Genomic DNA, 115343 nt, shown 5'->3' with positions numbered 1-115343 from the left:
TCGGCGCCTTCGAGATCGGCAAGATGCGCACCATTGCGATAGAGCGCCAGCGGTTTCGGAAAGCCCTGGTCCATCGCCACGTCGCGCATACCCATGCCGCAGATCGCCAGCTGCGGCTCCGGCCGCGACAGCACCTCGGCCCAGACCCGCAGCGCCGGACGGAAACCCGCAGCCGCCGAAATCATCTCGCCGCCGATGCGCAAGCCGCCGCGTGCATCGAGGCCGGCAAGGCCGCGCTCGTAGATGCCGTGATCGTGGAAGAAGATCGCGCCGCTGCGCAGCACCAGCCGGCAGGCGGGATCGGCCGCAACGGTGGCTGAAAGCCTGGCAACCACAAGGTCGAAAAAGACCGAGCCGCCTGATGTGACGAGGAGCGGCCGCTCGTCGCCGATGCGGGCGCGCAGCTTCGGCAGAAAATCGGATGTCACCGCCATCAGCGAGTCGATGCGACGCATCGTCTCTTCCGCATCGGCGGTGGCCGCCGCGCCCTCATAGGCGGCGATGCCGGTCAGCCGGAAGGTCGGAGTCTCCACGGCAAGGATCGCCTCGAGAATTGCCTCGGCGGCGGCGGCGCTGCGGGCACCGGCGCGGCCGGCGCCGAATTCCACCAGCAGACCAAGCGGCGGCAGATCGGCACGCTCCTGCCATGCAGCGCAAAGAGCCTCGACGAGCGCCGTCGAATCCACGAAAATATGCAGTTCCGCATCGGGATATTGGCCGAGCAGGGCCGCGAGCCGGCGGGCGGCGGCAGCTCCGCCGATCTCGTTGGCGAGGATCAGCCGGCGCTGTCCCGCCTTGAGCAACACGGCCGCCTGACGGATATCGGCGACCGTCGTGCCCCAGGCGCCTGCCGCCAAGAGCGCGTCCGACAGGGCTGTCGACATCGGCGTCTTGGCGTGCGGGGCGATTTCGGCGCCATGGCTCTTCACATAGATCATCATCAGTTCGGCATTGTCGGAGAAAGCCTGCCGGTCGAGCGAGATCAGCGGCAGGGCCATCCTGCCGTCATAGGGCTTCCATCCCTGCCTGCCGATGGCATCCAGCGGCAGCGGCGGATTGCCTGGCGGAAAGCCGCGCACCCGCTCGTCGATCAGTAGGTTTTCGGTCGTGGTATGAAGGTCAGACATGGCAGTCCCTGATCTCGGCCGGATCGGCGATGCCGAGGCGATAGGTGTCATTGGCGGTGGCAAAGAACAAAGCGCGCTGCTCGTCGTAAGAGAGCTGCGCGGCGACCGTGCGGAAAACCTGATAGACCTCGTCGAAAGAGGCGTGCAGACCGGCGACCGGAAAGTCGCTTGCGAACATGGCGCGCGCCGGGCCGAAACAATCGAGACAATGCTCGATCACCGGCCGCAGGCTTTCGAGCGTCCATTGGTTGTCGTAGGCGACGAGGTCGGAGATCTTCAGGTGCACGTTCGGCTCGCTGCCGAGCGCCCGCAGGCCACCGCGCCAGAGCGTCATGCCATCAGCCGTCCGGTCGGTGGGGCTACCGCCGTGGTTGAGCACGAAAAGCGTTTGCGGAAAGGCGCGCACCAGATCGAGCGCCTCGCTCATCTGCCAAGGATAGAGCATCAGGTCGAAGACCAGCCCGAGCCGCGTGGCGTGCGCCAGGCCCGCCCGCCAGGCGGGATCGCTCATGCGGTTGGCGCGCGACGCAAAACTCTTCGCCACATCGGGATGCCAGCTCAAAATATCGCGGATGCCGACGACGTTGGGATTTGCCGCTTCCGCCTCGAGCAGGCGCATGGCGTCCGGCCCGTCGAGGGGAACGCGCGCGATATAACGGTGCGCCACGCCGGAGCTGCGGTCGAGGCCATCCAGCCAGCGGCTCTCTTCCAGCGGATACGCAACGGACCAGCCGGCCTCGACATGCACCGTGGCAACCACATTCTGGCGGGCAGCATCGGCGCGATAATCGTCGATGCCGTAGTCGCGCAGGATCGGCGCCAGGCTTCCGAAAACCATCTCTTCGCCTGATGCCCGCGCCTTCTGAAGCCAGGGATGGCGTTCCAGCCTAAGGTCCCAGAGGTGATGGTGCGGGTCGATCACCGGCCCGTCATAGAGTTCCGTCATCGGCGCGCCTCCCGGCCGGAAACCAGCAGAAGGGCGAGGATCAACGTGCCGAACATGATCGACCGCCAGCCGGGCGAGGCATTGACGACCGTGATCAGCGCCGTCGTCGTCACAAGCAGGATCGCCCCCGGAACGGTCCCGGCATAGGTGCCGCGGCCGCCGAGGATGGAGGTGCCGCCGAGCACGACGGCGGCGATCGAGGTCAAGAGATAGGGGTCGCCGATGCCGACATAGCCCTGCCGGTTCATGCCGAGGACGAGAATGCCGGCAAGACCGGCGAAAAAGCCCGACAGGGTATGGGCGACCAGCGTGTTGCGGGTGGCGCAGACGCCGGAAAGCCGGGCCGCCAGCGGGTTCGCCCCGAGCGCCAGGAAACGGGCGCCGATCGGCATGCGGTGGACGAGCAGCAGGACGACGATCGAAACGACGAGCCACAGGATGATGCCCGAGGGGATGCCGAGCGGCCGCGCCTGCCCGAGCAGGATGACCGCCGGATTGCTGACAGTGACGGCGCTGCCGCCGGCGACGATGACGAGCAGGCCCTGCAGGAAGGTCGCCATGGCAAGCGTCATGATGATCGGCGGCACGCGAAGATAGGCAGCACCGGCGCCGTTCATCAGGCCGATGCCGGTGGCGATGGCAAGGGCCGCCACGATGCCGGCAAGGCCGGTCGGGTCCCAGGCCGGCGAAATCAGCGGCAGCAGGATCGCCGTGACGGTGATGACCGCTCCGACGGAGAGATCGATGCCGCCCATCAGGATGACGAGCGTCTGCCCGGCGGCGGCAATGCCGATCACCGCGGCGAGTTCGAGCAGGTAGCGCAGGTGGCCATAGGCGCCGAAACCACGCAGCGAGAGGCTTGCGACGATCCAGACGAGTGCGACCAGAAGCAGGGTCAGGAGCGGCGGATTGCGGAACGCGGATCGGATCATGTTCATCGCCTTGCCCTCCATACCCCAAGAAGTTCCGGAACAGCGACCGCCCCAACGATGATCAGCCCTTGCGCAACATATTGCGCGACCGGCGGGAAACCCAGGAAGAACATGACGTTGATCATGACCGAGAGCAGCAGGCTGCCGCAGATCGCGCCGCGCATCGTGCCCTTGCCGCCGAGGAAACCGACGCCGCCGAGCACGGCGGCGGCGATCGAATTCAGCGTGAAGGGCGTGCCAATCACCGGATCACCCGAACCGGTCTGCGCGGCGACGAACAAACCGGTCAGCGTTGCAAGCAGACCGGACAGCGCGAAGGCTGCGACCTTCACCCGTTCGACCGGGACGCCGGAGCGGAATGCGCCGACCGGATTGTCGCCGGCCGCGTAGATGCCGAGGCCGAGCGGCGTTGCGAGAATGACCTTCCAGAGCATGAGGATGACGACGAGCAGCAGGAAGGCGACAGGCGTGTGGCCTGCCAGCATCGTCGACAGCCAGTCGGGAATGAACCCGCCCGGCCGCGGCAGCAGGATGAGTGCCACCCCGCCGATGATGAAGGAGCCGGCAAGCGTGACGATGATTGCAGGCAGCCGCAGATACGTCACGATGGCGCCGATGGCGGCACCGATCGAAAGACCGGCAAGCGAGACCGCAAGGATGCCGCCCGGAACGCCGAGCGCCCCTTCCATCGTCGTCGCGGCGATCACCGCTCCAAGGCTGACGAGCGGGCCGATCGCCAGCGTGATGCCGCCGTTCAGCATCAGCAGCGCCTGTGCCATGGTGACGAGCGCCAGCGGGAACCAGTTCTGCGTGAACTTGGAGAAACCGCCGATGGAAAGGATGCCGGGAAAGAGCAGCGCATAGAGGATGAGAAAGGCGGCGACGACCAGATAGAGACCGGCAAGGCCGCGGTTGCGGCGGAGCTGGATCGAGCCGTAGAGCCGGGAGGACGAAATTGTGCTCATGCCGCCTCTCCCTGTGCCGTAGCGCTAATGCCCATGGCTGCGCCGACCATCGCCCCTTCGCTGATCGCATCCTGCGACAGCACTGCCGCGACGCGCCCCTCGCGCAGAACCACGACACGGTCGCAGAGATGCACGAGTTCCGGCGTATCGGAACTGGCCAGGATGACGAGCCGCCCTTCGGCGGCGAAAGCACGGAGCATGAGGTAGATTTCCCGCTTGGTCTCGATGTCGACGCCGCGCGTTGGATCGTTGAGCAGCAGAACGGAAGGATCGAGCGGCAGCCATTTGGCGAGCGCCACCTTCTGCTGGTTGCCGCCGGAAAGCGCCTGCACCGGGCGGGCCGTGTCGCCCTTGATCGTCAGCCGGCGCGCGAGATCGGCGACCAGGCCGTTTTCCGCCGGCCGGTCGCGTAAGCCGTTGCGGGCGAGCCGTCCGAGCGAGGGCAGGATGAGATTGGCTGCGATGGAGTGGGGCAGCACCAGCCCCTCATGTTTGCGGTCGGCCGGGACATAGACGATGCCCGCCGCATTCGCCTCGCCGACATCGGCGGGCAGGGCGGGTTTACCCGATACCTCGGCCCGACCGGCCGAGGCTGGAATCGCGCCGTAAAGGCCGAGCAGCAAGTCTTCCTGTCCTTGTCCCACGAGCCCGCCGATGCCGACGATCTCGCCGGCGCGGGCGGAGAAGCCGATGTCCCGCACCATGCCGGCGGAGAAGCCTTCGACGTTGATGCGCATGGCGCCGGGCGCTGTGGCTGAGCGCGGCGGGAACAGGTCGCCGGTCTCACGGCCGACCATCAGACGCACCAGACCCTCGCCGTCGATGCCGGAAAGCGACTGGTCGGCGGTGACCAGACCGTCCTTCAGCACCGTGACATGCGAGCAGAGCGCCTGCACCTCGTTGAGGCGGTGGGAAATATAAAGAAGTGCCGTGCCGCGGTCCTTGAGCGTCTCGATCAGGCGGGCAAGGATGCCGGCTTCGTGGGCGGAGAGCGACGAGGTCGGCTCGTCCAGGATCAGCACGCGCGGCTTTCGGAACAGCGCCTTGGCGATCTCCACCATCTGACGGCGGCCGAGCGCGAGATCGGCGACCGGCATGTCGAGCGGTTCGGTGAGCCCGACCATGTCGCAGACATCCGACACGCCGCGATGAAGCGCTTTGTAGTCGATCAGACCAAACCGACGTGGAAACGCGCCGAGCCCGATGTTTTCGGCAATCGACAGACTGGCCGTCAGGCTCAGCTCCTGCTGAACGACGGCAATTCCTGCCGCGCGCGCCGCCGCCGGGCTGAAACGCCCGACGGGCTTGCCGTCGACGAGGATGGAGCCGCTGTCCGGCTGCAGAGCACCGGACAGGAGGTTGATCAATGTGGACTTGCCGGCGCCATTTTCGCCGAGCAGGGCGTGAACCCTGCCCGGCAGAAGAGCGATATCGACGCCCTTCAAAACGGGATTGCCGAAAAATCCCCTGAACACCTGCCGAGCTTCCAGCAGGGGTCGTTCTTCCGTCATGACGGCTTTCCTCAATCCGAGTTACATGGTCGGATTATTTGGGTGGATTACTTGGCGAGCAGCTTGTCGAAGAGCGCCTGATCGTAATCGGAGTAGATATAGCCGTCAGCCGGGAACTTGTCGGCCCGGGCGAGGTAGCTGCCGATCGTGCTGTCGTCGATGACGGGCAGCGGCACCTTGACGAAGGCCGGAACGTCCTTGCCTTGCAGCGCCTGCACGGCGGTATAGACGGAAAGCGCGCCGAGCCAGTTGGGCTGCATGGTCGCCCATCCCTTCAGGCCCTTCTCCTTCCAGAGTTCCAGGAACTGCCGGGCGTTTTCGCCGGTCGTCGGCACCTGCTCGCGGCCCTGACGCTCGAAGGCGAGGACCGAGCCGGCCGACAGCGCGCCACCGAGCGACAGCACGCCGTCGATTTCGGGATTGGCAAAGAGCAGGCTGGTCATCGCTTCCTGTGCCGGGGCGACGTTATATTCCGTGTTGGTCTCAGTGATCACCTGGAGACCCGGATTGGCATCGAGGACCGGCTGGGCGCCCTTGCGGCGGTCGTCGCTCACCGAAATGCCGGCCGGGCCGTTCATGATGATGATCTTGCCCTTGCCGCCGAGCTGGCTGACCATCCACTTGGCAGCGGTTGCGCCCCATTCGTTGGAATCGGTGTTGATCTTGGCGGTCACTTTGTCGGTGTTGACAAGGCTGTCGAAATTCACGACGGCGATGCCCTTGTCGCAGGCATCCGATATGACGCGGTCGAGCGCATTGGAGGAACCGGCGATCACGACGATGGCGTCGACATTGGCGTCGATCATCGACTGGATATGCTGGATCTGCGTCTGGGCGTTGCCCTGCGCGTCCGTGATCATCAGGTCCTTGACGAGGCCCGCCTTCTTCAGCTCCTCCACTTCAGCCGTGATGGTGCCTTCGGTCTGCTTCATCCAGGTCGGCACCGAATAGATGTTCGCCCAGCCGATCGTATAGGGCGCCTTCCGGTCACCCTTGATGCAATTGGCGGCGGCCGAGGCCGTGCCGGCCGAAAAGACGACGAGGGCGGCCGCAGCGGCAGCACCCGCGAGAAGGCGGCGGCGCAGAGAAGCGGAAATGCCGTTTTCAAGATTCTTCATGTCGATCCCCTTTTTTGTGTGCGGCAGCGTTGACGGCTTGCCATCTATGTCCAATATAATGTACATGTGATCTATATACCGGACGAGGCGATCTTATGCCGATTTTTCTGCCTCGCAAGAGGGGTGCAAAAATTTCATTCGCAAGGAATGACGGGATCGATTGACAGATGCGGCAGAGGGCTTGAAAAGCTTGGCCGGGTAAAAAAGGGATCGACAGCGATGGATGCAGTTCAGGACGAAGCAGCCGGCAAACGCGCCCGAGGGCTCGACCGCGCCTTCGAGATCCTCGATTTCCTGCGCCAGAAGCGGCAGGCCTTGAAGCCGAACGAAATCGCCGCGCAGATCGGCGCGCCGCGTTCATCGGTTTACGAACTCGTCAACCTGCTGCTGAGCAACGGCATTCTGGAATTCACCGGCGGCGAGGGGCGTGTCTATCTCGGCCGCAAGCTCTATTTCCTCGGCGCAGCCTATGAGAACCATTTCGATTTCACCCGCGAATGCGAGGCCGCACTGGAACAGCTTGCCGACGAGACGCGGGAAACGGCGCAGTTCTGCATGCTGGATGGAAACAGATATACGGTCGTGCGCATGCGCGAAGGCGCACGCCCCTTCCGCATTTCGACGGATGTCGGCCAATCGGTGCCGATCCCGTGGACGGCGTCAGGCCGCTTGCTCGTCGCGCATCTGTCCGATCAGGACATTCTGAACTTCATTCCGCCGCAGGATTTCCGCCTGCCGAACGGCGAATGGCTGGAGCCGCAAACCTTCATCGCCGAAGTGCGCCAAGCCGAGCGTGAAGGTCTCTTCACCTTCAACAGCATCGTCGACAGCTTCACCCATTGTTTTGCCGTGCCGGTGCGCGGCGAAGAAGGCCATGCCGCCGCAACGCTCTGCCTCGTCACCCCGCGCGACGACGGCATCGCCAACCGCGACCGCTACCTCGACTGCCTGAAGAAGGCCGCCGCCGGACTGGATCATGCTCCGACCCGGCCCAAACGAGGCTGAAGCCTGAGCAAATCAGGATATTGATATCCGGCGGCACGGACATTCGTGCGAGGGAACGCCGGATGATCTCCTTATCACCGCCCCAGGCGGCTCTTTGTCACGCCTGTAGAATGCCGCCTGTCGGCCTGCCCCTATAATTCGAGGGGCGGCGGCCTCGATCGTTCAATTTCGAGTTTCAAGCCGATCCCGGAAATCTATTCACGCTTCCTCCGAAACTATGAAATTAAGTTTCTCTATAAAATTTATGGAGAACGTATCTTAGTGGTCCAACAGCGCATTTATACTTGGCCTTGGGGAAGGCCAGACTGTTGACGGCAACCGGAGAGGACGCGACATGACACGGAAAATCAGGCTTGGGGCATTTCTTCCCGGTGGCGGACAGCATGTTGCCTCATGGCGGCATCCCGACCAGCCGGCCGACGGCGCGACCAGTTTCGAGTTCCACAAACGCCTCGCTTTGACGGCCGAGCGCGGGCTCTTCGATGCCTATTTCCTCGCCGACGGACTGGCCGTCGGTTTCGGCGGGGCGCGTGAAGGCGGCAATGCCCGCGTCGCCGGCTTCGAACCGGTGACCCTGTTTTCCGCCCTTGCGCCTTTCACCACCCATCTCGGCTTTATCGCCACGTCCTCGACCACCTACGAGGAGCCTTACACGACCGCCCGCAAATTCGCCTCGCTGGATCTGATCTCGGATGGCCGCGCCGGCTGGAACGTCGTCACCACGACGGGCGACCTGACGGCGCAGAACTTCAACCGCGACACCCAGCTTCCGCATGCCGACCGATATCGCCGTGCCGCCGAGCATGTCGACGTCGTCCGCAAACTCTGGGAAAGCTTCGAAGACGACGCCTTCATCCGGGACAAGGATACCGGCGTATTCTTCGACCCGTCGAAGCTGCACGACACCGACCACCGCGGCGAACATTTCAGCGTGCGCGGTCCGCTCAACGTCTCGCGGTCGCCGCAGGGGCATCCCGTCATCGTCCAGGCCGGCCAATCCGAAGACGGACGCGGACTCGCCGCGGCAACGGCCGAGGTCATCTTCACCGCCCACCAGCATATCGAAACCGCCCAGGAGTTCTACCGGGACATCAAGGCCCGCGCCCGCGGTCTCGGCCGAAACCCGGATCACATCCTGGTCATGCCCGGCGTATCCGCTTTCGTCGGCAGGACCGAGGCGGAGGCACGCGAGAAATACGACCGCCTGACCTCGCTCATCGTCGAAGAGGACGGGATCGGCCTCCTCAATGGCCTGACCGGCGGCACGCTCGATCTGCACGGTTATGACCTCGACGGGCCTCTGCCGCCGGCGCCGCCGACCGAAGGCATGAAGAGCCGCCAGGCGCTCATCCGCCAGATCGCCGATGAAAACAACTTCACCATTCGCCAGCTCTATCAGTGGATCGCATCCGCCCGCGGTCACTACACCATCGTCGGAACGCCCGAGCAGATCGCCGATACGCTGCAGAACTGGTTCGAGAACGAAGCCGCCGACGGCTTCAACATTCTGCCGCCCTGGCTGCCGACGGCGCTCGACGATTTCGTCGATCTGGTCATCCCGGAACTGCAGCGCCGCGGCCTGTTCCGCACCGCCTATGAGGGCAAGACGCTGCGGGAGAACCTCGGCCTGCCTTTCCCGACCAATCGGTGGACTGCAGGACATGCAGCTCTCCAGGCGGCAGAGTGAGGAGCGGCCATGACCTATGAAATCAACCAGACTCTCCCGAGAAGCTTTGGCCGCCTGAAAAACAGCGAAAGCCATATTTCCATTCTCGCCTCCCGCCTGCGCGGAGTGCTCGCATCGCTTTTGCCGCGCTACGGCCTTCTCATCGGCTTCCTCCTGTTCTGGCAGGTGTCGAGCACCAGGGGCTGGGTCAATCCCGCCGTCTTCCCGCCCTTGAACGTGATCCTGTCGGCCCTTTGGGCCAATCTGGCCAACGGCGCGCTGCTCGATGACATCGCCATCAGTCTGCAGCGATCGGGAACCGCTTTTGCCTTTGCCGTCGCAATCGGCATTCCGCTCGGCCTGTTCATGGGCCAGTTTCGCTTGGTCGAACAGGCGCTCGATCCGATCCTGCAGCTCTTCCGCCAGACCTCGGCGCTGGCGCTCTACCCGGTCTTCATCCTGCTGCTCGGCCTCGGCGAAACATCGAAGATCTTCGTGATCTTCTGGGCGACGCTGTTTCCGGTCCTGCTCGCCACGATCGGCGGCGTCAAGGAAGTGGACAAGAAGCTGATCGAGATGGCGCGGACCTACGGCGCCGGGCCGCTGACCATCTTCCGCCGCGTCATCCTGCCGGCCTCGGTGCCTGCAATCTTCGTCGGCCTGCGCCTTTCGGCGACGACTGCGCTTCTGCTGCTGATTGCCGCCGAGATGATCGGCGCCAACAAGGGCATCGGTTTCCAGGTCATGAACGCCCAGTACAATTTCCAGATTCCGCTGATGTTTGCGGCGATCCTTCTGCTCGCCTTCCTCGGGCTTGCCGCCAATGCCTTGCTCGTTCTCCTGCAGCGCCGCCTCTGCCGCTGGTCTCAGCCGGGCCGTTGACTGCTTCCACCGATTTTCCTCTTCCGAAAAGGACCACCACATGACATTCCATCCCCGCAACCTCCTTCTGCCGGCCGTGATCGCTCTCGGCCTTGCCACACCGGCCGCAGCCACCGACACGGTGAAGCTGCGCTACCTCGCCAGCCAGGGCGGCCTTGCCGCCCATGAACTCGCCGCCGAACTCGGCTATTTCGAAGGCACGGGCATCACGCTGGAAAATGTCGGCTATGCCCAGGGCGGCCCGGCCTCCCTCATCGCTCTGGCATCCGGTGACGTCGAGATCGGCAGCGCTGCAACCTCCGCCGTCCTGAACTCGATCATCGGCGGCAATGATTTCGTCGCCGCCTATCCTTCGAACGGCATCAACGACGAGGTGCAGTCGACCTTCTACGTGCTGGAAGACAGCCCGATCAAAGGCATCAAGGACATTGCCGGCAAGAGCATTGCGGTCAATACGCTCGGCGCGCATCTCGACTATACCATCCGCGAGGCCTTGCATTCCGTCGACCTGCCGACCGACGTCGCCAATCAGGTCGTCGTCCCCGGGCCGCAGCTCGAGCAGGTGCTGCGTTCCAAGCAGGTCGATATCGCCGCCTTCGGCTATTGGCAGACGACCTTCGAGGGTGCAGCGCTGAAGAACGGCGGTCTGCGGGCGATTTTCGACGATACCGACGTGCTTGGAGACATTGCCGGCGGCTTTGTGGTACTGCGCCGCGATTTCATTCAGCAGCATCCGGAGGCTTCGAAGATTTTCGTCGAGCAGTCGGCCCGCGCCCTCGACTATGCCCGCGAGCATCCTGAGGAAACCAAGAAGATCCTGGCCAAGGCGCTCAGCGAGCGTGGCGAGAACGCGGATATCGCACAGTATTTCCGCGGCTACGGCGTGCGCGCCGGCGGCCTGCCGGTCGAGCGCGACATCCAGTTCTGGATCGACGTCCTGGTTCGCGAAGGCAAGCTGAAGCAAGGCCAGCTGGCGGCCAAGGACATCCTCTTTACCGCCGACGCCAAGCCGGCAAGCAACTGAGGAACCGTGATGAGCATCGCTGAGGACACGAGCCGCGGAGAGGTAACGATCCGTCACCTCTCCAAATCCTACAAGTTGAACGGGACACAGCTACAGGTTCTCAAGGATATCAACCTCCACATCCGCTCCGGCGAAAGCCTCGCCATCGTCGGCGCCAGCGGCTCGGGCAAGACGACCCTGCTCAGGGTTCTGGCAGGTCTTGAGGATTCCGACACGGGAGAGGTTCTCGTCGACGGCAAGGCGGTGCGCGGCGTCGGCGCGGAGCGCGCCGTCATCTTCCAGGAACCGCGGCTGCTTCCCTGGCTTGATGTGCTCGACAATGTCTCCTTCGGGCTGGAAACAAGAGGTCTGTCACGTGAGCAGGCGAGGGCGCGGGCGCGCCATTATGTCAAGCTCGTCGGCCTGCAGCAATTCGAGGCGGCCTATCCCCGGCAGCTCTCCGGCGGCATGGCCCAACGCGTCGGGATCGCCCGGGCGCTTGCCGTCCAGCCGGAGATCCTGCTGCTCGACGAACCGCTCGGCGCGCTCGACGCAATGACCAAGATCGGCATGCAGCAGGAGCTAGCACGGATCTGGCGCGATGAGGATGTCACCACCATTCTCGTGACCCACGATCTCGAGGAAGCGATTTATCTCGCCGACCGGATCCTGATCCTGCCACGGGAAAAAGGCAGCGAGCCGCGCCTGATCGAAATCGATCTGCCCCGTCCTCGCGACCGCAGCGCCCCGGAATTCGTCCGACACCGCGAAGAGCTGCTGAACCTGTTCGGACTGCACTGACATCTTCAGTCGTCAGCGCGCGCCACATGGAACCTGTTCCATGTGGCCGCAGTAGCAGGAGCGAGGCAGAGAACATCAGCGGACCGCTATTGCGCCCTGCTCTTTGAGCCGGCGGTGAGATACGGCCGCCGATCCAGTTCCGCCGACCGGTAGGAACTGCGCAGCCGCAGGAGATCCTTGCGGGCGATCAGGCCGCACAATTTCCCTGAGGTCGGATCGACGATCGGAATGCGTCCGTCGCCGGTCGACAGCATCAGGTCGGCGATGAATGCAACCGTATCATCCGGATGCCCGACAGGAACGGACGCGTCTGTCACATTTTCCGCAAGCGTCTGTCCGGCGAGGTCCAAATTCCCCTGCCAGAGCAGGGCGTCAGCCCTCGATACGATGCCTGCCAATTTGTCTCCTGCATCGACCACCGGATAGATCCGGTGCGTTTTCTCCAGCGAGGCAAAGAAGTCGCACGCCTCTCCCACCGTCATGGTGACCGGAAGCGTATCGACATTGGTGATCATGATCTCCCTTGCCCGCGATAGCTCGAACGGATCGACGCCATATTCGCGGGTGATATGCTGGCCGCGGCGTGCGATCTTCTCGGTGAGGATCGAGCGGCGCAGCAGCAAAACCGTGACGGCATAGGCCGTAACCGTTGCGGCGAGCAGCGGAACGAGCGTGCTGATGTCGCCGGTGATCTCCATCGCGAAGAAGGTTCCCGTCAGCGGCGCGCGCATGGTTCCGCCCATCATCGCCGCCATGCCGAGCAGCGCCCAGAAGCCGGGATCGTTGCCCGGCATAACAAGCCCGACCAGCCATCCGAGAGCGCCGCCGAAAATCAGAAGCGGTGCAAGCACGCCGCCCGAGGTGCCCGACGACAGGGCAAACAGCCAGATGACCGTCTTCACCAGCAGGATCGACATCACAGCCGGCGCGAGCAGCCGGTTGTTGAGCAAGCCGTCGATGATGTCGTAGCCGACGCCCATTGCTCGCGGTTCGATCAGGCCGCCGAGGCCGATGACGAGACCGCCGAGCATCGGCCACCACATCCAGTGGATCGGCAAGGCCTCGAACAGATCCTCGATCCGGTAGAGCAGTGTCGTCAGCAATCCCGATTGCAGGCCTGAGATGATGCCCATCGCCGCACAGGCGAAAATCCCCCACCAGGGCAAGTCTAGCTGAAAGTGGGTCGGGAACAGCGGACCGGTACCGAACAGCAGCGGACGCCAGCAGATCGATACGCAAGCGGCGACGGCGACCGGAATGAAGCTGCGCGGCTTCCATTCGAACAATAAGAGTTCGACCGCCAGCATGACCGCGGCGATCGGCGAGCCGAAGATCGCCGTCATGCCTGCGGCGGCACCCGCGACGAGCAGCGTCTTCCGCTCTGCCGCACTCATGTGGAAGAATTGGGCGAACAGCGAGCCGATCGCACCGCCGGTCATGATGATCGGCCCCTCGGCGCCGAACGGACCGCCGGTTCCGATGGAGATCGCTGATGACAGCGGCTTGAGGATCGCGACCTTCGGCGACATCCGGCTGCCGCCGATCAGGATGGCCTCGATCGCCTCCGGAATGCCGTGGCCGCGTATCTTCTCCGACCCGAAGCGGGCCATGAGCCCGATGACCAGCCCGCCGAGCGGCGGAACGAGCACCACCCATAGCGAGCGCGGCACGGCAGCCAGAGAGGCGGGCCGGATGCCGATCTGCCCGAACCAGATGGCATTCGTCACCAGCGCGATGAGGCTGACGAGACACCAGGCGGCAAACGCGCCTGCCGTGCCGACAATGATGGACATGCCAACCAGCAGGAGGACCCGCCGGTCGGTGGTGAAATCTCCGGCCTCGCGCCGGGAAAGACCGCCGGTGAAATCGTGCGGCCGGTTGCTTGGTTGATGCTGCGCCATGGAAGCCTCTGCTACACGGAAACGGATACGCTTGAGGGGCGTCAATATATCGTGATACGATATAAATCAAGGGACGAAAACATGAAGACGATCATGTCTCATAAGATGCCTCCCTTGACCGGCTGGCGACTGCCCCTCTATTCGAGATGGCCGAATGGCTTCCAACCTGGGCAGCCGCTGCGGCAAAGGAGAATGGCTTTGAAGAAGACCGCGCCGCCGCTCAGACAGGAAGATTACCAGGCTCTCGCCGACCTCCGGTTCGCGCTTCGCCAGTTCATGGACTTCAGCGCCTCCGCCGCCCAGTCGGAAGGGCTGCCGACGCAACAGCATCAGGCGCTGCTGGCGATCAAGGGACAACGCGGCGGTGCCGTAACCATCGGCATGCTGGCCGAGCGGCTGATCATCGCGCCGCATACGGCGACCGAACTTGTCGGGCGGCTGTCGGATGCCGGATTGGTCGAACGTCATGCCGATCCGGCCGACAGGCGCCGCCAGACGATTCTGCTGACCGACAAGGCGGACGCGCTGCTGACGCGGCTGAGCGCCGTCCATCTTTCAGAAATAAGGGAGATGGCGCCGAAGCTGATCAAGCTCCTCCTCGAGCTGCAGAAAACGGCGCCGAAAGCTGAATAACAGTTGCCGCGGCGCAGCCCACGTGCCGCGTCAACCCAAAAGCGTCTTCTTGAGCCGATGGATATGGGCGGCGCCGATCCCGCAGCAGCCGCCGATGATCGTCGCGCCGGCTTCGGCCCAGGAGCAGGCGTAACGCGAATAGGCATCGTCATTCAGATCGTTGCGCGTTTCATGCAGCCCTTCATTGGCAGCCGCTTCGCCTGTTTCCCCTTCGAAGGCGTTGGCATAGACGCCGATCTCGATGGAAGCGTCCATTGTCCGGAAGATGCGCGCCGCCGTCTCCACGGCCGCCTGCATGACCTCGGGTTTGCTGCAATTGAACAGGAAGGCTTCAGCGCCCGATGACACCGCCCAGGACGCCGCGTCAGCGACGGTTTCGCCGGAGCGAAGCTTCGGTTCGCCGCCTCCGATGGCTGCCTCGTCATCCGCCAATGTGAAGGAAATCCAGAACGGCTTGCCTGATGCCGCCACCGCCTTGCGGACGGCCTCCGCCTCGGCGATCAGGCTCAGCGTCTCGCCGAGCCATATATCGACGAAGGGGCCGAGGTTTTCGACGAGCACCTCGAGATAGTCCTGCACCCGCGACGGCTGAAAGTTCTGTGGCTCGTATGAGCCGAAGATCGGCGGCAGCGAGCCGGCGACCAGCACCTTGCGATGCGAGACGGCATCTGCCGCCTCGCGCGCTAACCGACCGGCGAGACGGATCAACGCCGGCCCTTCCTTCCAAAACCGATCCTCGCCGATGTGAAAGGGCACCAGCGCATAGCTGTTCGTCGTCACGACCTCGGAGCCGGCGGCAATGAATTCCTGGTGGACCTTGCGAACGATATCAGGCGCGTTGATCAGCGCCAATGCCGACCATTCCGGCTGTTTCAGTTCGGCGCCCAGCCGCAGCAGCTCGCGGCTCATGCCGCCATCAAGAATTCGCGTCGTGCTCATGAAGAGGTCTCCATTCAGGCCGTCGCGCCGTGGCCGGCGGCGGGCTTTTCATAACAAAGTGGGCGAGATGCACGTGGTTCGTGCGCGAGGTAGTTCATGGGCCAGTCCCTTTCCGTCCGCCTAGCGGCGAACCGGCACCTGCGCTTCGAGACCTCGGAAGACGCGGGCGACCACTGCGGTCAAGGCGAGATAAAAGAGGGTGACGACCAGCAGCGGTTCATAGACGAGCAGCGTGTCCTGCCGGACCTTGTTCGCCACGGCATAGAGATCCATCACTGTCACCGTAAAGGCGAGCGGCGTCGCCTTGAGCTGCATGACGATCTCTCCGGCAATGGTCGGCAGGGCGATGCGAATGGCGCGCGGCAGCCAGATGCGGCGGGTCAGCATCCAGGGCGACAGGCCGAAGGCCCGGCCGGCTTCGAGCTCACCCTTGGGAACGGCGAGCAGCGCGCCGCGCAATACCTCCGCCTCATAGGCCGCATAGTTCAGGGTGAAACTGACGGCGGCGAAGAAGAAGCCCTCGCGCAGGATCGGCCAGAACAGGCTCTGGCGGATACCGGGGATCATCGGCAGCAGCGATCCCACCCCATAGTAGAGAAGCCACAGCTGTATCAGCAGCGGCGTGCCGCGGAAGAAGGTGCAGTAGCCCCGCGCCAGTAGCCGCGTCAGCCTGCCGCCGCTGACTTGCGCGAAGGCGAGGCCGATGGCGAGGGCAAAGCCGAACACCACAGAGATCACCAGCAGGCAAATGGTCTGCCAGGCGCCCGTCAGAAGCAGCGGCCAATAGGAAGAGATCCAGGTGAAACTCATGGGGCGCTTTCTTCAGGCAAGGCGCGGCTGCCCCCGCCGTACCCGCCCCTCGATCAGTTTGAAGACGAGGTTGGAAACGAGCGTGATAGCGAGGTAGAGAAGGGCCGAAGCAAGGAAAAAGACGAAGTAGTGTTTTGTGCTTGCCCCGGCAAGACGGGTGGCGAGCGCCAATTCCTGATAGCCGACGACGGCGACCAGCGCGCTGTCCTTGGTGACCGACATCCACAGATTGGCAAGACCCGGCAGGGCGTTCGGCAAGAGCGCCGGCAGCAGGACGCGGCGAAACCGCAGCACCGGCCCCATGCCGAAGGCCTTGGCAGCTTCGATCTGGCCGACGGGAATGGCGAGGATCGCGCCGCGCAGCACCTCCGTCATGTAGGCGCCCTGCACGAAGCCCAGCACCGCAACGGCCGCGACGAAACCATTCACATTGACCGGCGGCAGGTCGAACACGGCGAGCAGCCGGTTGAGGCCGTCGGTGCCGGCATAATAGAGCCCGACGATCAGGATCAGTTCGGGAACGGCGCGGATCAGCGTGGTATAGAGATCGAGCAGCAGGCGGAGCAGGCGATTGCCCGAAAGCTTCCCCAGCGCGCCGCCCGTGCCGAGCAGGAGGCCGATCGCGAAAGCGCAAGCCGAGATGGCGACCGTGGAGACCGCACCTGCCAAGAGAACGCCGCCCCATCCCGGAGGATAGGGAGACAGCAGGTCCAGAATACCTTGTTGCGCGGTCGCCATTATCGGGATTGCTTACTTCGCGCCGTAGATGTCGAAATCGAAGTATTTCTTGGTGATGGCGTCATACTGGCCGTTGGCACGGACTGCAGCGATGGCCGCGTTCAGCTTGGCCTTCAGCTCCGTGTCTTCCTTGCGCAGGCCGCCCGAAACGCCGGCGCCGAGGATCTCCTTGTCGTCGGCGACGTCGCCCGCCTTTGCGCAGCAATCCTTGCCGCCATCGCTTTTCAGGAAAGCGTCAAGCGCCAGTGAATCGCCGAAGACATAGTCGATACGGCCGGAGGCGAGGTCCTGAAAAGCCTCGTCGAGCGTCTGGTAGGTCTTTTCCTCGGCAGCGCCGGCGAAATACTTCTTGTAATATTCCGACTGGATCGTCGACACCTGGATGCCGATGGTCTTGCCCTTCACGTCCTCGGCGGTGGCGCCCGGCTTCTGGTCCTTGGGACCGATCAGGGTGCTTGGCGTGTTGTAATATTTGTCGGTGAAGTCGATCACCTTCGAGCGTTCCGCGGTGTTCGACATCGACGACCAGATCACGTCGAACTTCTTGCTCTGGAGCGCCGGAATGAGACCGTCCCAGGAAATGTCGACGATCGAGCATTTCTCCTTCATCTCTTCGCAGACGGCATTCATCAGGTCGATTTCCCATCCCTGCCATTGGCCCGACGCGTCCTTGGCGAAGAAGGGCGGATAGGATTCGTTCATGACGCCGAAGCGGACTTCGGCCTGTGCGGTGACGGCGGAAAGCACGAGTGCCGCGCCGGCGAAAAGCGTGGGGAGCAGTTTCATTCGCAGGATTCTCCTGGTTTGTGTTGTCGATGAGAGAGCGGTCGGCATCAGTGGGCGCTGAGACCGGTGAATTCCCGGCAGCGGGCGCTGACCGGCGCCCCGAATATCTGCTCCGGCGGACCTTCCTCCTCGATCCGTCCTTGATGCAGGAAGAGAACACGGCTCGAGACATCGCGGGCAAAGCGCATTTCATGCGTGACGATCAGCATGGTCCGGCCTTCTTCCGCGAGATCGCGGATGACTTTCAGGACCTCGCCGACCAGCTCCGGATCAAGCGCCGATGTCGGTTCGTCGAACAGCATGACATCGGGATCGACGCAGAGGGCTCTGGCAATCGCCGCGCGCTGCTGCTGGCCGCCCGAGAGGAAAGCCGGATAGGCGTGACGCTTGTCGAAGAGCCCGACCTTGTGGAGCAGGGCCTCGGCTTTTTCGACGGCCTCGCGCCGGGAAATGCCCATCACGTGCACCGGCGCCTCGATGACGTTTTCCAGCACCGTCCGATGAGCCCAGAGATTGAAGCTCTGGAAGACCATTCCGAGCCCGGTCCGGAGCCGTTCGATCTGCCGCCAGCTGCGCGGCTGCAGCCGGCCGTCCCGCCCCATCTTCAGCGCGATCTCCTCGCCGTTCACGGCGATGCGGCCACGATCCGGCGTTTCCAGGAAATTAATGCATCGGAGAAAGGTGCTCTTGCCGGAGCCCGACGAGCCGATGATCGAAATCACATCAGACTTGTGGGCTTGCGCCGAAATACCCTTGAGAACCTCTTGCGAGCCGAAGCTTTTATGAAGATCTTCGACGCGAAGAGCAGGAAAGGGTTGATCCGACATGCATGGTTCCGGCTGGACTGGATTTGCGAAGGATAATGATAAAATAACGCGGTTTTTTCGCGCAATTTTTGTCTCTTCTGCATAATTTGTGCAAAATAATCTTCCTCACGCGGCGAATGCGGCAGAAACCGCGAAGTGCCGCAGCGAGAATTGGACTGAACAATGGAACAACTGGATCGTTTTGACCGTGACATTCTCGATATCGTTCAGCGCGACTGCCAGCTGAAAGCCGAAACGATCGCCGAACGGATCGGGCTGTCGGTCTCGGCCGTGCAAAGACGGTTGAAGCGGCTGCGCGAGGAGGGGATCATCAAGGCGGAGGTGGCCGTCGTCGACCGCAAGGCGACGGGAACGGCGATGGTGTTCATCGTCGGGATGGAGATCGAGCGGGACAATTACGACGCGCTGGCGAAGTTCCGCCTGTGGGCGGAGAAGCAGGATCACATACAGCAGGTCTATTACGTCACGGGCGCGGTCGATCTGATCGCGATCGTCACCGCCCGCGACGTCGAACATTATGACGATATCGCTGCGCTGATCATGGCAGACAATCCGCAGATCCGCCGCATGCACACGAATGTCGTGCTGCGCGACGTCAAGCTCGGTCTGTTCGTGCCGCTGGAATAGCGCTGGCGCGGCCGCGCGGACAAGCCGCTGGACTCGCATTCGGCAAAGGGCATAATTCCGGGCACACATTCTCGGGAGGAATGATCGTTGACGCTACGACACCAGATCATCGCATTGGCGATCGTCCCGCTCGTCATTTCGATCCTTGCGATCACCACCTTCATCACATGGCAATCGGCAAACCTCGCCAAGAACAGCATCGATACGTTCGAGCAGAACATGCTGAAGACCAAGGAAGCCGAAATCCTCAATCTGACCAACCTTGCCCTGTCCGCCATCCAGACGATCTACGACAAGGCCGGCGCCGACGACGAGGCTGCCAAGCAGCAGGTGGCGGCGATTCTGACCTCGCTCGACTACGGCAAGGATGGATATTTCTTCGTCTACGACTATGACGGCAACAATATCGTCCATCCGCGCCAGACGTTCCGGCACGGGCACAATTGGCTCGACCTGACCGATCCGGATGGCGACAAGGTCATTGCCGAACTGATCGCCACGGCAAAAGCGGGCGGCGGCCTGCATCAGTACAAATGGCAGAAACCATCGACCGGACAGATCGCCGACAAGCTCTCCTTCGTCGTCAGTCTCGACAAGTGGCACTGGGTGGTCGGCACCGGCGTTTACCTCGACGATGTCTTTGCCCAGAGTGCCGCCGCCAATGCCGACATGCGCGCCAACATCAGACGGACCTTCATCATCGTCGCGCTGATCGCCGTGCCTTCGGTGCTCGTCGTTTTCACCACCTGCATGCTGCTGACTTTCCACGAGCGCCGCATGGCCGACAGCCGGCTCAAGGCGCTGACGCAGCGGGTCATCGACACCCAGGAAGAAGAGCGCGCGCGGCTTGCGCGCGAGCTGCATGACGGCATTTCCCAGAATCTCGTCGGCGTGCGCTATGCGATGGACCTTGCCGGCCGCAAGGTCAGGACCAATGTCGACGATGCCGCTCTTACCATCGACCGCGGCGTCGAGGCGCTGAACGGCGCCATCAAGGAGATCAGGCGGCTGTCGCACGATCTGCGGCCGCGTGTGCTCGACGATCTCGGCCTGACGGCGGCGTTAGAGGCGCTGTGTTATCATTTCGCCGAGCGGACGGGGATCGAGACGAAGATCGATGCTTCGGGCTTCACCGACACGCTGAAGGCCGAGGCGAGCACCGCGCTCTATCGCGTCGCCCAGGAAGCCTTCAACAATGTCGAACGCCACTCGGGCGCCTCCAAACTCTCGGTCAAGCTCTGGAGCGACGGCGGCCGCGCCCGCATGACCGTCACCGACAACGGCACCGGCTTCGACGGCGCCAGGGGCGACTTATCCGGCAGATCGGGTCTTGGCCTGCGCAACATGCAGGAACGGATGGCCCACTTCCGCGGTCTGTTGCTGATCAACAGCAGCGAGACCGGCACGACGCTGACGGCGATGCTGCCGAAATCGGCCAATCGTCCCGCCGATCGGCAGGCGGAAGCCGCATGACGGAACGCCTGAAAATCAGGGTGCTGTTGATCGACAACCACCCGCTGGTGCTGGACGGGTTGAAGGCAGTGCTCGAAACATTCGACCATATCGAAGTCGCCGGCACGGCGGGGCTCGCACAAACGGGGCTCGACATCGGCCGGCAGGTTCTGCCGCAGGTCGTGCTGATGGACATCAACATGCCGAAGCTGAGCGGCATCGATGCGATCGAATTGTTCCGGAACGAACTGCCCCAGGCGCGGGTGGTGATGCTCTCCATGCATGACAGCCGCGAATATATTTCCTCCTCGGTCATGCATGGCGCAGCCGGCTATATCCTGAAGGACGTTTCTACCGACGAGATCGTCTCGGCCATCGAGACCGTCGCAGGCGGTGGCACCTATTTCTCCTCCGGCGTCTTCGACGCGCTGATGGGCGAGCGGGTGGAGGAGGGGAGCGATCCCCTGACACCGCGCGAACGCGACATTCTCGGGCTGATCGTTGCCGGCAGGAGCAACCGGGAGATCGCCGAGGCGCTCGGGATAAGCTCCGCCACGGCGGAAACCCATCGCAAGAATCTCAAGAAAAAGCTCGGCATCGCAACCACGGCGGGCCTCATCCGCTATGCGCTCGACCACGGCATCGTTGCAAAAGTCGACGTGAATTCGCGCCTACCCACTTCTGGGTAGGCCCCGGCATTTCACCCTTGCACCCATCTTGTGGGGATGAAACCAGCGTCCTAGGACTCCCCTCACGGCTGGCCGAGTGCGAGCCGTTGGGAGGAATTCACATGCGTTACATCAGCTTCCGATCGACCGGAAAACCGCAAGCGACCCGAATCGGGCCTGCCGCGGCCGCCGGCTGACAGACCTGCCTTCCACGCCGACAACTGGAACATGGCGACCGCCGCCCGCGGCGCCTGAAAGGGATCCCGACATGGAAAAACCACGTAGCAAGGCAGCGCTCTGGCTGCTTGTCATTCCGTTTATAGGTCTGCTCTGGCCGCCATTCTACAATCTCCGCGAGCCGGCTCTTTTCGGCTTTCCGTTCTTCTACTGGTATCAGCTTCTCTGGGTGCCGATCACCGCGACGCTGACCTGGATCGCCTATCGGAGCACCCGCCATGACGACTGACATCAACGGCACGGCGCTTGCCGTCTTCATCTTCTTTTTCGCGCTCGTCACCGTCATGGGCTTCGTCGCCAGCCGCTGGCGCAAGCCGGAGACACTCGCCCATATCGATGAATGGGGCCTTGGCGGACGCAACTTCGGCACCTGGATCACCTGGTTCCTCGTCGGCGGTGATTTCTATACCGCCTACACCGTGATCGCCGTCCCGGCGCTGGTCTATACCGTCGGCGCCTACGGCTTCTTCGCGCTGCCCTATACCATCGTCGTCTATCCCTTCGTCTTCATGGTCATGCCGGTTTTGTGGAAACGCGCCAAGGATTTCGGTTATGTGACGGCGGCCGACGTCGTCCACGGTCAATACGGATCGCGCAGTCTCGAACTCGCGGTGGCGGCAACCGGCGTCATCGCCACCATGCCCTACATCGCCCTGCAGCTCGTCGGCATGACGGCGGTGCTGAAGGCACTCGGGCTGCATGGCGAACTGCCGCTGGCGATCGCCTTCATCGTGCTGGCGCTCTACACCTATTCAGCGGGTCTGCGCGCGCCGGCTCTGATCGCCTTCGTCAAGGACATCATGATCTATATCGTCGTGATCGCAGCCGTCGCATTGATCCCGTCGAAGCTCGGAGGCTACGCCAATGTCTTTGCCTCGGCTGACGCGGCCTTCCAGGCCAAGGGTTCCGGCAGCCTGCTGCTCGGCGGCAACCAGTATGTCGCCTATGCCACGCTCGCCTTGGGTTCGGCGCTCGCGGCTTTCATGTATCCGCATACGCTGACGGGCATCTTTGCCTCCAACAGCGGCAAGACGATCCGCAAGAATGCGATCATGCTGCCCGCCTATACGCTGCTGCTCGGCCTTCTGGCGCTGCTCGGCTATATGGGCCACGCCGCCAACCTGAAGCTCGACAGCGCCAATGACGTCGTTCCCACGCTGTTCAAGACGCTGTTTTCGGGCTGGTTCTCCGGCTTCGCCTTTGCGGCGATCGCCATCGGCGCGCTGGTGCCGGCAGCGGTGATGAGCATCGGCGCCGCCAATCTGTTCACCCGCAATTTCTGGAAAGCCTATGTCGATCCCAAAGTCAGCGATGCGGGTGAGGCCAAGGTCGCCAAGGTGACGTCGCTGGTGGTGAAGGTCGGCGCGCTTCTCGTCATCATCTTCCTGCCGACGCAATTCGCCCTCGACCTGCAGCTGCTCGGCGGCATCTGGATCCTGCAGACACTTCCGGCCCTGGTGTTCGGTCTCTATACCAACTGGTTCCGCGCACCCGGCCTGCTTGCCGGCTGGTTCGTCGGCTTCTGCGGCGGCACCTTCCTCGTCTGGGATGCCGGTTGGAAACCTCTGCACCTGATCAGCCTCGGCGGCGAACCCTTCACCGTCTACACGGGACTGCTGGCGCTTGCGGCAAACATCGGTGTTGCGGTCGTGGTCAACGCCCTGCTTCCGGCCAAGGTTCCGGCTCGGGCCTAGGATGAAAATACGAAGGGCAGCAAACGCTGCCCTTCGTAACCATTTGCTTTCCAGCACAAGCTGGAGGGGGATCAGCTCGACTTAAAACTCTTCCCAATCGCCGGCCAGCGCCGCATTGCCATTCGCCTGGAGCGACTTGCCCACCTTGGCAATCATCTGGCGCGCCGGCGAGGCCACCGGTTGAGCATGCTGTGCCACGGCGGCGGGCTGCGATATGCGCTTTGGTGCCACCGCTCCGCCGATGTTGAACTGGCCCAGCAACTGGAACAGCGCGTCGGCTTCCTTGGCGAGGCTATGGGCGGCGGCTGTCGCTTCTTCCACCATGGCGGCGTTCTGCTGGGTGCCCTGATCCATCTTGTTGACGGCGGCATTGATCTCCTTCAACCCCGTCGCCTGCTCCTGCGAAGCGCCGACGATCGCCACGACATTGCCGTCGACCTGCTGTACCTGCACTGCAATTTCCTGCAGGGCTTTTCCGGTCTCGCCAACCAGGGCGACACCGCTTTTCACATGGCCATTCGACGCGTTGATCAGTTCCTTGATTTCCTTGGCCGCCTTGGCCGAACGCTGCGCCAACTCGCGCACTTCCTGGGCGACGACGGCAAAGCCCTTGCCTGCTTCGCCGGCGCGCGCCGCTTCGACGCCGGCATTCAGCGCCAGCAGGTTCGTCTGGAAGGCGATTTCATCGATGACGCCGATGATGCTGCCGATTTCGGTGGCGGAGGATTCGATCTTGCCCATGGCGTCGACCGCATCGCGAACGACGCTGCCCGAGCGTTCCGCATTTTCCTTCGTCTTACGAACGAGCTGGCCGGCTTCCTGAGCCCGGTTGCTCGAGTCGGCGACGGTGGTGGTGATCTCCTCCAGCGCAGCCGCCGTTTCCTCGACGGATGCAGCCTGCTGTTCGGTCCGCTTGGCGAGATCATCCGAGGCGGAGCGGATCTCCTGCGCGCCGCCGGCGATGGCGCTGGCGTTCTGGGCAACCTTCTGCATGGCGGCGCGGAGCTTTTCGACCGCGGAATTGAAGTCGGCTCTGAGCTTTTCCAGAGACGGAATGAACGGCGTGTCGATCTGCTGCGTGAGGTCACCGTCGGCCAGCGCCTGCAATGCGGTGCCCAGCCGGCCGACAGCCTGGTCCGTCTGCTCGGCCAGGGTGCGGCGTTCGCCGGCATCCTGCTCGAGCCGGTGCCGTTCCGCTACCGACCTCTTGGCTTCCGCATCGGCTTCCCGTTCGGCCTTTGCCGAAATGGCGTCGCGCAAGCCGGCCACGGCCCGTGCGAGCCTGCCGATCTCGTCGCCACGCGCTTCGAGGCGACGGTCGCCGTCGAGATTGCCCTCGGCCATAGCCTTCAGCGAAAGCTGAAGTTTTGCCAGCGGGCCGACGATCGTGCGTGCGGTGATGGCAGCGGCAATGATGGACAGAACAGCCGCAATGCCGAGCGCAGTCATCGCTATCGGCTTGAAGCCGCTCGCCGCGCTGCGAACCTCGCCGCCGATCGATTTGTTCAGCGCTTCCTGATAGTCGATGAATTTGTTGATGGCGCCAAGCCAGGCAACGAAGGCCGGCCTCGCCTGTTCGAGCAGGATCTTGCGGGCTGCCTCGCCGTCGCCCTTCTCCTGCAGCGCAATGATCTGGGCGACCAGCGGATTGGTCTTCGCCTGGATGTCGGCGATTTCGCTGAGAATGGTCTTTTCCTGTTCCGTCGCACCTGCCGGCGATGCAACCATCTCCGCCATGCGCTTTTCATTCTCGGCGTAAGACGCGGCCAGCTTTTCGATCAATGCCTCGGCAGTCTTCCGCTCATCGGCAGAGGTCACCAGAGTGACGTCACGGATCGCGATCGCCCGATCGTGCACGCTGCCGCGGTAGTTGATGGCAAAGCGCTGCTTGACGCTGTTGACGTCGTTGATCGTTTCAAGATTGTCGTTGATCTCAGCGACCTTGACCGCCGAATAGATGGTCAGGCCGGCCATCAGCAGAACCAGGAAGCTGAAGCCAAGGGTGAGACGCACCGCGATCCCGAAACTCTTAATGCTCTTCATTCGCACTCTCCATCGTGTGGGCGAGGTTTGTTGAAACGTGTCTGGTCGCCAGGGTCGCGCGTGATATCTCGTTCAAATGCGAGGCCCTCGATCTGTCCCCGAATGCGCCGAAAGGCGCGTTTGCGCGCCGGAACGATGCCATTTGCATGCCCTTGCGCGTTTACCCTGTGAGTGCGCGGAGCCATCGCGCCCAAGATGCGAGGCGGTGTGTCAAAGTAACAACGTCGATATTATGCGAGATTTCGGGGCCTGGTGCGCCATCATGGCATAGGTGACGATCCTGAGACCGTCGCTCCGACATCAAAAAATTTAGGCGAATATATTTTATAGAGTGTAAACGGAGCCGACAGGGCGCCATTCTGCAGCGCTTTTCGTATATTTTCGCGGAAATTTGCGCATTCGCTGGGCATATGCCCGCATCAAGAGAATATGATAAGTTGTCCGGCAGAATTTGCACAGATCTTATGTTGTAAGATTAGACCGTAGCACTTTTCTTGCGCCCGATTCGAGCGACGATCTCGGCGAATGACCAACAATAATTACGAGTCTTTCCGGTTGTATTAGGACAGCGAGTCGATGCCGATCAGCGGAGTTCGCCGGTTGTTAAGCCCAACACTTTGAGAATTGTTAGAGGTTCTCATGGACGATGCGGCGTGGAAAGAAATGGGGCGGAGGTGGCACGCCGGGCTTCTTCCGAGTCAAAGCATGACGAGAACCCGGCAGCGAGCTGGCGGGAACTGCTCGACAGCGCCGTGCGCCTGGATTGGGAATGCCGCACTCGGACTGGGTCGGTTCCAGCCTGACCCATGCCGCCCTGTTATCGGTCGACATCGACCATTTCAAAAGCATCAACGACATCTTTTCATTCCATCGGCGATATCGTTCTGCGCCACGTTGCCGGCTTGCTGGGCGATGCCGGGAGGGAAGGTAGCCTGGCAATCCGCATGGGCGGCGAGGAATTCCTGCTTCTGCCTCAGCCGCGTAGCAGCGGCAGGAGCTGATCGCCCTGCCGCCTGATCTCGGAGAGATAGGGCGTGTCGGACAGCACGAAGTGGGTGATGCCGAGATCCTGGTATTTGCGCAGCGAGCGGGCGACATCCGCCGCCGAGCCGACCAGCCAGGTGGTGCCGGCACCGCCGCCGCCGAACTTGCCCGGCGCCGTATAGAGGTTGTCGTCGAGCACGTCGCCGCGCTCATGCAGCTCGAGAAGCCGCTGCTGGCCGACGGCGAGCACACGCTGGTGATCGTGCCAGCCGGTACCTTTGTTTCTCGCCATCTCGGCGACCTTCGCCTCGGCGTCGGCCCAGGCCTGTTCCGTGGTGTCGCGGACCAGCGTAGTGATCCGCAGGCCGAATTCCAGCGGCGGGAGGTCGCGGCCCAGCTCCCGGCTCAGCGCCTTGAGCCGGTCGATCCGCTCGCGGACACCATCCAACGGCTCACCCCAGAAAAGCTGGACATCGGCCTCGGCCGCGGCCACCCGCTCGGCCGCCTCCGAGGCGCCGCCGAAATAGAACTTGGGGTGCCGACGGTCGCCACGAACCTCTATACGTGGCGCGACGGTGGATTCGGCGACCCGGAAGTGCTCGCCCGCCGAGGTGACGTTTTCTTCCGTCCACAATCGGCGGACCAGACGCATGAACTCCCTGGTCCTGCTATAACGATGCGCCTGATCGCCCTCGCTGTCGCCGTAGGCGGCTAAGTTGTCCTTGCCCGACACAATGTTGATCCGCACGCGGCCGCCTGTGAGGTGGTCCAGTGTCGCCGCCGCGGATGCGAAATTCGCCGGTCGCCAATAGCCAGGGCGGATCGCGATGAGCGGTTCGAAGGTGGTGGTCCGTGCGGCGAGCGAGGCCGCGACGGTGAACGTGTCGGGGCGGCCCCAACCGGTGCCAATGAGCGCCCCCTTCCAGCCATGCTCTTCGAGCGCCCGCGCATGGCTGGTCAGCGTATCCAGGCTGTTGTGGTTCTCGACGGCGGAATCGCCGCGATGACCGGGTCTGACGTCGTTGGGAATATACCAGAGAAATTCGGAATGATTGCTCATGCGATGCTGCAGTTCTGTCGGTGATCGGAACACGGAAACCGGGAAGCCCCCGGGAGATCATACGGCGGCCTGCGCCTTTTGCTGCTGCACCTGAAGTGCGAAGCCATTCGGCGGGCGCTGGAGGCCGAGGTTCTCCCGCAGCGTCGTGCCTTCATATTCGTGCCGGAACAGGCCGCGCTTGCGCAGGATGGGGACGACCTGATCGACGAAATCGGTCAGCGCCGTGGGCAGCACCGGCGGCATGATGTTGAAGGCGTCGGCGGCTCCGTTCTCGAACCATGTCTGCATCGCATCGGCGATCTGCTCGGGTGTTCCGACAACCGTCCGGTGGCCGCGAGCGGTGGCGACCGCCAGATAGAACTGGCGCAGTGTCAGATTGTTGCGCGACACCAGGTCGGAAACCAGCTTGAGGCGGCTTTTGTTAAGTTCGGTATTATCGGGCAGGGGCGGGGCGGGGTCGTCAAGCGAGTAGCCGGAAAGATCGACGCCCCTGTAGTGGCGGGCGAGGATATTCCAGGCAATGGAGGGATGAACCAGGGATTGGATATAGTCGTAATTCGCCTGGGCTTCGGCTTCCGTGCCGCCGAGAACGGGGAATATCCCGGGACTGATCAGCAGTTCGTCCGGCCGGCGGCCGTAGCGGGCGAGCCGGCCTTTGACGTCGGAGTAGAATTCCTGCGCATCCTCGAGAGTCTGGTTGGCGGTAAAGATCATCTCGGCCGTGCGGGCGGCAAGCTCGCGTCCCGGTTCGGATGCGCCGGCCTGCACGATGACAGGATAGCCCTGAACCGGACGGCCGACGTTGAGCGGACCGGCCACCGAGAAGAACTTGCCCTTGTGATCGACGAGATGCACCTTGTCGGGATCGAGATAGACGCCGCTCTCCTTATCGCGGATGAAGGCGTCGTCTTCATAGGAATCCCACAGGCCCTTCACCAGGTCGACGAATTCCTCGGCCCGCTCATAACGATCGGCATGGGCGGGATGGCCGGCGATCGAAAAATTCTTCGAAACATCCGCGCCCGTCGTGACGACGTTCCAGGCCGCACGGCCCTTGGAGATGTAGTCCAGCGACGCAAACCTGCGGGCGAGAAGATAGGGATCCTCATAGGTCGTCGATGCGGTCGCGACGAAGCCGATATGCTTGGTGACCTGCGAGAGGGCGGCCCAGAGGGTCAGGGGCTCGAAATGCGCGCCCTGGGCGGTGCGACGAAGCGCTTCCGGGTCCTTGGCGCGGTCCCATCCCGCAGGACTATCGGCGACGAAGACGAGATCGAACTTGCCGCGCTCGGCGGTTTGGGCGAGCTCCCGGTAGTGATCGATATTGAGGCCGGCATCGGCCTGCGCCTCCGGATGGCGCCAGGCGGCGATATGATGGCCGGTCGCCATGATGAACGCGCCAAGCCGCATTTGCCGTTTCGATGTGCTCATTGGCTTATCTCCAGATCAAATTGAGCTGCTGCCCGTTTCAGGCAGCCTTGCGGCCCGGGAGGTCGACCCCGAGCCGGCTGAGGAGGTGGGCGCGGAATTGTGCAAAGCGCGGATCGCCATGATCGCGCGGCGTCGGCAGATCGATCTTGAGATCCTCGATGAGACGGCCTTCGTCGAGGACCAGTATCCGGTCGGCCAGCGAAATCGCCTCGTCGACATCGTGGGTGACGAGCAGCACCGCAGGACGGTGCCTTGCACACAATTCCCGCAGCAGATCGTGCATCTTCAGCCGGGTCAGCGCGTCGAGCGCGCCGAACGGCTCATCGGCGAGAAGTAGGGCCGGCTCCCGCACCAGCGAACGGGCAAGGGCGACCCTCTGCTGCTCGCCGCCCGAAAGCTGGTTCGGCCACGCCGTTTCCCGCCCTTCAAGTCCCACTTCCGCCAAAGCCTTCCTTCCGGCTTCCTGACCGGTGGTGCCGGCCAGGCCGAGCGTGACGTTTTGGATCACGCTGCGCCACGGCAGCAGGCGGGCATCCTGGAAAACCACCGAAAGGCTTTCCGGCGTCTCGAGGGTGCCGGTGCCCTCGACATCGTGATCGAGACCGGCAAGAGCCCTCAAAAACGTGCTTTTGCCGGAGCCGCTTCGGCCGAGCAGGGCGACGAATTCGCCTTCCTCGATGTCGAGATCGACGCCGTCAAGGATGGTCTTTTTCGCAAACCGGCGTACGAGGTTCCGCACGTGGACGGCCTTGGTCGCGGGCTTCAGTTTGCCAGGGTGCGGCGCCATGAGAGGACCCTCCGTTCGAGCAGACGGACGAGACCGTCCGAAATGAGACCCAGCAGCACATAGACCACCAGGCCGACGAGAATGACGTCGGTCTGCCCGTAATTGCGGGCAAGATCGATCATGTAGCCGAGCCCGCTGGTGGCGTTGATCTGCTCGACCACGACGAGAGAGACCCAGCAGAGGGTAACGGCAAACCGCAGGCCTAAGAGGAAACCCGGCAAGGCGCCCGGCAGCACCACCTGAAGGATGAAGTCCTTCTGGCTCATGCGCAGCGTCTCGGCCAGTTCGACATAACGGCTGTCGATGCTGCGGAGCGCATTATGGGTGTGGATGTAAATCGGCACGATGACGGCAAGCACGATGGTGGTGACCTTCATGCCCTCGCCGATGCCGAACCACAGGATCAGCAAGGGGATCAGGGCCAGCGTCGGTATCGCGCGTTTGATCTGGACCGGACCATCGATCAGGGCTTCGCCGATCCGGGACAGGCCGGCGACAACCGCCAGGAGCGTACCGATCAGCAATCCGATGCTCAGGCCGAGCAGGGCGCGCGTCGCCGACGTCACGAAATTGTCCTGCAGGCGGCCCTGCTCTATCAGCCTTGCGAAAGCCTCGATGACCGTCCACGGCGCCGACAGGATGCGCGGGTCGATCCATCCGAGCGCCGAGCCGACGACCCAGGTCAGGACAAGCAATGCCGGCCCGATCTGCAGCCCGAAAGGGATTGCGGGTCCTGGACCCAGCCTACGACGGGCGCGAGGGCCGGCGGAGCCAGTCGAGCCGGCCGGCCTTGCCGTTCGTGAAACTCGATGCGCAACTCTCCCGCCTGATGTCAGGGATAGTTTCGCCTCATCTGCATCCCAAGTGGTTGCCATGCTTCAGGTCTCCTCTCCGAAGGGACGTCGAACGTTACTGGCTCTTGGCGAGAGCCGCGGCACCGAGCTTTTCGAAACGGTTGTCGAAAATCGTTTCCACATCGAAAGATTGGTAGCCGAGCTCGTCCGCCAGCAGGTTGATGGTTTCCTGGTGGCGCTTCTTCACTTCGCTCCAATCGGCGGGAACGATCTGTTCGCCGGTCAGCTTGACGAGAAATTCCCCATCCTCCTGGCTGAGGCCCTGCTGACCGACATAATATTCCTTGATCCAGAGGTCCGGATTGCGGTTCACCCATTCGGTGGCGCGTGCCCACAGGCCAACATATTCGGAGAGAGCTGCCGCCTTGGCGGGATCATCGAGAACCCATTGCGGCGCATAAAGATGGCTCGGATCGTCCCGCAGGCCATGCTCCACGAGGGTCGCTCCGTCCGATCCATATTGGCTGATGTACCGCCTGATATAGACACCGCCGAGCGGCGCGATATCGACTTGCTTGCTCGCCAATGCCTTCGGATAGACGTCGCCGGTGCTCGGCAGTTCCACCAGGGTGACGTCGCTGCTCTTCAGACCTGCCGCATGCAGCGCCCGAAGGACGAGCGTGCCCTGGGCCTGGCCCGGGCTGAAGGCGATGCGTTTGCCGCGGAAATCGGCCAGCGTCTTGACGGCTGCGCCGGGTGCGATACCGAAGCGGTAGATGGGATTGGCGATTGGGTCACGACGTTCGCGATAGGCGATATTGCGGACGGGCAGGTTGTTCCAGTTGGCGAAGATCGAGGGGATCTCGGCCACCGATCCGACATCAAGCGCATGGGCGCGAAAAGCTTCCGACGTCTGCGGCCCGCCGCTGATATTGGCCCATTTCACTTCAAAACTGAGCTCTTTGTCGAGGCCGGACACTTCGAGAGCTTTCTGGGTGACCGGATCGCCGATCGTCAGCACCGTGCCTGGCGGCACTTTGGCAAGCAGGGGGGCATCTGCCTGGGCCGCCGCCGGACCATGAACGGCACTGAGACCAAGCAGACTGAACAACGCAATTTTGAATGTCTTTGCCAATGTCATCGTCGATCTTCCCGTTTCGGATTGTTGTTTGCAGGAACGATGCACGGTAAAATGGCGGATAATCTACTAAATCGGTAGACTATTTAGTTTAATAAAAGCGTCGCTGGTGGAAAATTGTCCCCAAAAGTCGAGCATCCGGAACGATCGCATCCGGCACCTTCGCAGGATGATCGGGGTGAGCAGGCGTAAAAAAAGCGCCTGGGACATCGTCCGCGGCGCTTAATAGGTCTCTTCTGTTGATAAGAGCAGGCGACGGCCGGAGTAATCGACCTTCGCCCGAACCGGCGTCGACGTCAAACTCGCCTGATGTCAGGCCGGTGCGTATTCGTTGGCCGAGAATACGTGGTGATGCACCTTGCCGGTGAAGAGTTGCAGGAGTTCGCCGGTGACTTCGCGGCTCTCGGACCGCACACCGGAAAGCAGTGCCGCCTTCACCGCATCCATATCGGGATAACGAATGGCGAGCGCCATGGCATAGATCGGGGCGCCTTCGTCTCGTTCCATTCCGTCCAGTACCCGGATTTCCTCGGCGCCCGGAAACTTCGTCCAGAGAGGGACGAGCCGCTGCCGCACGAATGCGCGGAATTCCGCTTCTCTGCCGGGATGGATTTCGCCTTCAAACAAAGCATAACGAATGATCATAGGGTCTCTTTTCCAAAACTCGCCGGAGCTGGATCGATGGTGGTGTGTTGTCGGAATATCAGGGCGTATCGGTCGATACGCCCTGACTGAAAGGCTTATTTGCCCCAGATTTTCTTGTATTGATCGCGGTAACCGTTGTCGGGATCGAAGCTGTTCTTCGGTCCGCCGTCAAACTCGACGTTTGCGCTCGTTACCACATGCAGCGGCGAGACGTAGCCCGACCAGGGAGCGCCGGCAAAGGCGCGGTTCAATTCGTCGACGAGTTGCCAGCCCTGAAGGTTGAGCGGCTCGGCGACCGTGACGGCCTGAAACTGCTTGGCGCGGATCCGCTGATAGGCGCTCTCCGAACCGTCGCCGGCGGCGACGTTCACCGGTTTTCCGTCGCCTGCAATACCGGCTGAGGCGAGCGAAGGTCCCATGAAGTCGTAGTAGAGGTCGTTGATCGCCAGGGAATGCGTCCACTTCGCGCCATATTTCTGCAGAAGCGAGGTGGTGAGCTGCGGCATGCGCTGAGAGGTTTCGGCAATCGGCGTGTCGACATATTCGAGCACCGTGCCGCCGAGATCCTCGATCTCCTTCTTCATGCGATCGGCCTTGGCGATCGCGATCGCATAGGTGGAGTCGGTGAAGATGATGACGCCGGGCTTGCCGCCGGCATCGGCAAAGGCCCAATCCGCCGCGGACTTCGACACTTCCATCGCATCGGTGGTGACGTTTGCGAAGACACCGACTTCGGGAACCGGACCGACAGCCGACGCCGCATGCCAGGAAACCATCGGAATGCCGGCAGCCTTGGCCGCTTCCATCGCCGGCTTCTGCTCGACCGCGTCGAAGCCGTTGATGATGATGCCATCCGGCTTCAGCGCCATGGCCTGGCCGAAGGCGGCGGTCCGCCCGCCGATCGAACCGGCGCCGTCGAGCGCCTTCACCGTCCAGCCCAGCGCGCCTGCCGCTTCCTGAACGCCATTGACCACGCCGAGGATGCCGCCGTTCTTCATATCGGCGGCAAGAATGACGATGTTCTTTCCGGTCGCGCCCTTGGGGCCGCTCGTCGGGCCATCCCAGGCGCTTACCTTGGAAGCATACTTGTCGACCACGGCCTTGGCGTCGGCCATGGAATCGGCCAATGCCGGGATGCTCAGCATAACGGCGACGGTTGCGACCGTTGCCTGCAATAACATTCTGCGCTTCATGTTCACTCCTCCATTTTGTTTGTTGTGAAATGCCGGGATGAGCCGGCATCCTCATTTGGATGCGGGTGTGATCCTCCTCACAGCTCCGCGTTTGCGCTGGGCGTAACCTGCTATGCCGATGGCAATCAGCAGGGTGACGCCGTTGAACAGCGGTTCGACGAAGAACGATCCGCCGAATTGCTGAATTCCGGAAATTCCGACCGCCAGGATGATGACGCCGATCAAGGTGCCCCAGACGTTCACCCGTCCGGGCTTGATCGTCGTCGATCCGAGAAATGCGCCAACAAGCGCCGGCAGCAGATATTCGAGGCCGACGCTTGCCTGGCCGATCCGCAGCTTCGAGGCGAGCAGGACCCCGGTCAGGGCCGCCAGCAGCCCCGAGGTGACGAAGGCGCCGATCACGAATTTGCGGACCGGAATGCCATTGAGGGCGGCGGCCTTCGGATTGGCGCCGATGGCGTAGAGATACCGGCCGATCGGCAGGTATTCGAGCACGATCCACATGCAGATGGCGATCAGCAGCACGTAGAAGCCGGTGATCGGCAGGCCGAACAGCATGGTGCCGTTCAGCGCATAGAAACCTTCCGGCAGGACGCCGACCACCTGTCGCCCACCGGTGTGCCAGAGGGCAAGCGCGTAAAGAACCGTTCCTGTGCCGAGCGTCGCGATGAAGCTGTCGATCTTCGCGACCTCCACCAGCAGGCCGTTTATGAAGCCGGTGAAGACGCCGAGTGCGAGAACGATGAGGACTGCGACCGGCCAGGGCAGGCCGTAGGCCGTCTGCAGGCTGATGGCGAGAATGTGCCAGAGCACGATGCCATAACCGACGGTGAGATCGATGCGGCCCGACGCCATCGGGATCATCGCGGCGAGCGACAGAAGCGCAATGATTGCCTTGTCGGAAACGATCGAGCGGATGTTCAACACGGTCGGGAACGTATCGGGCAGCAGGATCGAGAAGATCACGATCAGGCCGACGGTCAGGATCACCAGCCCGTAAACCGGGATCAGGCGTCCGATCTTCTGGCCTGTGGACAGGCCGGCCATTTCGCTCTTGGTCGGCTCCAACGCCGTGGATTCAATGGATTGCATGGCTGTTCTCCCGATGGCTCAAGCGGCTTCCGATGCGGATGCGGCTGTGATGACCGCCTCCGTCGTCAGGGCGCTTCCAATCAGTTCACTGACGATTTTGCCGCGCGAGAAGACCAGCGCGCGGTGGCAGATATGGGCGATTTCCTCGAAATCCGTCGACACCACGACAACCGCGAGACCGGCCTCGAGTGCCTGCGTGATCAGACGGTAGATCTCCGCACGCGCGCCGATGTCGACGCCGGCGGTCGGATCTTCGGCAATCAGCAGCTTGCGGCCGGTCGCCAGCCAGCGGCCGACGACCACCTTCTGCTGGTTGCCGCCCGACAGGGCCTCCACCGGCAAATCCGGGTCGTTCGGCCGCAGGCCGACGGAATGGCCGATCTTATGGGCAAGATCGGCTTCGCCGCGCGGCGACAGGAAGGACAAAAGCCCACGTCCGACGGCGCCCGGATTGAGATAGGTATTTTCCCGAATGGAAAGCGACAGCGCCACGGATTCCTCCGTCCGGTCACGGGCAATCAAGCCGATGCCCGACGCCATGGCCCGCAGCGGGCTCGAAAGGTCCGGGGCCTCGCCATGCAGCAGAACCGAGCCGTTGAAGGGCTCGCAACCGAACAGCGCGCGGCCGATCCTTTCCTGCCCGGCGCCACGCAATCCAGCAAGGCCCAGAAGCTCGCCCTCTCTTATATCGAAGGATATCGGGCTCGTGCCGGCGCAAACGAGATCGCGAACCTCGACGATTGCCTTGCCGGGCCTGATCTCCGTCTTGGAAAAGAGGCTGTCGCCGCTGCGGCCGATGATCATCGTCACCAGGTCGTCGGGTGTCGTCTGGCTGACGGGCTTCTGTCCCACCATACAGCCGTCGCGCAGAACGGCGACCCGATCGGCGATGCGGAAAATCTCGTCGAGCCTGTGGGAGACGTAGATCATGCCGACGCCGCGGTCCTTCAGCGGGCGGATCGCATTGAACAGCCGATCGACTTCATCGGCGGGAAGGCTCGCCGTCGGCTCGTCGAGCACCAGAACGTCGGCTTCGACGGCAAGCGCACGGGCAATGGCGACAAGCGATTTTTCGGTGCGCGACAGCGCCGAGACCCGCGTGGTGGGATCAAAATCGCAGCCGACCAGTTTCAAGGCTTCCTTGGCACGCGCCTGCGTCCTGTTCCAATCGATCAGGCCGCGACGCATCGAGAAGCCCTGCGACAGGCCCATGTTCTCGCCGACCGTCATCCACTCGATCAGACCGAGATCCTGGTGGATGAAGGCAACCGGCTGCCGCTCGTTCGGCTTCGGAGGGCGGTGATGATAGCTCTGGCCGCGAAACAGGATGTCGCCGCTATCAGGCTTGTAGATGCCGGCAAGTGTCTTGATGAGCGTCGATTTGCCGGCGCCGTTTTCTCCCAGCAGCGCGAGGATTTCGCCCTCGCGCAGGTCGATCGAGACGTCCCGCAGCGCCTGCGTGCCGCCGAAGCTCTTGGTGATCGACTGGAACTCCAGCAGTCTCTTGGCTTCCACTGTGGCTCCTCCCAAAGCTGCAGTTGTCATTGACTGTATGTTATCGATAACATTTACGGATGGTCAAGCGGAAAGATGACGATCGCGAATTTCTCGAGGAATTGACGTCAGCCGGCCTGAAATCCGTCGAGAAGCCGCATCATCTCGGCCGAGTCCTTCGGCCCGAGGCCGGCAGAGCAGAGCAGGCGGTGGATCTCGACCACCGCGCCGGTCATCGGCAATGGCGTCTTCGTCTTCAGCGCAAAGGCCTGAAGCGAATCCAAGTCCTTCAACATATTGTCTATCCTGCCTGTTGGCGAGAAATCCCGGGCGGCGAATTTCGCCATGAATTCCTGCAATATGCGACTATCCGCCCTGCCGCCGGCAAGGGCTGCCGGAATGGCAGCCGGATCGACGCCGCCGGCTTCAGCGAGCTTGACCGCCTCGGCGACGGCCTGGAACAGAACGGCGCAAAACAGCTGATTGATCAGCTTCGTGGTCTGCCCGGCGCCCGATGCGCCCATCAGCGTGTAATTGGCGGCAAGATGCCGCATCACCACGCGCGCCCGCTCGAAATCCTCGGGGCTGCCGCCGGCCATGATCGTCAGGCGTCCGCTCAGCGCACCCGGCACGCCGCCGGACAATGGGCAATCCACCCATGCCATGCCGGTTTCCCGGCGCAACCGTGTCGCCATGTCGGCCGTTTCGGCCGGGTCGATCGAGGACATGTCGATCAGCACCTTGTCGGCATTGGCAGCCGCCGAAACACCTTTTTCGCCGAAGACGACGGCCCGGACGATATTTGCGTGATTGAGGCTGAGCACACAAAACGCCGACCGTGAGACCGCATCCTCCACGGAGCCTGCCGCATAGGCACCCTTGGCCTGCAAAGCCGCGACTTTTTCGGCGTCCAGGTCGAAGACCGAGACCTTGTGCCCGGTTTCGATCAATCGGCTGACGATTGCCGTTCCCATGATGCCGGCGCCGATGACGGCGACATCTGCCCTGTGATCATCCTGCATGCTAATCTCCTCCCTTGACGGCCATGCCGCTCAATCCCTTGCAAGCCAGCGCTACAATATCATCCAAGGCATTATCGATCGCCACCGTCACCACACCAGGCTCACCGGCCGGCGGCTCCAGCGTCTGCAACTGGCTGTCGAGGAGGGACGCCGGCATGAAGTGGCCTTGACGCGCCTGCATCCGCGACAGCAGCAGATCGCGGGACCCCTCCAGGAAAACAAAGGCCAGGCGCCCGCCCGCCGCCTGCCGCAACCTGTCCCGATAGCTTCTCTTCAACGCCGAACAGGAAATCACCAATCCTTGCGATGCGTCCAGCGCGGTGCTGATTTCCGCGCCGATCCGGTCGAGCCAGGGCAGGCGGTCGTCGTCGGTCAGCGGTATGCCCTGCGCCATCTTCTCGACGTTTTGAGGCGGGTGGAGCTGGTCGCCCTCTAGAAACGCCATGCCGTTTTGGGCAGCAATGCGTTCTCCGACCGAGGATTTGCCGCAGCCGCTGACGCCCATGACGACAACGGCCAGAGGCGGTGCCATTTTCTCGCGCTTCATCGTCCCGTCTCTGTCAGAGGCAGGTCGTGATGCCGCCGTCGACATAAAGCGTGTGCCCGTTGATGAAGGACGAGCCGCGGCCCGAGAGGAAGACGGCAGCGCCGACCAGTTCCTCGACATTGCCCCATCGTCCGGCCGGCGTCCGCTTCTCGAGCCATGAAGAGAATTCCGGATTGTCGACGAGCGCCTGGTTGAGCGGCGTCTTGAAATAGCCCGGCGCAATCGCGTTGATCTGCAGGCCGTACTTGGCCCAGTCGGCGCACATGCCGCGGGTCAGATTGCGCACCGCGCCCTTGGTCGCCGTGTAGGGAGCAATGCCGGGGCGCGCCAGTTCGCTTTGCACGGAGGCAATGTTGATGATCTTGCCCTGGCCGCGGGCGATCATGGGTTTGGCCGCCGCCTGGCCGACGTAAAACACGCTCGAAATATTGGTGGTCAGCAGCAGCTCCCATTTGTCCGCCGGGAAGTCTTCCAGCGGCGTGCGAAACTGCATGCCGGCATTGTTGATCAGGATGTCGAGCGGCCCGATATCGGCTTCGATCGCATCTATGCCTTCTTTGGCGGCGTCCTTGCTGGTGACGTCGAAGATCGCAGCATGGGCCGACAGGCCTTGATCCTTGAGGCTCGCGACCGCGCGTTTGACGCTTTCGGGCGTGCGGCCGTTGATGATGACCTCGGCGCCATGCTGCGCCAGCCCTTCGGCCAGGGCATAACCGATCCCCTGGCTCGAGCCGGTGATCAGGGCAAGGCGTCCGGTAAGATCAAACAAGTTCTTCATCTCATAACTCCTCCGGTCTCGCCGCGGGCGACGGCTGACGCTGCCGCTGGCGGTGAAACTCACTTGACATCCCTTTTTCGAATTATATGTTATCGATAACATAATCAACTGTCAAAATGCGGGATGGAAACGGAATGCCTGAGATGGAAATCTTGATGGCCGGAGCTTATCCGGAATGGGACATGGTGGATCTGGAGGCGAACTACCGCATCCATCGCCTGTGGGAAGCAACCGACCGGCAGGAACTGATTGCAAGAGTCGGCAAGGATATCCGCGCCATAGCGACGCGCGGCGAACTCGGCGCGTCCGCAGAGCTGATGGCGCAATTGCCGAAGCTGGAGATCGTCTCCTGTTATGGCGTCGGCACCGACGCTATCGACCTGTCCTATGCCCGCGCCAACGGCATTCGCGTCACCAACACGCCTGACGTGCTGACCGAAGATGTCGCCGATATCGCCATCGGACTGCTGATTGCCACGGCAAGGCAGATCCCGCAGGCCGACGTTCTCGTCCGCTCCGGCCAGTGGGGCAGCGTCGCCATGCCGCTGGTGACGAGGGTCTCCGGCAAGAAAGTCGGGGTCGCCGGCATGGGGCGGATCGGCAAGGCGATCGCCAAGCGGGCCGCCGCTTTCGGCTGTGAGATCTCCTACTTCGCCCGCAACGAGCACAAGGATGTTGCCCATGCCTACCAGCCGGACTTGGTCGCACTTGCCGATTGGGCCGATTTTCTGATCGTCATCGTCCCCGGCGGGCAGGCGACCATGAAGATCATCAACGCCGATGTGCTCAAAGCGCTCGGTCCCAACGGCATGTTGATCAATGTTTCGCGCGGAACGACCGTCGACGAAGAGGCGCTGATCGCAGCCCTTCGGGATGGCACGATCAAGGCCGCCGGCCTTGATGTCTTCCTGAACGAACCGAAGATCGACGCGCGTTTCCTGACGCTCCCAAACGTGGTGTTGCAGCCCCATCATGGCTCCGGTACCGTCGAGACGCGTAAGGCCATGGGCCAGTTGGTCAGAGACAATCTCGCCGCGCATTTTGCCGGCAACCCGCTTCCAACTCCCGTCGTGTGAGGGTCCCGATATGAAAGCCATCGTCATCCATGCCGCCAAGGATCTGAGGATCGAGGAGCGCGAGCCGGAGGTTGCGGGCGCCGGGCAGGTGGAGATCGCCATCGAAGCCGGCGGTATCTGCGGTTCCGATTTGCATTATTACAATCATGGCGGTTTCGGCACCGTGCGCCTGCGCGAACCGATGATCCTCGGCCATGAGATCGCCGGCACGGTCAAGGCGCTGGGCGCCGGCGTCGCCGACCTTGCCGTCGGAGACCGCGTTGCGGTTTCGCCGAGCCGGCCGTGCAACCATTGCCAATATTGCCTGAAGGGACAGCAGAATCACTGCCTCAACATGCGGTTTTACGGCAGTGCCATGCCGATGCCGCATATTCAGGGCGGCTTTCGCCAGCGGCTGGTGGCGGAACGTTGGCAATGCCACAAGGTCGCCGATGGCATTTCCATCCACGAGGCCGCCTTTGCCGAACCCTTTGCCGTGACGCTGCATGCGGCAAACCGCGCCGGATCGCTGCTGGGCAAACGGGTGCTCGTCACCGGATGCGGCCCCATCGGCATGCTGGCGATCGTTGCAGCCCGCGTTCTCGGCGCCCGCGAGATCGTCGCGACCGACGTGACCGACAGCGTTCTGGCGATTGCCCGCACCAGCGGCGCCGACAGAACGATCAACGTTGCCACGCATGCCGCCGACCTCGCCGCTTATAGCGCCGACAAGGGATATTTCGACGTCATGTTCGAGGCGTCAGGCAATGAACGGGCGGTGCGCGCGGGCCTGGAGACGCTCAGGCCCGGCGCCGTTCTCGTTCAGCTCGGCCTTGGCGGCGATGTCTCGATTCCGCAGAACATGATCGTTGCGAAAGAGATCGAGATGCGCGGGACATTCCGTTTTCACGAGGAATTTGCGCTCGCCGTCGAACTGATCAACGCGCGTCGCGTCGATCTGAAGCCGCTGCTGACAGGTGTCTTCGGAATCGACGAGGCCGTCGCCGCTTTCGAATTGGCCGGCGATCGCAGCAAGTCGATGAAAGTCCAGATCGCCTTCTGAACCTGCTGGATCATTCCTTAAATCGGAATCGATTCAGAAATAGATGTTCAAAAATTCAAACTGTTGCAACGCCGCGCATCTGAAAGACGCGCGGCGTTGTGGTGCTCAAGCTGTCGGCGTGCCGTTCCTGTCCGTGCTTTCGCGCAGGACAACCCTATAGCCGGTCAATGTGATCTCATCGCCGGTCGACTCGCCACTTTGCAGGGCGTGCAGCAGGCGACCGGCCGCCTGGCGACCGATGCCATAACAGTCCACATTGATGGTGGTGATGCGCGGATGACAGATGGAGGAGATCTCATAATCGCCGAAACCGGCAACGGCGATGTCCCGAGGAACCTTCATTCCCCTGCGCGTGCATTCCATGATGGCGCCGAAGGCGGAGAGGTCGGAAACGCAGAGAACCACTTCCGTGTCCGGCCAGCGCTCCAGCAGGCTGACGATTGCCTGGCCACCCTGTTCCATGGTGATGGGCGGAACGCCGAAGGAAATCATCCGTCCCGGTCCGAGGCCGAGTTCTTCAACCGTCTTCTGGAAACCGCTGCGCCGCTGGCTGCCGCGCGTATCGCGCGCCGTCGTTCCGCCGATATAACCGAACTTCCGATATCCCTGGCCGGCAAGCGTCCGCACCAGCAAGGACATCGCCTCGCTGTTGGAGAAGCCGACGACCTGATTGATCGGATCTTCCGGAAGTTCCCACGTCTCGACAACGGGAATGCCGGCTTTTGCGAGCATCCGCCGTGCGCGCGCCGTGTGCGAACCACCGGTCAGGATGATGCCTTCCGGGCGGCGGCGCAGCATCGCTTCGATCAGCTCTTCTTCTTTCTCCGCCGAATAGTCGGTATAGCCGAGAAGAAGCTGAAGGCCGGTATTTTCCAGCGCATCGGTAATGCCGCGTGCGGTGTCGGAAAAATTCGAATTGTTGATCGACGGCACCAGGGCGGCGATGAAGCCGCTGCGCCGCGACGAAAGGCTGCCGGCCGACAGATCGAGCACGTAGCCGAGCGCATCGACGGCTTCCATGATGCGCTTGCGGGTCTCCTCGGAAACGCTCGCATCCTGGCGAAAGGCACGCGAAACGGTCATGGCGGAGACGCCGACATATTTGGCGACCTCCGCCATCGTCAGCTTTTGAGCCTCTCCCGGCTTGAGACGCTTGTCTTTCGGCACATCCTCGTTTGTCACTGGTCTCCGCTTTCACAAAGCTTCCGAGTTGGGCAATTCAACACAGGATAAAGTTATCGCTATCATCGCACAATCGATTTTATTGCAGTGATGCACGGTTCCGCAGTCGAAAAACCAGGATTCTCGGCGCATCGATACCTGTACGACAGCTTCAAAACACGACAATATGGTATCGATAACAATTGATGAAACGGAGGAGCATCATGTTCGGGCAAATTGACGGTACGGGGTTCGAGGTTCTCGACCCGCGTTTCGAAAGCTGCTTCGTGGGCCACGCCCGCGTCGAGCGGCTTTGGACGGGCGGGCGCTGGCTGGAGGGACCGGCCTGGTTTGCCGCCGGGCGGTATCTGGTTTTCTCGGATATCCCCAACAACCGGATGATGCGCTACGACGATACCAGCGGGCATACGTCGGTCTTCCGCGCGCCCAGCAACAACTCGAACGGCAACACGGTCGACAATCAGGGCCGGCTCATCACCTGCGAGCACCTGACGCGCCGTGTCACCCGCACCGAATTCGACGGCAGGATTAGCGTTCTGGCCGATCGAATTGCAGGCAAACGGCTGAATTCCCCGAACGACGTCGCCGTCAAATCCGATGGGACCGTTTGGTTCACCGACCCGAGCTACGGTATTCTTCACGACTACGAGGGCGACTACGGCGAGGAGGAAATCGGCGGATGCCACGTCTACCGGCATGACCCGGCAACAGGCACGACCGATCAGGTCACTTCCGATTTCGTCAAGCCGAACGGACTGGCTTTTTCCCCGGATGAGAGCGTGCTCTACGTCGCCGATACCGGGGCAACGCACCGGCCCGGCGGCCCGCGTCACATCCGGACGCTCGCAGTCTCGAATGAGGGACGACTGAGCGATCTCGGCGTTTTCGCGGAATGTACCTCAGGCCTGTTCGATGGTTTTCGCGTGGACCGGAAAGGCCGGATATGGACGAGCGCCGGCGATGGCGTCCACGCCTATGACGCGGATGGAACGTTGATCGGCAAGATCCATATTCCCGAGGGCGTCTCCAACGTCACCTTCGGCGGAGAGAAATTGAACCGTCTCTTCATCACCGCAAGCACGTCCCTTTATGCTGTCTATCTCGCTGCCAACGGGTCGAGACCGGGGTAATCACTAAGCCGAGGCCGCCCTTTTGGGACGGCCTCTCGTTTGGGACGGCATTTACGTCTTACCTCACCGCTGGCTGAGGCCGTCCGCCAGCCGGACCAGGCCGAGGAAATCCGACCTGTAGCCGAAGCTATCCGTTCCCCGCGATGCCGCGGCGAGATCGGCAATCGCCTGATAGGAATAGGAATCGAGGGCGGCGATGCGGCTCAGTTTCTGGCCGAAGGCGGCGACGGCCACGGAGAAACGGACATCCTGCGGCGCGGCATCGACGGCGGCGACCGCGTTGCTGTCATTGACAGGCGTGGTGATGAGAGCACTCTTGTCCTCGCCCGGCCTTTTGTAGCGCATCTTGACGAAGGCAAGCTCGTCTTGACGCGCGGCATCGGCGGTCTCAGCCGGCGCCTTGTCGCCATAACGCAGGTCGTCATTCATGACCGCGGGGCTTCCCTTGGGCGTAATTTCGTAAATCGCCGTGACGCTGTGGCCGGAGCCGATATCGCCGGCATCGACACGATCGTTGTTGAAATCTTCGCGGTTCAGTGCCCGCGTCTCGTAGCCGATCAAGCGGTATTCGGCGATCCTTTCCGGGTTGAATTCGACCTGGAACTTGACGTCGCTGGCGATCGGAAACAGCGTCGATCCGGCCTCTTCGACCAGCGCCTTCTGTGCCTCCGCCAAGGTGTCGATATAGGCCGCACTGCCATTGCCGTTCTGGGCCAGCGTTTGCATCAGGGAATCGTTGAGATTGCCCCGCCCGAAGCCGAGAACGGTCAGGAAGATGCCGTCCTTGCGCTTCTCTTGGATGATGCGCTTCAAGTCCTCGTCGCTCGACGGGCCGACATTGAAATCGCCGTCCGTCGCCAGCATCACCCGGTTGACGCCGTCCTTGACGAAGGCCCGTTTGGCAAGGTCATAGGCGGCCTCGATACCTTCGGCGCCGCCGGTCGAGCCGCCGGGCTCCAGTCCGTCGATCGCCGACAGGATCTTCGATTTCTCCGCCACCCGCGTCGGCGCCAGCACGGTGCCGGCATTGCCGGCATAGGTGACGATCGAGACCGTGTCGTCGGCCTTCAGCCGGTTGACCAGAAGACGGAAAGCGCTCTTGAGAAGCGGCAGCTTGTCCGGCTCGTCCATCGAGCCCGAGACGTCGATCAGGAAGACCAGATTGGCATGCGGCGTGGTTGCCGGTGCGATGTCATAGCCCTTGATCGCCACATGCATCAATTCCGTGTCGTGGTTCCACGGGGTCGGCATGACAGTCACCGTCGCCTTGAACGGCTGGTCGGCATTGTCGGGACCCGGCCAGTCATAGGGGAAATAATTGATCATCTCCTCGACGCGAACCGATTGCGGATCGGGCATCGCCCCACCCGTCAACGACCGGCGGACGAAGGAATAGGAGGCGCTGTCGACATCGGCGGAGAAGGTCGAAACCGGATCCGTCGCGACGCTCTTGATCGGATTTGCCGCGGCATTGGCAAACCGCTCGGGGCCGGGATCGCGCTGGATCTGGATAGGTCCGTCCGCCGGCGGCGCAGGCGAGGGGGCGACGGCCATCGGTTCGGCCAGCTGCTGTTGGGGGGCGATGCCGGGTGCGGCCGGCGCGGAGCGTTTGGCTGCCCCGAGGGCCGCGGCAGAACTCTCCGACTTGTTCGTAAGGGCAGCGATGTCGTCGGCATCGAATTCGGACGTCCGTCCCGCATCGGGCTTTGCGAGGATTTGAGACTCCTTGTCCTGCGGGCCTTGCGCGTCAGCGACAGATTGCTCAGTCAGGGGGCCGTTCTCGGCCGGTGCTTGCGGCGGAATCTCCGGCGTGACCGTGACGGGTTGGCCCGCAGTTGCGACCGGTTGTTTCGACGCCTCACCTCGCGACAGGTTGCCGGCGATCTCGGTCTGGTCGACGATCGGCGATCCGTTGCGGGTCAGCTCGATCGTGAGATAACCGGCAGCCGGAATGACGAGCAGCGTCGCAAGGGCTGAACCGGCGAGGAATTTCTTGTTCATGGCAGGGCTCCATATCCAGTTGATGATGGAGCTTTGACGCCAGCCTTTCGCATTTCCTTGGGGCGCCTGCGCATTATTTTCGGCGGTGTCGAAGGCCTGCATCGCTGCGGCAAGCGCACGCGCGCGCGCCTCCGGATCGGGTGCCGGCGGCGTAAGGCGGGAGAGCTTTTCCAGTTCCTTGTCCACGGTCATACCTCTTCCTTGCCGAGCACTGTTTTCAGCCTCTTACGCGCCTCGTGGACCTGCCAGGACACGGTCGCCTCCGAGCAGCCCATGACATCGGCGGCAGCAGAATGGCTGAGGCCTTCGCCATAGACGAGCAGCACCGCGTCGCATTGCCTTTCCGGCAAGGCGCGCACGGCGGCCCATAATTCGCCCGATAGCTCGTCGTCATTTCCATCAGGCGCATCCGGCTGCGGTTCGGCGGCATAAGCGCGGAATGTCTGCTCCTCTCGGGCAAGCTTGCGTCGGTGGTCGCGGGCGGCGTTCAGCGTCAGCGTATAGAGCCAGGTCCTGAAGCGACTGGCGCCGCGAAAGCTGCGGATGGCCGCGCCGAGCTTGACGCAGACCTCCTGTGCGATGTCGTCGGCATCCGTGGAACTGCCCGACCAGCGCCACGCCGTCGCGTGGACGAAATCATAATGACGCGAGACCAGTTGCCCGAAGGCCTCCCGGTCGCCGCCCTGCGCTCGTTCTATGAGCTCCGCATCCAATTCCGCACCTACCCCAAACCGACCAGCAAGATGCTATTTCGAGATTGAGACGTTTCTCGGATGGCTTTCCTTGGGTCGGCGCTGAAAAAATTATCGCAAATTTTGAAAGTCGCGACATTCATGGGTCGCGGCCAGACAGATCGGCTCCGTCACAAAGGCGCATGATGAGGATAAAGTCGGCCAGGGACATGATCTGTCATGCCCCAAATCGCGAAAGGACCTCCATGTCCGCTCAACCGCCTGCCCCCACCGAAAAGGGTATCCTGCAGTTTCTGGCGATTTGCGATTCCTTCTATCCGCCGGACGCCGTTCAAGCATCGATCGAGCAGCAGCGCCATTGGTATGATGCTCTTTGCGCGCGTTTCGACCGGCCGCTACCCCCTGAGATGATCTTTGCCGACGGCATGCTGCAGCGCATACCGATCCGGCGCTACCGTCCGCGCAAAATCAGCACGCGCACCATTCTACTCTATCTTCATGGCGGCGGCTTCGTCGTCGGTTCGCTCGAAAGCCATCATGCCATCTGCGCCGAGATCGCCGATTTCGCCGGAGCGGAACTCGTTTCCGTCGATTACCGGCTGGCGCCTGAGTATCGCTGGCCGGCACAGACGGATGACGGCTTTGCAGTGTTGAAGCATCTGCTGTCCGCCAACAGCAAGGTCGTGCTGATCGGGGACAGCGCCGGCGCCAATCTTGCCGCCGGTCTTGCATTGCGGGCGCGCGACGAGGGCCTGTCCGGTGTCGTCGGCCAGGTCCTGATCTACCCGGCGCTCGGTGGCGATCTTGCCGCAGGCTCCTATGTCGAAATGGCCGCAGCCCCCGGCCTGACGACGGCGGATGTCGCCTATTACCGCGAGATCCTGCAGGCGCCGGCAGGCAATGAGATCGCCGAGCCGCTGCAGGCAGCTTCGCTTGCAGGGCTGCCGCCGGCCTTCATCACGGTCGCGCATTTCGATCCGCTTCGGGACGACGGCCGGCACTATGCCGCCCGGCTCACCGAAGAGGGCGTCGACGTCTGGTTCCGGGAGGAGCCGCAGATGGTGCATGCATGGCTGCGCGCCCGCCACATGAGCGATGGCGCCCGCGACGGCTTCCGTGCCGTCTGCGAGGCCACAAGGCGTTTTGCGCAGACCTGACGATCACATCAGGTCACGCGCGATCCGCTTTTCCGCAAAGACCTTTTCGAAGACCTGTACGTCGTCCTCGAACGCGGTGACGACGGCGCTGATGATCCACTCGGTCCGGGTGCAGGCAATATGCGCGGTCGCGACCGTGCGGACGAACCAGCCGGGGCGGCGCATGTCGCAGGTCCAGGTCGACATCCCGGTCATCGACTGGGGATTATCGGGTGAAATCGACCAGACTTCCTCCCGCAGTTGCCGGGTCGAGAGACCTGTCCCCGGGTGTTCGGTGAGCCCGGTATCCTCGTGGATGTGATACTCCGTCCGGTTGGCCGAGAGATCGCGGACGACCTGCCGCTTCGTCGCGGCCGCCGCGTGCTCGATGTATTTCGGCAGCGGATCGGGATTGGCCGGTTCCTTGATGTCGATCCTCTGATGCTCGCCGAGCATCGGCAACCCCAGACCGAGTGCCGCGATGTCGACCTCGATGCCCTCGTCACCAGGCGGCGGCAGGATCATCGGCCAATAGGCGGTGGAAAGCGAAAGGCGGATGCGATGTCCCTTGCGGAAGCGATAACCGCAGGCATCGAGCACGAGCCGGATCGACACCCTTTCGCCTGGCACCAGCGGCTTGGGATCTGCATTGCCGTCGCGGTGGGTGAGGTTGACGACGCCGAAGGCGACACGCGTCGCCGTGCCATCCGGATGGACATCGACGAGCCGGGCGCAGAGATTTCCGCCCGTCGCCCGGGAGCGCAGTGCAAGCGTCAGCACGGGCCGGCCGAGATAGTCGCAATCGCCGGCAAGCGGCATCGTATCGAAGACCAGCGAGCCGGCATCGTCCGAACGCTGATCGATCGCCATTTCGGCGTCGGGTTTCAGCGTAAAATATTCGCCGGATGCCGTCCCGGTGTCGAGCGGAGAGCGGAGATAGACGGGATGCTCGGGCGCGTGCGGGATCGGCATGCCTTCCGTCAGCTTGCCGAATTGCTCGACATAAAAACACTGCATCCGCGGCGGCGACCAGACGTCCTTGGCAACCCAGAAACCCGGATCGCTATCACGTCGCGGGGCAGGGCGGATGGCATCGAGAATATAGGCGCGGGCCTGCGGCAGCCCGTCGATCCCGTTATCGTCGCCGCGCAGCCATTTGTTCCACCAGCCAATCGCCTCGCCGTGGAAATCCGTGCGCGGCTTCGGCCAGGCGAAATGCGGATATTTGTGCACCCACGGCCCGATCAGCGCCTTCGCTTTGCGGCCCAAACCTTCAATCGCCATCAGAGGCGTATTGCGGTAGCCGTCCGCCCAGCCGGCGATGACAAGTGCCGGAATCTCCACGCTCGAAAAATCCTCTGAGATCGAGCCGTGACGCCAGAAATCGTCGCGCCGCTGGTGGGCCAGCCACGCCTCCATGAAGAAGGGTTCGCCTGCCAGGCGTTCCAGCCACATCTGCTTCCAGCGCTCGCCGACCAGTGCCGGATCGGGCGGGCGCGACTGGTAGCCGAGCATCGTCGCCGCCCATGAGAGCTGGGCGGAGAGATGGCAACCGTTCTTGTAATGGATGTCGTCATTGTAGCGGTCGACGGTCGAGGCGATCGATATGACGGCCTTCAGCGCCGGCGGACGCAATGCCGCGACCTGCAGGCTGTTGAAGCCGCCCCAGGAGATGCCCATCATGCCGACCGCGCCGTTCGACCATGGCTGCGCGGCAATCCAGGCAATCAGCTCGCAGGCATTGGCAAGCTCGCATTCTGTATATTCGCCATCGATGACACCATCGGATTCGCCGGAGCCGCGGATATCGACGCGCACGCCAGCAATACCGGCCGCAGCAAAGACCGGGTAGGTCGACTCGTCCCTGAGGCAGGTTCCGTCCCGCTTGCGGTAGGGCAGGAATTCGAAGACGGCGGGAACGGGATCTTCGTCCGCGCCGTCCGGCATCCAGATGCGCGCGGCAAGCCGCGTCCCATCCTTCAGCATGATCCATTCATTCTCGATGGTGGTAAAGCCGCGCGAGGTCATGCTCATTCCTTGATGCACATTGCATGCGACGAGGGTTCCGCCCCTCGTCAAGTCACCTAGTCAACTCAGTTACCGGCGCTCTCCATGCGACGCGTGGCGAGCACCCGTTCCAGCCAGCCGATTTCCATTTCCGGTACGGATTTCAACAGCAGATCGGTGTAATCGTCAAAGGGCGGCGACAGCGCCGTCGATTTCGGGCCGAACCGCACCAGCTTGCCGCGATGCATCACCGCCACGCTGTCGGCGATCGCCCGGACGATCGCGATATCGTGGGTGATGAAGACATAGGACAACTGCTCTTCTTCCTGCAGGCGCAGGAGCAGCTTGAGGATACCCTCCGCCACCAGCGGATCGAGCGCCGAGGTCGGCTCGTCGCAGAGGATGAGTTCGGGCTTGGCGGCCAGCGCTCTGGCGATCGCCACGCGTTGCTTCTGGCCGCCGGAGAGTTCGGCGGGGTAGCGATCGACGAAGCCCTTGCCCATTTCGATCTGGTCGAGCAGTTCCTTGACCCGGGCGGTCTTCTCGGCACCTCTGAGGCCATAATAGAAGGTCAGCGGCCGGCCGATGATGTCGCGGACCGTCTGCCGCGGGTTCATCGCCGTATCGGCCATCTGGTAGATCAGCTGGATGCGCCTCAGGTCGTCGTTCGGCCGGCTCTTGAGGCCTGGCATCAGCGGTTTGCCGTCAAAGACGATGCGTCCGCTGCTCGGCGGCAACAGGCCGGTGATGACGCGCGCCAGGGTCGACTTGCCCGAGCCGGACTCGCCGACGACCGCGAGTGTCTGGCCCTTCGGCACGTGCAGCGAGACATCGTGCAGCACCTTGAAGCCGTTGGAATATTCGGCGCTGACATTTTCCACCTTGAGGAGTGCCGTGGACTGATCGGCGGCTTCCTCGCGATAGGCCTGTCTGACATTGACGAGGGCGCGCGTATAATCCTCCCGCGGTGCCTCGATGATCTGCTGGACGCTGCCATATTCCACTTGCTTGCCATAGCGCAGAACCATGATGTCGTCCGAGATCTGGGCGACGACGGCGAGATCGTGGGTGATGTAGAGGGCGGCGGTATGCGTTTCCTCGATCGCATGCTTGATCGCCGCCAGCACGTCGATCTGCGTGGTGACGTCGAGCGCCGTGGTCGGCTCGTCGAAGACGATCAGTTCGGGGTTGGAGCAGAGCGCCATCGCCGTCATCGCCCGCTGCAACTGGCCGCCGGAGACCTGATGGGGAAAGCGCTCGCCGAAGGTTTGGGGATTGGGCAGGCCGAGAACCCCGAACAGATAAAGCGCACGCTTGCGCGCCTCGTCCTTCGTCATCAAACCATGCTTGACAGAGGCTTCAATCACCTGGTCGCCGAGCCGATGGGCGGGATTGAAGGCAGCGGCCGCAGACTGCGCCACATAGCAGACCCGCGCCCCGCGGATTTGACGGATGCCGTTCTTGCCGAGCGCCAGGATATTGGCACCGTCGAGCAAGACCTCGCCTCCGGTGATTTCCGCGCCACCCCGGCCATAGGCGAGTGCGGAAAGGCCGATCGTCGACTTGCCGGCGCCCGATTCCCCGATGAGGCCGAGAACCTTGCCCTTTTGCAGATCGAAGGAAACGCCGTCGACGATCGTCACCCGCCTGGGCGGTTCGCCCGGCGGGTAGCTGGTTGCTTCGATCTTCAGATTGCGAACGGAAAGAAGCTCAGGCATCGCCGCGCCCTCCCTTGAGGCTGGATGTGCGTTTCAGGAGCCAGTCGACGACGAGGTTGACACAGACGGCAAGCACGGCGATCGCCGTGCCCGGCACCAATGCTGCCGATATGCCGAAGATGATGCCGTCCTTGTTGTCCTTGACCATGCCGCCCCAATCGGCCGCCGGCGGCTGAATGCCGAGGCCGAGGAAGGAAAGCGTCGAGAGGAACAGGATCGAGAAGGCGAAGCGCAACCCGAACTCGGCCAGCAGCGGCGACAGCGTGTTCGGCAGAATTTCGCGGAAGATGATCCAGAGCTTGCCTTCGCCGCGCAGCTTGGCCGCCTCGACGAATTCCATCACCGCGACATCGAGCGCCACAGCGCGGCCGAGACGGTAGACGCGGGTGGAATCGAGGATCGCCATGACAAGGATCAGCACGACGATATTTTGCGGCAGGACCGCCAGAACGACCAGCGCGAAGATCAGCGTCGGGATCGACATCATCAGATCGTTGAAGCGGGAAAACACCGTGTCGATGATGCCGCGCGAGACGGCAGCGGTGAAGCTCAGGATAATGCCGAGCGAGAAGGAGATGACGGTGGCGGCGGACGAGACCAGCAGCGTCGTGCGCGCGCCGTAGATCAGGCGCGAGAGGATATCGCGGCCTAGATTGTCGAGGCCGAAGATATATTGATTATCCGGCAGCTGCCAGACGTCGCCGACGACCTGCGTCTCGCCATAGGGGGCGAGCCAGGGTGCAAAGATAGCGAAGATGAAGGCGATGGCGATACCGGCCATGCCGATCCAGGCGGTGATGGGGATGTCTCTCAATCTCATCGCGGATGCCTCAGCCGGGGATTGGCGATAATCGCAAGGATATCGGCCGTCATGTTGAGGAAGATGTAGACGGCCGCGAAGATCAGGCCGCAGGCCTGCACGACGGGCATATCGCGCACGGTGACCGCATCGACCATATATTGCCCCATGCCGGGATAGACGAAGACCACTTCGACAACGACGACGCCGACCACGAGATAGGCAAGGTTCAGCGCGATGACATTGATGATCGGGGCGAGCGCATTGGGAGCGGCGTGCTTGACGATCGCGCGGAAGGCGCTGAGGCCCTTCAGCTCTGCCGTCTCCATATAGGCCGACGACATGACGGAGAGGATCGCCGCCCGCGTCATGCGCATCATGTGCGCAAGCACGACGAGCACGAGCGTCGCCGTCGGCAGCGCGATCGCCTTCAACCGCTCGCCGAAACCCATGCTGTCATAGACCGTCGCCGGGAAGGTCGCCATGCCAAGGTTCACCGCGAAGAAGAGGATCAGCAGGTAGCCGATGAAGAATTCCGGCAGCGAGATCGCCGCAAGCGAGATCACGTTGATGATCTTATCCGGTAGCCGATTGCGGAAATGCACCGACAGCATGCCAAGGCCGACGGCGAGCGGCACCGAGATCACCGCTGCGAAACCCGCCAGGAAAAGCGAATTGCCAAGGCGTTTGCCGATCTGCTCGCTCACCGAATTCTTGCTGGCCCAGGAGGTGCCGAAGTCTCCCTGGACGGCATTGCCGAGCCACTCGACGTAGCGCGTCGTGACCGGACGGTTCAGCCCGAGATCCTGACGAATATTGGCAACCGCCTGCGGCGTCGCCGACTGGCCGAGATAGGTGGTGGCAAAATCGCCGGGCAGGGCTTCCAGGCCGCCGAAGATCAGGATGGAAACGGCAAAAAGCAGGACGAGACTGAGCACGAAGCGCTCGAGGATGAGGGCCAGCAGCGGAAAACGCTGCCGCAACCCGAGGCCGGGCAAGATGCTGGGGGCAGGATTGGTCATGGCGAGGACCTCGCGCTAAAACGGCGGGAGGACCGCGGGTTTCATCCCACGGTCCCGGCTTCGTTGGAGATCGGAGGGGGCAAACGCCCCTTTATCCTCAGGCGTCCAGCCAGACGCGGGTTGCGACGTAGCCGTTCGACATGTCGTTGCCGATGTCGTGGACATAACCCTTCACCTGCTTGGTGGAGGCGTTCACGAAATCGTTGAACATCGGCAGGATCACCCCGCCCTCGTCGCGCACCATCATCGCCATGGTGCGGTACATGTCCTTGCGCTTGGCTTCGTCCAATTCGGAGCGGGCCTGCAGCAGCAGCTTGTCGAAGTCAGGACGCTTGAACTTGGTGTCGTTCCAATCCGCCGTCGAGAGATAGGCGGTGGAATACATCTGGTCCTGCGTCGGACGGCCACCCCAATAGGAGGTCGAGAAGGGCTGGACGTTCCAGACGTTGGTCCAGTAGCCGTCGCCCGGCTCGCGCTTGACCTCGATCTCGATGCCGGCCTTCTTGCAGCTTTCCTGATAGAGGACGGCCGCGTCGACGGCGCCGGGGAAGGCGACTTCGGAGGTGCGCAGGAGGACCGAGCCGCTATGGCCGGACTTCTTGTAGTGGAAGGCGGCCTTGTCGGGATCGTAAACGCGCTGCTCGATGCCCTCGGGGAACAGCGCATAGGTGCTGTTGATCGGGAAGTCGTTGCCGACCTTGCCGTAGCCGCCGAGGATCTTCTGCACCATGGTCTCGCGGTCCATGGCGTATTTGAGAGCCAGGCGCAGGTCGTTATTATCGAATGGCGCCTTGTCGCAATGCATGATGAAGACGTAGTGCCCACGGCCGGCGGTCGAGAGGATCTCGACATTCGGCGCACGCTTCAGCAGGTTGACGGTCTTCGGGTCGACGCGGTTGATGTAGTGCACCTGACCGGACGAAAGCGCCGCGATGCGGGCAGTGGCATCGTTCATGCCGATGATTTCGATCGAATCGACATAGCCCCGGTCGGTGCGCCAGTCGTCCTTGTTCCTTTCGAAGGTGGCGCGGACGCCGGGCTCGAAGCTCGTCATCTTGTAGGGGCCGGTGCCGATCGAGGCCAGCGGATCGTCGACGCCGCCGTTCGGCTGGATGACCAGGTGGTAGTCCGACAGCAGAAGCGGCATGTCGGCATTGCCTTCGCTGAGCGTCAGCACGAGATTGCCGCCGTCGGCCTTGATCTCCTTGATCGAGCCGAGAACACCGAGCGCACCGGATTCCGACTTTGCGTCGGTGTGGCGCTTCAGCGTCGCAACGACGTCGTCGATCGTCAGTTCCTTGCCATCGTGGAACTTGACACCCTTGCGGATCTTGAAGGTCCAGGTGACAGCGTCCTTCGAGGGCTCCCAGGATTCGGCAAGCGAGGGCACGGCGGCACCCGTCAGCGGGTCGGACTCGACCAGCATGTCGCCCCAGCAGCGGCCGATACAGAACATGACCTGCGACAGGAACTTTGCCGGATCCTTCGAATCGGTGGCGGCACCTCCTTCGAGGCCGAGCTTCAAGTGGCCACCGCGTTTCGGTTCGGCGGCTTGCGCACTTTCGGTGAAGAGCTTGTCGGCGACGGCAAGTGTGATGCCCGCCGCCATGGCGCGTCCCATGAATTCGCGGCGGCTGAGCCCGCCGGCGGTGACACGGCTTGCGAGATATTTGGTGTAGTCGTTCATTCCCCAGTTCCTTCTTTATGGTGCGTTGACAGAACTTCCGGGCAGATCCGCAGGCGGTTTCCTCTCCACCTCCGTCGCCCGCATCATGCGGGAAAATAGTGCGGTTGCTGCCGCCTGGTCATTTTCCTTTCCAAATGGGGCTTCGCTTCTCGGCGAAGGCCCGCGCGCCTTCCAATTGGTCCTCGCTCGAATAGAGTTTGTCGACCGTCGCAAACTGCCGCTTGGTGACCTTGTTCATGGCAGTCTGGAATGTCGAACCCTCCGCTTCGCGCACGATTTCCTTGATGGCGGCATAGACGAGCGGCGGCCCGCTTTCGAGCAGCCGGGCAAGCTCCCATGCTCTCTCCATCAGTCTGTCGGCCGGCAGGACCTCGTTGACGAAACCCCAGCGATGCGCCTCGTGAACGTCGAGCCAGCGCCCCGTCAAAAGCATGTCCATGGCGATGTGGTAGGGGATGCGCTTCGGCAGCTTGATCGAAGCCGCATCGGCAACCGTGCCCGAGCGGATTTCCGGCAGAGCGAAGGTCGCATGCTCGGCGGCGATGATCAGGTCGGCAGAAAGCGCGATCTCCAGTCCGCCGCCGCAACAGATGCCGTTGACCGCACAAATGACCGGCTTGTTGAGGTCGCGCAGTTCCTGCAGCCCACCGAAGCCGCCGACACCGTAATCCCCGTCGACTGCATCGCCTGATGCCGCCGCCTTGAGATCCCATCCGGCACAGAAAAACTTCTCGCCGGCACCCGAGACGATGGCGACACGCAATGCCGGATCGTCGCGGAAATCCCGGAAGATCAAGCCCAGGGCACGGCTGGTCGAAAGGTCGATGGCGTTCGCCTTCGGCCGGTCGATGACGACTTCGAGGACTCCGCCGTCCTGTCGTGTGCGAATGGGATCGCTCAACCTATGCTACCTCCTCCGCCGTATCAGGGCATCGACTGCGACAACGCCGTCCCCTTCGGGAAGAACCATCAACGGATTAATGTCCAGTTCCTCCAGGCGTGCCGCGTTCATTACGACATAATCTGCCGCTGCTGAGACAGCATCGACGACGGCCTCGAGGTCGCCTTTTGGTCTCCCGCGATAGCCATAGATCAATTTTGCAAGTTTAAGCCGTGAAATCGCCGCGTGAATGTCGGTTTTTGTCGCCGGAAGCGGCAAAAGGATAGAATCTTCAAGCAATTCAACGAAGATTCCGCCCGCTCCAAGCGTAAGTGACAATCCGAAGACGGGGTCGCGGATGGCGCCGACAATGAGCTCGGCAACCGGCGGATTGATCATCTTCTCGACGAGATAACCTGAATTCGGCGGCATGGCCGCCGCCGCATCCGACACTGCCTCACTATTCCTAAGGTTGAGTGCGACAGCGCCGGCCTCGGTCTTGTGGGCAATGCCGAGAGCTTTCAGCACGACGGGGAAACCGAGCCGCTCGGCCTGCTCGGCAGCTTCCCGGGACGAAAAAGCCTGCAGCCCCCGAGGAACAGGGAGGCCGCAGGCAGCAAGTTCCGTCTTTGCATCGGCTTCCGTCAGCGTCTCGATCTCGCCGCCCATGGACGGCACGTCGAGCAGCGGCAAGGGAGGCGGCGCTTTCCAGGCTTGGCCGATGCCGGCGGCGACTTCCGCTGCAATGATGGTTTCGTCGATGCCGCAGAAGGCGACGATGCCATTCGCCATCAGCCGATCTGCGATCGGCTCGGGCATGTTTTCCGGAAGGGTCGCCAGCACGCCGGCCAGCGCACCGGTTGCGGCGGCGGCCGCAATGACCGCATCCGCCGTCATCGCCCATTCGGAGGCATCGCAGCGGTCGCCACGCGGGAAGTCGAGCACGACGAGATTGAGGGCATAGCCGCCTTCGAACATGGCGCCGAAGGCTTCGGTCTGGCGTGCGAGATCGCCCCAGACGAAGGTGTGGTAGTCGAGCGGATTGGAAAGCGTCACCATCTCGCCCAGCACCCGCCGCAGACGCGGTAGCTGTTGCGGCTGCAGCGCCGGGAATTCCACCTTGCGACCGACGGCGGCATCCGCCATCAGCGAGGCTTCGCCCCCCGAGCAGCTCATCGACGAGATCGAATGGCTTGCAAGCGGGCCGGCGACATGCAGCAGCTTCAGGGTTTCGAGCAGTGCCGGCAAGGTCTGGACACGGCCAAGGCCGAGACGGGCCAGTACGGCATCGGCGACGGCATCGCTGCCGGCAAGCGAGGCGGTGTGTGATACGGCCGCACGTTTTGCCTGTTCCGATCTGCCGACCTTCAGCACGACGACCGGCTTCCTCGACCACCGGGCGATGGCGGCCAGGCGTTCGAGAGCAGCGAGATCGCCGAAGCCTTCGACATGAAGGCCGACCGCTGTAACGCGTGGGTCGTCGATCAATGCGCAGGCGACATCGGCAAGCGATGTCTGCGCCTGGTTGCCGGCCGTGACCACATAGGCGATCGGCAGCCCACGGGTCTGCATGGTCAGGTTGATGGCGATATTGGAGGACTGCGTGAGAATCGCGACGCCACGTTCGATGCGCTGCATGCCATGCTGATCGGGCCAGAGCAGCGCGCCGTCCAGACCGTTGATCAGCCCGTAGCAATTCGGCCCGAGGATCGGCATATCGCCCGCTGCCTCCAGCAGGGCCCGCTGCAGCTCGGCGCCATCCTCAAGTTCACCCGTCGCCTCGCTGAAACCCGATGCATAACAGACCGCCCCGCCGGCACCGGCTTCAGAAAGGCTGCGGACGATCTCGACGGTCAGCGTCCTGTTGACGCCGACGAAGGCGGCATCCGGCGCTGACGGCAGATCCGAGACCGAGCGATAGCAGCGCCGTCCGAGCACCTCGTCGAGCTTCGGATGGACAGGCCAGATCTCGCCGGCAAAACCCATACGATCACACTGCTCGATCACCCTGCGCGCCTCGCGGCCACCGAAGACGGCGATCGTTTGCGGTCTGAGCAGGCGGTCGAGCGGGCGAGATGTCATCGGCTCACGCTCCCAAAGGTCTAAGCAGGTCGCGGCTGATGATATGCCGCTGGATTTCGGAGGTGCCATCCCAGATGCGCTCGACGCGCGCATCGCGCCAGAAGCGGGCGAGCGGCAGGTCGTCCATCAGGCCCATGCCGCCGAAGATCTGGATCGCCTCATCGGTGACCCGGGCGAGCATTTCCGAGGAGTAAAGCTTGGCCGAGGCGATCTGCCGGTCTGCAGGCAGCCCGGCATCAAGCCGCCAGGCGGCGGCAAGTGTCAGCCAATCGGCTGCGTCGATCTCGGTGATCATATCGGCGAGCTTGAACGACACCCCCTGATTGGCGCCGATCGGCTTGCCGAACTGCTTGCGCTCGGCGGCATAGGGCAGCGTCATGTCGAAGACGCGCCGTGCCCGGCCGACGCAGGTGGCGGCAACCGTCAGCCGCGTGCCGTAGAGCCATTGATTGGCTATGTCGAAGCCGCGATGCACCTCGCCCAGCACCTGGGCTTCGGGTATCCGGCAATCTTCGAAGCTGAGCGTCGAGTTGTGGTAGCCACGATGCGAAACGGAATCATAGCCCTTGCGGATTTCGAAGCCCGGCGTGCCGCGATCCACCAGGAAGGCGGTGATCTTCTTCTTGATGCCTTTCGGCGTTTCTTCCTCACCCGTCGCGGCAAAGACAATGACGAAATCGGCGACATCGGCATGCGAAATAAAGTGTTTCGTGCCATTGAGGACGAAGTCGCCGCCGTCGCGGCGGGCGGCGCATTTCATCCCGCGCATATCGGAACCGGCGTCCGGTTCGGTGATCGCAAGCGCGTCGATCTTCTCGCCGCGCACGGCGGGCAGGAGGTAGCGCTCTCGCTGCTCGCCCTCGCAGGCCATCAGGATGCCGGAGGGCCGGCCGAAGAAAACCGTCAGCCCGAGGGAACCGCGCCCGAGCTCCCGCTCGACCAGCGTGAAGGTGACGTGATCGAGGCCGGCGCCGCCGACCTCCTCCGGGAAATTGCAGGCGTAGAAGCCGAGATCGATGCATTTGCGCCGGATCTCGTCTCCGAGCTCCGGCGGGACGATGCCTGTGCGCTCGACCTCGTTTTCGTGCGGATAAATTTCGGTCTCGACGAAGGCGCGGACCGTCTCGACGATCATTTCCTGTTCTTCGCTCAATCCGAAATCCATGCCGATCCTCCTACCGTTTCTGGCCGACGTGACGGCCGACGCCTTCAGGCGCGGCCAAATTCGCCTGCGCTTCGGCGATCGCCTTGACCTTGTCGAGAATGACGGCCGGCGCCGGCGTGGCCTTGCCGGCCTTGCTGTCGACATGCAGCAACATGTGCTCGGCGGTGGCAATGGCCTCGCCCGTCGCCGTATCGTGCAACGTATGGAAGACATGCAGCCGCTTGTCGTCGACGGAGAGGACCCGGCAGGTCGAATGGATCGTCTGGCCGAGCTTTGCCTCGCCGAGATGGCGGATGTGGGTTTCCACCGTATAGTAGCTGTGCCCCGCCTCGACATAGGCGACATCGACGCCGATGAGGCGCAGCAGCGCATCCGAGGTATCGCCGAAAACCTGAAGGTAGCGGTGTTCGGTCATATGGCCGTTATAGTCGACCCAGGCAGGGCTGACTTTCGTCTCGACGAGCCTCAGCGGTTTCGACGGGTCGACAGACGCAGTCGTCCCGCCGCCTTGTGCCCAGAGCGATTGCTCGAAGTACTTCAAGAGCTTGCCGGCGCCCCAGCCCTTGCCGCCATCGCCGCCCTTGAGGGCCTGCAGGATGCCGACGAGGTTTTCGTCACGGATGCGTTCAAGCTCGCGGATCGACACGCCGGCCGCCTGTTCGTCGGATTGCCGGCCGATCTTTTCGATCAGCGCATCGTCGAGATCGACGACATCGGTGAGCTTGGTCCAGGGCCAGGCGAGGCAGGGACCGAACTGGGCGAGGAAGTGGCGCATGCCGGCCTCGCCGCCGGCGATGCGGTAGGTCTGGAACAGGCCCATCTGCGCCCAACGCAGGCCGAAAGAGTAGCGGATGACGTCATCGAGCGTCTCGACGGTGCAGATATCGTCATGGATCAGCCACAGAGCCTCGCGCCACAGAGCTTCGAGCAGCCGGTCGCCGACGAAGGCCTCGATCTCCTTGGCGATGTGGACGCCCTTCATGCCGATCGGCGCCAGTCTTTCCATCGCCGCCTGGATGGTCGCCGCCGAGGTCTTTTCACCGCCGACGATTTCGACGAGCGGCAAGAGATAGACGGGGTTATAGGGATGGGCGACGAAGAGGCGCTCGGGATGCTTCATGTCGCGCTGCAGATCGGACGGCAGCAGGCCCGAAGTGGAAGAGCCGATCAGGGCGTCCGGGCGCGCCGCGGCATCGATCTCGGTCAGGACGCCGCGCTTGAGGTCGAGCCGTTCCGGCACGCTTTCCTGAATCCAGTCGGCGCCAGCGACGGCTTCCGCGAGCGTCGTGCAGAAGGTCAGCCTGCCGCGCGGCGGCAGGGGCGCGCCGGTCAGCATGGCATAGGCTTTTTCGGCGTTGGCGAGCACCTCGCCGACGATGCGGTTCGCCTCCGGATGCGGGTCGAACACATCGACGTCGATGCCGGCCAGCAGGAAACGCGCGATCCATCCGCCGCCGATGACGCCGCCGCCGATACAGGCCGCCTTGTTGATCCGTGTCATGCCGTCCTCAGCGCTTCGTCAGTTTGAGTTTCTTGCGAACGTCTTCCGGACCGATGATCCGGGCACCCATGCCTTCGACCACCTGCACCGCCTTTTCCACGAGCTGCGCATTGGTGGCGAGCTGGCCCTTGCCGACGAAAAGGTTGTCCTCCAGGCCGACGCGCACGTTGCCGCCGGCGAGAACCGCGGCCGCCGGATAGGCCATGGCGTTACGGCCGATCGAAAAGGCTGAGAAGGTCCAACTCTGCGGAACGTTGTTGACCATCGCCATGAAGGTATTGAGATCGTCCGGCGCGCCCCAGGGAATGCCCATGCAGAGCTGGATCAGCACCGGGTCTTCGATCAGGCCTTCCTCGGCAAGCTGCTTGGCAAACCAGAGATGGCCGGTGTCGAAGGCCTCGATCTCCGGCCGCACGCCGAGATCAGTCATCTTCTTCGCCATCGCCCGCAGCATGGCCGGCGTGTTGGTCATGACATAGTCGCCGAGGTTGAAGTTCATCGTGCCGCAGTCGAGCGTGCAGATCTCAGGCAGGCATTCGGCGACATGGCTGACGCGCTCGGTGGCGCCGGCCATATCGGTGCCCTTCGGATTGAGGGGAAGGGGGCTTTCGACATCGCCGAAGATCAGGTCCCCGCCCATGCCGGCGGTGAGATTGAGCACGACGTCGATATCGGCCGAGCGGATGCGGTCGGTGACTTCCCTGTAGAGGTCGTTGCGGCGGCTGGCGGCACCCGTGTCCGGATCCCGGACATGGCAGTGGACCACCGCAGCCCCGGCCTTTGCCGCGTCGATGGCGGACTCGGCGATCTGCTTGGGCGTGATCGGCACGTGGCTGGATTTGGAAACCGTATCGCCGGCGCCGGTGACGGCACAGGTGATGAAAACATCGCGGTTCATCGCAAGAGGCATGTTCTTGTTCTCCCTCGTCTTGTCAGCATTACGCGACAGGATGGATGGCGATGCGTTGCACTTTCGGAAGTAATCGATACATTATCGGAACTCGACGGAGGCGACCTTGCTGCAGCGATCGACGGAACGGCTCGACATTGACCTTCTCGTCCTGCCGGACGCGAATTTGATCCTGATCGCCTCGGTCATCGAGCCGCTGCGCGGCGCCAACCGCATTTCCGGCAGCGAGCTCTATCGCTGGCGGCTGCTGACGCCGGATGGAGCACCGGTCCCGACCACCAGCGATATTGCCGTGCCCGCCCAAGGCGCTTTCAAGGCGACGACCGAGGATACGCCGCTTTTCGTGCTTGCCAGCTACAACTGGCGCCGAAGTGCTACGCCGGCGCTGAAGATGCAGCTCTCCCAGGCTGCCCGCTACCGTACGGTGATTGCCGGCATCGAATCCGGCACATGGCTGCTGGCGGAAGCAAGCCTGCTCGACGGACTGCCGGCGACCGTTCATTGGGAGGACTACGAGGATTTTGCGCTGGCCTATCCGCAAGTGCGAGCGGTCAAGGATCGCTTTGTCATCGACGGCAAGCGGCTGACGACCTCAGGTTCGCTTCCGACCGTCGACCTGATGCTGGAGGTGATCCGGCAGCGGCAGGGTTATTCGCTGGCGCTCGAAGTCAGCCGGCTGTTTCGCTACGAGCAGCCGTCCTTCCATGCCGATGAGCCGCTTTCGGCAGCCTCGGCGGGATTGCGCATGCACGATCCCCGCGTGGCGCAGGCAGTAAAGCTCATGGAGGAGCATATCGAGCAGCCTCTGATTCTCACGCGGCTCGCCCGCAGGGTGGGCATCAGCGCCCGGCATCTGCAGGATCTCTTCCAGCAGAACATCGGCGCGCCGCCGCATGTGCATTATCTCGCGCTGCGCCTGAACGCGGCGCGCCGCAAGGTGATCGAGACGACCGCCTCCTTCGCCGACATCGCGGCGGCGACCGGCTTCAACTCGGCCTCGGCATTTGCGAGAAGCTACCGCGCGAGTTTTTCAGAAAGCCCGTCCGAGACCCGGCGCCGTCTGCGCCGCCGCATCACACCGACGTAGGCTGGAAGGCGTCTCGTAACATATCCGCGAGTTCGCGAACTGCCTCACTGGATCGGTAGGGATTGCGCCGGAGCACGACTTTCGAGGAATCGACCGGTGGGAAGCCGTCTTCGGCAGTCAACTCGCGGCAGCCGGGCGGAATGTTGCTGCGACACAGCGTGGTGACGGCAAGGCCCGCGGTCACGGCATTCTTCAGCCCCGAGCCGGTATCGGCGATGAAGGCGATCCGGTAATGGCGGCCGATCTGCTCCAGCGACCGGAGCGCATAATCGCGCGACCAGGTGGAGTTACGATAGGTCGCAATCGGCAGGGGATCGATATCGTGCAGCCGGTGAACCATGGATGTGACCCAGACGGTCGGGTCGATACAGAGGACCTCGCCTTTCGTCTGGTCGCTCCAGTCGAAGACCACGGCCAGATCGAGTTCGTCCCGCTCGAGGGCGGCGAGGTTGCGGACGGTATAGTCACAGGACACCGTGACCTCGACGGCCGGATGGCGTACGGCGAAAGCCGCAAGGGCCGCCGGCAGCACCGTCTGGCTGTATTCCTCGGGAATTCCGATGCGCACCGGCCCATCCAGCGGTTTGCTGCGGATCGTCGCGGCGGCCTCGCTTAGGAGGTCGATGATCCGGCGGGCATAGGGCACGAGTTGTATGCCCTGGCGTGTAAGCAGCACACCGCGGGCGCCGCGCTCGAACAGAGCTTCGCCGATCGTCTGCTCGAGCCTCTTGATCTGGGTGCTGACAGCCGACTGCGTCCGCCCGATGCGCTGGGCAGCCGCGGAGAAATTCGAGGTCTCGGCGACGACAAGAAAGGTCCTCAGCAGGTCGCTCTCAATCGGCTCGTGCATGGGAATAGCCATAGAAAAAATCGATGATAGCTATCTCTACTATTCGTTTGTCTAATGTCAATTCTTGAGGCAGAAAAGAGCCGCGTTCGACTTCCTTCTTTGAGAATATCCGCGTGACCCTTGAAAATCCGGCCAGACACCTCGCAGGCAGCGAGCACGAGAAGGGTGTGCTTCTCATCATTGCCGCGACGCTTGCCTGGAGCGCGAGCGGCGTCTATTCGCGGCTGCTCACCACTGACGTATGGACGGCGATCGCCTGGCGGTCGTTGTTCGGCGGCCTGTTCCTGCTGATCCCCTGCCTTTTCCTCGAGGGGGGTATTTCACGGCAGCAATGGCGTTCCGTCTTCCATCCGTCCGGACTTGCGATGATCGCATGCCAGACCTTCAGTCAGGGATGCTTCATCGGGTCGCTTTACATGACCACCGTCGCCAATGTGACGATGATCTATGCGACCGCGCCCTTCATCGCGGCACTGCTCGGCTGGCTCATCCTCAAGGAGAGGGTCGCCAGGCGGACGCTGATTGCCGGCGGCGTCTCGCTCCTCGGCGTCGCGGTCATCGTCGCCTCGTCGATCGGGGGCGGGACGGGGTGGGGCGATCTGCTGGCGCTCGGCATGACGGCGTCCTTCGCGCTCGTCATCATCATTCCGCGCATCAGTCCGCAGGTGCCGAGCCTGCCGCCGACCGTGGTCAGCGCTTTCCTGACCCTCGTTCTCTTCGCGCCGTTCGGTTCGGTCGGCTCGCTCGACCTGCACAACTGGATCGTCCTTGCCGCCTTCGGCGCGACCAATTTTTCCCTGGCGCTGGTGCTCTTTCTTGCCGGGGCAAAGCGGATGCCGCCGGCGGAGGCGGCGCTGATCGGCACGATGGAAATCGTGCTCACGCCCTTCTGGGTCTGGCTGCTGTTTTCCGAACAGCCGCCCGTCGCCACCTTTTTCGGCGGTGCGATCATCCTCGGCGCCGTGCTCTGGCATACGGCCATCGACGTCAACCGCAGCCGGCGGCCACATCGCGCCTAAGTCTCCCATATCAAATCGTCCCCGACGATCCGAAAAACCGCCGTATTCGCGGGATCAATTATTTCCGCTACGCAGCGAGCCATTGCGACCTTGCCGACTGTCGTCTTTGAGTTGCGCCCATGTCGTTTTCTTGATCGCTGTTTTCCGTCAGTCGTGGTTTGCTTGTGGTGTTCAAAGCGCTATCTCGCAAACTGGCGAAATGGACCTTGGGACACCGGCCTGACGCCGGCGCTGTTCCGCAGCGGTAGAAGAACTGAAATCCTCAAGGAAATCGCCGGATAGAGATCCGGAGAGATATCGAGACGGATCGAAAGGAGATTCTGGAGCCGGAAACCAGCTCTTGGCACAGCAAATCGACGGATTGCGGCGGGCGATCGCGAGCAGAACGACAGGCAAAACCCGGGCGTTCACTTCTCTTCTCCATCCAATCTGTTTTTGCAAAATCCGAATATCGCCCGATGCGGCGGTATCCTGTGTTGTAGACCGGGCTGCAGAGGAGGCAGGCCGGAGGGAAGGTTGCCATCGGCTGCATCGGTTGCAGATCGAGGCATTCAAACAAGTGGGAGGAATCCATGAGCAAGAATAGAGGCGTCGTCTATCTCCGGCCGGGCAAGGTCGAAGTTCGCGACATCGACGACCCGAAGCTGGAAGCGCCCGACGGCCGCCGCATCGAGCACGGTGTGATCCTGAAGGTGATCTCGACCAATATCTGCGGCTCCGACCAGCACATGGTCCGCGGCCGCACGACGGCGATGCCGGGCTTGGTCCTCGGTCATGAAATCACCGGCGAAATCATCGAGAAAGGCATCGACGTCGAGATGCTCGACGTCGGCGATATCGTCTCGGTGCCGTTCAATGTCGCCTGCGGCCGTTGCCGCTGCTGCAAGTCTCAAGACACCGGTGTCTGCCTGACGGTGAACCCGGCCCGCGCCGGCGGTGCTTACGGTTATGTCGACATGGGCGGCTGGATCGGCGGGCAGGCACGCTACGTCACCATTCCCTATGCGGATTTCAACCTGCTGAAAATCCCCGATCGGGACAAGGCGATGGCGAAGATCCGCGATCTCACCATGCTCTCCGACATTCTGCCCACCGGCTTCCATGGCGCCGTGCGGGCAGGCGTCGGTGTCGGCTCGACCGTCTATGTGGCAGGCGCCGGCCCTGTCGGCCTTGCGGCTGCAGCTTCGGCTCGCATTCTCGGCGCTGCTGTCGTGATGATCGGCGATTTCAACAAGGATCGTCTGGCGCATGCGGCCAAGGTCGGCTTCGAGCCGATCGACCTGTCGAAGAGCGACCGTCTTGGCGATATGATCGCGCAGGTCGTCGGCACCAACGAGGTGGACAGCGCCATTGATGCGGTCGGCTTCGAGGCCCGCGGCCACTCGGGCGGCGAACAGCCGGCGATCGTGCTCAACCAGATGATGGAGATTACCCGCGCCGCAGGTTCGATCGGTATTCCCGGCCTCTATGTCACCGAAGACCCGGGCGCCGTCGACAATGCCGCCAAACACGGCAATCTGTCGCTGCGTTTCGGTCTCGGATGGGCCAAGGCGCAGTCGTTCCACACCGGCCAGACCCCGGTGCTCAAATACAATCGCCAGCTCATGCAGGCGATCCTCCATGACCGGCTGCCGATTGCGGATATCGTCAACGCCAAGGTCATCCCGCTCGACGATGCCGCCAGTGGATATGAGAGCTTCGACCAGGGCGCGGCGACGAAATATGTCCTCGATCCGCACGGCGAGGTCGCGAAAGCCGCCTAGCGATTGCGACCGAGGAACTTTACCTGACAGGGATGGCCGGCGGAAAACCGGCCATTCCGCATTTGTCACATGACAATTTGAGTGACGAACTACTGAATGCTGAACGGAAAATATTTTGCGTTGATCATGTCGTAGGTCCCGTCCGCCTTGATGCTCTTCAACGCTTCGTTCAGGCGCGCAAGGCGCTCCTTGTCATCGAGGCGCAGCGCGATCCCGGCACCTTCGCCAAAATAGGTGATATCGACCAGATCCGGCCCCTTGAACTCGCAGCAGCTTCCCGCCTTCGTGTTCGCAATCCAGTCGTAGATGGCGAGTTTATCCTCGAGAATAATGTCCACGCTCCCATCCGCCAGGCCTTTGTATAATTCCGGCGAAGACCGAAACACCGTCTTTTTCATGTCCGGATAAAGATGGTTGGCATAGGATTCCTGCGCCGTCGACGACGTCACGCCAAGAATTTTGTCGCTGAGAGCGGCGGGGCTGACATCGCTGATTGCGGAATCCTTCCGGGCAATAAATACCGACGGACTGTTGTAGTATTTTTCAGTGAAGGCAACCTTTTGACGCCGCTCAAGGCTCATCGACATGGATGAGATGATCGAGTCGTATTTCCCGGCAACGAGATTGGGAATGATGTCGTCCCACTTCTCGATGATGAATTCGCATTCGAACTTGCCGACCTCGCAGAGGGCATTGGCTATATCGATGTCGAAGCCTTGCAGCTTGTTATTCGCATCGAGATAATTGAAGGGCGGAAATGCACCTTCGACGGCAATTCTCATCGGCATGCGATCTTGCGCAGCCACCTCGAGCGGCGAGATCGCCAGAAAGACACCCACCGCGCCCGTCATCAGCGCGCCGCGCACGATAGTCTGAATGGATATGCGCATCGTCGGGAGCTCCTTGGGGCGTATCGATCTCGCCCATAGTGCGCCGCAGCTTTTAATTCTACGTGAACGCTTCTTTGTTAGCCTCGGCCAATGCGCCCGTGTCGTGGTGTTCAGGGGTCCAGGCTTGCACATCGTTCTTCCTTCCAGCTCCAACACGTTTCAGCAGTCCTGGATTGCTTCGGGGAGAATTCTGTTTCTGATTGCCGTCAGCGGGCTTGGAGCGATCGGACTGGTCGTGCTGTCGGCACTGTGGGCGGGAACCGAGAGCGATGCTGCCGCCCTTGATCGACAGCGCCACCTTGTCAATGCCCGCTTGCGCGAACAGGTCGATCAAGTCGCGCATGTCATCGGCCAGTTCGGCAACGGCTATCTCACCCGTGTTTATCCCGCCGCCCGTTCGGCCGGAGGTTCCTCCAGCCTCGACGCGGTTCTGACGGCGGCGGCCGGGAGTGCGATCAGCCAGACCGCAATGTCCGCCTTCGGCTACGATCAGGCCTTCGTCGTCGACGAGAAGGCGCAGTTGCTCATGCTGGCGGACGCCCAAACGGAAAAGCGTTATCGCTGGATGAAGCCTCTGTTTTTGCCGCTGCTTCAGGATGCCCGCCTTGGGTTGAGACAAGGCACGGTTTCCAACGAGAGAACACCGTCCTCAATGGAAAGCCGCCTTGCAAGCACTGGCAGCTCCAACCCAGCGCTCGCCAATCTGATGCGGCTGGAAGGTCGGCCGACGATCGTCGGCGTGGTCGCCATCAACGAACCCGATGAGGGGCAACGGCAGACGATGCGGCAATTCCTGATCGTCGTGCGGTTTATCGACGGTGCGGCGCTGGACGAATTGAGCCGGCAACAGGGCCTCAACGGCGCGCGCTTCGCGCGCACGGCCGACGCAGACGAAAACGAAGTTGCCTTCCAGATCGACGCCACGGCAAACGGCGAGCCGATCGGCTTCATCGTGTGGCGGCCCGATCTTCCGGGTTCGAGGGTGATCGGCCGGTTGATGCCGGCGCTTTCGATTGCCGCCCTGGTGATCGCGATCCTGTTCTCGGTCCTGCTGGTGCGCCTGCGAAGCAGTCTCGGCGAGTTGAAGAAAAGCGAGCTGCACGCAAGGCAGCTCGCCTTGCATGATGTGCTGACCAACCTTCCCAATCGCGCCTTGTTCGCGATGCGGTTTGAGGAGTGCCTGGCCGAGACGCAGAATTCGACCGAGCGCTCGGCGGTCGCACTTCTCGACCTCGACCGCTTCAAGGCCGTGAACGACACGTTCGGCCATGCCGCCGGCGATGAACTCATCAGGATGGCTGCGGAACGGATTCGCGCCCTGCTTCGTCCGGGCGACACGCTTGCCCGGCTCGGAGGGGACGAGTTCGCCCTGCTTCTGCGTGATATCAAGGATGATGATCAGGTTTTGCCGGCAATATGCGACGCGATCGTTGCCGAACTCGGCAAGCCCTTCCCGCTTTTGCGGGGCGAGGCCGTCGCACGGGTCGGCGGCTCGATCGGCGTGACCGTCGTACCGGACGCCGGACGGAATGCCGATGACATCATGCGCTACGCCGATGTCGCGCTATACGAGGCAAAGATGGGCGGGAGAGGCCAGTGGCGCATCTATTCCCCATCCATGGACGGCGGCAGGAATGCGCGCGACATTCTCAAGAACGAATTGCGGGACGTTCTGGCCAAAAGTGCGGCCTCCTGCGCGGACGGTTCACCATCCGAACCGCTTGCGAACAGGCCGGACTACGGATCGCTCGAGGTCTACTACCAGACGGTACATCGTGCAGAGCCGGGATATACGGGGTCTGGCGCGGAGGCTCTGGTGCGCTGGCGTCACAGTCAGCGCGGATTGTTGACGCCTGCGAGCTTCATCCCAGTCGCCGAGGAAGGCGGCCTCATCGACGCTCTCGGTTTCTGGGTATTGCGCGAAGCCTGCAGGGCTGCCCGCAAATGGCCGGAAGGCACATTTGTTGCGGTCAACGTGTCTCCCGCCCAGTTGAGAAGGCCGAATTTTGCCGAGGAAGTCTTCGCCGTGCTGCAGGAGAGCGGCCTGCCGCCGTCCCAGCTCGAGTTGGAGCTCACCGAGTCCTCGCTCATCGAGGATAATTCGGATGTCTATACCGTGCTGAGGTCGCTGCGCAGCCGAGGTGTTCAGATTTCGCTGGATGATTTCGGAACCGGCTTTTCCTGCCTCAGCCATCTGGTGCGTTTCGATATCGACCGTATCAAGATCGACCGATCCTTCGTCTCGCAACTCGGGACAAAAGCCAACGGAGCGGCCATCATCGGCGCCATCGTCGCGCTCAGCCGCAACCTCGGGATCTCGACGACGGCGGAAGGCGTCGAAACCGAATATCAACGCGACTTTCTGGCCGCCCTCGGCTGCACCGATCTCCAAGGCTATTTCTTCTCCAAACCGGTTCCTGTTGGCGACCTCGATTGTTTTCGCAAAGCCGCGAGCGCCGTCGCCTGAGAGGCTTTTGATCTTCCGCCAGGAACTTTCGCCGGGCACGGCGGTTGACGCCCGAAGACCGGATGGAGGATCTGATGGGCGAGGACGGGGAGTGGCGGCACCTTTGCGTCGACATGCAGCGGATGTTTGCCGAGGACACGCCGTGGCACGTTCCCTGGATGGTGCGGATCTCTCCGCAGATCGAAGAACTGGCCGGGCGGCATCCGTCCCGAACGATCTTCACCCGCTTCCTGCCACCCGAGCGCGCCGACGACATGCCGGGGAAATGGCGAGATTATTACCGCAAATGGTGGATGATGACGGGCGAACATCTTCCCCGCGGCTTCATCGATCTGGCCTCGTCGCTGGCAGCACTGGTTCCGCCGGCAAGGCACTTCGACAAACGCACCTATTCCCCTTGGATCGACGGCCGCCTGCATCCGATCCTTCAATCGGAGCGGGTCGACACGCTTGTCATAACAGGCGGTGAAACCGATGTCTGCGTGCTGGCCACGACGCTCGGTGCAATCGATCTCGCCTATCGCGTCATCGTGCTGAAGGATGCCGTCTGCAGCGGCGCCGACGATACGCATGATGCGTCACTGGAACTTCTGCACGATCGATTTTCCGTGCAGCTCGAACTCATGGAGACCGAAGAATTTTTGAGGGTCTTTACGTAGGGCGCTCTGCGGTTGCCCGGCGATGCTGCTCGCCGGGCTTGATGTCTTGGAGGAATCAGCCGTTCACTTCGGCGTCACGTCGAAGCCGAACCACTTTTCCGACAGCGTCTTGATCGTGCCGTCGGCCTTTGCCGCGGCAATCGCGTCGTTGAACATCGCCTTCAGCTTGGTGTCGTCCTTGCGCAGGCCGACGGAGCTGCCGCGGCCGAGGAAACCACCCTGGAAGCGCGGACCGGCCGTCGTCATGTCTTCATTGCCCGGCTTCTGCGAAGCGGTGATGAGATAGGCCATGGATGCCATCACCAGATCGACGCGGCCGGCCTTGAGGTCGAGGTCGTGCTCCTCGGTCGTCTTGTATTCGCGCACCTCAAGCACACCCTTGAGATATTTATCGACGAAGGCGGCGCCGGTGGAGGCGTTCTGCACGCCGATCGTCTTGCCCTGCAGCATCGGCTTGATCTTGTCGATCTCGGCGATCGCCCCGGCTTCGTTGCTGCCAAGCGAAAAGACCTCGCCCTTTTCCGGCAGGTTGACGAGGTCGCTTTCCCTGGAGGTTGCGAAGGCCTGGCCGGTGGAGCCGTAGGAATCGCTGAAGGCGATCACTTCCTCGCGCTTGGCCGTTGCCGACATGCCGGAGATGATGGCATCGAACTTGCCGGCATTGAGCGCCGGGATCATGCCGTCGAAGTTCTGCACGACGATCTTGCACTCGACCTTCATATGGTCGCAAAGATATTTCGTCAGCTCGATCTCGTAGCCGTCCAGCGTGCCATCCGGCTTGGTGAAGTTGTAGGGCTTGAAGGCGCCTTCGGTGGCGATCGTCACCGTCTTCCAGGTCTTGTCTTCCGCATGCGCCGTGCCTGACAGGGCCAGTACCGCGGTAGCCGACAGGGCGGTCAGAACCCGTGAAATGAATGTCATGTTTTGTTCCCCTTTTCTTCGTTTGAGCTGATGGAATTATTGGCTGATGAACTGCCGGAAACGATCCGACTGCGAATGGGCGAAGACATCCTGCGGCCTGCCGTCTTCTTCGACGACGCCCTTGTGCAGAAAGACGACGCGGCTGGAGACATCGCGGGCAAAGCCCATTTCATGGGTGACGACCAGCATGGTGCGGCCTTCTTCTGCCAGCGCGCGCATGACCCGCAGCACTTCGCCGACGAGCTCCGGATCCAGCGCCGAGGTCGGTTCGTCGAACAGCATCACCTTCGGCCGCATCGCCAGGGCGCGGGCGATTGCAGCGCGCTGTTGCTGGCCGCCGGAAAGATGCGAGGGATAGAAATTGCGCTTCTCGGCAATGCCCACCTTGGCAAGCAGGGCTTCCGCCTCTTCGATGCATTCGCTCCGGGAGCGGCCGAGCACATGAACCGGCGCCTCGACGACATTTTCGAGCACGGTCTTGTGGGACCAGAGATTGAAGCTCTGGAAGACCATGCCGAGCTGCGAACGGATGCGGTCCACCTGCCTGCGGTCGGCTGGCCGACTGCCGCCTCTCGCGTCGGGAAGCATGCGGATCGTTTCACCGGCGACGGTGACTTCCCCGGAATTCGGTGTCTCCAGCAGGTTGATGCAGCGCAGGAAAGTGGATTTTCCCGAACCCGAGGAGCCGAGGATCGACACCACATCGCCTTCACGAGCGTCGAGCGAGATGCCCTTGAGGACTTCGACCGGGCCGAAGCTCTTGTGCAGATCCTTGACGCTGAGCGCGATCGGGGAAGGGGAAGCATTCGCCGCTGTCATCGGGCGTTTCCTTCAAGTGGAGATACGGATGTCGCAACCGGATGGTATGGAGCAGGCTGGCGCAAATGCGGGCTTAGCCAATATTCGGCGAGATGGACGAGACGCGTCAGCAGGAAATTGATCGTGAGATAGATGGCGCCAGCGACGATGAACACTTCGATCGCCCGATAGCTTTCCGAAATGATCCTGGCGGCAACGCCGGTGACTTCCATCAGCGTGATGATCGAGGCGAGCGAGGTGGCCTTTACCATGGCGATCATTTCGTTGCTGTAGCCTGGCAGTGCCTGGCGGATGGCAAGCGGCAGGACGATGCGCCGGAACTGCATCAATCGTGGCATGCCGCAGGCGCGCGCGGCTTCGATCTGGCCGAAGGGCACCGACAAAAGCCCGCCGCGGATGATCTCGCCGGCATAGGCGGCGGTATTCAGGGTGAGCGCCAGGACCGCGCACCAGTAGGGCTCGCGCAGGAATGGCCAGAGGAAACTGTGGCGCACCTCCGGAAACTGGCCAAGGCCGTAATAGATCAGGAAGATCTGGACGAGCAGCGGCGTTCCGCGGAACACGAAGACATAGGCACGGGCGAACCATTCGAGCACGATGATGCCGGAAAGCCGGCAGAGGGCGAGGCTAAGCGCCAGAACGGCGCCGAGCGCAATCGAGGTGGCGGCAAGTTCCAGCGTCAGCGGAATGGCGGAGATGAGGCTTACGAAGGTTTCGAACAGGAATTGCCAGTCCATCAGCCCCTCCTGACGCCGCGCGAGAAGTGCCTTTCGGCGCCCCTGAGAAAGAGGCCGGAACCGGTGGAGATCATCAGATAGATCGCCCCGGCAATGACGTAGAAGTCGAAGGGAAGGCCCGTCGAGCCGGCCGCCACCTGCGTCTGCCGCAGCAGCTCGGCAACGCCGGTGATCGAGACGAGGGCGGATTCCTTCAGCACCACCTGCCAGACATTGCCCATCCCCGGCAGTGCGTGGCGAAGCGTCAACGGCGCAATGATGCGACGAAAGCGCAGCAACCGGCCCATGCCGCAGGCAATCGCCGCCTCGATCTCACCCGCATGCACGGCCTTGAAGGCGCCGCGAAAGATTTCGGTGAACTGCGCGCCCGAGGTGACGCCGACGGCGAGCGACCCGGCAAGAAAACCCGGAAAACCGAGAAAACCCTCGGCGCCCAACAGCCGGCCGACAGCCGTGACGACGGCGCTGCCGCCGAAATAGAAGAGGTAGATGACCAGGAGATCGGGGATGCCGCGCAGTACCGTCGTATAGGCGTCGGCGGCGATCCGAAGGCTGCGACCGCCCGAAATTTTCGCCCAGGCGCCGAATGAGCCGATCACGGCGCCGATCGTATAGCCGGCCAGAGCAATCAGTATCGTCATCCACGCGCCGGCAAGCAGCGCCTTGCCCCAACCATCGGAGCCGAAGCTGATGAGCTCGAGGATGCCGGGCTGGCTCATGGCGCCTGCCTTTCCGGCAGCGGCGGTTGGACATCGTCCGGGATCGGGTTGACGAAGGGCATGCCGTCGAGGCGCTCCTTGAGATCGGCCTTGGCGGCCTCGATGAGACCGGGATTGCAAATCAGCTCTATGGCCGTGCTTGCCATGACCTTGGCCGCATGTTCGGTGCCCTTGTGCGCCGCCGGAAGTTTGCCCTGGGCAACCAGCTGCCAGGAGTGGCCGGAGGTGCCGATGGCATAGGTCGCGCCACGCATCTGCACGGTCGGCACGACCCAGCTGACGCTGCCGACATCGGTCGAGCCTACGATCGTGCTGTCACCGGCATAGAGCGGGAAGATCTCTTCGCAGAGCGGTTGATCCTTCTTCCGCCTCAGGCCGAAGCGCGCATAGGAAGAGGCGATGTCTTCAGCGCTCATCGTCGCCTGAAACTGGCGGGCGGTGGCGCGGTCGGCGTCGTCGAAAACAGGGGGGCCGAGGCGCTGAAGGTTGGCAAACATCAGTTCTTCGAGCGGTGCGTTGCCGACCAGATTTGCATCGCCGCTGATGACTTCGCTGCGCACTGACGTCTCGGTCATCAGCGCAGCGCCTTCGGCGACCTTCTTCACGCGGGCAACGAGCGACAGCAATTCCGGCAGGTTGCGCGCACGGATGAGATACCGGACGGTGGCGCGCGCCTGCACGACATTCGGCGCCGAACCGCCGGTGTCGGTGACGGCATAGTGGATGCGGGCGGTCGACGGCATATGCTCGCGCATATAGTTCACGCCGACATTCATCAGTTCGACGGCATCGAGCGCGCTGCGGCCAAGATGAGGTGTCGCCGAAGCATGCGAGGCGCGCCCGGTGAAATGGAAATTGAGCTCGTTGCAGGCGAGCGAAACCGGATTGTTGACGCCGGCAAAGGCCGCCGGATGCCAGGAAATGGCAATGTCGACATCGTCGAAAACGCCTGATCGAACCATGAAGCCCTTCGAGGAGCCGCCTTCTTCCGCCGGGCAACCGTAATAACGAATGCGGCCCTTCAGGCCGTTTGCTGCCAGGAAATCCTTGACCGCGGCTGCCGCCAGCATCGAGCCGGCGCCGAGCATATTGTGTCCGCAGCCATGGCCATTGCCATTCGCCGTGACTTCGCGCTTTTCCGCGACACCCGCCTCCTGGCTCAAGCCCGGCAGGGCATCGAATTCCCCGAGGATGGCGATAACAGGACCGCCTTCGCCGGCTTCACCCATGACGGCGGTCGGCAGGCCGGCAATACCGCGCTCGACGCGAAAACCTTCGGCTTCGAGCTGGCGCGCATGCTCCGCGACGGAGCGATATTCCTCGTAATTCGTCTCCGGCATGTCCCAGATCCGATCGCTCAGCGCAAAGAAGGCCTCGCGCTTTGCCTCGACGATATCCCAGACGGCTTCGGTGTTTTTCATGGCTTTCAAAACGACTTCGATTCACATAGTATCCAAAATTGGCGCCAATTTAGGCTACAAAATTTTTCTGCGCAATCCGTATGCATGAATAAATTTTGGACATTTTTCTAAGGCGTTCGACAGCCTACAGAAATTCGATCGGGCGTGTTAACGGTATGCGAAACAGGGGATTTGGAATGGCAGACGTCGTGATGGACCAGCAGCAGGCGGCTTCCGACACGCGCGATGTGACGGACCTTGTCCTTCAGGACATTCTGGCCGGCGTGCTGTTGCCGGGAACCTGGCTGAAGCAGATCGATCTGGAGCGGCGCTACAAATGCACCCGCCCGGAAGTGCGCCGCGCGCTCGATCGCCTCGCACAAAAGCGGCTGGTCGAACATGTGCCGAACCGTGGCTACCATGTCTACGAGCCGGATGGCCGCCGCGCCCGCGAGGTCAGCGAGATCCGCATCATCCTCGAAACGGCCATTGCCGGAACGATCGTGCAGAATGCCTTGCCCGAGGACATCGACACGCTCAGGACGCTTGCCGAGCATTTCGACCAGATGGTGCTGAACGGCACGATGTTGGAGCTCTACGAGGCAAACCTCGCCTTCCACCGCCACCTGCTTGTCCTCGGCGGCAATCTGGAACTGGTCGACCTGATCACCGAAATCCGCCAGCGCACCTCCTCTGCCCCGGTATCCCAATGGCGCACCCGCGCCCGCATCGAGCAATCCGGCCGCCAACATCACATGATGATCGACGCCATCGCCGCCGGCGAAGCCGAGCGGTTGCAGGAACTCGTCCGGCAACATATCCTTCAGCATTGAAAGGGCTTTTCTGACTGCTGCAGAGAACGGTTTACCGGGGTCGAAAATCGACGCCGTGGTACACAATGGGCCTCCCTCCCTTACGCCCCGCGCTACCAAAGATCGCTATTGCAACTGGGTAGCTTCTTATTTATAGTACCTAAGGGTTCTGTAATGCGTTCACACCTCCCTTATCCATCATAGAGGAGCGCCCGTGATCACAAGCACGTCAACATCCGCCGCCACGTCATATCTTTGGTCGTCCATCTCATTTCGTCTTGAACACCGGATCGAGGGCGGAAGCTGCAGCGTGAACGCCATAATGGCAAACGTAACGCCTGCAATTTCATTCTGATCGACCCGATGGCCAATCTGACTGTCGGCGCCGCTATGATCGATCTTTCCCTGTGTCGAACGGAAAATATTCGTTGGCAGGCGCTTGAGGTTAGCCGCAAGTCGCGTGCGGCCCTGCTGAATCAGCGACCGGCCGTCGTTTGGCTTACCGGGCTTTCAGGATCCGGCAAGTCGACCATTGCCAATAGTGTCGAGAAGCTGCTCCACGGCAAAGGGCGCTCGACTTATGTGCTGGATGGCGACAATATTCGCCACGGTCTCAACCGCGACCTTGGCTTCACCAATGAGGACCGTATCGAAAACATCCGCCGCGTTGCGGAAGTGGCCAAGCTGATGGCCGATGCAGGCCTCATTGTGCTCGTCTCCTTCATCTCGCCGTTCCGTGCAGAACGGCAGCTTGCCCGCGAGATGATGGAAAAAGGCGAGTTCTTCGAAGTGTTCATCGACACACCGATAGAGGAATGCGCCAAGCGCGATCCGAAGGGACTCTACAAGCGCGCGATCGCCGGCGAGATCAGGCACTTCACCGGAATCAGCTCCCCCTATGAGCCGCCAGAGAATCCGGAGCTCTGTCTTCGCACGGTGGGTTCCGATCCCGATCAGCTTGCCATCCAGATCGAGACATTGCTCGACGCCCGCCCTCAGCGGAGCGATTGCACAGGAGATGCTTTTTGAACAATTTATTAGCAAGGCATATTGCTGAAGCTCGAAGCGCCCTTGCATCCCGACGGAGTTTCAACAAGGTATTCGGGATAGGCGGTCACAAGACCGGGACGACGACTCTGGCCGACGTTTTTACGCTCTGCGGCCTGAGAGTCGGAAATCAGGTTGAGGGCGAGTTGACAAGCTACTCTGCTCGCCGGGGAGATTACAGTAAGCTCATTGCTTATGTGCAAAATGCCGATGCTTTTCAGGACAGTCCGTTTGCCGAAAGCGAAGTTTTCATCGCCCTCGACGCGCTCTTCCCCAATTCGCGTTTCATCCTGACGGTCCGAGATCCGGAAGACTGGTTTCGCTCCCAAATGCGGTTTACGGCCAAGCGTTTTGGCCTCGCCGACGGCAACCAGATAACCAAGGAACATATTCAGCAAGACCAATATATTTTTAGGGGCTACTGTGCGGAAGCTCATGCCTACGCCTTCCTGATGCGTACGCCGGACTACAAGTTTCATTCATCATTCGACGTCGGCGAGGATGCGATTGAATGGGAAAAACTCTTCAATAAAGACGAATATATCCGGGCCTATTTGACCAGAAACGAGTCGATCAGACGGTTTTTTCGCGGCCGGCCACATCAACTGCTTGAAATTGACATGACCACGGCCGAGACCATCGAAAATATTGCCGAGTTCCTGGGGCTTCCGGAAAGTCTGTCCAAGGTGCCGATGCCACATGCAAACAAGACGTGACATTCCCGAGATGTAAACGCTGCGTGGCAGAGAGGAAGCGGCGACACGTTTTGATGTGCGTTGTGGGGCAAATGCCAGGCAAATGACTGACAAAGCCCTGCCTCGCCGACCGCTATTCGTTCCTTTGTCGTTCACGGCGTCGCCAACTGCGCCACTGCAAGCAGCGTGTCGGCGCTGATTGTCGAGGAGATCGGTAAGGATTGATGTCGACAGATAGGTGTTCGGAACGCCGAGCGTGCGCATTAAAGCCGCTTGACAAAAGATGTCCGCTGCCACTATTGGGTAATCGATCACCCAAGGAGGATGGTGAGGATCGTGGCAGTATCGCTTTCTGACATCGCGGAACGTGCGGGCGTCTCGGTGAAGACGGTTTCCGGCGCATTGCACGGCGGCTCCGCCCGCATGTCGGACGATACGCGCCAGAAGATCAAGGCCATCGCGGAAGAACTCGGCTACGTGACCAACTTTGCGGCGCGTGGCGTGCGTCAGGGCTGGCTGCCGCTGGTCGGCGTCGTCTCCGACGGCCTCATCACTTCGCCCTTCGCCACCGAGATCGTGCGCGGCCTCGACGGAGCGGCCCGCGGCGCCGGCATGGCGGTCTTTGCAGTCAACCACAGCAGCGGCCAGTCTATCGGCTCGGTGCTCGACGAGGTGCAGCAGTTTCGGCCGCGCGCCATTGCTTATGCCGCCATGTACCACAAGGAGGTGGCGCTGTCGGACAGGTTGGCGGGCACGGTCGGCGTCATGATCAACTGCCGCGAGGCGGCCGGCCGCGTCACCGCGCTGGTGCCGGACGAAGAGGGCGGCGCGCGGGAGATCGTGCGTTATCTCCTCGTCGCCGGCCGACGGCGCATCGCCTTCATCAACCTGCCGGGCATTCTCGCCGGCACGCTGCGCGAGATGGGGTTTCGCGCGGCGCTTGAGGAGGGGGGCATCGACCCCGTCGGCGTGTTGCCGGCAGTGCGCCGCAGCGTCTACAGCGACCGCGCGCCCAGCCTTGTTGCCTCTCATGTGGAGGCGCTTCTGAAATCCGGTCAACGGCCTGATGCCATCCTGTGCGGCAATGACCGCGTGGCGATGGAAGTCTATGCGGCGCTTGCCCGCGCCGGCCTTCGCATTCCGGATGATATCGCGGTGGCAAGCTTCGACAACCAGGTCGAGCTTGCCTCGCGGCTGGACCCGCCATTGACGACGATGGCCCTGCCGCACCGCGCCATGGGCCGTCTTGCCATGGAGATCCTCCTGGCCGAGCAGCCCGAACCGCCGCATCTGCGGAAACTGCCGTTCCATCTGGTCGAACGGGCATCCGTCTGAACATCGAATAGTGTCTAACAGGAGGAGAATATCAATGAAGACTTCGATGGGTAATCGTTTACTTTCCGCGCTCTTCGCGTCCGCCGCGCTGGTCGCAACCGCCGGTTTTGCCGAGGCGAAGACCGTCATCCACGTTATGCACCAGGGCGATCCCGGCTGGGTGAAGGCCTATGGCGACGTTGCCGCCCGCTTCGAGGCCGCCAATCCCGATGTCGACATCGAGATGATCTACGCGCCGCATGATGCCTATAACGAAAAGTTCAGCGCCGCCGTCATGGCCAAGCAGCTGCCCGATATCATGGAGCTCGATGCTCCGTTCCTCGCCAACTATGTCTGGTCCGGCTATCTGCAGCCCGTCAAGCCGCTCATTGACAAGGATCTGCTCGATGACATGACGGATTCGAATATCGCCCAGGGCACCTATCCGATCGACAAGGACCTCTATGCGCTCGGCCTCACCGACTCCTCGGTCGTGCTCTACGGCAACAAGAAATATCTAGAAGCCATTGGCGCCCGCATTCCGAAATCGGTCGACGATGCCTGGACCCGCCAGGAGTTCGAAGGCTATCTCGAGAAGCTTTCCAAGCTCGAAGGCGTGAAGTGGCCGATCGACACCTTCCGGGGTTACGGCATCAAGACCGAGTGGATCACCTATGCTTACGGCCCCCTGCTCGAAAGCGCCGGCTGCGACCTGATCGACCGCAAGACCTGGAAGGCCAGCGGCACGCTCGATGGCGAGGCCTGCGTCAAGGCGCTGACGATGATGCAGGACTGGGTGAAGAAGGGCTGGGTGGTACCGACGTCGTCGGGCACCAACCAGTTCTACGCCGAGGGACAGCCGGCCGCGCTCGCCATGGGCGGCCACTGGTTCTACGCCGAGGCATCTGCAGCGATGAAGGACAATATCGTCGTCATGCCGCTGCCGAAGATCGGCGACAAGGGCGTGAGCCCGAACGGAACGTGGATCTGGGGCATTTCCGCAACCTCGGAAAACCCTGAGATCGCCGGCAAGTTCCTGAGCTTCCTGCTGAAGGACAAGGAGTACCGGGAGTACGCCAAAACCCAGTCTGCCTATCCGGGCCTGAAGAGCTTCGCCGCCGCATCCCCGCTCTATGCGGAAGGCGGTCCGCTCGCCATCGCCTTTGAGCAGGCTTCCAAGACCGCGATCGCCCGTCCGCCGCACCCGGCCTATCCGACGATCACTTCGGCCTTCATGCAGGCCGTCGACAAGATCTTCAACGGTGGTGACGCGCAGGAAGCGCTGACGGCCGCTGCCAAGAAGATCGACGAGGATATCGAGGACAACGCCGGCTACCCGCCCTTCGACGAGCAGCAGTAAGAGGTTTTGACGGGGCCGGTTCTCGGGCCGGCCCTACACCATCTCCGGACGATACCGATGAGGAGGAAACAATGACTTTGCAACAGACCTCCACGCCCGCTTTGCGGCGTCCTGCCGCACGCCGCGACAAGCAGCGGCTCTGGCAGGAAATGGCGATGATCGCGCCTGCCGTTCTGCTTCTGACGATATTCCTGATCACGCCGTTCCTTTTGTCCTTCTGGACGGCGATGACCAACCAGCCGCTCGTGCCGCGCCCGACGCCGGTGCGCTTCGTCGGCCTCCTGAATTTCGAGCGCGTCTTCACCGATCCGTTGTTCTGGACCGCGCTGTGGAACGTTACGCGCTTCACCATCTGGGTGCTGCCGGTGCAGTGCGGCCTCGCCTTCCTGACCGCGCTGCTCTTGCATCAGAAGCTGCCGATGCAGAACCTGCTGCGCGGCCTGTTCTTCCTGCCGGCGATCACCTCCATGGTGGTGGTCTGCGTCATCTGGGGCACGCTGTTTCAGTATCCGAGCGGCCCGCTCAACCAGATCGTCGGGTTCCTTTCCGGCGGCACGATCCAGCCGATCGACTGGCTCGGCGACCCCAACTGGGCGATGTTCTCCATCGTGTTGCTTTCGGCCTGGCAGGCCTATGGCTTTCAGATGATCATCTATCTCGCCGGCCTGCAGGGCATTCCCGAAGAACTATACGATGCCGCCCGCATCGACGGGGCAAGCGCGCTGCGCCGCTTCTGGCACGTCACCATGCCCGGCCTTCGCCCGACCCATGTCTTCGTGCTTGTTATCACCACCATCCAGGCCTTCAAGCTCTATACGCAGGTGGCGATCCTCACCCAGGGTGGCCCGAAGGAAAGCACCGAAACCGTTGTCCACTACATGGTGCGCGCCGGCTTCGAGGAGCAGAAACTCGGCTACGCATCGGCCGTTTCCGTCATCCTCTTCGTCATCGTTCTTCTGATCGCGCTCCTGCAACGCAAACTCCTGAGGCGCTTCGATGTCTGATATCGCTTTGAGCCAGCCAGCCCCGCTGGCAATCGCAACGGGCAGCGGCAAGAGAAGCCTGCGCATCGTGCAGAGCCTCTGCATCCTGGTCATCGCGCTGGTGATGATCTCGCCGCTGTTCATGTTGCTGATCGCCAGCCTGAAGGACGACCGCTTCCGCATCCTCGCCGACATGGGCAGTTTCCGCGCCTTCTGGGTCAGCGACCCGACGCTGTCGAACTACAAGGAGATCGCCCATTTCTCCGGCGAGCTGGCCTATGGCCGATATCTCTTCAATTCGCTGGTGATCCTCGTCGCCACGGTCGTCTCGGGTCTGGTCATCAATTCCATGGCGGGCTTCGTTCTGGCCTGGGGCTCGCTGCGCGGCAAGGCGGTCCTCTTGGCGCTGGTCGTCGCGCTCTATGTCATCCCGCAGGAAAGCATCATCATGCCGCTCGTCGTCATGATGTCGCGGGCGGGGCTGACGGATACCTTCGCGGTGCAGATCCTGCCCTGGGTGGCAAGCCCGCTCTATGTCTTCCTCTTCTACCAGTTCTTCGCGCAGCTGCCGAAGGAACTGTATGAAGCGGCGGAAATGGATGGCGCATCGGCCTTCCGCATCTACCGGTCGATCTACATGCCGCTCAGCCTGCCGGCGCTCGCCACCGTCTCGATCCTCATGGGCATCGAAAGCTGGAACCAGTATCTCTGGCCGACGCTGGTCACCCAGACCGATTATGCTCGGCCGATTGCCGTCGCCATCGCCACCTTCTTCGGACAGGACAGCATCTACTGGGACCGCGCCATGGCCGCCTCGGTGCTGATGATGATCCCGGTCCTCATTCTCTATCTGGCTTTCCAGCGCTGGTTCGTCAGTTCATTCGTCGGCTCCGCCGTGAAAGGTTGATTATGTCTCTGCAGGCCAAGTCCGAAACGTCAGCACCTGAAACCATCGAAGCGGCGCTCCCCGAAGGCACGGTGCTGCATCTCTGGCTGAAGGCACGCCATGCCGCCAGCGAGGCGAAGCTCTTCGTCGCCGTTGATGGCAACGACATCGGCGAGCCCTCGACCCGCCGCACGGGGGAATTTGAATTCTTCGCTGTGACGCTCGCGAAAGGCGGTTGGGCTACGCTGTCCTATGATGCGGCAACCACAGCGCTCTCCGTCGCTTATGTCTTCCGGCCGGAAACCGTGATGAAGGAGGGCATCAGCGTCCTCCACAGCGATGCCCGCACCGCCGCCCCCGACGTGCCCGACAGCTACCACTTCCGCCCGCCCTTTGGCTGGATGAACGATCCGAACGGTTTTGGACGGTTCGGCGGAAACGCTCACCTCTTCTACCAGCACTATCCTCATGAGCCGCGCTGGAACACCATGCACTGGGGCCATGCCGTCTCGAAGGATTTCGTCCGCTGGACGCATCTGCCCATCTTCCTCTTCCCGGCGGCGCATCTATCGGAAAAGGACGATGGCCGTGGCGGCGCCTTCTCCGGCTCAGCGATCCCCGGCACCGGCCCGGAAGGCGAGGAAATCCGCGTCTTCTACACCGAGCATGTGCGTGACCGGCAACCGGAAGAGCAAATCCAGCTTTCCGCCGTCAGCCGCGACGGCATCGTCGCCGGCCTGCCGGAAACCATATTGCCGCTGCGCCCGGAAGGCTTGAACCTCACCACCGATTTCCGCGACCCCTATGTCTTCAAAGGCCCGGACGGCCGCTTGAAGATGCTGCTCGGCAGCCGCGACAGGCAGGGCGGCGTAGTACTGCTCTATGAAACCGCAGACGCGCAAGGTGCCGATGGCTGGACCTTCCTCGGCATCATCCATCGCGAGGACGGTTTCGGCATGACGGCGGCGGAATGCCCCTGCATGGTGCCGCTTTCCGGCAAAAACGGACAGACCCGCTGGGCGCTGATCTTCGGTCTGCTCACCAGCCGCGACCCGGCCACCGGCCGCCGCAACCTCACTTCCGTCACCGTCGGCGGTTTCGATGGCCGCACCTTCACCGCGGAGTTCGAACAGGAGTTGGATTTCGGTTCGGATGCCTATGCCTTCCAGGCCTTCGTTGATGGCGACGAGCCGGTCGGCATCGCCTGGCTCGCCAACTGGACGGATTTTTCCAAGAAGGACGATTTCCCGACGGCCATGACCCTGCCGCGCCGCGTGCTTCTCGATGGCGACACCGTGCTGACCCCGCCGGTCGCAGCCGTCGAAAGCCTGCGCCATCAGTTGCTGGACGACACCGCGCTTGCCGCCGGCAAGACCGTGCCGCTCGGCACCGGCGCCGTCGAGATCACACTTGATCTCACCGAGCCGGGCGCCGCCTTCGATCTCACCTTCGATCATCCGGATGTCGATCTCGGTGTGAAACTCGATGCCGATGGTCTGGCGATTGTCTTCGACGCCCGCACCGATAAGACGCCGCCGCGTTACATCGCCACCGGCGCGAAACCGTCGAGCCTGCGCATCTTCCTCGATGCCGGTTCCATCGAGGTCTTCGCTGACAACGGCCGCTGGACGGGGTCCAAACGCATTCCGGGCTTTGCCGCCGCACGTTCGGCAACGCTCACCGGCGTCGTCGCCGAGGCCGGCGTCTGGCAATTGAAACTGTAAGGGAGGACAGACAATGGCATCGGTAGCAATCGACCGGGTTCTGAAACAATACGGCGCAGCCTCGGTAATCCACGGGGTTTCCGCGGATATCGAGGACGGTGAGTTCGTCACGCTCGTCGGACCGTCGGGCTGCGGCAAGTCCACGCTTCTGCGCATGCTGGCGGGGCTGGAGGATATCAGCGGCGGTGAAATCCGTATCGACGGCCGCGTCGTCAACGACGTCGCGCCGAAGGAGCGCGATATCGCCATGGTGTTCCAGTCCTACGCGCTCTATCCGCACATGACGGTGCGCGAAAATATGGGCTTTGCCCTCAAGCTGCAGGGGCGCGACAAGGCGACAATTAACAAGCTGGTGAGCGAAGCCGCCGGCATTCTCGCACTTGAACCCCTGCTGGAGCGCCTGCCGAAACAGCTTTCCGGCGGCCAGCGCCAGCGCGTCGCCATGGGCCGCGCCATCGTACGCCATCCGAAAGTGTTCCTGTTTGACGAGCCGCTGTCCAACCTCGACGCCAAACTGCGGGTGACCATGCGCAGCGAGATCAAGGAGCTGCATCAGCGCCTTGGCACGACCATCGTTTACGTCACCCACGACCAGATCGAGGCGATCACCATGGCCGACAAGATCGTCGTCATGCGTGCCGGCCGCATCGAGCAGATCGGCAAACCGCTCGATCTCTACGACCGTCCGGATAACACCTTCGTCGCCGCCTTCATCGGCTCGCCGTCGATGAACCTCTTCGAGGGTGGCGTCAGCGACGGCGGCTTCCGTATCGAAGGCGGCGTTTCCCTGCCACTTCCGCCGCAATTGAGCCAAAGCGCGGCGCGCACCTACGGCATCCGCCCGGAAGACCTCGACATTGCTGAGACAGGCATTCCGGCCACCGTGCTGACTGTCGAGCCGACTGGTGCGGAGACCCATCTTTCGGTGCGTGTCGGCACGCAGACGGCAACCATCGTGCTGCACCGGCGGGTCGATTTAAAGCCCGACCAGCAAATTCACCTCGCGCCCAAATCCGAGAAAATCCACCTCTTCTCCGCCGAAGGCAATCGGATAGACTGATCCTCCGGCGCCTCCCGCTGAGCCGCGTCCGTCATTTGACGGGCGCGGTTCGGTTCCGGTACCATCCAGCCTTGCGTCTTGGTTTTGGGGTGGTCGGCCCTTCAGTTGATCGAATGGACCAATTGCGCGGCGATCTGCTGCCACAGTTCGAATCTCTTCAAGAGCGAAGATGTCAAGGTAGAGCGCTCGCGGGTCTCGCGCGCCATTGCGCAACGGCGCGAACTGGTAGGTTCACGGTGCAGGATAGGCCATCGCTGGCGACCGATAATGTTACCCGCCGCCACCGCTTGACATTTACCGGCACGGAAACCATCTGACGCCCGGTTTCTGCGAAATGGGGATTATCGATGACCACGGTACAAGAACGGCAGCCTGAACAACATGCATTCGAAGCTGATGTCAGCCGGCTGCTGCACATGATGGTGCACTCGGTTTATTCGGACAAGGACGTCTTCCTCCGAGAGCTGATTTCCAACGCGGCGGACGCCTGCGAAAAGCTGCGTTACGAGTCGATTTCCCGGCCGCAGCTCTCGACAGATGGAGCTCAGCCGGAAATTCGGGTCACGCTCAATGATGAGGCTTCGACCCTTGTCGTCGAGGATAATGGCATCGGAATGAGCCGCGACGAGATGATCGACGCGCTCGGCACGATCGCGCGGTCTGGAACTCGCGCTTTCATGGAGCGGCTGGAGGCGGCCAAAGCGGGGGAGAAAGCCGAATTGATCGGCCAGTTCGGCGTTGGTTTCTATTCTTCGTTCATGGTTGCCGACAAGGTCGATGTAATCTCCCGGCGCGCCGGGGAGGAGCAAGCCTGGAAATGGTCGTCCGATGGCAAGGGCAGCTATGAGATCGTGGCTGTTGACCTCAGCGAAGCGCCCGTCACGGGAACGCGTGTCGTGCTGCATCTGATGGACGACGCAAAAAAATATACCAGCAAATGGACGGTCGAAAAGATCATCCGCGACCAGTCCGGCCATGTGCCGGTTCCCATCCGCCTCGCGGAGAAGGAAGGTGCCGAGGCTTCTCAAGTCACCGATGGTGCGGCGCTGTGGACCAAGCCCAAGAGCGAGATATCAAAGCAGGATTACGACGATTTTTATCGCGGTGTATCCGGCCAGTACGACGAGCCGCTGACCAATATCCATTTCCGCGCCGAGGGCCGCCATGAATATACGGCGCTTGCCTTTATACCCGGCTCGCAGCCGTTCGATCTTTTCGATGCAGATCGTCACGGTCGCATGAAACTCTACGTGAAGCGCGTCTTCATCACCGATGAAGCAGAGTTGCTGCCACGCTATCTGCGTTTCGTGCGAGGTATCGTCGATACGTCGGATCTGCCGCTGAACATCTCGCGCGAGATGATCCAGGATAGCCCGATCCTTGCCGCCATCCGCAAAGGTGTCACCAGTCGCGTGCTGACGGCGCTGGAAAAGATGGGCGAGGGTGATGCCGAGACGTTCGGTAAATTCTGGGATCTATTTGGGGCAATCGTCAAGGAGGGGATCTACGACGATTTTGAACGCCGCTCCCAGCTGCTCAAGCTGTCTCGTTTCCGCAGCACCGCGTCGAACGAGGCAACGCGCAGTCTGGCCGACTACCTGCGTGACATGAAAGAGGGGCAATCGGCGATCTACTACATCACGGGCCTTTCCCTTGATCAACTGAATGCATCGCCACAGCTCGAAGGCTTCCGCGCCAAGGGGATCGAAGTCCTCCTGCTCACAGATTCCGTCGATAGCTTCTGGACGACAAATGCCCGGGACTTTGAAGGCAAGCCGTTCAAATCGATCACGCAGGGCCTGTCCGATCTGGACGACATAGCTGGCAACGATGAGGGCGGCGGCGACAAGCATGAAGCCTCTCCGGAAGTTGCCGCGTTTATCGACTTTGCTCGAGGGTTCCTTGGGCAGGAAGTCGCCGATGTCCGCGTCTCTGGCCGATTGACCGAGAGTGCGGTTTGCCTTGTCGCCTCTGAACATGGCCCGGATCGACAACTCGAGAAAATACTCCAGGGGGCAGGCAGGCTACAGACCGCATCGAAACCGGTCCTCGAGGTCAATGCGCAGAGTAGTCTGGTGAAGGCCATCGCCGCGATGAAAGACCAGGCCTTTCGGGAAGATGCTGCCTGGCTTCTCCTCGATGAAGCGCGAATCTTGGACGGCGACAGGCCAACAAACCCGCGCGCGTTTGCTGAGAGACAAGCCAGGCTTTTCGCATTGGCGATGGCGCAGAACACATAGTCGCCTGATATTATCGGGCCTCGGGCGATCGCCTGAGGCCTCGTCATATGCTGGTCAGGTTAGAGATAAGATAGTAGCCTAAAACAAAGAACTGGCTAGCCGCGAGCGTCGTCACTGAGGGTCCGCGGTTCGAATCCGGCCAAGGCCAAACCCTCACGGCATCTGAGCCCCACTCACAGCAACGTACACCGCATAAACAGACCGTGTTGCCGCAATAAACAGCCGGTTGCGTCTCGGCCCGCCGAAGGTGAGGTTGGCGACGGTTTGGGGGATGCGGATCTTGCCGATCAGTTTGCCTGCGGGGTCGAAGCAATGGACGCCATCGGCGGCACTCGACCAGAGGTTCCCGTTCATATCGGTGCGGATGCCGTCCGGGATGCCGGTGTCGATCTGGCAGAAGACGCGGCCGTTGGCGAGGCTTGCGCCGTCGACCACGTCGAAGGCGCGGATGTGGCGCGGCAGGTTTTCGTCGTGGCTGGCTGCCGAATCCGCGACGTAGAGAATGGTCTCGTCGGGCGAGAAGGCAAGGCCGTTCGGCTGGGTAAAATCGGTGACGACGGCGGAAAGCGCGCCGGTCGCCGGGTCGAGCCGGTAGACGTTGCGGGTCGGCTGCTCCGGCACGGCGCGATAGCCTTCATAGTCCGACATGATGCCGTAGGTGGGATCGGTGAACCAGATCGAGCCGTCCGATTTCACCACCACGTCGTTCGGCGAATTGAGCCTGGCGCCCTCGAAACGATCGGCGAGCACGGTGATCGAGCCGTCGACCTCGGTGCGGGTGACGCGGCGCGTCCCATGTTCACAGGAAATCAGCCGTCCCTGCCGGTCGCGTGTATGGCCGTTGGTGAAGTTGGAGGGTTGGCGATAGACGGAGATGCCGCTCTCCGGCGTCCATCGCAGCATGCGCTGGTTGGGAATATCGCTCCATAAGAGCTGGTTCGCGTCGTTGAACCAGACAGGCCCCTCCGCCCAGCGGCAGCCGGAATAGAGTTCGTCGAGGCCGGCGCTCGTGACGATCAACTGCCGGAAGCGCGGGTCGTGAATTTCGTAGATGCTGGCCTCGGCCATGGCGGTCTTCCCAATTATCGCATGCCGGCCCGGCGGCCGCCGGCGAGCATGATGACGCTGATGATGATGAGGCCGGTCATGATCAGGCGGATGCCTGCGCCGAGCCCGTAGGTGTTGAGCATGGAGACGACCAGGAACATGAAGAGCGATGCGCCCCAGATCCCCGGCACGTTGGAATCGCCGCCGGCGACCGCCGTGCCGCCGATCACGACGACGGCGATCGACATCAAGAGATATTCCGAGCCCATGTTGAGCGCCGCGCCGCCGGAAAAGCACGCCAGCAGATAGCCCGCGACCGAGGCAAGAACGGCGCAGAAGAGGTAGGTGACGAAACGCGTGCCGTCGACCGGAATGCCGGCCATGCGGGCTGCCGGCATGCTCTGGCCGATCGCCGAGATCCAGCGCCCATAGATGGTCTTCTCGAGCAGGAACCAGGCCAGCAGCGAGATGAGGAGTGCGACGATCGCCACATTCGGCACGCCGAGCGTGTGCGACGTGGTGAATTCCGCCAGCATGCTCGGCGGCTTGATGCGCAGTCCCCGGTTCGTCCAGATCGCGGCGGACTGCACGATGAAGCTCATGGACAGCGTGGCGATGATCGGCGGAATGCGCAGCGCCTTGATGAGCGCATAGTTGCCGAGGCCGACCACGAGGCCGATGACGATGGCGACGAGAAGACCGGGCAGGATCATGCCGTTTTCGACATTCATCAGCTTCAGCGCCACCGTGCCGGCAAGCGTCATGGTGGCGGGAACCGAGAGGTCGATATTGCCGGGGCCGAGCGTGATGACGAACATCTGGCCGATGCCGACGATGACCGAGAAGGCCGCGAAGGTGAGGGCTGCCTGCGACAGGCCGAGCGTGCTGGCGCCGAGCGTCACCATGATCGTCAGGAACCAGACGATGAAGGCGGCAAGCCACGACCAGATCCACGGTTTGCGAAAGAGGCGAAGGAGAGGGGTCATCGGCGCTTCTCCCGCTTTTCCAGGCGGTTCAACATCAGACGAAGTCCAAGCACGATGATCAGGATTGCGCCCTGCGCCCCGATCTGCCAGTCCGGCGAGATCCGCAGGAAGGACAGGAACGAGCCGGCGAGCGTCAGCGTCAGCGCGCCGATGACGGCGCCGATCGGGGAGACGCGGCCGCCGATGAACTCGCCGCCGCCGAGGATCACGCCGGCGATCGACAGCAGCGTGTAGCGCAGCGCGATATTGGCATCGGCCGAGGTGGTCAGGCCGACGAGGGCTATGCCGGCGAGCACAGCGAAGAGTCCGGCAAGGCCATAGGCGGCGGCGCGCGCCGCGACGATCGACCAGCCGGCGCGCTCGACCGAGCGCTGGTTGCCGCCGATGCCGCGCATCAGCACGCCGAGCGAGGAGCGCATGACGAGGAGATGGGCAACCACGGCGATGACGATGCTGGCGACGATCGCCATCGGCGCCAGCGGCGGCTTGACGGTCATCAGCCAGCGTACCCAATCGGGCGCCTGCCCGCCCGGCGCCGGCAGCAGTAATACGGCAAGGCCGCCCCAGACGAAGCTCATGCCGAGGGTCACGACGATGGAGGGCAGGTCGCGCAGATAGATGACGACGCCAAGGGCCGCATAGGTTGCGATCGCCCCGGCAAGGATCAGCACGCCGGTCACGGGAGCATCCCGCAAAAAGGTTGCGGTGACGCAGGCGACGAAGCTGACGAATGTGCCCATCGAGAGATCGAGATCGTTCACCGCCATCACGATCATCTGGGCGATCGTCGCCAGCGCGATCGGCACAGCCAGGTTGAACAGCAGGTTGAGTCCGACATAGCTCATGGCGCGCGGCTGCAGCCAGAAGACGGCGGCAAGCAGCAGCGTCAGCGACAAGGCGGGAATGGCAAGACGCATCGCGTCGGACGACAGCCGGACCGTCATGCGGCGACCCCTTCGAAGGAGGCGGCGATGATATTCTTCTCGTTGACGGCGTCGCCGGCAAGTTCGGCCGTGATGCGGCCTTCGCGGAAGACATAGACACGGTCGCAGAGGCGGACCTCGTCCATTTCGGTCGAGTACCAGATGAAGGTCCGGCCATGCGCCGCTTCCTCGCGGATGATCGCGTAGACCTCCTGCTTGGTGCCGACGTCGACGCCGCGCATCGGATCGTCCATCAAGACGACAGGCGCGCGTGTCGCCAACGCCCGGGCAAAGAGCACCTTCTGCTGGTTGCCGCCGGAAAGCGACAGGATGCGATTGTCCATATCGGGCGTGCGGATCTCGATCCGCCGCTTCCAGTCAGCGCCCTTCGTCTCCTCTTCGCCCGCGCGGATGAGGCCGCGCCGGGAGAGGTCACCGAGCGAGGCGATGGAGAAATTGCGCAGGATGCTCCACAGCTCGAAGACGCCGTTGAGGCGTCGATCGCCGGCGACGAAGGTGACGAGCGGATCGCGCTCCGGCAGCCAATTGCCGGATTGGGCGGCATGCAGGGCGAGCAGCAGCTCGGTCTGCCCGTGGCCGGCCAGACCCGCCAGTCCGATGATCTCACCCTTGCGCGCCGCAAAGGGCAGGCCTTTCGCCTGATGGGACAGAATGAGCGGGGCGGTGGAGTGTTCGCGCGCCGAGCGCTGCTTGGTCTCCTCCTTCGCAACGGTGCCCATCGCTTCCACCAGGCCGTGATGGTCGAAGCCCTGCGCCGGGCGCTCGGCGACGACACGGCCGTCCTTCATGACGACGATGCGATCGGAGGTTTCGAGGATCTCGTGCAGGATATGCGAGATGAAGATGACGGACCCGCCCGTGGCGATGAAGCGGCGGACATGATCGAGCATCTGCCGGGCAAGGCTTGCATCGAGCGACGAAGTGGGTTCGTCGAGGATCACCAGACGCGGCGCAATGCCGGCGTCGGAAAAGGCCATTGATATCTCGACCATCTGCCGCTCGGCGATCGAAAGATCGCCCACAGTCCGGCTGCTGTCGATGCCGTGGCGGGGAAAGACGGCATCGAGGCTTTTCTCGATGATCTCTGCGGCGCGCCTGCGCCAGCCGAAGCCGCCGAGATGGCGATGCATGATACGCGTGTTCTCGACGATCGAAAGGTTTGGGCAGAGCGATAGCTCCTGGAAGACGCAGCGTACGCCGCGGGCACGCGCCGCGTTGATACCGTAGCGCTCCAGCCGCTCGCCGTCGCTCGCCACGCTTCCTTCTTGCGGCGTGAGGCCGCCGTTGATCACGCTGACGATGGTGGACTTGCCGGCGCCATTGTGTCCCACCAGCCCGACGCATTCGCCCGGCATGACGCGGAGGGTCACGCCGTCGAGTGCCCTGACCGCGCCGAAGCTCACCTTGGCGCCCTCGACGGCGATCACCGCCTTCAAAACCTCATCCATGCTGCCCGCCATGCCTGCTTCGCAAAGAATGCCGCGCGGCCAATTGCGGCCGCGCGGCAGTCGTCGGGAGATTTACTTTGCCGACTCGATGACCTTGATTGCGTCCGCCTGCGTGTATTCCACATTGGCGACGCCGCCGGCCTGGGTATTGGCGAGGTTGGTTTCGAGATTGTCCTGGTCGATGCGCAGGAAGGGCACGACGAGGTCCTTCTTCACCTCTTTGCCGTCGAGGATCTGCTGCGCCACCCAGAATGCGAGCGTCGAGACGCCGGGTGCGATCGACACGGACATGGTCTCGTAGCCCTTCGCGTCCTTCTGCTCCTTCCACCATTTCAGCTCGTCTTCGCGGTTGCCCATGATGATGATCGGCATCTTCCGATCGGTCGCGGCAATCGCCTGTGCGGCACCATAACCGTCGCCGCCCTGCGTCACCACGCCGGCGATGTCGGGCAGGCTCGGCAGAATGCCGGCAACAGCCTTCTGCGCCACGTCCTGCGCCCAGTCGCCGTGAACGGAGCCAACAATCTTGAACTGCGGGAACTGCTTGACGCCCTCGTGAATGCCGGCCGAGATCTCGTCGTCGACGAAGACACCGGCAAGGCCGCGGATCTCGAGCAGGTTGCCGCCGTCCGGAATCTTCTTCGACAGGTACTCGACTTCGCTGCGGCCCATTTCCTTGAAGTTGACGGCGATGCGCCAGGCGCAGGGTTCGGTCACGATGCCGTCGAAGGAAACGACGGTGATGCCGGCGTCGCAGGCTTCCTTGACCGCACCGTTCAGCGCCGTCGGCGAGGCGGCGTTCAGCACGATGGCGTCATAGCCCTGCAGGATCATGTTCTGGATCTGCGCGGCCTGCTCCGTCGCCTGGTTCTCGGCAGTGGTGAAGGGGTCGGCTGCGGCAACGGTACCGGCCTTCACGGCCTCGCCCGTCACCTTGCCCCAACTCGTCAGCATGGCCTGGCGCCACGAGTTGCCGGCATAGTTGTTGGAAAGGGCGATTTTCTTGGCCGACGTGTCGGCAAAGGCGGAAACGGGCATCGCGGCGCAAGCAATAGCGGCCGATGCCAGAAACATCTTGCGGATTGTCATGTCTTCCTCCCTGATGATCGCGCCGGCGGCGGATCGCTTCACTCCTGCCGGCCCAATCGGGCCCGAGTGAAAATTGTTCTTGCACTGAGCTTCCTCCTCTCAGTAAGGGCAGGATGCGGGAGATCGATCGGCCTGTACAGTGTCAAGGCGGCAAGTCGTTTGCGGGTTTTGCGCAACAAGCTGCGGGTTTACGCAAGACGGCGGCCCTTCCGCGGGCGCTTACTGGGAAGGGATCGCGGCGGGTTGAGGAGCCTGCTGGCATCTCGGGGAGGAACTGACGATGCTGCATCTTTCACCCGCAGCCATGTTCGACCACTATCTCGGCATTTCCCGGCTGCTCGCGGGCCAGCTCGATTTCCGCTCGGCCATCCGTTCCGTCGCAGCCGAGGTCGCCCATATCATCCCGCACGACCATCTCGATGTCTGCGTGCTGCTGGAGGGCGGCAATTACCACACGGCCTACGAGACGGGGATCGAGACCGCCTGGGGCGATCTGGCCGGCGCGCCCGTCGTCAACAGCCCCATCCGCTCGCTGCTCCGGGGCGAGGTGGACTTTCTGCTGGCGGACGACGCCATGACGGATCCGCGTTTCCACTTCGAGGGTGCGTTCAAGCGGCCGATCGTCGAACAATCGCTGAGGAGCCGCCTGCATGTGCCGATGAAGGTGCAGGGCACGATCATCGCGGCACTGTCCTGTTCGTCGCACCGGGCGGGCGTCTATACGATGGAGGATATTGAACGCGCCCGCATCATCGCCGACCTGCTGACGCCCTATTTCTTCGCGCTGCAGGCGGCCGAGCAGGCGCAACGCTCGGCCATCGTCGAGGCCGAAGCCCGCGCCCGCGAGGAGGGATTGCGGCAAGGTGCGCTGAAGCTTACCGAAGCCCTGGAGCAGGAACGCCAGCGCATCGGCATGGACCTGCACGACCAGACGCTTGCCGACCTGACGCGGCTTGCCCGGCGGATCGATCGGCTGTCGCGCAACGGCGAAGTGGCGTCCGAGGCACTGGAGCCCGTTTCCCGTTCACTCCAGCATTGCATGCAGGATCTGCGGCAGATCATCGAGCAGGCGAAACCCTCCGTGCTCCAGCTCTTCGGCCTCGCCCAGGCGATCGAGCATCATCTCGACCGGTCGACCCGCGACACCGGATCGGCCATCGAATGGGGCCTCGTCGACGAGACCCACGGCGCGTTGGAACGACTGGAGCCGACCGTCAGCGTCGCGCTGTTTCGCATCGCCCAGGAAGCGATCAACAATGCGGTGCGCCATGCCGCTCCGCTCACCGTCACGGTGCGGCTCGAGGCCGACGACGAACGGCTGTCGATCGAAATCTTTGACGACGGAACCGGGCTCGCCAAGGCGCGGGGACGGATCGGCGGCGGCATCGACAATATGAAGACCCGGGCGCGGCTGATTTCGGCGCGCTTCACCACCGGGCCTGGCCACAACAATCGCGGCACCGTGGTGCGTGTCGTGCTGCCGCTTGGCCCACACGACCCGGCGAACGGGCCAAACTGAGGAGAAGGGCACGATGAAAGTTCTGATCGTCGAGGACGACCCGCTGCACCGGTCCTATCTGCACGAGGCCGTCAACGCGGCCCTGCCGGAATGCGACACGGTGATCGAGGCGGAGAACGGAACCGTCGGCGAGAAGCTCGCCCGCGACCACAAGTCGGCACATATCGTCATGGACCTGCAGATGGCGAACCGCAACGGCATCGAGGCGGCGCGCACCATCTGGAAGGAGCGGCCGGAGACCCGCATCCTGTTCTGGTCGAATTATTCGGACGAAGCCTATGTGCGCGGCGTCTCGCGCATCGTGCCGGATGGCGCCGCCTATGGCTATGTGCTGAAATCCGCCTCCGACGAGCGGCTGAAGCTTGCGCTGCGTTCGATCTTCATCGAGAGCCAGTGCGTCATCGACCGCGAGGTGCGGGGCCTGCAGCAGAAGAGCCTCGGCCAGACGAACGGCTTCACCGATTCCGAATATGAGATCCTCGTCGATATCGCGCTCGGCCTCACCGACCGGGCCATCGCCAAACGCCGGGGTCTGTCGCTGCGCAGCGTGCAGAACCGCCTGCAACAGCTCTACGACAAGCTCGACGTCTACCAGAGCGCCGGCGACGACCACGAGGACGGCCGCTTCAATCTGCGCGCCCGCGCCGTCACCGTCGCCTTCCTGCGCAAACTGCTGAATTACAGCGCACTGGAGCGGGCGGAGGCAGAGCTGCAGGAGTGGCTTGACGGAAAGTAGTGTCCCCGCGGCGTCTGCCTTTCACGGCGCATGCGCCAGCGCGATCGCGTCGGCAGCTTCCTCGCAACGATCCACAAGCGTGCTGGTCGCCACGCGAATATGATTGCTGGGCAGGACGGAGAATTTGCTGCCCGGATTGACGGCGATATTGCGTGCGGCGAGCGTCACCATCGCGAATGGTTCGGAGACGACGGGCACCCACAGGCACAGGCCCTGGCCTGGCGGTATCGCCATTCCCCGTTCGCAGAGTGCGTCGGCAAGAGCGTCGCGCCTCTGCTGATAGATCGCGCGCGCCTCGCCGATGAGCCGCCAGGTTGCGGGATCGCGCAACAGCCAGGCGGCGGCACTCTGCAGGATGCGGCTGGTCCAGCCGGCGCTGAAGGAACGGTAGGACTGGATCTGGTCGACGATCGGCGCGGAGCTCGACAGGACGGCGAGACGCAGATCCGGACCGAGGCTTTTCGAGAGTGAGACGATATGGATCGTCCGCTCCGCAAATCGGCCACCCAGCGAATGCGGAGGCGCTGCCGACACGTCGCCGACGCCATCGTCCTCGATGACAAGCGTATCGCTGCCTTCCAGCACATCTCCGAGTTGATCGAGGCGGGATGCACTGACCGTCGTGCCGGTCACGGAATGCAGCCGCGGCTGGAACAGGAAGGCCGCCGGCCGTTGCTGCAACGCCTCGCGCAGCGAATCCGGCAAGGGGCCGTCGCCGTCGCAGGCGACGGGGATGATTTTTACCCCGAGATCTTCCAGGATATCGAGCAGCCGCATCGCGGTCGGATGTTCGATCGCGACCGACGAACCCGGAGAGACCAGCGCATGCAACACCGTATAGACGGCGTTGTAGCCGCCATTGGTGGCCAGAAAGGCTTCCGCCTCATAGGGCCATCGCACAGAAACGGCGTCCTTCAGCTCCGGCACGATACGACTGCGCTCATAGCTGTTGAGGTCGGCGGCTGACGCGCCATAGGCCATTGCTTCGGAAAGGCGGGGAAGAAGTGCAGCATCCGGCCCGGCCAAGGTGAGGTCGAGCACACCAGCGGCATAATTTCCCGAACTCGCAAGACGCTCCGGCCTGGCGACAAAGCGGTCGCCGCTGACCCAGGTGCCGTTGCGCCCCCGGCCGCTGATGATCTTCTGCCGCCGCAATTCGCTCCAGGCCTGGGAGATCGTCGCTGGGCTGACACGCAATTCGTAGGCGATATCGCGAATCGCCGGCATGCGCGTGCCGACCGGCAGGGCACCGGCGCGGATCAGTGCACTCGTTTCGAGGGCAATCCCCCGCATGCTGCGATCGGCTATTTTTTCGGCAAACCAGGAGGCTTCGATCGTATCGCCCATTTTTCTCTCACTTTAAATGTTCAATAACGTAATAACATTTGTACTCATCATTTTGAACATTTAATTTCCCGCTCGTCGAGCCATTTCAGTGAGTTTTTGCATGCCTGTGACGCTTCGCATCGCCCTAAGAGACTGGGATTACATGACGCCGCTTGTTCTCGGCGATGTCAGTTCGTCCCGTCTCGACATCAAAGTGGATCGCGTCGGCACGCTGGTCTCCAGCCTTGGCGATGACCAGGCTCATGACGCCGCGGAAATGTCCTTCAGCCGCTATTCGCAGATGCGTCATGACGGCGATGATCGGATATTCGGCATGCCGAACTTCATCATGCGCGGCTTCCGCCATCGCTGCATCATCACCGCCAAGGGCAGCCCGATCCGCACGCTGTCCGATTTGGCCGGCAAGAAGATCGGGGTGACTGGCTGGCGCGATTCCGGAAATACATGGACCCGGGCCGCGCTGCGCCGCGAAGGCGTCGGAGTCGAGGATGCCATGTGGTATGCCGGACGCCTGACGGAGGCCCATCCGATCGCCGACCGGCTCGATGGTTTTGGACGGCCCGGCCGCATCGAGGCGGTCCCCGGCGAGCGCCCGATGGTCGATCTCTTGCTGGATGGCGGGCTGGATGCCGTCTTCACGCCTTTCATGCCGAAGGGTTTTTTCGAGCAGGAATCGCCCCTGCGCCAGGTGCTGGATGATTTCCGCGCCGCTGAAGTCGCCTACTTCCACGAGGTCGGTTACGTCCCGGGCATGCATCTGATCGGCTTCAAGGCTGATATCGTCAGGGAGCATCCCTGGATCATGGATGAACTCAGCGGGCTGATCGACGAGTCCCAGCGTCTCTGGCTGGAGAAGCGTGAGAAATATGCCGACACCACGCCCTGGATGATCGACGAATTGCGCCGCTGCGCGGCCGACCTGCCGCCGAACTGGAACGTCAGCGGGTTTGCCGAGAACGAGGCGATGATCGCCGACTTTGCCGAGGAACTTTACGAACAGAAGATCATGCCGCGCCGTTTGACGCCCGCCGAGCTGTTTCCGTGGCACGCCAAGGCCCGGTGAACGAGGCCAGCGAAACTCCCTCACAGGCCTCGACGTTGAATTAACATTTTCGCAAAACCAAAAAAGGGGAATGACATGCATTCGAAACTGATCGCTTCCGCCGCCCTGATGGGCTTGATGATGACGACGTCGGTCTTCGCCGAGGAGTCCGCCGTCGCCAAGCAGACCGTCAACGACGCGCTTCGCGCTCGCCTGCCGGAGAAGATCCGCACGGACGGCAAGATGATCTCCGTCAACAACGGTTCTTTTCCTCCCTATGAGATCGTCACCGGCACGGAACTGACCGGCGCCAGCGCCGATCTGACCGATGCGATCGGCCAGATGCTCGGCGTCACGATCGAGCACGAAACTGTCAGCGGACTGACCGCATTGCTCGCCGGCATCAATTCCGGCCGATACCAGTTCGCCTTCGGTCCGATCGGTGACTTCAAGACCCGTGAAGAGGCCAATGACTTCGTCGACTGGGTTCAGGAATACGTGGTCTTCTCCGTCCAGAAAGGCAATCCGAAGGCCATCGCTTCGCTCGACAGCGCCTGCGGCAATCGCATCGCCGTCATGGCCGGCGGCTCCGCCGAAAAGGTGATCCAGGCTCAGGTCGAAAAGTGCAAGACGGCGGGCAAGCCAGCGCCCGAAGTGCAGTCCTATACCGACCAGCCGAGCTCGATCCTGGCGGTCCGCTCCAAACGCGCCGATGCCTTCTTCTCGTCGCAGGCACCGTTGACCTATTTCGTGTCTCAGGCAAACGGCCAGCTGGAACTGAGCGGCGTCGGCCAGAAGAACGGCTTCGACGACCTCTATCAGGGCGCCGTCGTGCCGAAAGGCTCGCCGCTCGGCCCCGTTTTGCTCGACTCGATCAAGGCGTTGATGGATAACGGCACCTATGCCGCCATCATGAAGAAGTGGGGTCTTGAGAACAACATGATCAAGCAGCCCGGCCTCAATCTTGGTGGAGCCCTGCCGAAATGAGCAATCACGGCGTGACTGCCGCATCGCCTTCGGGCGGTGCGGACTTCCGGGATGTTGCCCACGCCCACAAGCCCTTTCGAACGGGTCGGCTCGTCCTATGGATGGCCGTGCTCCTCATTGCCGCGAACTTCCTGTGGATCGTCGCCCATAACGAGAATTTCGGCTGGCCCGTCGTCGCGGCCTATTTCTTCGATCCGACTGTCATCAGCGGCCTCTATGTCAGCCTGGGTCTGACTGTGATCGCCATGGCCATCGGCATCGTTCTCGGCCTCGGGCTGGCAATCGCCCGGCTGTCGAACGACCGGCTCGCAAGGTCGCTGGCATCGCTGTTCATCTGGTTCTTTCGCGGCACGCCGCTCTTGGTGCAACTGATCTTCTGGTACAATCTCTCGACCCTTTTTCCTGAACTTTCGATCGCCATTCCGTTCGGCCCGACGCTGGCGAGCTGGGAGACCAATTCGGTGATCACGCCGATGACGGCGGCGATCGTCGGTCTTGCCTTGAACGAAGCGGCCTATATGGCCGAGATCATTCGCGGCGGCCTGCTCTCGGTCGATCGCGGCCAGTTCGAGACGGCGGAAGCCTTCGGCATGACCAAGGGCAGGGCGCTGTGGCGGATCATCATTCCGCAGGCGATGCGCTCGATCGTGCCGCCGACGGGCAACCAGCTGATCAGCATGATCAAGGCGACCTCGCTCGTCAGCGTCATCGCCATGGCCGATCTGCTCTATTCCGTCCAGTCGATCTACAATCGCACCTTCGAGATCGTGCCGATGCTGCTTGTCGCGGTCCTCTGGTACCTGTTCATCACCTCGATCCTCAATCTCGGCCAGAGCTATATCGAGGCCTATTACGGCCGCAGCGAACGGCGCAACAATGCCGTCGCCGCCAAATCCGAGACCCTTGTCGAGGAGGCAAGCCATTGACCGCCGCCGCGATTGCAAAGCCGCTCGTCAGAGCCCGCAACGTCCACAAGTCCTTCGACCAGCTCGAAGTGCTGAAGGGGATCGACCTCGACGTCATGCCGGGTGAAGTCGTCGTCGTGCTCGGCCCGTCCGGCTCGGGAAAAACGACCTTCCTGCGCTGCATCAACCATCTCGAAGCGATCAATAAAGGGTTCATCGAAGTCGATGGCGAACAGATCGGCTATCGCCTGCGCAAGGACCGGCTGGAAAAGCTGTCCAGCAACAGGATCGCTCATCAGCGGCGCAAGATCGGCATGGTGTTCCAGCAGTTCAATCTCTATCCGCATATGACGGTGCTGCAGAACATCATCGAGGCCCCGGTCGGCGTGCACGGAGAAAGCCGCAAGGCCGCGACCGAGAACGCCATGCGGCTTTTGGAGCGGGTCGGCCTGTCGGAAAAGGCGGGGAGCTATCCCCGCCAGCTCTCCGGCGGTCAGCAGCAGCGCGTCGCCATCGCCCGCGCGCTTGCGATCAAGCCGAAGCTGATGCTGTTCGACGAACCCACCTCTGCGCTCGACCCGGAGCTCGTCGGCGAAGTCCTGTCCACCATGCGCGATCTCGCCAAACAGGGCCTGACCATGATCGTCGTTACCCACGAGATCGGTTTCGCCCGCGAGGCGGCCGATCGGGTGGTGTTCATGGACGGCGGCAATGTCGTCGAGATGGGCAAGCCAGAGGATGTCATCGGCAATCCGCAACATCCCCGGACCCAGGCCTTTCTCGCCCGTTTTCTCTGAGCGATGTCAGTCGGTTGCTTCGACCCTCGGGCCGGAGCAACGGTTCTTTCGATCAATACTGGATGTTTTCATGCCCACGCTCGACAATGCCTATGCCCGCCTTTCCGATTTCGAAGCCATGGAAGCGCAGTTGAAGGCGACCCGCCAGTACCTGCATGCCCATCCGGAACTCTCCTTCGAAGAGGCGGAAACGGCGCGTTATGTCGCAGAAAAGCTGGAAGGCTGGGGTTATGATGTGACCCGCAATGTCGGTGGCCATGGCGTCGTCGCGCGGCTCAGCGCCGGCCGGGGTAACAAGGGCATCGCCATTCGCGCCGATATGGATGCATTGCCGATCATCGAGGCAACCGGACTTCCCTATGCCAGCAGCACGCCCGGCAAGATGCATGCCTGCGGCCATGACGGCCACACCACTGTGCTGCTTGGGGCGGCCGAATATCTTGCCCGCACCCGTCGCTTCAACGGCACGGTGACGCTGATTTTCCAGCCGGCGGAAGAGGCGGGCAAGAATAGCGGCGCCCAGGCGATGATCGCCGACGGCCTGTTCGAGCGGTTTCCGTTCGACGCCATCTTCGGCCTGCACAATCATCCTGGTGCTCCCGAAGGCACCATCCTGCTGCGATCCGGCCCGATGATGGCGGCGTCCGATACCGTCGAGATTACCATCAAGGGCAAGGGCGGCCATGCCTCACGGCCGCACCTGACCATCGATCCGGTGGTCGTGGCGTGCAACCTCGTCGTCTCGCTGCAGACGATCATCTCGCGCAACCTGGATCCAACCCAGACGGCGGTCATCACCGTCGGCACCATCCATGCCGGCGATGCCGTCAACGTCATTCCGGAATATGCCAAGCTCGCCTTGAGCGTGCGCTCCTTCGAACCTGGCATTCGCGATCTCTTACAGGAGCGCATCACCAAGCTTGCCCACTCGGTGGCCGAGGGTCACGGTGCTTTGATCGAGATCGACTATGATCGCGGCAATCCTGTCGTCGTCAACTCGCCTGCCGAGACGGATTTTGCCCGCATCGTCGCGGCCGAACTGATCGGCGAAGACAAGGTCGCGACCTGCCCGCTCATTCCCGGCAGCGAGGATTTTTCACACTTTCTCGAGCATAAGCCGGGCAGCTTCCTGCGCCTCGGCAACGGCATGAATTCCGCCATCCTGCATAGTGCCAAATATGACTTCGCCGATGCCAGCCTGACGGTCGGTGCGGCAATGTGGGCAAGGCTCGCGGAGCGTTACCTCCGGGACGACACCTGAAATCCCGGCTGCCCAGCTTTTACGGCGTCCCATTTGGAGCTTGCACTTTTTTGTAGCGCGAAAGGATTTCCTAGTCCTTTTTCATGCGAGAACATCCCTTCAGGATCTCTCGTCGCAATCCAGGATGCGCAGCATGATTGCCAACTATCACGACGCCGGACTCGACTTGTCCTGCGATCTCGAATTTTACGCCCTGATGGCGGAAAGCTTCGAACGAAGCGTCGGACGCCGCCTGGCGCCGGAGGGCCAAGGGGCCGAATGGCTTTACCACACGTCGCCGGCCGTAGTCCTTGCTCACAACACCGAAGCCGATCCACGCTTCATCTACGCCAACCGTGCGGCCCAGGCCTGCTTTGAATATTCATGGGACGAGTTCATCACTTTGCCGTCGCGTCTTTCCGCAGAGGCGCCGGACCGTGCGGAGCGCGAGAGATTGCTGAATGCCGTGGCAGCCAACGGCTTTATCGCCGACTACCGCGGACTTCGCATCGCCAAGTCAGGGCGGCGTTTCTATATCGAGAAAGCCATCGTCTGGAATCTCGTCGACCGCAACGGACGCCGTCACGGTCAGGCGGCAACGTTCGATTCCTGGCAGGACGAGCAGGTGAGCTGAGCGCTGGTGGTGTTCGACCAGGTTCCTCAACGCCGGCATTCCGTCGCTGTTGGCAGCTGACAATAGCGGACAAGGGACGGTGGCGGCTGGGCAATGCGATGTCGTATATCGCTGAGAGTTAGACAAGCATTGGATAACAGTGCGTTTGTCCAGGATAAGCTTGCCTCGCCAGTTATCGGGAGGCATGGTCTGTCCCTGAACAACGGAATCACGACACTGCGGGCGAAGCCCTTGGCCATGCTGGGAAGCTCGCGGCACATCGTAGACATGGCTGGCTAATGTTTTCCTTTCTGCACAGTTCGGACCTTCATATTGGCAAGCGATTTGGCAATCTTCCGGAGGATTTGAGAGGGCGCCTGCGTGAGGCCCGGCATGGCGTGATCACCAGGCTTGCCAATGCGGCGCGAGAGCATGGGGCGGGCGTTGTCCTGCTGGCGGGCGATACATTCGATACCGAGACGCCGACACCCGCCGTGCTTCGGCAGGCGCTTGGCGAGATGGCCCGGAATACGCCGCTGCGCTGGGTCCTGCTTCCGGGCAATCACGATTCGCTGCTGGCGGACCAGCTCTGGAGCGCGGCGCGCGGCGTGTTGCCCGACAATGTCACTCTGGCGACGGAAGCAGCACCCCTTGCGCTTGGACCTGACGTCGTCCTGCTGCCGGCGCCTTGCACGACCAGGAGGCCGGGCCGCGACCTGACCGAATGGATGACCGGTGCCGACACGCCGGACGGCGCTATCCGCATCGGCCTCGCCCATGGCCCGATCCAGGAATTTTCGGAGGATGCCACGGCCACGAACGTGATTGCGCCGAACCGCGCGGCGTTGGCCGGCCTCGACTATATGGCGCTTGGCGATTGGCACGGATTGGTGGCGGTGGACGCCAGAACATATTACAGCGGCGCTCCCGAGCCGGACCGTTTCAAGCATGACCGGCCAGGGCAGGCGATGGTCGTTTCCATTGCCGGACAGGGGGCGATGCCGACAACGACGGCGGTGACGACCGCCAGCTTTTCCTGGCAGACATTGCAGCTTCCGCTGCTGGCATCGGAAGACGGTGTTGAAGCGCTGAAGGCCGCATTGCCGGAACCGTTCGCGCGGCGACAAACCCTGTTGCGCGTCGCGCTGTCCGGCCGTGCCCGGTTGAACGGGCGGACGGCAATGATCAGCCTGCTGGAGCAGGTCGCGCCGGAATTTGCACATCTGGAGATCGATACCGACCTCCTAGGGACCGATTGCGAGAGCGATGATCTCGAGACCATCGACCGAGCCGGTGCGCTGCGCGATGCTGCGGACTTGCTGCTTGCCGAAAGCCTCGACGAGGCCCGTTCCGGCGACGACAGGACCGTGGCGCGTCAAGCATTGATCCGGCTGTTTTCTTATTGCGAGGCGATCGATCGATGAAACTGACCGCCCTTCGCCTCCACAATGTCAAACGCTTTGCCGGCCGCGGCATATCAGTCGAAGGAATCACCGACGGCGTCAATGTGCTGAGCGCCGCCAACGAACATGGCAAATCAACCTGTTTCGAGGCGCTGCATGCCCTGTTTTTCCAGCCGCACAGCGGCACGCCAAAGAACGTGCAGATGCTGCGTCCCTATAGCGGCGGCAATCCGATCGTCGAGGCCGATATCACGATCGACGCCGGCCGCTACCGCCTGACCAAGCAATTCTATGGCGGACGGCGCGCCAGCGTCACCGATCTCGACAGCGGTCGGCTCGTCGCTCAGGCCGACGAAGCCGAGGCTTTCATCGGCGATCTCATTTCCGGTGGAACCTCCGGCCCGGCAGGCCTGCTCTGGGTGCGCCAGGGCGTCACCGGCATCGAAAATCGCAGCAAGAGTGAGGAAGAAAACGACAAGCGGGTGCGCGAAAGCCTGCTGTCGTCGGTGCAGGGCGAAGTGGAGGCGCTGACCGGCGGACGGCGCATGTCGGCGGTGCTTGAAGCCTGTGAGGAAGAACTCAATCGCCTGGTCACCGCGACGCTCCGGCCGAAGACCGGAGGCCGCTTTGCCGCCGCTCTCGAGGAGCGTGACCGGCTGCAGGAGGAGGAGGCGCGGCTGGCCAAGGAGGTGGAGATGCTGCACGGCGCGCTCGACCGCCGCCGCTCAGTGCAGGCGAGACTGAACGAGTTGGAAAATCCGGACGAGGAGGCCGGCCGGAAGGCGGCTATTTCCAATGCCGAGGCGGTGCTCGAAGCCGCCAAGCTGCACGAGAGGGAACTCAAGGCGCTCGATGCCGAGGCTGCCTTGGCCGCCAGCCGCCGCGAGGAGGCGCAGCAGGCATATGAGCGCTTCCAGGCCGCATTGAACCGCAGCGGCGAACTCGCGCGGCGTTTCGCCTTGGCGGCGAACGAGCTTTCCAATGCAGCCGAGCGACGCACGGCATCGCTTGTTGAAAGCGAGGCCGCAACGGCGGAGGTGCAGGCGGCCGAAGAAGACGAGCGGGTCAACCGCGAATTACTCGCGCGGCTGGAGGCGGCACTGCGTTCGCGCCACGCCGCCGAGCGTCTGGCCGAGGTTCGTCTGCGTCTCGAACAGGCGGAAGCGGCGCGGCAGCAGATCGAGGACGGGGAGGCGGCGCATGCATTGCTCGCCATTCCAGCCGATGGGATCGAACGGCTCGAAGCGCTGGATCTCAAGATCGTTGGACTGCGCGCAGCCGCCGAAGTCGACCTTCCCACGCTCCGGATCGACTACCTGAAAGACGCCTCCGGATCGGTGAGCATGGACCACCAGCCTTTGCCTGGGGGCGAGGATAGGAGCTTTGCCGGAATGGCGAGGCTCGACATAGCAGGCGTCGGCACCCTGACCATTCATTCCAGCCGGCAGGTTGAGCAGGACGGAGCGCTGGAGACCGCGCAATCCGCCCGCCAAACATTGCTTGCCAAGCTCGGTGTCGACAGTCTGCTCGCGGCGCGGCAGCGCGACATTGCCGCGCGGAGCAAACACGAGGAGCTGGTGCGGGCGCGCCAGCGGCTCGCCGATCTCGCCCCGAAGGGCATCGACGCCCTTCACCTCGACGCCGCCCGATTTGCCGAACTCAGCCAGGGTCCGATCGAACTCGACGCCGACCCGGAAGAGGTGCGCGCCCGTCTCGCGGATGCGACGCGGCGCATCGAACTGGCGCGGAACCGGGCGCGGGAGGCATCGGTGATGCGCACCGAGGCCGGCGAGGCGATATTGCGCGCGCAGACAGAGCACGCCAGGCTTGGTCAGGAACTCGAGGCCATCGAGGCGATCATCGGTCCCGAAGCCGGCCGAAATGCCGTGCAACAGGACCTTGCCGTAAAATTGTCCAGCGCCAAAGAGCGGTTCGATGCGGTCGAGCTCCGGGCCGGACCTTTGCGCCGGACAGCGCGGGACCTCGCAGGCGCAGAGGCCGCCCTTGCCCGGGCGCGCTCGGTTGCCGACGCCGCAGGACGCGAAATTGCCAGGCTTCGCGAGGAGCTTGCCGATCTCGGCGGTCAGATCCGCACCCGCTCGGACAGCGCGGTAGAAGAAAACTGGTTGGAAAGCCGGGATTTGCTTGCAGCGGCGCGCGAGCAGGTGAAGCGTTTCGAGACGGAGGTCGGCGTGCTCGATCGCCTGCGCAAGGCGCTGACGGCGACGCGGGCGGCGGCGCGCGACCTCTATCTCAAGCCGATCATGAACGAACTCGCCCCGCTGCTCGGCCTGCTGTTCGACGATATCTCGATCACCTTCGACGGCGACACGCTGCTACCGCAGATCGTGCGCCGCAACGGCCAGGACGAGGATGTCGATCGGTTGAGCGGCGGCATGCGGGAGCAGCTCTCGGTGCTGACCCGCCTTGCATTCGCCCGGCTGCTTGCCCGCGACGGCCGGCCGGCGCCTGTCATCCTCGACGATGCGCTTGTTTATTCCGACGACGACCGGATCGAGCGGATGTTCGATGCGCTGCACCGCCAATCGCGCGACCAGCAGATCCTCGTCTTCTCCTGTCGCCAACGCGCCTTCGCCAAGCTTGGCGGAAACGTGCTGACCATGCAGCCATGGCAGCCGGATTGATCTAGATCGATGCTCAGGTAACGCCGACGCGTCGCTCAAGCCACAGATAGGCGGCAGCCGTCCAGGAAAAGCCGAGGCCACCGCAGCCTTGGCCGGTGACCGGGTCGAAATATTCTGCAAAACCTTCCGTTTCGATCGCTGTGATCGTGGATCGCCGCAGCTTTTCGGCGACAGCCGTGTGGCCGTTGCGCTTCAATCCGTCGATCAGAAGCCAGTTGATGATTGCCCAGGCGGGACCGCGCCAGTAACGCTTCGGCTCCCAGCTGGCGATGCCCGGCTTCGTCGTCGGAAAGGCGACCTTGAGATCCTTCGACCAGGCCTTCATTTCCGCAACCAGCGCGTCGGCAATCTGCTTGTCGAGATCCAGTGAGAGGAGGGGGATGAAACCGGCTTGCGTCGCCGCTTCGACATCTTCTCCCGAGATCAAGTCTTGCGAGACGAAGCGCGCGAGGTCCGGCCGCCATTGGGCCATGATCGCCTTGCGAGTGCGGTTGTTGAAGGCAGCGGTCTCGATCGCGTCCTCGGTCCGGTCGAACAGCCGGGCAAGGTGCTCGAGGTCTTCGCCGGCCTTGAGCAGGATAGCGGTCGTCTGGATCTCGGCGACCTTGAAGGACGCCTTTTCCCATTGTTTCGCCGGATCCCAGCCGCAGGCGGCATAGGTATCGACCAGATGAATGAAGCGGCGGTAATCCTCGTCACGCGGACGCATGTCGGCATCGACATGGCCGGTATCCTTGCGCACGACAGGGGTATCGGTGGTGGTGGGTACACGAGCGAGCGCGATGTCCCAGGCGGGAGAATTGTCGCTGCCGCTTTCCCAGGGATGCAGCAGCGCGACCAGGCCGGTGCCATCGGGATCGCGGGCGGAATACCACCAGCGATGCCATTTCAGCGCCGCTTCGTAAAGTGGCAGGGTACGGGCTTCGGCACCCTTGCCGGCGGCTTCATGCAGCTTGCGCAGTGCGATCGCGAAGACCGGCGGCTGGGTTATGCCGGAGGTCGCGATCGTGTGCTTCGTGCGCCAGACATCCGGTCCAGGAAAATAGGTTTCGCTTGGGGCGTGGAAGACGATATGCGGGATCATCCCGTCCGCCCACTGGCCCTCGACCAGCCGCTCCAGCTCGCGATAGGCGCGGTCGGTGTCGTAGAGCGCGAAGCCCATGGCGACGAAGGCGGAATCCCAGTTCCACTGGAAAGGGTAGAGCCGGTCGGTCGGCACCGTATAGCCGCCGCGATCGTTGGCGGCGAGGATGCGCTTGGCTTGGTCGACATGCATGTTCATTTCGGGAACTCCGGTATTCTCAGGCCAAGACGGCCGGAAACGACTTGCCGCTTTCGGGCGAAAGCCAGGTGATGCGCTTCTGGTCGAGCTTCAGGCCAATCGTCTCGCCGCTCTTCACGGTTTCCGAGGCCGGCAGGATGACGCGGACCGGCTGATCGTGGATCGAACCGGTCAGAAGCAGATGCGAGCCCATCGGCTCGGCAACGCGCACTCTCATTTCGAGACCCTGCGGCAACGGCGCGAGTTCGACGGCCTCGCCACGCAGGCCAAGGATGACTTCATTGCCGGATTCCCCAGGCGCTGCAAACTGCTCGGACCCTGCCGCCACCTGGCCGTTCGAAACCGGCACCTTGATGAAGTTCATCGGCGGATTGCCGATAAAACCGCCGACAAAACGTGTTGCCGGGTGATTGTAGATCTCGACCGGATGGCCGACCTGTTCGACCACGCCGCCATGCATGACGGCGATGCGGTCGGAAAGGCCCATGGCTTCCGTCTGGTCGTGGGTGACGTAGATCGTCGTGGTCCCCGCCGATTGCAGCACGGTCTTGAGTTCCGTGCGCATTTCGAGGCGGAGCAGCGCATCGAGGTTCGAAAGCGGCTCGTCCATCAGGAGAACCTTCGGTTCGACGGCAAGGGCACGAGCGACCGCGACGCGCTGGCGCTGGCCGCCGGAAAGCTTGTTCGGGTAGCGGTCGAGATATTGCTCGATATGCAACAGGCCGGCGGCCTTTTCGACCTGCGCCTTCACCCTGGTGTCGTCGGCCTTCTGCATCCGCAGCCCGAAGGCGACGTTCTCATAGACCGTCATATGCGGAAAGACGGCGTAGTTCTGGAAGACCATCGCCAGGCCGCGATCCTTAGGCGGTAGACCGATCACCGACTTGTCGCCGATACGGACATCGCCTGATGTTGCGGTCTCGAGGCCGGCGATGATGCGCAGCAGCGTGGTCTTGCCGCAGCCGGACGGACCGAGCAGCGAGACGAATTCGCCGTCGTTGATCGTCAGCGAGACCTCTTTCAGCGCCTGGAAGGCTCCGAAGCTTTTGCGGATGCGGTCGATGACAATATTGGCCATGTCGATGGTCCCGTTATTTGGAGGAAATGCCCCAGATCGCGAAGAGGTAACGCCTGACCGCGAAGATGAAGACAACCGAGGGAAGGATGAGCATCAGGCCGCCGGCAAAGCGGTAGTGCATCGGGCTTTCCGAGAGCACCGTCAGCAGGTAGGCGGTCAGCGTGCGGTTGCGCACCGTCAGCACCGACGCGGCAAAGACCTCGTTCCACGAGATGACGAAGGCAAAGACCGCTGTCGCGACGATGCCGGGCAAAGCCAGGGGCGCGACCACCTTGAAGAAGGCCTGGATGCGGGTGCAGCCGAACACCCAGGCGGCTTCTTCCAACTCTCTGGGCACGCCGAGGAAAATGCCCTGGGTGACGAGCGCGGCGAACGGAAGCGCCAGGACCGTATGGATGAGGCCGACGCCGACGATCGTATCGTAAAGGCCGAGCCGGATGAAGGAGACGGTCAGCGGCAGCGCCAGGATTGCCAGCGGGAAGGCGCGGGTCAGCAGCACCAGAAGGCGGTAACTGTCCTTGCCGCGGAAATCGTAGCGGGCGAGTGCGTAACCGGCCGGCGCGCCGAGCAGGATCGAAAGCGCCACCGTGATGCCGGCCGCACCAAGCGAGTTGAGAAAGGACTGGACGACGCCTTCGGTCTTCAGGAAGAGAAAAAAGGGCTCGAGGGATAGACCGGTGGGAAGGCCGGTCTTCGGCCAGACATAGACGCCCTGGCGACCGCCGAGTGCGCCGAGCGCCACCAGATAGATCGGCACCAGCACCCAGGCGCAGAGTGCGGCAATGCCGCTCCAGAGCAGCCAGCGTTGTGAAGAGATGAAGCCGGCGGCTTTGGGTGTGTCTGCGGCCGCGCTGATGGTGTCCGTGGTCATGGCAGGCGCTCCGGATCGACCTTCAAGGCCTTCAGATAGATGAGCGTGGCGGCGAGCGAGATGATCATGATCAGCACCGCATAGGCGGCAGCGACGCTGTAGTTCTGGTTCTGGTTCTGCCAGTTGTAGGCCTCACCGACGAGGACCGGGAAATTGCGCCCGCCGAGCGCATAGACCACCGCGAAGACCTCGAAGGCGAGCACGGTGCGCAGGATCAGCGCCGATTGCAGGGCGGGGCGGATCAGCGGCAGGGTGATGCGCCAGAAGCGCGTCCACGGACCAGCCCCGAAGATTTCGGCGGCTTCTTTGAATTCCTTCGGCACCTGGTTCAGGCCGGCGACGATGATGACCATGACGATGGCCGTGCCGCGCCAGATTTCGGCAACCGCAATGGCGATGAAGAGCGCGACCGGCGTCTGGTAGGAAAGCCAGCTTGCCTGCCTGCCGATGATGCCGAGGCCGAAGAGCAGCGAATTCAGATAGCCGGTATTCTGCAGGATCGACAGCCAGACGAGACCGGCGGCGAGATCGGAAATGCCGAGCGGGATTGTCCAGATCCAGAGGATCGTCTCGCGGCCGCGGCCGACTTTGGCGACCATCGTGCCCATGGCAAGCGCAATGGCGATCTGCACCGGCACGACCGCGATCGTCAGCAGGAAGGTGTTCTTCACGGAGCGGGTGAAATTGATGTCGGTGACCATGCGCTCGGCATTCGCCAGCGACGGCGCGCCATTGTCCGAAACCGCCAGCCAGATCGTCTGCACCAGCGGCATGACGAACAGCAGCGCCAGAAAGGCGACGGATGGCAGGATCAGCAGATAGGGGATCCAAGGTCGGCTATTGGTCATCGGCTTCCGCCTCGACGAGCAGAGGGTTGAAAGAGCGCCCGGGCATTTCGCCCGGACGCGTCGCGGGCGGATTTATTCGACCGGGCAGGGGCCGTCGCTCTTGGCATCGGGAGCCCAGCAGGCAGCCTTTGTGTCGGTCATCAGCTTGGCCATCGTGGCGCCCTGGGCCTTCAGCACGTCTGCGACGGGCTCGTTCTGCAGCACGATGCGCTGAAAACTGTCCATGTAGACCTTGTTGAATTCGCCGCCCTTGTCGCCGAGGCCGACCGGCAGCAGCGAGATGACCGCGTCCTTGGAAGCCTGGGTGGCCGTGACCGCCCCGGCGAGCAGCGCGACGCCGGCATCGAGATCCGGCGGCAGCTTGACGCTGAGGGTCGGGAAGAAGCCGACCTTGGAGGCGGTCAGCAACTGCGTCTCCGGCATGGAAAGGTGCTCGATGATTTTTTCTGCGCCGGCCTTGTCAGGCGCGCCCTTCGGAATGGCGAGACCAGCAACGACTGGCATGTAGCCGCGGCCCTTGGGACCCGCGGGAGCGGGGAAGACCACATAATCATCCGGTGCGGCGGAAATGGCATTCTTCAGTCGGGCGATATGGTCCCAGGCGACCATGACTTCGCCGGCAGCCAGCGGCTCCTGCATGAAGTCGTAGCTGGTCGAGTTCGGTGTCACATAGGTCCATAGCGCCTTCAGCTTCTCCCAGCCGGCCGCGGCGTCCGCACTTTGGAAGGTGCGCACGACACCCCCTGTGAAGGATGGATAGAAATAGCCCTGGAAGTACCGCGCCATCAGCCCCTTCGGGCCGGCCGGGAAGCCGATCTGCGGCTGGCCGGTCGCCTCCTGCATATTCTTGCCCCACGCGATCAACTGGTCATAGTTCAGCGCGTTTACGTCGGCGCCATCAGGCAGGTATTGCAGCGCCTCCTTTTTGGCGGCCATCACATAGGTCGCCTGCATCCACGGAATGTACTGCTGGGTGGACTTGCCGAGCTTGCCGAGATCGAGCAGCGACTGCGGCATGCCGCTCGCTGCCAGCTTCGTGGCGAGATCGTCGAGCGGTTCGAGCGTGTCCTTGTCGGCGAGCGGCGAAAGCTCGCCATGCAGCGCGCCGACGAGGCTGACGGTGCGCTTGCCGGCCTGGCGCTCGGCTTCCATGCGGACAGCAAACTGCGGCGGCTCTTCGACCACGTAATCAACCGCGCCGACGTCCTTCAGGAGTTCCTCGCGCACAACCGTCGCCTCCTCGATCGGGCGAAGCTGGGTGGACACGAACACCGTCTGGGCAAGCACCGGCGAGGCGAAGGCCAGCACGGTGGAAGCCAGAATTCCAAATGACATGATATGTTTCATCTTCTCCTCCTTCATTGTTTTTGTTTGAGATGCACTGCTGTCTATGCCGCCTTCAGGGGACGGCGATGGCTGTCGCGATCGACGAATTCGATCGCGTGAAGCTCCTGGAGTTCTTCGGCGGGTTCCCCGGCAATGGCGCGCAACAGCAGCGAGGCGAAGCTCGCGCCGAGATTTTCGCCGGTCATGCGCATGGTCGAGAGCGGAGGACTGGTAAAGGCGCCCATCGGCAGGTCATCATGGCCGACGATGCTGATCTGATTGCCGCCATCGACCTCGCGCAGTGCCCTCAGCGCCCCGATCGCCATTTCGTCGGTGGCGCAGACGAGCGCGGTCGGACGCGACGGCTGGCGCAGTAGTTCGAGCGCCGCGAGATAACCGCCCTGTTCCAACGGCGCACCTTCGGCGCAGAGGTCGGTGGCTAGGCCGCATTCCTCCATCGCCGCCCGCCAGCCGCAGCAGCGGTCATGTGCGAAATAATATTCCTGCGGGCCGGCGATATGGCCGATACGGCGGTGGCCGGTGGCATGAAAACGCAGCGTCGCGGCCCGAAAACCGGCAAAGCCGTCACCGTCGATAAACGGATGCGGCAGCAGGCTTTCGGTGCGGCCGTTGGTAACGAAGGGAATACCGCGCGACTGCAGGAATTCGACGCGCTCGTCCCTCCGCTTGGTGCGGACGAGAAGCATGGCGTCGACGCGCCGGCCATCGACGAAGCGGCGGCAGATATCGAGTTCGCTCTCGCCGCGCGGCACCGGCGCAATCACCAGATTGAGGCCGGCAGCAGCAAGATGTTCGGCGCAGCCCGACAACATATCGAGGAAATGCGGAGGGCCGATATGGCCGGGATCGCTCGGCAGCGTGACGGCGACCAGTTCGGCGCGCTGCCTGCGCAGACGGCGGGCCGAAGCATTCGGCCGGTAACCAACCTTGTCGGCAGCCTCGCGAACCCGCTCGCGCGTGGCCGCCGACACATCGGCATAACCGTCAAGCGCACGCGACACAGTGGTGATCGACAGTCCCAGCGATTGCGCGAGTTGTTTGAGATTGGCCAAGGTCTTCCTCCCGAAGTGAGAAAAAGATTCTCCAAAACGTTTTGGGAGTCAAGCCAAAACGTTTTGGATTTCTTGGCGACGTCATGCGTATGATCTTTCCATATGAGCAGAGACGTCACGGAGATATGCGAAGGGCGGGTCTTCTCAACGCAGCCTAGGCGGAACCACTATCTTGTGTATCTGGATACGCTCGGGAAGTTCGCACAGTAGTTCTGCGTCCCGTTCCAAATGGTGAACCTGCTGTGGATCGCCTTTCGTAAACGCGGTCATCGATTCCATGTCGGCCCAATACGAAATTGTCGTGAACCACGTCTCATCCTCACGGTCTTCGCGCAGCAGTTGAACGCCAAGCGCTGTCTTTAACAGGGGAGGAATTCCCACTGCCCGGTTGTAGGCTTCATATTCGTCAGCGAATTCCGGCTTCGTGCGGGCGCGCCAGATGCGAGCTATGCTTGGAACATTCGTCATGTCTTTCTCCCGGTGACATCTGACAAGCTGCGGTCGAGGAAATCGCGCACCAGCGGCAGTGCATTCTGGAAGATGGGTCGCCCAAGCGCGACGAAAAGTGTTCCCCGATGCAGCAGGCATAGAAGGCCTGCATGCGCAGGGACGCAGGCATCGAGTTGATGCTCGCTCAATCAGTGAGCTTGAGTGTCGCCGTAAACTGCGTCCCGTCCTCGCGGTAGTATTCCGCCTCGCCATGCAGTTGATTTACAAAGGCTTTAATCAGCCTTGTCCCCATTCCGGGTTCGTCCGATCGACCGTCGAATCCGATCCCGTTATCTGCGACGGTCAGCCTGGATTGCTCTCCCTCTGTCGCGTGCAGCATGACGCGAATATTTCCGGATTCTCGGCCCTCGAACGCGTATTTCATGCTGTTGGCAATCAACTCGTTGAGCAGGAGGGCAAACGGCGTTGCCTTGTCAGCAGCAATGACGATGTCGTCGATTTCAAAGGCGACGGACACGGCGCGACCATGGACGTCGACCAGCGTCTTGACGAAGGATGGAATGAATTCGCGCGCGGATATCCCGCTAAACTGGTCGAAGCCGTACATCTGCTCGTGAACGGCGGACATCGCAGAAATGCGCTGATTTAGTTTTTGAACGGCTTCCTGCTCAAAACCCTGTAAGCGCAACAGGGCCATCACCGTCTGCAGGTTGTTCTTCACTCGGTGATGTATCTCCCGCATGAGCGTTTCATTTGACCGCAACGCATCCGCAAGCTGCCTGGTGTGCAATGTGTCGACCTTGATGAGATTCTGGATCCACAAAGCGGCTGCCAAAGCTCCGATGAGGGCGAAGGCGATCAACGAAGCCGCAATTTTGGCATCCTCCCAGAAGGGCTGCATGATTACATGGATGTCTGCCGACGCAATGGCCACAAAAGGGGTGCGTTCGAGGATCCGGTATGCGACCAAGCGATCCTCATGGTCGACTGGCGACACGGAGCGGTAGGTGCCTGATGTCGCCTTCCTCATATAGTCGGTAAACAGCTTGTGGTTTCGCATATCGACCGGTCCGTCGGGTTCCGGGTATCGGGCGATAAGTTGCCCGTCGCGTCTGATGAGGCTGACGATCGAGTTCTCGCCTAACGCGACTGCGTCCCATATTGGCCTTAGAATGCTCGCGTCGAAGGCAATCACGGCGACGCCGGCGAACACGCCGTTTCGTTCTAGCCTGCGGCTGAAGACGAATATCTGCCGCTGGCTAAGGCGGCTGATGATCAGCGAAGATGTATATTCGTCGGCACCGTTTCTCAGCCGGACGAAGTAGTCGCGGTCTCTAACGTCGATCGGCTTGATATCGCGATCATTCGAGAAGAGCGTTTTTCCGTCGGCCCCGATGACATAGGCAGTCGCCAGAGGCGGGAGGTCGTTGACGGCAGCGGCAAGATCGCGCAGGCGATCCGGGCCGGGCAAAGATGTGCTCGGCCCCAGAGTATCATCGATCCGGTGCAGGGTCTCACGAGCAAGGGAATTCAACCAGTTCGCGTTGGCTGCAACGATTTTGGAAGCGGCGCTGACACGCTCGTCGCCACGGCGCACAGTTGTCTCGTAGCTGGATACCAGCCAGAGCGACAAGAGGGTGATCAGCGACAGAAACATCAGCGCGATGATCGCGAGCGATGCTTTTCCTACGGAGCCAACATATTTATCGCCACCGATCATCTCTTACGCCAAATTCCATTGTGCGGCGACGGCCAGATGGGGACATTGCAACGCATTCCGAACCATATCCGATAAGCTGATTTCTTACTCTCGAAAATTATGCGGCTCACGCTCCGGCGCTCTCAAGGGTACGACTTAGGATTGTATGTTCACAGTCTTTAGAGAATGACGTGACATCAGGTCAATCTCACTGCTTTCGAAAAGGAGTCAGAATGGTGGAGAAAACCTTTCATACGCGAAGCTCGGCTTCCGGCGTCCATTCGATCAAAATCTAATCAACCTCGTAACCTGATCTGAAAGTCGGTTTGGTAGGGAGCATGGACAGCGGCTCAGCAACAATAACACCTCTGCGAGAGCCTTCAGCCCCTCTTGACCCCGGATGGCGGGATTTCCGCGCCAGGACCATCCGATACCCGACACTACGCTGATACCAAGGTCATTCTGAATCGGATTAGAAATGCGAAAAAGAATACATGTGAGTCAATTGCGGGTGGGAATGTATGTCGAGGATGTTGAAATTCATGGAGAAGATACGACACGCCGGTTCAAACCGTTCCTGATCTCATCGGCCGGTCAGGTTGAGAGCTTGATGGCACGTCGCCTGATGACTGTCGTCATTGACGTCAGAAAAGGCTCGGATGTCGAACCAGGTGGGCCACAGGAAATCGATCGGGTTGCGTTTGACGCCCAGCTCCGCGCCGTGTTTTCGGCGCGGGAAATCAAGCAGGCGAGACAATGCGTAGAGGATACGAGACCGCAAATTCGCCACATGCTGGCTGACGCCAGGATCAAAGCCACTTTTGCCAGTGATGCGGCAAGCTCTGCTGTGGAGAGGATCATGTCTGCAGCCCTCGACAACGCCGGTGCACTCATCGCAATCGCGAGGCTGAAGGACAAGGATGAGTTGACGTTCCTCCACTCGCTGGCGGTTAGCGCGTTGATGATCACTCTCGGGCGCGGCCTCGGTCATGGTGAAGAGGAGGTACGGGTACTGGGACTTGGCGGCCTGGTTCATGATCTTGGAAAAATGGCGCTCCCCGACGAAATTTTAACGAAACCCGGCAAGCTGACGGCTGAGGAAATGAGTCTCGTTCGCGGGCATCCTCAGCGGGGATATGAGCTGGTTTCTCATGTCGCCGATGTGCCCAAGCAGGTGCTCGACATTTGCCGCCATCACCACGAGAAATTCGACGGCTCCGGCTATCCTAGTCGGCTCGCGGGAAAGAATATCCCATACGTAGCCCGGCTCGCGGCCATCTGCGACGTGTATGAAGCCCTGACGACAATCAGGCCGTATAAGCGCGCTTTCTCACAAGCTGAGGCGATCAACATCATGATGAATTCGCCAGGTCATTTTGACAGCCAGCTGCTATCCGCGTTCGTGTCAAAAATGGTGATCAGCGGCACGCTTCACTAAGCATGTCGCGAAAAGGTGCCGCGGTGGCCCATCCGTCCAATTGCCAGAGTTGACCGAGAGGTCGGCCTTAGCGTTTGCCGATCGACGGACTAAACACCATGAGGCTCAGAATTTCGAAGAGCACCTGTGCTGCGGCGTGGGCCGTGTTGGTCGTTGCGTCATATTGCGGGGCGACTTCGACGACGTCCCCACCCACCAGGTTGATCCCTTTCAGCCCGCGTATCAGTTCCAGGACTTCACGCGTGGTCAATCCACCGACCTCGGGCGTGCCCGTGCCGGGCGCAAAGCTCGGATCAAGGCTGTCGACGTCGAAAGAAAGATAAGTCGGGCCATCGCCGACGATGGATTTTGCCTTGGCAATGACAGCGGCAATCCCCATTCCGCTGATGTCTTCTGCGTGGATCACCGTCATTCCCGACGCATAGGAGAATTCCCACAAATATTCCGCCGAACCCCGGATGCCGATCTGGATCGTCCTTGTCGGATCGAGCACGCCGTCCAGCACCGCATTGCGGAACGGTCCGCCGTGATGAAACTTCGTCTGATCGAAGGCGCCGCTTGTGTCGCAATGGGCATCGATGTGAATGAGGCCGACCGGTTGCTGCCGACCGATGGCCTTCAAAATCGGTTGGCTGATGGAATGATCGCCTCCGACGGAAAGCGGGGCAACGCCGGCATCGACGATCTGGCCGACGCGTTTTTCGATGTCGTCGTGGCTGAGCTCCAGCCGGTAACGGCTCTGGAACGGCACGTCGCCAATGTCGGCGACCCG

At 62.3% G+C, this 115343-nt stretch carries 101 protein-coding genes and 1 pseudogene (2 of these 102 running past the window's edge); 42 read left to right on the top strand and 60 right to left on the bottom strand.

Features of this window, described 5'->3' with window-relative positions:
* The 6 genes in view from FHX10_RS11670 to FHX10_RS11645 are tightly spaced (at most 47 nt apart) and all read right to left on the bottom strand, a layout consistent with a single transcriptional unit that may run on beyond the window.
* Positions 1–1127, bottom strand: partial view of an alanine racemase gene (locus FHX10_RS11670; RefSeq protein WP_097630206.1) — the 5' portion only. The gene continues 184 nt to the left of window position 1, outside the view; only the first 1127 of its 1311 coding nucleotides appear in the window; the start codon lies at positions 1125–1127; its stop codon lies off the left edge, out of view.
* Positions 1120–2073, bottom strand: a complete 954-nt coding sequence (locus FHX10_RS11665; protein ID WP_097630205.1) for an amidohydrolase family protein — start codon at positions 2071–2073, stop codon at positions 1120–1122. The genes FHX10_RS11670 and FHX10_RS11665 overlap by 8 nt, the downstream gene beginning before the upstream one ends.
* Complete coding sequence (locus FHX10_RS11660) at positions 2070–3011, bottom strand: ABC transporter permease (RefSeq protein WP_184389317.1); 942 nt, start codon at positions 3009–3011, stop codon at positions 2070–2072. The genes FHX10_RS11665 and FHX10_RS11660 overlap by 4 nt, the downstream gene beginning before the upstream one ends.
* A complete protein-coding gene (locus tag FHX10_RS11655; protein WP_097630204.1) occupies positions 3008–3970 on the bottom strand; it encodes an ABC transporter permease in 963 nt (320 codons plus the stop codon). Before FHX10_RS11655 ends, FHX10_RS11660 begins: the two co-directional genes overlap by 4 nt.
* Complete coding sequence (locus FHX10_RS11650) at positions 3967–5481, bottom strand: sugar ABC transporter ATP-binding protein (RefSeq protein WP_097630203.1); 1515 nt, start codon at positions 5479–5481, stop codon at positions 3967–3969. Before FHX10_RS11650 ends, FHX10_RS11655 begins: the two co-directional genes overlap by 4 nt.
* 47 nt (positions 5482–5528) lie before the next feature.
* Positions 5529–6599, bottom strand: a complete 1071-nt coding sequence (locus FHX10_RS11645; protein WP_097630367.1) for an ABC transporter substrate-binding protein — start codon at positions 6597–6599, stop codon at positions 5529–5531.
* 219 nt (positions 6600–6818) lie between these two features.
* Here FHX10_RS11645 and FHX10_RS11640 point away from each other — a divergent pair, with 219 nt between their 5' ends.
* The 5 genes from FHX10_RS11640 to FHX10_RS11620 all read left to right on the top strand — a co-directional run bounded on the left by FHX10_RS11640 (position 6819) and on the right by FHX10_RS11620 (position 11956).
* Positions 6819–7604: an IclR family transcriptional regulator gene (locus tag FHX10_RS11640; protein WP_028755797.1), complete on the top strand. Its 786-nt coding sequence runs from the start codon at positions 6819–6821 to the stop codon at positions 7602–7604.
* 334 nt (positions 7605–7938) lie between these two features.
* Positions 7939–9291, top strand: coding sequence for an LLM class flavin-dependent oxidoreductase (locus FHX10_RS11635; protein WP_028757034.1), 1353 nt, complete (start codon positions 7939–7941; stop codon positions 9289–9291).
* Positions 9292–9300: 9 nt separating this feature from the next.
* Positions 9301–10152: an ABC transporter permease gene (locus FHX10_RS11630; RefSeq protein WP_028757035.1), complete on the top strand. Its 852-nt coding sequence runs from the start codon at positions 9301–9303 to the stop codon at positions 10150–10152.
* 40 nt (positions 10153–10192) lie between these two features.
* Complete coding sequence (locus FHX10_RS11625) at positions 10193–11176, top strand: ABC transporter substrate-binding protein (RefSeq protein WP_028757036.1); 984 nt, start codon at positions 10193–10195, stop codon at positions 11174–11176.
* A gap of 9 nt (positions 11177–11185) precedes the next feature.
* Complete coding sequence (locus tag FHX10_RS11620) at positions 11186–11956, top strand: ABC transporter ATP-binding protein (protein WP_028757037.1); 771 nt, start codon at positions 11186–11188, stop codon at positions 11954–11956.
* An 86-nt stretch (positions 11957–12042) separates the two neighbouring features.
* On the opposite strand, the gene FHX10_RS11615 is transcribed toward FHX10_RS11620, so the two are convergent.
* A complete protein-coding gene (locus tag FHX10_RS11615; RefSeq protein ID WP_028757038.1) occupies positions 12043–13857 on the bottom strand; it encodes a chloride channel protein in 1815 nt (604 codons plus the stop codon).
* Positions 13858–14055: 198 nt separating this feature from the next.
* Between FHX10_RS11615 and FHX10_RS11610 the strand changes: the two genes are divergently transcribed.
* Entirely contained in the window at positions 14056–14490 is a 435-nt protein-coding gene (locus FHX10_RS11610; RefSeq protein WP_028757039.1) for a MarR family winged helix-turn-helix transcriptional regulator, read from the top strand.
* 30 nt (positions 14491–14520) lie between these two features.
* Here the strand turns inward: FHX10_RS11610 and FHX10_RS11605 are convergent, their stop codons facing one another.
* From FHX10_RS11605 to FHX10_RS11585, 5 genes are all read right to left on the bottom strand, one after another.
* A complete protein-coding gene (locus tag FHX10_RS11605; RefSeq protein ID WP_028757040.1) occupies positions 14521–15429 on the bottom strand; it encodes a homocysteine S-methyltransferase family protein in 909 nt (302 codons plus the stop codon).
* Between the two features lie 120 nt (positions 15430–15549).
* Positions 15550–16239, bottom strand: a complete 690-nt coding sequence (locus FHX10_RS11600) for an ABC transporter permease (RefSeq protein ID WP_028756212.1) — start codon at positions 16237–16239, stop codon at positions 15550–15552.
* 12 nt (positions 16240–16251) lie between these two features.
* The gene (locus tag FHX10_RS11595) at positions 16252–16977 is read right to left on the bottom strand and encodes an ABC transporter permease (protein ID WP_028756211.1); all 726 of its coding nucleotides are present in this window, start codon (positions 16975–16977) and stop codon (positions 16252–16254) included.
* Positions 16978–16989: 12 nt separating this feature from the next.
* Complete coding sequence (locus FHX10_RS11590) at positions 16990–17763, bottom strand: transporter substrate-binding domain-containing protein (RefSeq protein WP_028756210.1); 774 nt, start codon at positions 17761–17763, stop codon at positions 16990–16992.
* 47 nt (positions 17764–17810) lie between these two features.
* Entirely contained in the window at positions 17811–18590 is a 780-nt protein-coding gene (locus FHX10_RS11585; protein WP_028756209.1) for an ABC transporter ATP-binding protein, read from the bottom strand.
* Between the two features lie 162 nt (positions 18591–18752).
* Here FHX10_RS11585 and FHX10_RS11580 point away from each other — a divergent pair, with 162 nt between their 5' ends.
* The 5 genes from FHX10_RS11580 (at position 18753) to mctP (ending at position 23268) form a co-directional block, all read left to right on the top strand.
* On the top strand, positions 18753–19217 hold the full coding sequence (locus tag FHX10_RS11580) for an Lrp/AsnC family transcriptional regulator (RefSeq protein ID WP_018246856.1): 465 nt from the start codon (positions 18753–18755) through the stop codon (positions 19215–19217).
* Between the two features lie 87 nt (positions 19218–19304).
* Positions 19305–20690, top strand: coding sequence for a sensor histidine kinase MctS (mctS, locus tag FHX10_RS11575; protein WP_028756208.1), 1386 nt, complete (start codon positions 19305–19307; stop codon positions 20688–20690).
* Positions 20687–21358: a two-component system response regulator MctR gene (mctR, locus tag FHX10_RS11570; protein WP_028756207.1), complete on the top strand. Its 672-nt coding sequence runs from the start codon at positions 20687–20689 to the stop codon at positions 21356–21358. Before mctS ends, mctR begins: the two co-directional genes overlap by 4 nt.
* A gap of 247 nt (positions 21359–21605) precedes the next feature.
* Positions 21606–21803, top strand: coding sequence for a DUF3311 domain-containing protein (locus FHX10_RS11565; RefSeq protein WP_028756206.1), 198 nt, complete (start codon positions 21606–21608; stop codon positions 21801–21803).
* Positions 21793–23268, top strand: coding sequence for a sodium:solute symporter family monocarboxylate transporter (mctP, locus tag FHX10_RS11560; protein WP_028756205.1), 1476 nt, complete (start codon positions 21793–21795; stop codon positions 23266–23268). Before FHX10_RS11565 ends, mctP begins: the two co-directional genes overlap by 11 nt.
* An 81-nt stretch (positions 23269–23349) precedes the next feature.
* Here the strand turns inward: mctP and FHX10_RS11555 are convergent, their stop codons facing one another.
* Positions 23350–25311 (bottom strand): methyl-accepting chemotaxis protein, encoded by a 1962-nt coding sequence (locus FHX10_RS11555; protein WP_028757171.1) that lies wholly within the window; start codon positions 25309–25311, stop codon positions 23350–23352.
* 806 nt (positions 25312–26117) lie between these two features.
* On the opposite strand from FHX10_RS11555, the gene FHX10_RS11550 reads away from it, so the two are divergent.
* Complete coding sequence (locus FHX10_RS11550; RefSeq protein WP_245433202.1) at positions 26118–26312, top strand: diguanylate cyclase domain-containing protein; 195 nt, start codon at positions 26118–26120, stop codon at positions 26310–26312.
* Here the strand turns inward: FHX10_RS11550 and FHX10_RS11545 are convergent.
* From FHX10_RS11545 to FHX10_RS11490, 12 genes are all read right to left on the bottom strand, one after another.
* The gene (locus FHX10_RS11545; protein WP_028757170.1) at positions 26285–27355 is read right to left on the bottom strand and encodes an LLM class flavin-dependent oxidoreductase; all 1071 of its coding nucleotides are present in this window, start codon (positions 27353–27355) and stop codon (positions 26285–26287) included. The genes FHX10_RS11550 and FHX10_RS11545 overlap by 28 nt on opposite strands.
* A gap of 57 nt (positions 27356–27412) precedes the next feature.
* Entirely contained in the window at positions 27413–28786 is a 1374-nt protein-coding gene (locus FHX10_RS11540; RefSeq protein ID WP_028757169.1) for an LLM class flavin-dependent oxidoreductase, read from the bottom strand.
* Between the two features lie 37 nt (positions 28787–28823).
* Positions 28824–29573: an ABC transporter ATP-binding protein gene (locus FHX10_RS11535; RefSeq protein ID WP_028757168.1), complete on the bottom strand. Its 750-nt coding sequence runs from the start codon at positions 29571–29573 to the stop codon at positions 28824–28826.
* A complete protein-coding gene (locus FHX10_RS11530) occupies positions 29549–30448 on the bottom strand; it encodes an ABC transporter permease (RefSeq protein ID WP_028757167.1) in 900 nt (299 codons plus the stop codon). Before FHX10_RS11530 ends, FHX10_RS11535 begins: the two co-directional genes overlap by 25 nt.
* 34 nt (positions 30449–30482) lie before the next feature.
* Positions 30483–31508 carry an ABC transporter substrate-binding protein gene (locus tag FHX10_RS11525; protein WP_028757166.1) on the bottom strand — a complete coding sequence of 342 codons (1026 nt, stop codon included), beginning with the start codon at positions 31506–31508 and terminating at the stop codon, positions 30483–30485.
* 309 nt (positions 31509–31817) lie between these two features.
* Entirely contained in the window at positions 31818–32150 is a 333-nt protein-coding gene (locus FHX10_RS11520) for a hypothetical protein (RefSeq protein WP_097542531.1), read from the bottom strand.
* Between the two features lie 95 nt (positions 32151–32245).
* Complete coding sequence (locus FHX10_RS11515) at positions 32246–33343, bottom strand: substrate-binding domain-containing protein (protein ID WP_047612187.1); 1098 nt, start codon at positions 33341–33343, stop codon at positions 32246–32248.
* Positions 33344–33394: 51 nt separating this feature from the next.
* Positions 33395–34435 (bottom strand): ABC transporter permease, encoded by a 1041-nt coding sequence (locus FHX10_RS11510; protein ID WP_028757289.1) that lies wholly within the window; start codon positions 34433–34435, stop codon positions 33395–33397.
* An 18-nt stretch (positions 34436–34453) separates the two neighbouring features.
* Positions 34454–35950: a sugar ABC transporter ATP-binding protein gene (locus FHX10_RS11505; protein ID WP_097542532.1), complete on the bottom strand. Its 1497-nt coding sequence runs from the start codon at positions 35948–35950 to the stop codon at positions 34454–34456.
* 107 nt (positions 35951–36057) lie between these two features.
* Positions 36058–36951 (bottom strand): NAD(P)-dependent oxidoreductase, encoded by an 894-nt coding sequence (locus FHX10_RS11500; protein WP_097542533.1) that lies wholly within the window; start codon positions 36949–36951, stop codon positions 36058–36060.
* Position 36952: 1 nt separating this feature from the next.
* Positions 36953–37498 carry a gluconokinase gene (locus FHX10_RS11495; RefSeq protein ID WP_127429892.1) on the bottom strand — a complete coding sequence of 182 codons (546 nt, stop codon included), beginning with the start codon at positions 37496–37498 and terminating at the stop codon, positions 36953–36955.
* Positions 37499–37511: 13 nt separating this feature from the next.
* Positions 37512–38276, bottom strand: a complete 765-nt coding sequence (locus tag FHX10_RS11490; RefSeq protein WP_047612176.1) for an SDR family oxidoreductase — start codon at positions 38274–38276, stop codon at positions 37512–37514.
* Positions 38277–38410: 134 nt separating this feature from the next.
* Between FHX10_RS11490 and FHX10_RS11485 the strand changes: the two genes are divergently transcribed.
* Positions 38411–39352 (top strand): 2-hydroxyacid dehydrogenase, encoded by a 942-nt coding sequence (locus tag FHX10_RS11485; RefSeq protein ID WP_097542535.1) that lies wholly within the window; start codon positions 38411–38413, stop codon positions 39350–39352.
* 10 nt (positions 39353–39362) lie between these two features.
* Positions 39363–40394, top strand: coding sequence for an L-idonate 5-dehydrogenase (locus FHX10_RS11480; RefSeq protein ID WP_184389314.1), 1032 nt, complete (start codon positions 39363–39365; stop codon positions 40392–40394).
* Between the two features lie 105 nt (positions 40395–40499).
* Here FHX10_RS11480 and FHX10_RS11475 read toward each other — a convergent pair whose 3' ends face one another.
* Positions 40500–41576: a LacI family DNA-binding transcriptional regulator gene (locus tag FHX10_RS11475; RefSeq protein ID WP_184389311.1), complete on the bottom strand. Its 1077-nt coding sequence runs from the start codon at positions 41574–41576 to the stop codon at positions 40500–40502.
* Positions 41577–41779: 203 nt separating this feature from the next.
* Here FHX10_RS11475 and FHX10_RS11470 point away from each other — a divergent pair, with 203 nt between their 5' ends.
* On the top strand, positions 41780–42706 hold the full coding sequence (locus FHX10_RS11470; protein ID WP_097542538.1) for an SMP-30/gluconolactonase/LRE family protein: 927 nt from the start codon (positions 41780–41782) through the stop codon (positions 42704–42706).
* 63 nt (positions 42707–42769) lie between these two features.
* Here FHX10_RS11470 and FHX10_RS11465 read toward each other — a convergent pair whose 3' ends face one another.
* Positions 42770–44899 carry a vWA domain-containing protein gene (locus FHX10_RS11465; RefSeq protein ID WP_127429890.1) on the bottom strand — a complete coding sequence of 710 codons (2130 nt, stop codon included), beginning with the start codon at positions 44897–44899 and terminating at the stop codon, positions 42770–42772.
* The gene (locus FHX10_RS11460) at positions 44896–45420 is read right to left on the bottom strand and encodes an RNA polymerase sigma factor (protein WP_168332938.1); all 525 of its coding nucleotides are present in this window, start codon (positions 45418–45420) and stop codon (positions 44896–44898) included. The genes FHX10_RS11465 and FHX10_RS11460 overlap by 4 nt, the downstream gene beginning before the upstream one ends.
* A 224-nt stretch (positions 45421–45644) precedes the next feature.
* Here FHX10_RS11460 and FHX10_RS11455 point away from each other — a divergent pair, with 224 nt between their 5' ends.
* The gene (locus FHX10_RS11455; protein ID WP_184389309.1) at positions 45645–46556 is read left to right on the top strand and encodes an alpha/beta hydrolase; all 912 of its coding nucleotides are present in this window, start codon (positions 45645–45647) and stop codon (positions 46554–46556) included.
* A 3-nt stretch (positions 46557–46559) separates the two neighbouring features.
* Here FHX10_RS11455 and FHX10_RS11450 read toward each other — a convergent pair whose 3' ends face one another.
* From FHX10_RS11450 to FHX10_RS11405, 10 genes are all read right to left on the bottom strand, one after another.
* A complete protein-coding gene (locus FHX10_RS11450; protein WP_097542664.1) occupies positions 46560–48563 on the bottom strand; it encodes a CocE/NonD family hydrolase in 2004 nt (667 codons plus the stop codon).
* Between the two features lie 65 nt (positions 48564–48628).
* A complete protein-coding gene (locus FHX10_RS11445; protein ID WP_063475783.1) occupies positions 48629–50260 on the bottom strand; it encodes an ABC transporter ATP-binding protein in 1632 nt (543 codons plus the stop codon).
* Positions 50253–51080, bottom strand: coding sequence for an ABC transporter permease (locus FHX10_RS11440; RefSeq protein ID WP_047612159.1), 828 nt, complete (start codon positions 51078–51080; stop codon positions 50253–50255). The genes FHX10_RS11445 and FHX10_RS11440 overlap by 8 nt, the downstream gene beginning before the upstream one ends.
* Complete coding sequence (locus FHX10_RS11435) at positions 51077–52081, bottom strand: ABC transporter permease (protein WP_063475782.1); 1005 nt, start codon at positions 52079–52081, stop codon at positions 51077–51079. Before FHX10_RS11435 ends, FHX10_RS11440 begins: the two co-directional genes overlap by 4 nt.
* A gap of 97 nt (positions 52082–52178) precedes the next feature.
* Entirely contained in the window at positions 52179–53768 is a 1590-nt protein-coding gene (locus tag FHX10_RS11430; protein WP_047612155.1) for an ABC transporter substrate-binding protein, read from the bottom strand.
* A 118-nt stretch (positions 53769–53886) separates the two neighbouring features.
* The gene (locus FHX10_RS11425) at positions 53887–54669 is read right to left on the bottom strand and encodes a carnitinyl-CoA dehydratase (protein WP_097595551.1); all 783 of its coding nucleotides are present in this window, start codon (positions 54667–54669) and stop codon (positions 53887–53889) included.
* Positions 54670–54675: 6 nt separating this feature from the next.
* Positions 54676–56730, bottom strand: coding sequence for an acetate--CoA ligase family protein (locus FHX10_RS11420; RefSeq protein ID WP_127429889.1), 2055 nt, complete (start codon positions 56728–56730; stop codon positions 54676–54678).
* A gap of 4 nt (positions 56731–56734) precedes the next feature.
* Positions 56735–57895: an acyl-CoA dehydrogenase family protein gene (locus tag FHX10_RS11415; protein WP_063475779.1), complete on the bottom strand. Its 1161-nt coding sequence runs from the start codon at positions 57893–57895 to the stop codon at positions 56735–56737.
* A 10-nt stretch (positions 57896–57905) separates the two neighbouring features.
* Positions 57906–59396 (bottom strand): carnitine 3-dehydrogenase, encoded by a 1491-nt coding sequence (locus FHX10_RS11410; RefSeq protein ID WP_184389305.1) that lies wholly within the window; start codon positions 59394–59396, stop codon positions 57906–57908.
* Positions 59397–59403: 7 nt separating this feature from the next.
* A complete protein-coding gene (locus FHX10_RS11405; protein ID WP_063475777.1) occupies positions 59404–60306 on the bottom strand; it encodes a 3-keto-5-aminohexanoate cleavage protein in 903 nt (300 codons plus the stop codon).
* Positions 60307–60382: 76 nt separating this feature from the next.
* Here FHX10_RS11405 and FHX10_RS11400 point away from each other — a divergent pair, with 76 nt between their 5' ends.
* Positions 60383–61393, top strand: coding sequence for a GlxA family transcriptional regulator (locus FHX10_RS11400; RefSeq protein ID WP_244604761.1), 1011 nt, complete (start codon positions 60383–60385; stop codon positions 61391–61393).
* Here the strand turns inward: FHX10_RS11400 and FHX10_RS11395 are convergent.
* Positions 61380–62243 (bottom strand): LysR substrate-binding domain-containing protein, encoded by an 864-nt coding sequence (locus FHX10_RS11395; RefSeq protein ID WP_097542547.1) that lies wholly within the window; start codon positions 62241–62243, stop codon positions 61380–61382. The genes FHX10_RS11400 and FHX10_RS11395 overlap by 14 nt on opposite strands.
* Positions 62244–62356: 113 nt before the next feature.
* Between FHX10_RS11395 and FHX10_RS11390 the strand changes: the two genes are divergently transcribed.
* Together FHX10_RS11390 and fdhA are read left to right on the top strand one after the other, a co-directional pair.
* Entirely contained in the window at positions 62357–63262 is a 906-nt protein-coding gene (locus FHX10_RS11390; protein WP_127429887.1) for a DMT family transporter, read from the top strand.
* Between the two features lie 572 nt (positions 63263–63834).
* On the top strand, positions 63835–65025 hold the full coding sequence (gene fdhA / locus FHX10_RS11385) for a formaldehyde dehydrogenase, glutathione-independent (RefSeq protein ID WP_028757431.1): 1191 nt from the start codon (positions 63835–63837) through the stop codon (positions 65023–65025).
* An 89-nt stretch (positions 65026–65114) separates the two neighbouring features.
* Here fdhA and FHX10_RS11380 read toward each other — a convergent pair whose 3' ends face one another.
* Complete coding sequence (locus tag FHX10_RS11380) at positions 65115–65915, bottom strand: transporter substrate-binding domain-containing protein (RefSeq protein WP_047612136.1); 801 nt, start codon at positions 65913–65915, stop codon at positions 65115–65117.
* A gap of 103 nt (positions 65916–66018) precedes the next feature.
* Here FHX10_RS11380 and FHX10_RS11375 point away from each other — a divergent pair, with 103 nt between their 5' ends.
* Together FHX10_RS11375 and FHX10_RS11370 are read left to right on the top strand one after the other, a co-directional pair.
* The gene (locus FHX10_RS11375) at positions 66019–68382 is read left to right on the top strand and encodes an EAL domain-containing protein (protein ID WP_132573381.1); all 2364 of its coding nucleotides are present in this window, start codon (positions 66019–66021) and stop codon (positions 68380–68382) included.
* Positions 68383–68456: 74 nt separating this feature from the next.
* Positions 68457–69041 (top strand): cysteine hydrolase family protein, encoded by a 585-nt coding sequence (locus FHX10_RS11370; protein ID WP_132573379.1) that lies wholly within the window; start codon positions 68457–68459, stop codon positions 69039–69041.
* 63 nt (positions 69042–69104) lie between these two features.
* On the opposite strand, the gene FHX10_RS11365 is transcribed toward FHX10_RS11370, so the two are convergent.
* From FHX10_RS11365 to FHX10_RS11345, 5 genes are read right to left on the bottom strand one after another with little or no spacing between them, the layout of a single operon-like run.
* Positions 69105–69962 (bottom strand): transporter substrate-binding domain-containing protein, encoded by an 858-nt coding sequence (locus tag FHX10_RS11365; RefSeq protein ID WP_132573377.1) that lies wholly within the window; start codon positions 69960–69962, stop codon positions 69105–69107.
* Between the two features lie 36 nt (positions 69963–69998).
* Positions 69999–70781 carry an ABC transporter ATP-binding protein gene (locus tag FHX10_RS11360; RefSeq protein ID WP_028757426.1) on the bottom strand — a complete coding sequence of 261 codons (783 nt, stop codon included), beginning with the start codon at positions 70779–70781 and terminating at the stop codon, positions 69999–70001.
* A complete protein-coding gene (locus FHX10_RS11355) occupies positions 70778–71518 on the bottom strand; it encodes an ABC transporter permease (RefSeq protein ID WP_097542551.1) in 741 nt (246 codons plus the stop codon). The genes FHX10_RS11360 and FHX10_RS11355 overlap by 4 nt, the downstream gene beginning before the upstream one ends.
* On the bottom strand, positions 71518–72237 hold the full coding sequence (locus tag FHX10_RS11350) for an ABC transporter permease (protein WP_184389302.1): 720 nt from the start codon (positions 72235–72237) through the stop codon (positions 71518–71520). The genes FHX10_RS11355 and FHX10_RS11350 overlap by 1 nt, the downstream gene beginning before the upstream one ends.
* A complete protein-coding gene (locus tag FHX10_RS11345) occupies positions 72234–73658 on the bottom strand; it encodes a M20 family metallopeptidase (protein WP_127429881.1) in 1425 nt (474 codons plus the stop codon). Before FHX10_RS11345 ends, FHX10_RS11350 begins: the two co-directional genes overlap by 4 nt.
* 176 nt (positions 73659–73834) lie before the next feature.
* On the opposite strand from FHX10_RS11345, the gene FHX10_RS11340 reads away from it, so the two are divergent.
* The 10 genes and pseudogenes from FHX10_RS11340 (at position 73835) to htpG (ending at position 85758) form a co-directional block, all read left to right on the top strand.
* A complete protein-coding gene (locus tag FHX10_RS11340) occupies positions 73835–74470 on the top strand; it encodes a GntR family transcriptional regulator (RefSeq protein ID WP_127429880.1) in 636 nt (211 codons plus the stop codon).
* Between the two features lie 291 nt (positions 74471–74761).
* Positions 74762–75478, top strand: a pseudogene (gene cysC / locus FHX10_RS11335) (adenylyl-sulfate kinase); the annotation flags it as partial.
* Positions 75475–76212: a sulfotransferase gene (locus FHX10_RS11330; protein ID WP_127429878.1), complete on the top strand. Its 738-nt coding sequence runs from the start codon at positions 75475–75477 to the stop codon at positions 76210–76212. The pseudogene cysC and the gene FHX10_RS11330, both read left to right, overlap by 4 nt.
* A 303-nt stretch (positions 76213–76515) precedes the next feature.
* Positions 76516–77526 (top strand): LacI family DNA-binding transcriptional regulator, encoded by a 1011-nt coding sequence (locus FHX10_RS11325; RefSeq protein WP_127429877.1) that lies wholly within the window; start codon positions 76516–76518, stop codon positions 77524–77526.
* Between the two features lie 46 nt (positions 77527–77572).
* A complete protein-coding gene (locus FHX10_RS11320) occupies positions 77573–78865 on the top strand; it encodes an ABC transporter substrate-binding protein (RefSeq protein ID WP_165932220.1) in 1293 nt (430 codons plus the stop codon).
* Between the two features lie 71 nt (positions 78866–78936).
* Positions 78937–79869: a carbohydrate ABC transporter permease gene (locus FHX10_RS11315; protein ID WP_127429875.1), complete on the top strand. Its 933-nt coding sequence runs from the start codon at positions 78937–78939 to the stop codon at positions 79867–79869.
* Positions 79862–80755 carry a carbohydrate ABC transporter permease gene (locus tag FHX10_RS11310; RefSeq protein ID WP_028757242.1) on the top strand — a complete coding sequence of 298 codons (894 nt, stop codon included), beginning with the start codon at positions 79862–79864 and terminating at the stop codon, positions 80753–80755. The genes FHX10_RS11315 and FHX10_RS11310 overlap by 8 nt, the downstream gene beginning before the upstream one ends.
* 2 nt (positions 80756–80757) lie before the next feature.
* On the top strand, positions 80758–82458 hold the full coding sequence (locus FHX10_RS11305; protein ID WP_184389298.1) for a glycoside hydrolase family 32 protein: 1701 nt from the start codon (positions 80758–80760) through the stop codon (positions 82456–82458).
* 13 nt (positions 82459–82471) lie between these two features.
* Positions 82472–83518, top strand: a complete 1047-nt coding sequence (locus tag FHX10_RS11300; protein ID WP_132573372.1) for an ABC transporter ATP-binding protein — start codon at positions 82472–82474, stop codon at positions 83516–83518.
* 347 nt (positions 83519–83865) lie between these two features.
* Positions 83866–85758 carry a molecular chaperone HtpG gene (htpG, locus tag FHX10_RS11295; protein ID WP_097542558.1) on the top strand — a complete coding sequence of 631 codons (1893 nt, stop codon included), beginning with the start codon at positions 83866–83868 and terminating at the stop codon, positions 85756–85758.
* Positions 85759–85911: 153 nt separating this feature from the next.
* Here htpG and FHX10_RS11290 read toward each other — a convergent pair whose 3' ends face one another.
* The 5 genes from FHX10_RS11290 to FHX10_RS11270 all read right to left on the bottom strand — a co-directional run bounded on the left by FHX10_RS11290 (position 85912) and on the right by FHX10_RS11270 (position 91272).
* Positions 85912–86826: an SMP-30/gluconolactonase/LRE family protein gene (locus FHX10_RS11290; protein WP_097596067.1), complete on the bottom strand. Its 915-nt coding sequence runs from the start codon at positions 86824–86826 to the stop codon at positions 85912–85914.
* 14 nt (positions 86827–86840) lie between these two features.
* The gene (locus FHX10_RS11285) at positions 86841–87791 is read right to left on the bottom strand and encodes an ABC transporter permease (protein ID WP_047612104.1); all 951 of its coding nucleotides are present in this window, start codon (positions 87789–87791) and stop codon (positions 86841–86843) included.
* Positions 87788–88735 carry an ABC transporter permease gene (locus tag FHX10_RS11280; RefSeq protein ID WP_097596066.1) on the bottom strand — a complete coding sequence of 316 codons (948 nt, stop codon included), beginning with the start codon at positions 88733–88735 and terminating at the stop codon, positions 87788–87790. Before FHX10_RS11280 ends, FHX10_RS11285 begins: the two co-directional genes overlap by 4 nt.
* Positions 88732–90183: a sugar ABC transporter ATP-binding protein gene (locus FHX10_RS11275; RefSeq protein ID WP_127429872.1), complete on the bottom strand. Its 1452-nt coding sequence runs from the start codon at positions 90181–90183 to the stop codon at positions 88732–88734. Before FHX10_RS11275 ends, FHX10_RS11280 begins: the two co-directional genes overlap by 4 nt.
* Before the next feature lie 72 nt (positions 90184–90255).
* The gene (locus tag FHX10_RS11270) at positions 90256–91272 is read right to left on the bottom strand and encodes an ABC transporter substrate-binding protein (protein WP_097542561.1); all 1017 of its coding nucleotides are present in this window, start codon (positions 91270–91272) and stop codon (positions 90256–90258) included.
* A 280-nt stretch (positions 91273–91552) separates the two neighbouring features.
* On the opposite strand from FHX10_RS11270, the gene FHX10_RS11265 reads away from it, so the two are divergent.
* Both FHX10_RS11265 and FHX10_RS11260 read left to right on the top strand, forming a co-directional pair.
* Positions 91553–92791, top strand: coding sequence for a sensor histidine kinase (locus FHX10_RS11265; protein WP_063475765.1), 1239 nt, complete (start codon positions 91553–91555; stop codon positions 92789–92791).
* 13 nt (positions 92792–92804) lie between these two features.
* Positions 92805–93527 (top strand): response regulator transcription factor, encoded by a 723-nt coding sequence (locus tag FHX10_RS11260; RefSeq protein WP_008536437.1) that lies wholly within the window; start codon positions 92805–92807, stop codon positions 93525–93527.
* Positions 93528–93548: 21 nt separating this feature from the next.
* Here FHX10_RS11260 and FHX10_RS11255 read toward each other — a convergent pair whose 3' ends face one another.
* The gene (locus tag FHX10_RS11255) at positions 93549–94874 is read right to left on the bottom strand and encodes a PLP-dependent aminotransferase family protein (RefSeq protein ID WP_127429871.1); all 1326 of its coding nucleotides are present in this window, start codon (positions 94872–94874) and stop codon (positions 93549–93551) included.
* 100 nt (positions 94875–94974) lie between these two features.
* On the opposite strand from FHX10_RS11255, the gene FHX10_RS11250 reads away from it, so the two are divergent.
* From FHX10_RS11250 to FHX10_RS11215, 8 genes are all read left to right on the top strand, one after another.
* Complete coding sequence (locus FHX10_RS11250) at positions 94975–95937, top strand: nitrate ABC transporter substrate-binding protein (protein ID WP_127429870.1); 963 nt, start codon at positions 94975–94977, stop codon at positions 95935–95937.
* A gap of 75 nt (positions 95938–96012) precedes the next feature.
* Complete coding sequence (locus FHX10_RS11245) at positions 96013–96903, top strand: ABC transporter substrate-binding protein (protein ID WP_047612092.1); 891 nt, start codon at positions 96013–96015, stop codon at positions 96901–96903.
* Positions 96900–97829, top strand: a complete 930-nt coding sequence (locus FHX10_RS11240; RefSeq protein ID WP_097596064.1) for an amino acid ABC transporter permease — start codon at positions 96900–96902, stop codon at positions 97827–97829. Before FHX10_RS11245 ends, FHX10_RS11240 begins: the two co-directional genes overlap by 4 nt.
* Positions 97826–98605: an amino acid ABC transporter ATP-binding protein gene (locus FHX10_RS11235; protein WP_184389296.1), complete on the top strand. Its 780-nt coding sequence runs from the start codon at positions 97826–97828 to the stop codon at positions 98603–98605. The genes FHX10_RS11240 and FHX10_RS11235 overlap by 4 nt, the downstream gene beginning before the upstream one ends.
* A gap of 70 nt (positions 98606–98675) precedes the next feature.
* Positions 98676–99866: a M20 aminoacylase family protein gene (locus tag FHX10_RS11230; protein ID WP_127429868.1), complete on the top strand. Its 1191-nt coding sequence runs from the start codon at positions 98676–98678 to the stop codon at positions 99864–99866.
* A 133-nt stretch (positions 99867–99999) separates the two neighbouring features.
* On the top strand, positions 100000–100479 hold the full coding sequence (locus tag FHX10_RS11225; protein WP_164735881.1) for an MEKHLA domain-containing protein: 480 nt from the start codon (positions 100000–100002) through the stop codon (positions 100477–100479).
* Positions 100480–100757: 278 nt separating this feature from the next.
* On the top strand, positions 100758–101882 hold the full coding sequence (locus FHX10_RS11220; RefSeq protein ID WP_127429867.1) for an exonuclease SbcCD subunit D: 1125 nt from the start codon (positions 100758–100760) through the stop codon (positions 101880–101882).
* Positions 101879–104506, top strand: a complete 2628-nt coding sequence (locus FHX10_RS11215) for an AAA family ATPase (RefSeq protein ID WP_132573367.1) — start codon at positions 101879–101881, stop codon at positions 104504–104506. The genes FHX10_RS11220 and FHX10_RS11215 overlap by 4 nt, the downstream gene beginning before the upstream one ends.
* A 13-nt stretch (positions 104507–104519) precedes the next feature.
* Here FHX10_RS11215 and FHX10_RS11210 read toward each other — a convergent pair whose 3' ends face one another.
* The 8 genes from FHX10_RS11210 to FHX10_RS11175 all read right to left on the bottom strand — a co-directional run bounded on the left by FHX10_RS11210 (position 104520) and on the right by FHX10_RS11175 (position 113154).
* Positions 104520–105788 carry an MGH1-like glycoside hydrolase domain-containing protein gene (locus FHX10_RS11210; RefSeq protein ID WP_127429865.1) on the bottom strand — a complete coding sequence of 423 codons (1269 nt, stop codon included), beginning with the start codon at positions 105786–105788 and terminating at the stop codon, positions 104520–104522.
* A gap of 19 nt (positions 105789–105807) precedes the next feature.
* Positions 105808–106866: an ABC transporter ATP-binding protein gene (locus FHX10_RS11205; protein WP_047612080.1), complete on the bottom strand. Its 1059-nt coding sequence runs from the start codon at positions 106864–106866 to the stop codon at positions 105808–105810.
* Positions 106867–106879: 13 nt separating this feature from the next.
* Positions 106880–107737 carry a carbohydrate ABC transporter permease gene (locus FHX10_RS11200; protein ID WP_127429864.1) on the bottom strand — a complete coding sequence of 286 codons (858 nt, stop codon included), beginning with the start codon at positions 107735–107737 and terminating at the stop codon, positions 106880–106882.
* Positions 107734–108585 (bottom strand): carbohydrate ABC transporter permease, encoded by an 852-nt coding sequence (locus FHX10_RS11195; protein WP_047614591.1) that lies wholly within the window; start codon positions 108583–108585, stop codon positions 107734–107736. The genes FHX10_RS11200 and FHX10_RS11195 overlap by 4 nt, the downstream gene beginning before the upstream one ends.
* Before the next feature lie 72 nt (positions 108586–108657).
* Positions 108658–109932: an ABC transporter substrate-binding protein gene (locus FHX10_RS11190; RefSeq protein WP_097596073.1), complete on the bottom strand. Its 1275-nt coding sequence runs from the start codon at positions 109930–109932 to the stop codon at positions 108658–108660.
* 41 nt (positions 109933–109973) lie between these two features.
* Entirely contained in the window at positions 109974–110984 is a 1011-nt protein-coding gene (locus FHX10_RS11185) for a LacI family DNA-binding transcriptional regulator (RefSeq protein WP_097622443.1), read from the bottom strand.
* Positions 110985–111128: 144 nt separating this feature from the next.
* Complete coding sequence (locus tag FHX10_RS11180; protein WP_097622442.1) at positions 111129–111452, bottom strand: antibiotic biosynthesis monooxygenase family protein; 324 nt, start codon at positions 111450–111452, stop codon at positions 111129–111131.
* Positions 111453–111618: 166 nt separating this feature from the next.
* Positions 111619–113154 (bottom strand): sensor histidine kinase, encoded by a 1536-nt coding sequence (locus tag FHX10_RS11175; protein ID WP_097596057.1) that lies wholly within the window; start codon positions 113152–113154, stop codon positions 111619–111621.
* A gap of 457 nt (positions 113155–113611) precedes the next feature.
* On the opposite strand from FHX10_RS11175, the gene FHX10_RS11170 reads away from it, so the two are divergent.
* Positions 113612–114571 (top strand): HD-GYP domain-containing protein, encoded by a 960-nt coding sequence (locus FHX10_RS11170; RefSeq protein WP_047614585.1) that lies wholly within the window; start codon positions 113612–113614, stop codon positions 114569–114571.
* A gap of 67 nt (positions 114572–114638) precedes the next feature.
* Here the strand turns inward: FHX10_RS11170 and speB are convergent, their stop codons facing one another.
* Positions 114639–115343, bottom strand: the 3' portion of a protein-coding gene (gene speB, locus FHX10_RS11165; RefSeq protein ID WP_132573363.1) for an agmatinase. It continues 351 nt past the right edge of the window; only the last 705 of its 1056 coding nucleotides appear in the window; the start codon falls outside the window, past its right edge — the gene reads right to left on this strand; the stop codon is at positions 114639–114641.

Source organism: Rhizobium sp. BK591 (genome assembly GCF_014195045.1).
In the GTDB taxonomy this organism is placed as follows: Bacteria; Pseudomonadota; Alphaproteobacteria; order Rhizobiales; family Rhizobiaceae; genus Rhizobium; species Rhizobium anhuiense.
This window is presented reverse-complemented; position numbering and strand designations above follow the sequence as displayed.

Excerpts from the sequence above, each read along its gene's own strand:
- FHX10_RS11665 (WP_097630205.1), bottom strand. The coding sequence starts at position 2,073 with ATGACGGAACTCTATGACGGGCCGGTGATCGACCCGCACCATCACCTC.
- FHX10_RS11660 (WP_184389317.1), bottom strand. The coding sequence starts at position 3,011 with ATGAACATGATCCGATCCGCGTTCCGCAATCCGCCGCTCCTGACCCTG.
- FHX10_RS11655 (WP_097630204.1), bottom strand. The coding sequence starts at position 3,970 with ATGAGCACAATTTCGTCCTCCCGGCTCTACGGCTCGATCCAGCTCCGC.
- FHX10_RS11650 (WP_097630203.1), bottom strand. The coding sequence starts at position 5,481 with ATGACGGAAGAACGACCCCTGCTGGAAGCTCGGCAGGTGTTCAGGGGA.
- FHX10_RS11645 (WP_097630367.1), bottom strand. The coding sequence starts at position 6,599 with ATGAAGAATCTTGAAAACGGCATTTCCGCTTCTCTGCGCCGCCGCCTT.
- FHX10_RS11640 (WP_028755797.1), top strand. The coding sequence starts at position 6,819 with ATGGATGCAGTTCAGGACGAAGCAGCCGGCAAACGCGCCCGAGGGCTC.
- FHX10_RS11635 (WP_028757034.1), top strand. The coding sequence starts at position 7,939 with ATGACACGGAAAATCAGGCTTGGGGCATTTCTTCCCGGTGGCGGACAG.
- FHX10_RS11630 (WP_028757035.1), top strand. The coding sequence starts at position 9,301 with ATGACCTATGAAATCAACCAGACTCTCCCGAGAAGCTTTGGCCGCCTG.
- FHX10_RS11625 (WP_028757036.1), top strand. The coding sequence starts at position 10,193 with ATGACATTCCATCCCCGCAACCTCCTTCTGCCGGCCGTGATCGCTCTC.
- FHX10_RS11620 (WP_028757037.1), top strand. The coding sequence starts at position 11,186 with ATGAGCATCGCTGAGGACACGAGCCGCGGAGAGGTAACGATCCGTCAC.
- FHX10_RS11615 (WP_028757038.1), bottom strand. The coding sequence starts at position 13,857 with ATGGCGCAGCATCAACCAAGCAACCGGCCGCACGATTTCACCGGCGGT.
- FHX10_RS11605 (WP_028757040.1), bottom strand. The coding sequence starts at position 15,429 with ATGAGCACGACGCGAATTCTTGATGGCGGCATGAGCCGCGAGCTGCTG.
- FHX10_RS11600 (WP_028756212.1), bottom strand. The coding sequence starts at position 16,239 with ATGAGTTTCACCTGGATCTCTTCCTATTGGCCGCTGCTTCTGACGGGC.
- FHX10_RS11595 (WP_028756211.1), bottom strand. The coding sequence starts at position 16,977 with ATGGCGACCGCGCAACAAGGTATTCTGGACCTGCTGTCTCCCTATCCT.
- FHX10_RS11590 (WP_028756210.1), bottom strand. The coding sequence starts at position 17,763 with ATGAAACTGCTCCCCACGCTTTTCGCCGGCGCGGCACTCGTGCTTTCC.
- FHX10_RS11585 (WP_028756209.1), bottom strand. The coding sequence starts at position 18,590 with ATGTCGGATCAACCCTTTCCTGCTCTTCGCGTCGAAGATCTTCATAAA.
- FHX10_RS11580 (WP_018246856.1), top strand. The coding sequence starts at position 18,753 with ATGGAACAACTGGATCGTTTTGACCGTGACATTCTCGATATCGTTCAG.
- mctR (WP_028756207.1), top strand. The coding sequence starts at position 20,687 with ATGACGGAACGCCTGAAAATCAGGGTGCTGTTGATCGACAACCACCCG.
- FHX10_RS11565 (WP_028756206.1), top strand. The coding sequence starts at position 21,606 with ATGGAAAAACCACGTAGCAAGGCAGCGCTCTGGCTGCTTGTCATTCCG.
- mctP (WP_028756205.1), top strand. The coding sequence starts at position 21,793 with ATGACGACTGACATCAACGGCACGGCGCTTGCCGTCTTCATCTTCTTT.
- FHX10_RS11555 (WP_028757171.1), bottom strand. The coding sequence starts at position 25,311 with ATGAAGAGCATTAAGAGTTTCGGGATCGCGGTGCGTCTCACCCTTGGC.
- FHX10_RS11550 (WP_245433202.1), top strand. The coding sequence starts at position 26,118 with ATGCCGCCCTGTTATCGGTCGACATCGACCATTTCAAAAGCATCAACG.
- FHX10_RS11545 (WP_028757170.1), bottom strand. The coding sequence starts at position 27,355 with ATGAGCAATCATTCCGAATTTCTCTGGTATATTCCCAACGACGTCAGA.
- FHX10_RS11540 (WP_028757169.1), bottom strand. The coding sequence starts at position 28,786 with ATGAGCACATCGAAACGGCAAATGCGGCTTGGCGCGTTCATCATGGCG.
- FHX10_RS11535 (WP_028757168.1), bottom strand. The coding sequence starts at position 29,573 with ATGGCGCCGCACCCTGGCAAACTGAAGCCCGCGACCAAGGCCGTCCAC.
- FHX10_RS11530 (WP_028757167.1), bottom strand. The coding sequence starts at position 30,448 with ATGGCAACCACTTGGGATGCAGATGAGGCGAAACTATCCCTGACATCA.
- FHX10_RS11525 (WP_028757166.1), bottom strand. The coding sequence starts at position 31,508 with ATGACATTGGCAAAGACATTCAAAATTGCGTTGTTCAGTCTGCTTGGT.
- FHX10_RS11520 (WP_097542531.1), bottom strand. The coding sequence starts at position 32,150 with ATGATCATTCGTTATGCTTTGTTTGAAGGCGAAATCCATCCCGGCAGA.
- FHX10_RS11515 (WP_047612187.1), bottom strand. The coding sequence starts at position 33,343 with ATGAAGCGCAGAATGTTATTGCAGGCAACGGTCGCAACCGTCGCCGTT.
- FHX10_RS11510 (WP_028757289.1), bottom strand. The coding sequence starts at position 34,435 with ATGCAATCCATTGAATCCACGGCGTTGGAGCCGACCAAGAGCGAAATG.
- FHX10_RS11500 (WP_097542533.1), bottom strand. The coding sequence starts at position 36,951 with ATGCAGGATGATCACAGGGCAGATGTCGCCGTCATCGGCGCCGGCATC.
- FHX10_RS11495 (WP_127429892.1), bottom strand. The coding sequence starts at position 37,498 with ATGAAGCGCGAGAAAATGGCACCGCCTCTGGCCGTTGTCGTCATGGGC.
- FHX10_RS11490 (WP_047612176.1), bottom strand. The coding sequence starts at position 38,276 with ATGAAGAACTTGTTTGATCTTACCGGACGCCTTGCCCTGATCACCGGC.
- FHX10_RS11485 (WP_097542535.1), top strand. The coding sequence starts at position 38,411 with ATGCCTGAGATGGAAATCTTGATGGCCGGAGCTTATCCGGAATGGGAC.
- FHX10_RS11480 (WP_184389314.1), top strand. The coding sequence starts at position 39,363 with ATGAAAGCCATCGTCATCCATGCCGCCAAGGATCTGAGGATCGAGGAG.
- FHX10_RS11470 (WP_097542538.1), top strand. The coding sequence starts at position 41,780 with ATGTTCGGGCAAATTGACGGTACGGGGTTCGAGGTTCTCGACCCGCGT.
- FHX10_RS11465 (WP_127429890.1), bottom strand. The coding sequence starts at position 44,899 with ATGACCGTGGACAAGGAACTGGAAAAGCTCTCCCGCCTTACGCCGCCG.
- FHX10_RS11455 (WP_184389309.1), top strand. The coding sequence starts at position 45,645 with ATGTCCGCTCAACCGCCTGCCCCCACCGAAAAGGGTATCCTGCAGTTT.
- FHX10_RS11450 (WP_097542664.1), bottom strand. The coding sequence starts at position 48,563 with ATGACCTCGCGCGGCTTTACCACCATCGAGAATGAATGGATCATGCTG.
- FHX10_RS11445 (WP_063475783.1), bottom strand. The coding sequence starts at position 50,260 with ATGCCTGAGCTTCTTTCCGTTCGCAATCTGAAGATCGAAGCAACCAGC.
- FHX10_RS11440 (WP_047612159.1), bottom strand. The coding sequence starts at position 51,080 with ATGAGATTGAGAGACATCCCCATCACCGCCTGGATCGGCATGGCCGGT.
- FHX10_RS11435 (WP_063475782.1), bottom strand. The coding sequence starts at position 52,081 with ATGACCAATCCTGCCCCCAGCATCTTGCCCGGCCTCGGGTTGCGGCAG.
- FHX10_RS11430 (WP_047612155.1), bottom strand. The coding sequence starts at position 53,768 with ATGAACGACTACACCAAATATCTCGCAAGCCGTGTCACCGCCGGCGGG.
- FHX10_RS11420 (WP_127429889.1), bottom strand. The coding sequence starts at position 56,730 with ATGACATCTCGCCCGCTCGACCGCCTGCTCAGACCGCAAACGATCGCC.
- FHX10_RS11415 (WP_063475779.1), bottom strand. The coding sequence starts at position 57,895 with ATGGATTTCGGATTGAGCGAAGAACAGGAAATGATCGTCGAGACGGTC.
- FHX10_RS11410 (WP_184389305.1), bottom strand. The coding sequence starts at position 59,396 with ATGACACGGATCAACAAGGCGGCCTGTATCGGCGGCGGCGTCATCGGC.
- FHX10_RS11405 (WP_063475777.1), bottom strand. The coding sequence starts at position 60,306 with ATGCCTCTTGCGATGAACCGCGATGTTTTCATCACCTGTGCCGTCACC.
- FHX10_RS11395 (WP_097542547.1), bottom strand. The coding sequence starts at position 62,243 with ATGCACGAGCCGATTGAGAGCGACCTGCTGAGGACCTTTCTTGTCGTC.
- fdhA (WP_028757431.1), top strand. The coding sequence starts at position 63,835 with ATGAGCAAGAATAGAGGCGTCGTCTATCTCCGGCCGGGCAAGGTCGAA.
- FHX10_RS11380 (WP_047612136.1), bottom strand. The coding sequence starts at position 65,915 with ATGCGCATATCCATTCAGACTATCGTGCGCGGCGCGCTGATGACGGGC.
- FHX10_RS11370 (WP_132573379.1), top strand. The coding sequence starts at position 68,457 with ATGGGCGAGGACGGGGAGTGGCGGCACCTTTGCGTCGACATGCAGCGG.
- FHX10_RS11365 (WP_132573377.1), bottom strand. The coding sequence starts at position 69,962 with ATGACATTCATTTCACGGGTTCTGACCGCCCTGTCGGCTACCGCGGTA.
- FHX10_RS11360 (WP_028757426.1), bottom strand. The coding sequence starts at position 70,781 with ATGACAGCGGCGAATGCTTCCCCTTCCCCGATCGCGCTCAGCGTCAAG.
- FHX10_RS11355 (WP_097542551.1), bottom strand. The coding sequence starts at position 71,518 with ATGGACTGGCAATTCCTGTTCGAAACCTTCGTAAGCCTCATCTCCGCC.
- FHX10_RS11350 (WP_184389302.1), bottom strand. The coding sequence starts at position 72,237 with ATGAGCCAGCCCGGCATCCTCGAGCTCATCAGCTTCGGCTCCGATGGT.
- FHX10_RS11345 (WP_127429881.1), bottom strand. The coding sequence starts at position 73,658 with ATGAAAAACACCGAAGCCGTCTGGGATATCGTCGAGGCAAAGCGCGAG.
- FHX10_RS11340 (WP_127429880.1), top strand. The coding sequence starts at position 73,835 with ATGGCAGACGTCGTGATGGACCAGCAGCAGGCGGCTTCCGACACGCGC.
- FHX10_RS11325 (WP_127429877.1), top strand. The coding sequence starts at position 76,516 with ATGGTGAGGATCGTGGCAGTATCGCTTTCTGACATCGCGGAACGTGCG.
- FHX10_RS11320 (WP_165932220.1), top strand. The coding sequence starts at position 77,573 with ATGGGTAATCGTTTACTTTCCGCGCTCTTCGCGTCCGCCGCGCTGGTC.
- FHX10_RS11315 (WP_127429875.1), top strand. The coding sequence starts at position 78,937 with ATGACTTTGCAACAGACCTCCACGCCCGCTTTGCGGCGTCCTGCCGCA.
- FHX10_RS11310 (WP_028757242.1), top strand. The coding sequence starts at position 79,862 with ATGTCTGATATCGCTTTGAGCCAGCCAGCCCCGCTGGCAATCGCAACG.
- FHX10_RS11305 (WP_184389298.1), top strand. The coding sequence starts at position 80,758 with ATGTCTCTGCAGGCCAAGTCCGAAACGTCAGCACCTGAAACCATCGAA.
- FHX10_RS11300 (WP_132573372.1), top strand. The coding sequence starts at position 82,472 with ATGGCATCGGTAGCAATCGACCGGGTTCTGAAACAATACGGCGCAGCC.
- htpG (WP_097542558.1), top strand. The coding sequence starts at position 83,866 with ATGACCACGGTACAAGAACGGCAGCCTGAACAACATGCATTCGAAGCT.
- FHX10_RS11290 (WP_097596067.1), bottom strand. The coding sequence starts at position 86,826 with ATGGCCGAGGCCAGCATCTACGAAATTCACGACCCGCGCTTCCGGCAG.
- FHX10_RS11285 (WP_047612104.1), bottom strand. The coding sequence starts at position 87,791 with ATGACCCCTCTCCTTCGCCTCTTTCGCAAACCGTGGATCTGGTCGTGG.
- FHX10_RS11280 (WP_097596066.1), bottom strand. The coding sequence starts at position 88,735 with ATGACGGTCCGGCTGTCGTCCGACGCGATGCGTCTTGCCATTCCCGCC.
- FHX10_RS11275 (WP_127429872.1), bottom strand. The coding sequence starts at position 90,183 with ATGGATGAGGTTTTGAAGGCGGTGATCGCCGTCGAGGGCGCCAAGGTG.
- FHX10_RS11270 (WP_097542561.1), bottom strand. The coding sequence starts at position 91,272 with ATGACAATCCGCAAGATGTTTCTGGCATCGGCCGCTATTGCTTGCGCC.
- FHX10_RS11265 (WP_063475765.1), top strand. The coding sequence starts at position 91,553 with ATGCTGCATCTTTCACCCGCAGCCATGTTCGACCACTATCTCGGCATT.
- FHX10_RS11260 (WP_008536437.1), top strand. The coding sequence starts at position 92,805 with ATGAAAGTTCTGATCGTCGAGGACGACCCGCTGCACCGGTCCTATCTG.
- FHX10_RS11255 (WP_127429871.1), bottom strand. The coding sequence starts at position 94,874 with ATGGGCGATACGATCGAAGCCTCCTGGTTTGCCGAAAAAATAGCCGAT.
- FHX10_RS11250 (WP_127429870.1), top strand. The coding sequence starts at position 94,975 with ATGCCTGTGACGCTTCGCATCGCCCTAAGAGACTGGGATTACATGACG.
- FHX10_RS11245 (WP_047612092.1), top strand. The coding sequence starts at position 96,013 with ATGCATTCGAAACTGATCGCTTCCGCCGCCCTGATGGGCTTGATGATG.
- FHX10_RS11240 (WP_097596064.1), top strand. The coding sequence starts at position 96,900 with ATGAGCAATCACGGCGTGACTGCCGCATCGCCTTCGGGCGGTGCGGAC.
- FHX10_RS11230 (WP_127429868.1), top strand. The coding sequence starts at position 98,676 with ATGCCCACGCTCGACAATGCCTATGCCCGCCTTTCCGATTTCGAAGCC.
- FHX10_RS11225 (WP_164735881.1), top strand. The coding sequence starts at position 100,000 with ATGATTGCCAACTATCACGACGCCGGACTCGACTTGTCCTGCGATCTC.
- FHX10_RS11220 (WP_127429867.1), top strand. The coding sequence starts at position 100,758 with ATGTTTTCCTTTCTGCACAGTTCGGACCTTCATATTGGCAAGCGATTT.
- FHX10_RS11215 (WP_132573367.1), top strand. The coding sequence starts at position 101,879 with ATGAAACTGACCGCCCTTCGCCTCCACAATGTCAAACGCTTTGCCGGC.
- FHX10_RS11210 (WP_127429865.1), bottom strand. The coding sequence starts at position 105,788 with ATGAACATGCATGTCGACCAAGCCAAGCGCATCCTCGCCGCCAACGAT.
- FHX10_RS11205 (WP_047612080.1), bottom strand. The coding sequence starts at position 106,866 with ATGGCCAATATTGTCATCGACCGCATCCGCAAAAGCTTCGGAGCCTTC.
- FHX10_RS11200 (WP_127429864.1), bottom strand. The coding sequence starts at position 107,737 with ATGACCACGGACACCATCAGCGCGGCCGCAGACACACCCAAAGCCGCC.
- FHX10_RS11195 (WP_047614591.1), bottom strand. The coding sequence starts at position 108,585 with ATGACCAATAGCCGACCTTGGATCCCCTATCTGCTGATCCTGCCATCC.
- FHX10_RS11190 (WP_097596073.1), bottom strand. The coding sequence starts at position 109,932 with ATGAAACATATCATGTCATTTGGAATTCTGGCTTCCACCGTGCTGGCC.
- FHX10_RS11180 (WP_097622442.1), bottom strand. The coding sequence starts at position 111,452 with ATGACGAATGTTCCAAGCATAGCTCGCATCTGGCGCGCCCGCACGAAG.
- FHX10_RS11175 (WP_097596057.1), bottom strand. The coding sequence starts at position 113,154 with ATGATCGGTGGCGATAAATATGTTGGCTCCGTAGGAAAAGCATCGCTC.
- FHX10_RS11170 (WP_047614585.1), top strand. The coding sequence starts at position 113,612 with ATGCGAAAAAGAATACATGTGAGTCAATTGCGGGTGGGAATGTATGTC.